The sequence below is a fragment of the Paraburkholderia madseniana genome (genome assembly GCF_009690905.1).
Lineage (GTDB): Bacteria > Pseudomonadota > Gammaproteobacteria > Burkholderiales > Burkholderiaceae > Paraburkholderia > Paraburkholderia madseniana.
The window spans coordinates 1-85,352 of sequence record NZ_VOSW01000040.1 but is presented as its reverse complement, the minus strand read 5'-3'; the positions used below and the strand labels follow the sequence as shown (position 1 = coordinate 85,352).

Annotated in this window: 78 protein-coding genes and 1 pseudogene; 34 read left to right on the top strand and 45 right to left on the bottom strand. The window is 63.1% G+C overall.

Features of this window, described 5'->3' with window-relative positions; translation table 11 throughout:
• Nucleotides 1-100: 100 nt before the first annotated feature.
• From FSO04_RS21595 to FSO04_RS21580, 4 genes and pseudogenes are all read right to left on the bottom strand, one after another.
• Nucleotides 101-841 (bottom strand): annotated as a pseudogene (locus FSO04_RS21595) (reverse transcriptase N-terminal domain-containing protein); the annotation flags it as partial.
• A gap of 1,171 nt (nucleotides 842-2,012) precedes the next feature.
• Complete coding sequence (gene ilvC, locus FSO04_RS21590; RefSeq protein WP_063495284.1) at nucleotides 2,013-3,029, bottom strand: ketol-acid reductoisomerase; 1,017 nt, start codon at nucleotides 3,027-3,029, stop codon at nucleotides 2,013-2,015.
• A 175-nt stretch (nucleotides 3,030-3,204) separates the two neighbouring features.
• Nucleotides 3,205-3,696 (bottom strand): acetolactate synthase small subunit, encoded by a 492-nt coding sequence (gene ilvN, locus FSO04_RS21585; protein ID WP_011487482.1) that lies wholly within the window; start codon nucleotides 3,694-3,696, stop codon nucleotides 3,205-3,207.
• A 112-nt stretch (nucleotides 3,697-3,808) separates the two neighbouring features.
• The gene (locus FSO04_RS21580; protein ID WP_154562275.1) at nucleotides 3,809-5,572 is read right to left on the bottom strand and encodes an acetolactate synthase 3 catalytic subunit; all 1,764 of its coding nucleotides are present in this window, start codon (nucleotides 5,570-5,572) and stop codon (nucleotides 3,809-3,811) included.
• Between the two features lie 364 nt (nucleotides 5,573-5,936).
• On the opposite strand from FSO04_RS21580, the gene FSO04_RS21575 reads away from it, so the two are divergent.
• The 11 genes from FSO04_RS21575 (at nucleotide 5,937) to FSO04_RS21525 (ending at nucleotide 15,721) form a co-directional block, all read left to right on the top strand.
• Entirely contained in the window at nucleotides 5,937-6,500 is a 564-nt protein-coding gene (locus tag FSO04_RS21575; RefSeq protein ID WP_054034971.1) for an RNA polymerase sigma factor, read from the top strand.
• A complete protein-coding gene (locus FSO04_RS21570; RefSeq protein ID WP_154562273.1) occupies nucleotides 6,497-6,925 on the top strand; it encodes a DUF3619 family protein in 429 nt (142 codons plus the stop codon). Before FSO04_RS21575 ends, FSO04_RS21570 begins: the two co-directional genes overlap by 4 nt.
• A 16-nt stretch (nucleotides 6,926-6,941) precedes the next feature.
• Nucleotides 6,942-7,700 carry a DUF3106 domain-containing protein gene (locus FSO04_RS21565; RefSeq protein WP_168435777.1) on the top strand — a complete coding sequence of 253 codons (759 nt, stop codon included), beginning with the start codon at nucleotides 6,942-6,944 and terminating at the stop codon, nucleotides 7,698-7,700.
• 13 nt (nucleotides 7,701-7,713) lie between these two features.
• Nucleotides 7,714-8,235 (top strand): RDD family protein, encoded by a 522-nt coding sequence (locus FSO04_RS21560; RefSeq protein WP_168435776.1) that lies wholly within the window; start codon nucleotides 7,714-7,716, stop codon nucleotides 8,233-8,235.
• A gap of 190 nt (nucleotides 8,236-8,425) precedes the next feature.
• Nucleotides 8,426-9,367 (top strand): UDP-2,3-diacylglucosamine diphosphatase, encoded by a 942-nt coding sequence (locus FSO04_RS21555; RefSeq protein WP_154562269.1) that lies wholly within the window; start codon nucleotides 8,426-8,428, stop codon nucleotides 9,365-9,367.
• Between the two features lie 30 nt (nucleotides 9,368-9,397).
• The gene (locus FSO04_RS21550; RefSeq protein ID WP_154562267.1) at nucleotides 9,398-10,429 is read left to right on the top strand and encodes a glycosyltransferase family 4 protein; all 1,032 of its coding nucleotides are present in this window, start codon (nucleotides 9,398-9,400) and stop codon (nucleotides 10,427-10,429) included.
• 20 nt (nucleotides 10,430-10,449) lie between these two features.
• Nucleotides 10,450-11,085, top strand: coding sequence for a diacylglycerol kinase (locus tag FSO04_RS21545; protein WP_154562265.1), 636 nt, complete (start codon nucleotides 10,450-10,452; stop codon nucleotides 11,083-11,085).
• Nucleotides 11,086-11,316: 231 nt separating this feature from the next.
• Nucleotides 11,317-12,042, top strand: a complete 726-nt coding sequence (locus FSO04_RS21540; RefSeq protein WP_054034977.1) for a TetR/AcrR family transcriptional regulator — start codon at nucleotides 11,317-11,319, stop codon at nucleotides 12,040-12,042.
• Between the two features lie 2 nt (nucleotides 12,043-12,044).
• Nucleotides 12,045-12,629, top strand: a complete 585-nt coding sequence (locus FSO04_RS21535; protein WP_154562263.1) for an LOG family protein — start codon at nucleotides 12,045-12,047, stop codon at nucleotides 12,627-12,629.
• Nucleotides 12,630-12,724: 95 nt separating this feature from the next.
• Entirely contained in the window at nucleotides 12,725-13,471 is a 747-nt protein-coding gene (locus tag FSO04_RS21530) for an SDR family oxidoreductase (RefSeq protein WP_154562261.1), read from the top strand.
• A 252-nt stretch (nucleotides 13,472-13,723) separates the two neighbouring features.
• Nucleotides 13,724-15,721 carry an ArnT family glycosyltransferase gene (locus FSO04_RS21525; RefSeq protein ID WP_154562259.1) on the top strand — a complete coding sequence of 666 codons (1,998 nt, stop codon included), beginning with the start codon at nucleotides 13,724-13,726 and terminating at the stop codon, nucleotides 15,719-15,721.
• Between the two features lie 50 nt (nucleotides 15,722-15,771).
• Here the strand turns inward: FSO04_RS21525 and FSO04_RS21520 are convergent, their stop codons facing one another.
• From FSO04_RS21520 to FSO04_RS21450, 15 genes are all read right to left on the bottom strand, one after another.
• Nucleotides 15,772-16,377: a DUF924 family protein gene (locus FSO04_RS21520; protein ID WP_154562257.1), complete on the bottom strand. Its 606-nt coding sequence runs from the start codon at nucleotides 16,375-16,377 to the stop codon at nucleotides 15,772-15,774.
• On the bottom strand, nucleotides 16,370-16,783 hold the full coding sequence (locus FSO04_RS21515; RefSeq protein ID WP_154562255.1) for a group II truncated hemoglobin: 414 nt from the start codon (nucleotides 16,781-16,783) through the stop codon (nucleotides 16,370-16,372). Before FSO04_RS21515 ends, FSO04_RS21520 begins: the two co-directional genes overlap by 8 nt.
• A 28-nt stretch (nucleotides 16,784-16,811) precedes the next feature.
• A complete protein-coding gene (locus FSO04_RS21510) occupies nucleotides 16,812-19,328 on the bottom strand; it encodes an ABC transporter permease (RefSeq protein WP_372342726.1) in 2,517 nt (838 codons plus the stop codon).
• Nucleotides 19,329-19,384: 56 nt separating this feature from the next.
• The gene (locus FSO04_RS21505; protein ID WP_054034982.1) at nucleotides 19,385-19,996 is read right to left on the bottom strand and encodes a DUF4126 domain-containing protein; all 612 of its coding nucleotides are present in this window, start codon (nucleotides 19,994-19,996) and stop codon (nucleotides 19,385-19,387) included.
• 259 nt (nucleotides 19,997-20,255) lie between these two features.
• Entirely contained in the window at nucleotides 20,256-20,576 is a 321-nt protein-coding gene (gene sugE, locus FSO04_RS21500) for a quaternary ammonium compound efflux SMR transporter SugE (protein WP_154562253.1), read from the bottom strand.
• Nucleotides 20,577-20,729: 153 nt separating this feature from the next.
• A complete protein-coding gene (gene kdpE, locus FSO04_RS21495) occupies nucleotides 20,730-21,428 on the bottom strand; it encodes a two-component system response regulator KdpE (RefSeq protein ID WP_063495267.1) in 699 nt (232 codons plus the stop codon).
• Complete coding sequence (locus tag FSO04_RS21490; protein ID WP_154562251.1) at nucleotides 21,421-24,255, bottom strand: DUF4118 domain-containing protein; 2,835 nt, start codon at nucleotides 24,253-24,255, stop codon at nucleotides 21,421-21,423. Before FSO04_RS21490 ends, kdpE begins: the two co-directional genes overlap by 8 nt.
• Nucleotides 24,256-24,392: 137 nt before the next feature.
• Nucleotides 24,393-24,971, bottom strand: a complete 579-nt coding sequence (gene kdpC / locus FSO04_RS21485) for a potassium-transporting ATPase subunit KdpC (protein ID WP_154562249.1) — start codon at nucleotides 24,969-24,971, stop codon at nucleotides 24,393-24,395.
• A gap of 30 nt (nucleotides 24,972-25,001) precedes the next feature.
• Nucleotides 25,002-27,086: a potassium-transporting ATPase subunit KdpB gene (gene kdpB / locus FSO04_RS21480; RefSeq protein WP_154562247.1), complete on the bottom strand. Its 2,085-nt coding sequence runs from the start codon at nucleotides 27,084-27,086 to the stop codon at nucleotides 25,002-25,004.
• A 68-nt stretch (nucleotides 27,087-27,154) separates the two neighbouring features.
• The gene (gene kdpA, locus FSO04_RS21475) at nucleotides 27,155-28,960 is read right to left on the bottom strand and encodes a potassium-transporting ATPase subunit KdpA (RefSeq protein WP_154562245.1); all 1,806 of its coding nucleotides are present in this window, start codon (nucleotides 28,958-28,960) and stop codon (nucleotides 27,155-27,157) included.
• Nucleotides 28,957-29,049 (bottom strand): K(+)-transporting ATPase subunit F, encoded by a 93-nt coding sequence (gene kdpF, locus FSO04_RS21470; protein ID WP_154562243.1) that lies wholly within the window; start codon nucleotides 29,047-29,049, stop codon nucleotides 28,957-28,959. The genes kdpA and kdpF overlap by 4 nt, the downstream gene beginning before the upstream one ends.
• Nucleotides 29,046-29,159, bottom strand: a complete 114-nt coding sequence (locus FSO04_RS21465) for a hypothetical protein (protein ID WP_054035137.1) — start codon at nucleotides 29,157-29,159, stop codon at nucleotides 29,046-29,048. The genes kdpF and FSO04_RS21465 overlap by 4 nt, the downstream gene beginning before the upstream one ends.
• A 171-nt stretch (nucleotides 29,160-29,330) precedes the next feature.
• Nucleotides 29,331-30,305, bottom strand: a complete 975-nt coding sequence (locus FSO04_RS21460) for a quinone oxidoreductase family protein (protein ID WP_154562281.1) — start codon at nucleotides 30,303-30,305, stop codon at nucleotides 29,331-29,333.
• A 53-nt stretch (nucleotides 30,306-30,358) separates the two neighbouring features.
• A complete protein-coding gene (locus FSO04_RS21455; protein WP_154562241.1) occupies nucleotides 30,359-30,748 on the bottom strand; it encodes a methylglyoxal synthase in 390 nt (129 codons plus the stop codon).
• A 76-nt stretch (nucleotides 30,749-30,824) separates the two neighbouring features.
• On the bottom strand, nucleotides 30,825-31,607 hold the full coding sequence (locus tag FSO04_RS21450) for an SDR family oxidoreductase (RefSeq protein ID WP_154562239.1): 783 nt from the start codon (nucleotides 31,605-31,607) through the stop codon (nucleotides 30,825-30,827).
• Nucleotides 31,608-31,843: 236 nt separating this feature from the next.
• Between FSO04_RS21450 and upp the strand changes: the two genes are divergently transcribed.
• Nucleotides 31,844-32,494, top strand: coding sequence for a uracil phosphoribosyltransferase (upp, locus tag FSO04_RS21445; RefSeq protein ID WP_011487457.1), 651 nt, complete (start codon nucleotides 31,844-31,846; stop codon nucleotides 32,492-32,494).
• Nucleotides 32,495-32,557: 63 nt separating this feature from the next.
• Here the strand turns inward: upp and FSO04_RS21440 are convergent, their stop codons facing one another.
• Nucleotides 32,558-32,980 (bottom strand): type II toxin-antitoxin system HicB family antitoxin, encoded by a 423-nt coding sequence (locus FSO04_RS21440; protein ID WP_154562237.1) that lies wholly within the window; start codon nucleotides 32,978-32,980, stop codon nucleotides 32,558-32,560.
• A 69-nt stretch (nucleotides 32,981-33,049) separates the two neighbouring features.
• Nucleotides 33,050-33,226: a type II toxin-antitoxin system HicA family toxin gene (locus FSO04_RS21435; protein WP_168435775.1), complete on the bottom strand. Its 177-nt coding sequence runs from the start codon at nucleotides 33,224-33,226 to the stop codon at nucleotides 33,050-33,052.
• Nucleotides 33,227-33,728: 502 nt separating this feature from the next.
• On the opposite strand from FSO04_RS21435, the gene FSO04_RS21430 reads away from it, so the two are divergent.
• The 8 genes from FSO04_RS21430 to rng all read left to right on the top strand — a co-directional run bounded on the left by FSO04_RS21430 (nucleotide 33,729) and on the right by rng (nucleotide 41,268).
• Nucleotides 33,729-34,457: a YebC/PmpR family DNA-binding transcriptional regulator gene (locus FSO04_RS21430; protein ID WP_054035139.1), complete on the top strand. Its 729-nt coding sequence runs from the start codon at nucleotides 33,729-33,731 to the stop codon at nucleotides 34,455-34,457.
• Between the two features lie 239 nt (nucleotides 34,458-34,696).
• The gene (gene purD, locus FSO04_RS21425; protein ID WP_154562233.1) at nucleotides 34,697-35,995 is read left to right on the top strand and encodes a phosphoribosylamine--glycine ligase; all 1,299 of its coding nucleotides are present in this window, start codon (nucleotides 34,697-34,699) and stop codon (nucleotides 35,993-35,995) included.
• Between the two features lie 229 nt (nucleotides 35,996-36,224).
• Nucleotides 36,225-37,148 carry an oxygen-dependent coproporphyrinogen oxidase gene (gene hemF / locus FSO04_RS21420; RefSeq protein ID WP_154562231.1) on the top strand — a complete coding sequence of 308 codons (924 nt, stop codon included), beginning with the start codon at nucleotides 36,225-36,227 and terminating at the stop codon, nucleotides 37,146-37,148.
• Nucleotides 37,149-37,174: 26 nt separating this feature from the next.
• On the top strand, nucleotides 37,175-37,927 hold the full coding sequence (locus FSO04_RS21415) for a nicotinate-nucleotide adenylyltransferase (protein ID WP_168435774.1): 753 nt from the start codon (nucleotides 37,175-37,177) through the stop codon (nucleotides 37,925-37,927).
• A gap of 4 nt (nucleotides 37,928-37,931) precedes the next feature.
• Nucleotides 37,932-38,387: a ribosome silencing factor gene (rsfS, locus tag FSO04_RS21410; RefSeq protein ID WP_154562229.1), complete on the top strand. Its 456-nt coding sequence runs from the start codon at nucleotides 37,932-37,934 to the stop codon at nucleotides 38,385-38,387.
• 90 nt (nucleotides 38,388-38,477) lie between these two features.
• Nucleotides 38,478-38,948 (top strand): 23S rRNA (pseudouridine(1915)-N(3))-methyltransferase RlmH, encoded by a 471-nt coding sequence (gene rlmH, locus FSO04_RS21405; protein WP_093639533.1) that lies wholly within the window; start codon nucleotides 38,478-38,480, stop codon nucleotides 38,946-38,948.
• A 211-nt stretch (nucleotides 38,949-39,159) separates the two neighbouring features.
• Complete coding sequence (locus FSO04_RS21400) at nucleotides 39,160-39,789, top strand: Maf family protein (protein ID WP_154562227.1); 630 nt, start codon at nucleotides 39,160-39,162, stop codon at nucleotides 39,787-39,789.
• A gap of 9 nt (nucleotides 39,790-39,798) precedes the next feature.
• Nucleotides 39,799-41,268 (top strand): ribonuclease G, encoded by a 1,470-nt coding sequence (rng, locus tag FSO04_RS21395; protein WP_154562225.1) that lies wholly within the window; start codon nucleotides 39,799-39,801, stop codon nucleotides 41,266-41,268.
• Nucleotides 41,269-41,881: 613 nt separating this feature from the next.
• Here rng and FSO04_RS21390 read toward each other — a convergent pair.
• On the bottom strand, nucleotides 41,882-42,028 hold the full coding sequence (locus FSO04_RS21390) for a hypothetical protein (RefSeq protein WP_154562223.1): 147 nt from the start codon (nucleotides 42,026-42,028) through the stop codon (nucleotides 41,882-41,884).
• Nucleotides 42,029-42,417: 389 nt separating this feature from the next.
• On the opposite strand from FSO04_RS21390, the gene FSO04_RS21385 reads away from it, so the two are divergent.
• The 3 genes from FSO04_RS21385 (at nucleotide 42,418) to FSO04_RS21375 (ending at nucleotide 44,748) form a co-directional block, all read left to right on the top strand.
• Nucleotides 42,418-42,843 carry a CopG family transcriptional regulator gene (locus tag FSO04_RS21385; protein WP_154562221.1) on the top strand — a complete coding sequence of 142 codons (426 nt, stop codon included), beginning with the start codon at nucleotides 42,418-42,420 and terminating at the stop codon, nucleotides 42,841-42,843.
• A 106-nt stretch (nucleotides 42,844-42,949) separates the two neighbouring features.
• Nucleotides 42,950-44,074, top strand: coding sequence for an extracellular catalytic domain type 1 short-chain-length polyhydroxyalkanoate depolymerase (locus FSO04_RS21380; protein WP_154562219.1), 1,125 nt, complete (start codon nucleotides 42,950-42,952; stop codon nucleotides 44,072-44,074).
• Nucleotides 44,075-44,238: 164 nt separating this feature from the next.
• Nucleotides 44,239-44,748, top strand: coding sequence for a phasin family protein (locus FSO04_RS21375; protein ID WP_154562217.1), 510 nt, complete (start codon nucleotides 44,239-44,241; stop codon nucleotides 44,746-44,748).
• 151 nt (nucleotides 44,749-44,899) lie between these two features.
• Here FSO04_RS21375 and FSO04_RS21370 read toward each other — a convergent pair whose 3' ends face one another.
• Nucleotides 44,900-46,609: a putative bifunctional diguanylate cyclase/phosphodiesterase gene (locus tag FSO04_RS21370; protein WP_154562215.1), complete on the bottom strand. Its 1,710-nt coding sequence runs from the start codon at nucleotides 46,607-46,609 to the stop codon at nucleotides 44,900-44,902.
• 432 nt (nucleotides 46,610-47,041) lie between these two features.
• On the opposite strand from FSO04_RS21370, the gene FSO04_RS21365 reads away from it, so the two are divergent.
• Nucleotides 47,042-47,962, top strand: coding sequence for a LysR family transcriptional regulator (locus tag FSO04_RS21365; protein ID WP_154562213.1), 921 nt, complete (start codon nucleotides 47,042-47,044; stop codon nucleotides 47,960-47,962).
• Between the two features lie 160 nt (nucleotides 47,963-48,122).
• Here FSO04_RS21365 and FSO04_RS21360 read toward each other — a convergent pair whose 3' ends face one another.
• The 5 genes from FSO04_RS21360 to FSO04_RS21340 all read right to left on the bottom strand — a co-directional run bounded on the left by FSO04_RS21360 (nucleotide 48,123) and on the right by FSO04_RS21340 (nucleotide 51,876).
• A complete protein-coding gene (locus FSO04_RS21360; RefSeq protein ID WP_154562211.1) occupies nucleotides 48,123-49,313 on the bottom strand; it encodes an NAD(P)/FAD-dependent oxidoreductase in 1,191 nt (396 codons plus the stop codon).
• On the bottom strand, nucleotides 49,310-49,477 hold the full coding sequence (locus tag FSO04_RS21355; RefSeq protein ID WP_093639504.1) for a rubredoxin: 168 nt from the start codon (nucleotides 49,475-49,477) through the stop codon (nucleotides 49,310-49,312). Before FSO04_RS21355 ends, FSO04_RS21360 begins: the two co-directional genes overlap by 4 nt.
• Nucleotides 49,478-49,526: 49 nt before the next feature.
• Complete coding sequence (locus FSO04_RS21350; RefSeq protein WP_154562209.1) at nucleotides 49,527-50,603, bottom strand: aromatic ring-hydroxylating oxygenase subunit alpha; 1,077 nt, start codon at nucleotides 50,601-50,603, stop codon at nucleotides 49,527-49,529.
• Nucleotides 50,604-50,775: 172 nt separating this feature from the next.
• Entirely contained in the window at nucleotides 50,776-51,276 is a 501-nt protein-coding gene (locus tag FSO04_RS21345) for a GAF domain-containing protein (protein ID WP_154562207.1), read from the bottom strand.
• A 177-nt stretch (nucleotides 51,277-51,453) separates the two neighbouring features.
• On the bottom strand, nucleotides 51,454-51,876 hold the full coding sequence (locus FSO04_RS21340; RefSeq protein ID WP_154562205.1) for a TOBE domain-containing protein: 423 nt from the start codon (nucleotides 51,874-51,876) through the stop codon (nucleotides 51,454-51,456).
• A 249-nt stretch (nucleotides 51,877-52,125) separates the two neighbouring features.
• On the opposite strand from FSO04_RS21340, the gene FSO04_RS21335 reads away from it, so the two are divergent.
• The 3 genes from FSO04_RS21335 to FSO04_RS21325 all read left to right on the top strand — a co-directional run bounded on the left by FSO04_RS21335 (nucleotide 52,126) and on the right by FSO04_RS21325 (nucleotide 55,674).
• Nucleotides 52,126-53,778: an SH3 domain-containing C40 family peptidase gene (locus tag FSO04_RS21335; protein ID WP_154562203.1), complete on the top strand. Its 1,653-nt coding sequence runs from the start codon at nucleotides 52,126-52,128 to the stop codon at nucleotides 53,776-53,778.
• Between the two features lie 149 nt (nucleotides 53,779-53,927).
• Nucleotides 53,928-54,404 (top strand): VOC family protein, encoded by a 477-nt coding sequence (locus FSO04_RS21330; protein ID WP_154562201.1) that lies wholly within the window; start codon nucleotides 53,928-53,930, stop codon nucleotides 54,402-54,404.
• 61 nt (nucleotides 54,405-54,465) lie between these two features.
• On the top strand, nucleotides 54,466-55,674 hold the full coding sequence (locus FSO04_RS21325; RefSeq protein ID WP_168435773.1) for an MFS transporter: 1,209 nt from the start codon (nucleotides 54,466-54,468) through the stop codon (nucleotides 55,672-55,674).
• A gap of 86 nt (nucleotides 55,675-55,760) precedes the next feature.
• Here the strand turns inward: FSO04_RS21325 and FSO04_RS21320 are convergent, their stop codons facing one another.
• From FSO04_RS21320 to FSO04_RS21295, 5 genes are all read right to left on the bottom strand, one after another.
• Nucleotides 55,761-56,564 (bottom strand): transglutaminase-like domain-containing protein, encoded by an 804-nt coding sequence (locus FSO04_RS21320; RefSeq protein WP_154562199.1) that lies wholly within the window; start codon nucleotides 56,562-56,564, stop codon nucleotides 55,761-55,763.
• 114 nt (nucleotides 56,565-56,678) lie between these two features.
• A complete protein-coding gene (locus FSO04_RS21315; RefSeq protein ID WP_154562197.1) occupies nucleotides 56,679-57,596 on the bottom strand; it encodes a transglutaminase family protein in 918 nt (305 codons plus the stop codon).
• 369 nt (nucleotides 57,597-57,965) lie between these two features.
• Complete coding sequence (locus FSO04_RS21305) at nucleotides 57,966-59,387, bottom strand: HdeD family acid-resistance protein (RefSeq protein ID WP_166618225.1); 1,422 nt, start codon at nucleotides 59,385-59,387, stop codon at nucleotides 57,966-57,968.
• A gap of 169 nt (nucleotides 59,388-59,556) precedes the next feature.
• Nucleotides 59,557-59,910 (bottom strand): superantigen-like protein SSL4, encoded by a 354-nt coding sequence (locus FSO04_RS21300; RefSeq protein WP_154562193.1) that lies wholly within the window; start codon nucleotides 59,908-59,910, stop codon nucleotides 59,557-59,559.
• Nucleotides 59,911-60,148: 238 nt separating this feature from the next.
• On the bottom strand, nucleotides 60,149-61,072 hold the full coding sequence (locus FSO04_RS21295) for a recombination-associated protein RdgC (RefSeq protein ID WP_154562191.1): 924 nt from the start codon (nucleotides 61,070-61,072) through the stop codon (nucleotides 60,149-60,151).
• A 216-nt stretch (nucleotides 61,073-61,288) separates the two neighbouring features.
• Between FSO04_RS21295 and FSO04_RS21290 the strand changes: the two genes are divergently transcribed.
• Complete coding sequence (locus tag FSO04_RS21290; RefSeq protein ID WP_154562189.1) at nucleotides 61,289-61,837, top strand: ester cyclase; 549 nt, start codon at nucleotides 61,289-61,291, stop codon at nucleotides 61,835-61,837.
• A gap of 87 nt (nucleotides 61,838-61,924) precedes the next feature.
• Nucleotides 61,925-62,245 carry a hypothetical protein gene (locus tag FSO04_RS21285; RefSeq protein ID WP_154562187.1) on the top strand — a complete coding sequence of 107 codons (321 nt, stop codon included), beginning with the start codon at nucleotides 61,925-61,927 and terminating at the stop codon, nucleotides 62,243-62,245.
• A 14-nt stretch (nucleotides 62,246-62,259) separates the two neighbouring features.
• Here the strand turns inward: FSO04_RS21285 and FSO04_RS21280 are convergent, their stop codons facing one another.
• The 5 genes from FSO04_RS21280 to msbA form a co-directional block, all read right to left on the bottom strand.
• A complete protein-coding gene (locus FSO04_RS21280) occupies nucleotides 62,260-63,510 on the bottom strand; it encodes a glycosyltransferase (protein ID WP_154562185.1) in 1,251 nt (416 codons plus the stop codon).
• Nucleotides 63,511-63,515: 5 nt separating this feature from the next.
• The gene (locus FSO04_RS21275) at nucleotides 63,516-64,862 is read right to left on the bottom strand and encodes an O-antigen ligase family protein (protein WP_154562183.1); all 1,347 of its coding nucleotides are present in this window, start codon (nucleotides 64,860-64,862) and stop codon (nucleotides 63,516-63,518) included.
• The gene (locus tag FSO04_RS21270; protein ID WP_154562181.1) at nucleotides 64,862-65,989 is read right to left on the bottom strand and encodes a glycosyltransferase family 9 protein; all 1,128 of its coding nucleotides are present in this window, start codon (nucleotides 65,987-65,989) and stop codon (nucleotides 64,862-64,864) included. The genes FSO04_RS21275 and FSO04_RS21270 overlap by 1 nt, the downstream gene beginning before the upstream one ends.
• Nucleotides 65,990-66,338: 349 nt before the next feature.
• Nucleotides 66,339-67,415, bottom strand: coding sequence for a glycosyltransferase family 4 protein (locus tag FSO04_RS21265; RefSeq protein ID WP_154562179.1), 1,077 nt, complete (start codon nucleotides 67,413-67,415; stop codon nucleotides 66,339-66,341).
• Nucleotides 67,416-67,533: 118 nt separating this feature from the next.
• The gene (gene msbA, locus FSO04_RS21260; RefSeq protein ID WP_154562177.1) at nucleotides 67,534-69,327 is read right to left on the bottom strand and encodes a lipid A export permease/ATP-binding protein MsbA; all 1,794 of its coding nucleotides are present in this window, start codon (nucleotides 69,325-69,327) and stop codon (nucleotides 67,534-67,536) included.
• 240 nt (nucleotides 69,328-69,567) lie between these two features.
• On the opposite strand from msbA, the gene FSO04_RS21255 reads away from it, so the two are divergent.
• Entirely contained in the window at nucleotides 69,568-70,329 is a 762-nt protein-coding gene (locus FSO04_RS21255; protein WP_154562175.1) for a glycosyltransferase family 2 protein, read from the top strand.
• 59 nt (nucleotides 70,330-70,388) lie between these two features.
• Here the strand turns inward: FSO04_RS21255 and dnaE are convergent, their stop codons facing one another.
• Nucleotides 70,389-73,970 (bottom strand): DNA polymerase III subunit alpha, encoded by a 3,582-nt coding sequence (gene dnaE, locus FSO04_RS21250; RefSeq protein ID WP_154562173.1) that lies wholly within the window; start codon nucleotides 73,968-73,970, stop codon nucleotides 70,389-70,391.
• 272 nt (nucleotides 73,971-74,242) lie between these two features.
• Between dnaE and FSO04_RS21245 the strand changes: the two genes are divergently transcribed.
• The gene (locus FSO04_RS21245; RefSeq protein ID WP_154562171.1) at nucleotides 74,243-75,106 is read left to right on the top strand and encodes a sulfurtransferase; all 864 of its coding nucleotides are present in this window, start codon (nucleotides 74,243-74,245) and stop codon (nucleotides 75,104-75,106) included.
• Between the two features lie 127 nt (nucleotides 75,107-75,233).
• Nucleotides 75,234-76,118 carry a tRNA glutamyl-Q(34) synthetase GluQRS gene (gluQRS, locus tag FSO04_RS21240; RefSeq protein WP_154562169.1) on the top strand — a complete coding sequence of 295 codons (885 nt, stop codon included), beginning with the start codon at nucleotides 75,234-75,236 and terminating at the stop codon, nucleotides 76,116-76,118.
• 116 nt (nucleotides 76,119-76,234) lie between these two features.
• Here the strand turns inward: gluQRS and FSO04_RS21235 are convergent, their stop codons facing one another.
• From FSO04_RS21235 to purT, 6 genes are all read right to left on the bottom strand, one after another.
• Nucleotides 76,235-77,722: a DEAD/DEAH box helicase gene (locus FSO04_RS21235; protein WP_097393560.1), complete on the bottom strand. Its 1,488-nt coding sequence runs from the start codon at nucleotides 77,720-77,722 to the stop codon at nucleotides 76,235-76,237.
• Nucleotides 77,723-78,212: 490 nt separating this feature from the next.
• Nucleotides 78,213-79,649 (bottom strand): aldehyde dehydrogenase family protein, encoded by a 1,437-nt coding sequence (locus FSO04_RS21230; protein WP_154562167.1) that lies wholly within the window; start codon nucleotides 79,647-79,649, stop codon nucleotides 78,213-78,215.
• An 84-nt stretch (nucleotides 79,650-79,733) separates the two neighbouring features.
• Nucleotides 79,734-81,386, bottom strand: coding sequence for an acetolactate synthase large subunit (locus tag FSO04_RS21225; RefSeq protein WP_154562165.1), 1,653 nt, complete (start codon nucleotides 81,384-81,386; stop codon nucleotides 79,734-79,736).
• 283 nt (nucleotides 81,387-81,669) lie between these two features.
• Entirely contained in the window at nucleotides 81,670-82,038 is a 369-nt protein-coding gene (locus tag FSO04_RS21220) for an MliC family protein (RefSeq protein WP_154562163.1), read from the bottom strand.
• Between the two features lie 111 nt (nucleotides 82,039-82,149).
• The gene (locus FSO04_RS21215; protein WP_154562161.1) at nucleotides 82,150-82,362 is read right to left on the bottom strand and encodes a DUF6726 family protein; all 213 of its coding nucleotides are present in this window, start codon (nucleotides 82,360-82,362) and stop codon (nucleotides 82,150-82,152) included.
• A 131-nt stretch (nucleotides 82,363-82,493) separates the two neighbouring features.
• Nucleotides 82,494-83,708 carry a formate-dependent phosphoribosylglycinamide formyltransferase gene (purT, locus tag FSO04_RS21210; protein ID WP_154562159.1) on the bottom strand — a complete coding sequence of 405 codons (1,215 nt, stop codon included), beginning with the start codon at nucleotides 83,706-83,708 and terminating at the stop codon, nucleotides 82,494-82,496.
• A 171-nt stretch (nucleotides 83,709-83,879) separates the two neighbouring features.
• On the opposite strand from purT, the gene FSO04_RS21205 reads away from it, so the two are divergent.
• Nucleotides 83,880-84,419: an META domain-containing protein gene (locus FSO04_RS21205; RefSeq protein ID WP_154562157.1), complete on the top strand. Its 540-nt coding sequence runs from the start codon at nucleotides 83,880-83,882 to the stop codon at nucleotides 84,417-84,419.
• Between the two features lie 122 nt (nucleotides 84,420-84,541).
• A partial coding sequence (locus FSO04_RS21200) for a DNA translocase FtsK 4TM domain-containing protein (protein WP_479687408.1) occupies nucleotides 84,542-85,352 on the top strand: 811 nt, incomplete at its 3' end.

Below are 85,352 nucleotides of genomic sequence, written 5' to 3'. Positions count from 1 at the left end.
GCGACCGTCTCAAGGACGAGGTCCACATCAACCTTGGAACAGCTTCTGGACCACGGCGCCAGGCACTCCCTTGAAATGCGCAGACCCAATTTTATCCGGCAGTTTGCTCTGTTGTTGGTGGCGCTATGATCCCTCCTTGCGGCGTACCGGCCTCTGTCGCCTGAAGCTGCCCCTTATAAATCAGGCCAGCTTTCAGCCATTTCCGGAGGATTTCCTTGTCCATCAGGACATGGGTCTCCAACCAGTTATGGCTAATATGGTCGAAGCATCCCTTGATATCCGCCTCCAGCACCCAACGGGCTGAGCCCTTCTGGGACATGGCGACGAATATCTGTGACATGGCGTCAGCCGTCGAGCGGTTTAACCTGAACCCATAAGAGTTCGGGTCGCTCGTCGATTCCGACACCGGCTCCAAGGCCAGCAGATACAAGGCTTGCATCGCCCTGTCCCGCATGGTCGGAATGCCCAGAGGGCGCTCCTTTCCATTGGCCTTGGGGATAAAGACTCTCCGTAAAGGCAGAGGCTTATATCCACGCCGCTTCAACCTGCCGACAGCAAGCCATCGGCTCTCAGGCGAGTCCCAAAGTTCGCGATCGACTCCAGCCGTTCGCGCACCCTGATTCTGCGTAACACGTCGTACCGCATACAGCTTTGCGGACAACGTGCGGGTCAACATCCGTTGCAGGGCTCTCCCCCTGCGCCAGTTGCCTTCCCGCGTCGCCTTCGCAATTCGAATCTGCATCCCTCTCACGTTCCGTTCAACCCGCCGCCAATCTACGGCGTACCAGTTGTCCGGCGCGTGGGAAAGCGCAGATCCGTCCTTTCGGACAGATACTCTCATGCTGCTCTCCTACTCGAAGAAGTGAATCCCGAGCGAAGAACAGATCGCCCCTTGCGGGAGCGATCTGCTCCCGCAAGGGGGTTAAAAACATATGCTGACGGTCCAGAAGCCCGACAGCAATCATCTTCCAGCTAAGGGTTAGTCAGCCATCTTGCGACGGTAGACCAGACGGAAGTCTGCCCGCTTTCGCGTGGGGTAATGTTCCAACCCCTATCCGACCCATTACAGACCGGCTTTCGCTTTCTCCGTCATCCCATACCTGCACAATCAACAGCGTCCCTCACGGTTCGCCTGCCAGTCAAACTACGACCGGCAACCATACAGGCTTACCACGTTCCCGGCGTGTCACACGACTGACTTAGGTTCTGCCTATTCCCCGGCGGTCCGATGACGACGTAACCCGAATTTACAGCGGGTTATCCGACCGCACACCTGTTTGGTTGATGCCTGTCAGCAGCTTTGGCACCGTCCTACTTACGAGGTTTATCAGCAGTTCACTTGCATTAACCATATCAGCCAGCCTAGCCCCTCAACCCCGTTGCTGCTGGGAGTCTCCGGATGGTCATCTCGCAACCACCATCCGCCCGAACTTCCGGGGGGTACATTGTTAGAAGAGCTTCACACCCCACCATTGCCAGTGACGCATGTCTTCCTAGGCTACTGCTGGTCGTACAGCAGGTTCACTACCCTCGCCAATGCAGCCAGCGAGGCCGAACAATGACACACCGAGCTTTTCGCTCGTATCGTTTAGCGACTCCGTTGCCCTGAGGCGCAGGAATTGCAAACATCACCCCGCCCTGTCGGCGGAGATGAAGCCGCTGACTGGGCGGGACCTGACGGTAATCAGGTCAATGCAATACGGTTGACGGCGGAATGCACCGTGTCCCGTGTTCACTACTAAGGTGTGCCCCTAAGGACACATCTACTGCTTAAAGTGCGGCTCACAAGGGAGCCGCCTGCGGAGGGCATGGTGAGTCCAGTCGAGACCTTCCTCAATAACCCTCTAGTCGATGCCCCGTAACGTGGGGCTGACGGACACGAGCGTGCGTGTCGCACGTAAAACCGTAGGATAGCAAAAGCCGCCCAGGGTTCAGCACCCTTGGACGGCTTTTTGCATTACCGGCTGCTGCGACGAGGCGCCGCGCCGGTCAGATGCGATAAAACTGACTTCTTAGTTCTTCGACTGGTCGACCAGCTTGTTCGCGGCGATCCACGGCATCATCGAACGCAGCTTGGCACCAACCGTTTCGATCTGGTGCTCGGCCGTCAGACGGCGGCGCGATTGCAGCGTCGGTGCGCCGGCCTTGTTTTCGATGATGAAGCTCTTTGCGTACTCGCCGGTCTGAATGTCCGTCAGCACTGCCTTCATCGCCTTCTTCGTTTCAGCGGTCACGATACGCGGACCTGTCACGTACTCGCCGTATTCGGCGTTGTTCGAGATCGAGTAGTTCATGTTCGCGATGCCGCCTTCGTAGATCAGGTCGACGATCAGCTTCAGTTCGTGCAGGCACTCGAAGTACGCCATTTCCGGCGCGTAGCCCGCTTCCACCAGCGTTTCGAAGCCGGCCTTGATCAGGTCGACCGTACCGCCGCACAGCACGGCTTGTTCGCCGAACAGGTCGGTTTCCGTTTCTTCACGGAAGTTCGTTTCGATGATACCGGCACGGCCGCCGCCGTTCGCTGCTGCGTACGACAGGGCGATGTCACGCGCTGCGCCCGACTTGTCTTGCGCAACGGCGATCAGGTGGGGCACGCCGCCACCTTGCGAGTACGTACCGCGAACCGTGTGGCCCGGCGCCTTCGGCGCGATCATGATCACGTCGAGGTCCGCGCGCGGGATCACTTGACCGTAGTGCACGTTGAAACCGTGTGCGAAGGCGAGCGCTGCGCCTTGCTTGATATTGGCGTGCACTTCCTTTGCGTAGACTTCGGCGATCTGCTCGTCCGGCAGCAGCATCATGACGACGTCCGCGCCCTTGACGGCTTCCGCCACTTCCTTGACTTGCAGGCCGGCGTTCTCAGCCTTGCTCCACGATGCGCCGCCCTTGCGCAGACCGACCGTGACCTTCACGCCGCTTTCGCTCAGGTTCAGTGCGTGAGCATGGCCTTGCGAGCCATAGCCGATGATGGTGACTTGCTTGCCCTTGATGAGGGAGAGGTCGGCGTCCTTGTCGTAGAAAACTTTCATGTCGGTTCCTTGGCTAAATTCGGTGAAATCAGTGAAATACAAATACTGCGAATGGTGTGTTTTGTGTTGCTGGCCGGACAGGTGCAGATTCAGACACTAGCACTGCCCGGCTTCGATCGAGACGGTTGATAACGCAACTTCGAACGCAACTTCGAACCGTAACTCAGCGCGCGCGTCAAACCTTCAGAATGCGCTCGCCGCGGCCGATACCCGAACTGCCCGTACGGACGGTTTCGAGAATCGCAGTCGCGTCGATCCCTTCGATGAAGGCATCGAGCTTGTCGCTCGCGCCCGTCAGTTCGATCGTGTAGGTCTTTTCTGTGACGTCGATGATCCGGCCGCGGAAAATATCCGACATCCGTTTCATCTCCTCACGTTCCTTGCCGACCGCCCTCACCTTGATCAACATCAGCTCACGCTCGATGTGGGCGCCCTCGGTAAGGTCGACCACTTTCACCACCTCGATCAGGCGGTTCAGATGCTTCGTGATCTGTTCGATCACGTCGTCCGAGCCAATGGAGACGATGGTCATGCGCGACAGCGAACGGTCTTCGGTCGGAGCCACCGTCAAGGTTTCAATGTTGTAGCCGCGTGCCGAGAACAGCCCCACCACGCGTGATAACGCGCCCGGTTCGTTTTCCAGCAGGACAGAAATAATGTGTCTCATGTTTCGCTTCTTCCAGATGTTTTGTCGATGTATGCGAGCGGTTTCGCGCCGCTTCGTCCGCCTTCGCCCTTTGTGGAGGCGCGCATGACGAAGCCGACGCTAAAAACCGTCGTTATAGATCTTCCGAACCCATGAGCATCTCAGTGATGCCCTTGCCGGCCTGGACCATCGGCCAGACGTTTTCGGTCGGATCGGTCTGGAAATCGAGAAACACCGTGCGATCTTTCAGACGCAGCGCTTCCTTCAGCGCCGGTTCGACATCGGCCGTGCGTTCGATACGCATGCCGACGTGGCCGTACGCTTCGGCGAGCTTCACGAAATCCGGCAGCGCATCCATGTACGAATGCGAATAGCGCTTGCTGTATTCGATCTGCTGCCACTGGCGCACCATGCCCAGATAGCGGTTGTTCAGCGAAATGATCTTGATGGGCGTCTCGTACTGCTTGCAGGTCGAGAGTTCCTGGATACACATCTGGATCGAGCCTTCGCCCGTGATACAGAGCACGTCGTCGTCCGGGTGCGCCATCTTCACGCCCATCGCCGCCGGCAGGCCGAAGCCCATCGTGCCGAGGCCACCGGAATTGATCCAGCGGCGCGGCTTGTTGAAGCGATAGAACTGCGCGGCCCACATCTGGTGCTGGCCGACGTCGGAACACACGAAGGCATTGCCGTCGGTCAGTTCCCACGCCTTTTCCACCACGTACTGCGGCTTGATGATGTCGCTCTTGCGGTCGAACTTCAGGCAGTCTTTGGCGCGCCAGGCTTCGATGTCCTTCCACCAGTCGGCGAGCGCCGCGGTGTCCGGGCCATGCTCGGCCGTTTGCAACTGCTCGATCAGCTCCTTCAGCACTTCCTTCACGTCGCCGACGATCGGAATGTCGACCTTGACGCGCTTGGAGATGGAAGAAGGATCGATGTCGATATGGATGATCTTGCGCGGGCGCGATGCGAAGTGCGCCGGATCGCCGATCACACGGTCGTCGAAGCGTGCGCCGATCGCGATCAGCACGTCGCAGTGCTGCATCGCCATGTTGGCTTCGTACGTGCCGTGCATGCCGAGCATGCCGAGGAATTTCTTGTCGCTCGCGCGGTAGCCGCCCAGACCCATCAACGTATTGGTTACGGGATAGCCGAGCAGATCGGCGAACTGGTTCAGCTCACGCGATGCATCCGCGAGGATGATGCCGCCGCCGGTGTAGATATACGGACGCCTGGCCGACAGCAACAAGGCCACAGCCTTGCGAATCTGGCCGGAGTGACCTTTCGTGACCGGGTTGTACGAGCGCAGCGAAACGGTCTTGAGCGGTTCGTACTGGCACGGCATCTTCGACACGTCTTTCGGAATGTCGATCAGCACCGGGCCGGGACGGCCGGTACGGGCGATATAGAAAGCTTTCTTGACGGTAGCGGCGAGGTCGCGCACGTCCTTCACGAGGAAGTTGTGCTTCACGCAGGGACGCGTGATGCCGACCGTATCGCACTCCTGGAACGCATCCTGACCGATCGCAGCAGTCGGCACCTGGCCGCTGATGATCACCATCGGGATCGAATCCATGTAGGCCGTGGCGATGCCGGTCACCGCATTGGTGACGCCGGGGCCGGAGGTCACGAGGCACACACCCACTTTGCCGGTGGAACGCGCATAGGCGTCGGCGGCGTGGACTGCGGCTTGTTCGTGGCGCACGAGGATGTGCTGGAATTTGTCCTGCTTGTACAGCTCGTCGTAAATGTAGAGTACCGAGCCGCCGGGATAGCCCCACACAAACTCGACGTCTTCGTCGGCCAAAGCGCGCATGAGCACGGTGGCGCCGATAGAGTCAGCTTCAGGATGGGGGGTCGTATCCGACGTGGAGAATTCCGCGCTGGGCATATTCATTTATTCACCTTTCGAATTTTCGGCAAAAAATTGATCGGGTGCTCTCTGCCGGGCTTGTGGCTCGGGTTCAAGCGGCGCGTCCAGTTGACAGGTGAGCTTCTTGGGCCACACCTCAATTGAGACAAGTCACTTATGTTGCGAACCAGCGAAGATATCTGCAGATGTTCGCGCGGTCAAGCAAATATTGCCCTGGCGGCCTGCCCCTGAATCTTAATAATGGTCAAAAACGACCGAAAAGCCCGCTATTGAGGTACAAGGTAGGACGGGTTTCGCCCCAGCGGGGCGAAAGTTTGTTAGCATCCGCGAGTTTTACGACATTTTTCGACCGATTACGCGCACGCACGCTGCGCCGACCCCCAAACGGATGGCATCAGACAAGGAACTCGCCGATTTTCTGGCGGGCGTCGAAAGGCGCGCATTCAAGCAGACGGTCTACGCCGTGCGGGACGACGACGCCTCGCTCGATATCGTGCAGGACGCGATGATCAAGCTCGCCGAAAAATACGGCGACCGTCCGGCCGCCGAACTTCCGCTCCTGTTTCAGCGTATTCTCCAGAATGCGATGCACGACTATTTCCGTCGTGCCAAAGTGCGCAATACTTGGGTTAGTCTGTTCTCCTCGCTCGGCAACGCCGACGACGACGAATTCGACCCACTCGAAACATTCGAGGCGCAGCAAGGTTCAGCGGGCTCAGAAAGCAACGAACAGAAACTCGAACGCGAACAGGTCTTACAGTTAATCGACGACGAGATCCAAAAGTTACCGGCACGTCAACGGGAGGCGTTTCTCATGCGTTATTGGGAAGATATGGATGTCGCCGAGACTGCCGCCGCGATGGGCTGCTCCGAAGGCAGTGTGAAAACACACTGCTCGCGGGCCACCCACACGCTGGCGCAAGCGCTCAAGGCTAAAGGAATCACGCTATGAGCTCCCAAGAAACCAAAGAACTCGAGTTCGCCCGCCAGGTGCGCCGCGCGCTCGACGAAACCGCCGCCAGTATCCCGTCCGCCACCGTCGACCGGCTCGCCGTGGCGCGCCGTGCCGCGCTCGCTCGCAAGAAGCCCGAGACCGTGAGCGCGCCGGTGTTCGTACCCGCCTTCGCCGGCGCCGGCATGCCCTCAGGTATGCCGCAGGTCGAGATGCCACAGCGCCGCCGCTCGCCGCTGCGCCGCTTTGCGCTCGCCTGGCCGCTCGTCGCGCTGGTCGTCAGCCTCGTGGGCATCGCCTACTGGGAAGACCAGCAACGCACCGCCGAACTCGCCGATATCGATGCAGCCATGCTTAGCGACGACTTGCCGCTCAATGCCTATCTCGATCACGGTTTCAACGCGTACCTATCACGCGCCCACTGAGCGGGAGATTCTTCGGGTGAGTTACAAGCGCGGCTTGGCCGTTGTTTTCGGATGCGCGATCGCGGCCCTGGTGTCGTTTGCCGCGACGTATCCGCGCTTTTATCCGAGCCCGTCGACCGCCAATGCGCCTGCCGCAGGCGGCAACGCAACCGCCAAGACACCCGCGCCTACGCTCGCCGTCGAACTGCCCGGCCTGTCCGGCAACAATAGCCCGATGGCGTGGTCGCGCCTGAACTCGGCCGAACACCTTGCGCTCGCGCCGTTCGCCGGCGTCTGGGATTCCTTCAGTGACGAACGCAAGCGAAAATGGATCAAGATCGCGGCGCGTTATCCGAAGTTATCGCCTGATGCACAAAAACGCCTGCATGACCGAATGACTGAATGGGTGCGCATGACACCCGATCAGCGGCGCGTTGCACGCGAGAACTACCAGGTGTCGAAGGAGTTGCCGCGCGAAACCCGCCAGAACGCATGGAAGACTTATCAGCAATTGCCGGAAGAGCAGAAGGAGCGACTCGCCGCGAGCGAGCGTAAGCGGCGACCGAGCGTCGTAAGCGCGCCGCCGTCCGGCAAGTCCGAGATCAAGGGCCTGGACCGTCTGGTCAATGCCCGCGAGCATGGCGCGAGCGGCGCCGCAGCGGCGAGTGCCGCGGCTGCCGCTGCATTGCCGAGCCCGGCCGTTACGCCGGCGATTCCGGCTGCGGGCAGCTTCGTGCCCGCCACGCCGGTGCCGGTTTCGCCGGCCGAGGCGCCGTCGATCTTCAACGGCTCCTGATCCGCGCCCCACTGTGTCCCAACCGCTCGCCACCTCGACACTGCCCGCCAAATCATCCGGCACCGCGCCTACCGTTCGCCGGCGCCTCGCCGCGCTGCTCTACGAAGCCGTGATCCTGTTCGGCGTCGTGTTCATCGCCGGCTATCTGTTCAGCACGTTGACTCAGCAGCGCAACGGTCTCACCCATCACAACCTGCTCGCAGTGTGGATCGGCCTCGTGGTTGGTCTGTATTTCGTCTGGTTCTGGACCCATAGCGGCCAGACGCTGCCGATGAAGACCTGGCGCCTGCGCGTCGTCGCCGCTAACGGCGCGCCGCTGTCCACGGGCCGGGCGATCGTTCGTTACGTACTGGCGTGGCTGTGGTTTTTGCCGCCGCTCGCGCTGCATCCGTTGCTGGGCCTCGCCGTGCCGCAGACGCTGGTGATCGCCGCGATCTGGTTCGTACTGTGGGCCGCCATCGGCCGCTTCGATTCGCAGCGTCAATTCCTGCACGACCGCCTCGCCGGTACCCGCGTCATTAGCGTCGCACACTGAGCAAACTGGCCGCCTCGCAATTCACCCCGCCGCGTCCGCGGTTCGCGTTCGCTTGACTGCGGTTGCCGCTCGCCGCAGCCCTGGTCTGCACCCCCTTCTCCCGACACAGTAATAAGAACTTCTCGTGACTGTCACGGCACGGTCACGCGCGACTGGCGCAATACGGGCACCGCAACTCGACGCGTGAGCCATGGACCCCAAAACGTCCGCGACTTCCCTGTTCCGCCAGACCGGCCCGAGCGTCGACCCTGTCGCGTTCCGCCCGGAACCCAACCCTAGCCACGGCTTGCCGTTGCCTGTGCCGTCGCTGCCGCTCGACGCACAAGCCGGCCATCACGACGACGACCACGCTGAACCACACCGCTATCGCACCATCTGGCTGTCCGACATCCACCTCGGCTCAAGCGGTTGTCAGGCGCCGTATCTCCTCGACTTCCTGCGTCACAACGAGTCGGAATACCTGTACCTCGTGGGCGACATCATCGACGGCTGGCAGTTGAAAAAAGGCTGGTACTGGCCGCAGGCGCACAACGACGTCGTGCAGAAGGTGCTGCGCAAAGCACGCAAAGGCACCCAGGTCATCTACGTGCCGGGCAATCATGACGAAGCCGCGCGACAGTTCTGCGACCTCGCTTTCGGCGACATCCACGTGCGCGGCGAAGCCTTCCACACGACGCTCGCCGGCAAGCGCCTGTGGATCGTGCACGGCGATCTGTTCGACGGCGTGATCCAGCACGCGAAGTGGCTCGCCTATCTCGGCGACACGCTCTACACGATGATCCTGATCCTGAACCGCTGGTTCAACCGGATCCGCAGCCGACTCGGCTTTCCGTACTGGTCGCTGTCGCAATACCTGAAGCATCAGGTGAAGAACGCAGTGAATTTCATTTCGTCCTTCGAGCGCGTGATGACCGACGAAGCACGCCGCCGCGGTTGCGACGGCGTGGTCTGCGGGCACATCCACAAAGCCGAAATCCGCGACATCGACGGCGTGCTGTATTGCAACGACGGCGATTGGGTCGAAAGCCTGTCGGCACTCGTCGAGACGTATGAAGGCGAACTCAAGGTGATCTACTGGACCGTGATGCGCGCACCGGAAGTCGGCGTGCAAAAGGCCCGGGCGACCGCGTAGTCCCTCTCCACTTCTATTGGGCCGAAACCGATGAAGATCATGATCGTCACCGATGCATGGGAACCGCAGGTCAATGGCGTCGTGCGCACGCTGAAGAACACCACGCGCGAACTCACCACGCTCGGCCACCAGGTCGATCTGCTGACGCCGCTCGAATTCAAGACGATTCCGTGCCCGACCTATCCGGAGATTCGCCTGTCGCTGCTGCCGCGTCGCAAGCTCCATCAACGCATTGACGAATTCGCGCCCGACGCGCTGCACATCGCCACCGAAGGCCCACTCGGCATGGCCGCACGCTCCTATGCGATCAAGCACAAGCTGCCGTTCACGACCGCTTATCACACGCGCTTTCCCGAATACGTGCAGGCGCGTTTCGGCATTCCGATCGCGGCCACCTACAAGTTTCTGCACTGGTTCCACAAGCCGTCTCTGGCGGTGATGGCGCCCACGCCCGTGGTCAAGGCTGACCTCGAAAAATTCGGCTTCACCAACGTGGTGTTGTGGACTCGCGGCGTCGACCTCGACATCTTTCACCAGATGGACTCGAAGGTTCTCAACACCGCGCGGCCGATCTTTCTGTACGTGGGACGTGTAGCCGTCGAGAAGAACGTCGAGGCGTTTCTCAAGCTCGATCTGCCCGGCTCGAAGTGGGTGGCCGGCGAAGGCCCGGCGCTCGCCGAACTGAAATCGCGCTATCCGCAAGCGAATTACCTGGGCGTGCTGACGCAAGCCGAACTGGCCAAGGTCTACGCGGCCGCCGACGTATTCGTGTTCCCGAGCCGCACCGATACCTTCGGACTCGTGCTGCTCGAAGCGCTGGCCTGCGGCACGCCGGTCGCGGCGTATCCGGTGACCGGCCCGATCGACGTGCTCGGCGACGGCGGCGCGGGCGCCATGCATGAGGACTTGCGCGAGGCTTGCCTCGAAGCGCTGAAGATCGAGCGCAGCCATGCGCGCGCGTGGGCCGAACGCTTCTCGTGGGCAGCCGCGTCCGAGCAGTTCGCGGCGCACCTGAAGCCGCTGCCGCGCACGTCGTATAGCGAGGAAAGCGCCGCCGCGTGAAGCGACGCGCCGAGCCGTTTATGCGAACCCGAAACTCCACCGCCGCACGCGCGTCGAAAGGCGCGCTGCGCGCTGTCGACACCGAAGCCGCCGGCATCGAACCGTTCGACGATGTGAGCGAGCACGGCATGCCGAATCATGTCGATCACGCGAATGGTTTTCACGGCATGAACGGTGCAAGCCTTGGGGGTCTCTCGAACCCCGAGAGCGAGCCGCACAACGAACCGCTCAGCCCCGACGATCCATTCGCGCCGCTCCCCTTCAATCCGTACAAGGGCAATCGCGGCGTGACCCGCGCGTGGCACGCGATGAAAAATTCGCTGGCCGGGTTTCGCGTGGCGATCCGCGAGGAAAGCGCGTTTCGCCAGGAGCTCACGCTCGCCGCAATTCTGATTCCGTGCGGCGTGCTGGTGCCCGTCGATCCCGTGTCGCGCGTGTTGCTGCTCGGCTCGGTACTGCTGGTGCTGATCGTCGAATTGCTGAATTCGAGCGTCGAGGCGGCCATCGACCGGATTTCGCTTGAGCGCCACGAGTTGTCGCGCCGTGCCAAGGACCTCGGCAGCGCTGCGGTCATGGTCGCGCTCGGCATGTGCGTGATGACGTGGGGACTGATCGTCGGGCCGCTCCTCGTGCATTGGGTCAAAGCGTGGTTCTGAGCGCGGCTATGGAATTCACCCCGAAGCACCGCCTGACGCCCTTTCCCGGCGTCCCAAAGAATGAAAACCCTGAGTATCCGTTTGGTATAAGAACGGTCGGTTTATAATCGTCCGACAGTCTTACGGGAAACCGCTGAGGCGCTCAATCAAAATACCAACCACGTCCGGGTGGATCACGCTAGAGCGGCAAGCCGCCACGCGCCCAGCCCGGCGTAACCAGGGCCGGACGACATGGAAGCCAAACCTCCCCGCCGCACCCGCGAACGGATACTCGAACTATCGTTGAAGCTGTTCAACGAGATCGGCGAGCCGAACGTCACGACGACGACGATCGCCGAGGAAATGGAAATCAGTCCAGGCAACCTGTACTACCACTTCCGCAACAAAGACGACATCATCAACAGCATTTTCAGCCAGTTCGAGCAGGAGATCGAAAAGCGTCTGCGCTTTCCCGACGACCACCGCGCGACGATCGACGAGATGTGGTCGTACCTGCAGTACATGGTCGATTTCACCTGGCGCTATCGTTTCCTGTATCGCGACCTGAACGATCTGCTGGCGCGCAACCGCACGCTCGAGACGCACTTCAAGCAGATCATCAGCCACAAGGTGCGCTTTGCAAGCCAGTTCTGCGAGCAACTCGTGGCCGACGGCGAAATGGTCGCCACGCCCGAAGAACTGCACGTGATCGCCACCAACGTCGGCGTAATCGGCACGTACTGGCTGTCGTATCAGTTCGTGATGAATCCGCGCAAGTACAACGAGCAGGAAACGATTCGCGCGGAACTGCATCAGGTGAGCGTGCAGATCGTCTCGCTCATGGCGCCTTATCTGCGCGGCCGCTCGCGGCAGATTTTCGACGACCTCGTCTCGGGCAAGCTGCCCAAGCGCGAGTTCTATGACTACCTGCCGCCGAAAGAAGGCGCCGCGCCCCGCAACGAACCGAAGGACGTTTGAGTATGAAGTCGGTGTGTGTGTATTGCGGCTCCTCCGACGGAGCCAGACCGTTGTACGCCAAAGCCGCGCGTGCTTTCGGCCGCGCACTGGTGCAGGCCGATCTCGCGCTGGTCTATGGCGGCGGCAAGGTCGGCCTGATGGGCGTGATCGCCGATACCGTGATGGCCGAAGGCGGCCGCGCAATCGGCGTGATTCCGGAGTTGCTGGTCAACAAGGAAGTCGGCCATAACGGGCTGACCGAGCTGCATGTGGTGCCTGACATGCATCATCGCAAGAAGATGATGGCCGACCTGTCCGACGCATTCGTCGCGATGCCTGGCGGCGCGGGCACGCTCGAAGAGCTGTTCGAGGTCTATACGTGGGCGCAGCTCGGCTATCACCAGAAGCCGGTGGCACTGCTGAATATCGACGGTTTCTACGATCCGCTGATCGCACTCCTCAAGCACACGGTAGACGAAGGTTTCATGCGGCAGACCTATTTCGACATCCTGCAAAGGGATGCCGATCCGGTCGCGCTGATCGACAAGCTGCAACGCTATAAACCGCCTGCCAGCGACAAATGGGCCGTCAAACGCGACGCCGTTTGATCACCGATTGATCGCCGCCAGGCGCGCTTCTTCAACTGCCTGAACGAACACCCGCCGCACGCTCCCGCGGCCCCCGCCCGAACGATGAGGTTGCAATGACGAAAGCCGTTCTGATCACCGGTGGCAGCCGCGGCATTGGCCGTGCGACCGCGCGTTTGCTGGGCGCGCGCGGCTGGTCGGTCGGCGTGAATTACGCGCGGAATCTCGCGGCCGCGCAGGACACCGCTGCTGAAGTGGAACGCGCCGGCGGCCAGGCGTTGCCGATTGCCGGCGACGTCGCCAGTGAAGCCGACGTGATCGCGATGTTCGACGCGCTCCTGCAAAAGTTCGGCCGGCTCGATGCGCTCGTCAACAATGCCGGGATCGTTGCGCCTTCGAGCCAGCTCGCGGATATGGACCTCGCGCGCCTGAAACGCATGTTCGACGTCAATGTGCTCGGCGCGTATCTGTGCGCACGCGAAGCCGCGCGCCGGATGTCGACAACTCGTGGCGGCGCGGGTGGTGTGATCGTGAACATCTCGTCGGCGGCCTCGCGTTTGGGTTCGCCGAACGAATACGTCGACTATGCCGGCTCGAAGGGCGCCGTCGACACCATGACGATCGGCCTCGCCAAGGAACTCGGCCCGCAGGGCGTGCGCGTGAACGCGGTGCGCCCCGGCCTGATCGATACCGAAATCCACGCCAGCGGCGGCAAGCCCGAGCGCGCCGCCCAGCTCGGCGCGACCACGCCGTTGGGCCGCCCCGGCAGCGCCGACGAAGTCGCCGAGTCGATCGTCTGGTTGCTGAGCGATGCCGCCTCGTACGTGACGGGCGCACTGCTCGACGTCGCCGGCGGACGCTGAATACCGCTCTTCTGTTCCCGCGGCCGGCAGCTTCGCACGGCCGCCTTCTCCTTTCCCGACCCCGATTCCCGTCAATTTGACGAGGAATCGGCGCAATCTGTTCGGCTGACCGCGATATTCCGTGCTTTTTCTGTAATCGGCCGTAATAAACTCGGACTACAATCGCAGCGTTCGCATGCAACCGCATGCGAACGCATAGCCAAAGCATAAGTCCGCGGCCCACGTCGCCGCGTACGGCGATCAGAGATTCCAATGTACGAAAAGCCATCCGCGCCCTGGCGCGCGGGGAAGGTCGCGATTGCGACGCCAGCGCCGGCCGGCCCCGCCGACGGCGCACCGGACACGCATCCCGGCTCGGCACACGTTGCCGAATCCGGCGCCGCCTGGCCATCCGACCATACTGCGGCGGCCGAAGCCGCAGCGCCCGCAAGGCCCGCCGGCCCTGCCGGCCCCACGGAACCCATCGCTCCGGGTCCCGCTTCGCGCGGCGCCCGGCGCTTGCGCGCGCTCACGGCGGCCCGTCCGTTGATGTGGCTGGCCGCGCTGGCGATCCTGTGCGCGTGGCTCCTGCCTGGCACCTTGGGCCATGAGCCATGGAAGCAGGACGAGACCTACACGTTCGGGATCATCCAGCACATGCTCGACACCGGCGATCTGGTCGTGCCGACCAACGCCGGCCAGCCCTTCGTCGAAAAGCCGCCGATCTACGACTGGGTCGCCGCCGGCCTCGCGTGGATGTTCGGCCGCTACCTGCCTTTGCATGACGCCGCACGCCTCGCGAGCGCGCTCTTCGCCGGACTGACCGTCTACTACACCGCACGCGTCGCCCGCCGCGCGGTGGCCGCCTCGAGCTGGCTCGATATCCGTGTGATCGGCACGCTGGCCTTGTTCGCGAGCACGCTCGTCATCATCAAGCACGTGCACGACATGATGACCGACGTCGCGCTGATGGCCGGCGCCGCGATCGGCTTTTGCGGACTATTCGAACTCGTCCTCGTGCATCTGCGCGACGACGCGCGCCTGCTAAGGGGCGATGCACGCCGCCGGCGTCACGCGATTCTGAGCGGCGCGGCGATGTTCGGTGCGGGCGTGGGCCTGTCGTTGCTGGCCAAGGGCCTGTTCGTGCCGCTCGTGTTTGGCGCCACCACCGTCGCAGTGCTGGTGCTGTATCCCGCCTGCCGCACCCGCAGCTTTGCAGGAGCGCTCGGTATCGCCGCGCTGATCTGCGCGCCCTTCGCGCTGATCTGGCCGATCTGTTTCTATCTGCGCTCCGAAGCGCTCTTCAAGGTCTGGCTGTGGGACAACAACATCGGCCGCTTCTTCGGCTTTTCGGTGGCGGAGCTCGGCTCTGAAAACGAAAGCCGTCTGTTCGTGCTGCGCACCGTGCTGAGCGTCGGCTTTCCGGTCGTACCGCTTGCATTGGCCGCGCTCGCCGGCGGCGGATGGCGCCGCTGGCGCGATCCGCGTGTCGCTCTCCCGGTGATTTTCGCGGGCACCGGTTTCGCCGTACTGCAAAGCTCGGCAACGGTGCGCGAACTGTACATCCTGCCGTTCATCGCGCCGCTCGCCCTGGTGGCGATGCAAGGTATCGAAAAGCTGCCGCGGCGTCTTCACGCAGGCTGGGACATGGCAAGCCGCGTGCTGTTCGGCAGCACGGCCGCGCTCGCGTGGATCATCTGGTCGATCATGAGCGATCCGGCCAACACGCATGCGTCGCTGCACCGGCTCGGCCGCTGGTTGCCGCTCGACTGGGTGCTGCCGGTCAAGCCAGGGCTGATCGCGGCCGCGCTGCTGATGACACTCGGCTGGCTGTGGCTCCTGCCACTCTTCAAATACACCGGCAAATGGCGCGGTGTGCTGAGCTGGTGTGCGGGCGCGATTCTCGCGTGGGGATTGGTGAGCACGCTGCTGCTGCCGTGGCTCGACTACGCGAAGAGCTACCGCTCCGTGTTCGAAAACCTCGGCGCCAGGATGAATATCGAATGGAACGATGGGGATTGCATGGCCAGCAAGGGGCTCGGCGAATCCGAAGCGCCGATGTTGTACTACTACACCGGCATCGAGCATCAGCCGACCGCGAACACCGCGGCGACCGAGTGCACGTGGCTAATCGAACAGAGCCGCCGTGACAATGCGCGCGCTCCGGCAGGCGATTGGCGGCTGTTCTGGTCGGGTGCGCGCCCAGGCGACACCGACGAGCTGTTGCGGGTATTCGTGCGGACGCCGGCAACGCCCGCGCGCGGCGAGTAGCACGTGGCGTGCAGATTGCACCTGCCTGCGCCTGCACGTTGCCGTTACGCCTAGAACGACGAGCCGGGTTCTTTCAGGAAAGCCGTTTCTTCATCCGTCGACTGGCGCCCAAGCAGCGCATTGCGATGGGGAAAGCGTCCGAAACGCTCGATGATTCTGGCGTGCCTGACCGCGGAGGAATAGTAGGACGCACCGCCCGGTTCCGCCTTCAACTGTTTGAACAGGCGCAACGATTCGTGCTGGCTGGCAAGCGTTTCGTCGTGCTCGAACGGTAGATACGCGAACGCGCGGTGATGCGCGGTCGGCAACAAGAGATCGGCGCCGCTGGCAATTATCTGTTGCGCGATGCGCAACGCCTGATGATCGCCAGCGAAAGCGCGCGGCGTATTGCGGTGGCAATTGCGGGAAAACTGATCCAGCACGATGACGAGCGCCAACGCGCCGAGCGGAGTCTCTGTCCAGCTATCGAGTGACCCTGTGCGCGCAGCATCGATAAGTGCCCCGAAACGTTCCAGCAGCAGCGCATCGAAGGCGGCGTCGCGGGAGAACCAGAGCTTGCGCGCCTCACCGAAGGTGGGCGAATGCGGGGCGCCGAACCAGCAATCCAGGACCGCGCGCGCCTCTGCTGCTTCCGGCTCCGCTAGCCGCTCAACCATTGCGATTGCGCATCCAGTCCGCAGTCTCGAAGAACGACGCCAGCAAGCGCTCCCTCAACGCCTCGGAAAGCCCAACGTCTTCCATCGCCCACGCCATGCAGCGAAGCCACTGATCCCGCTCGCTGGACGCGATCGGAAACGGCATATGTCGGGCCCGCAACCGCGGATGACCGAAGCGGCTGATGTAATGATCGGGACCGCCCATCCATCCGCACAGGAACCAGAAGAACTTGTCGCGCGAGCCATCAAGTGACTCGGGATGCAAAGCGCGAATCCCGGCGAATTCCGCTTCGAGATCCATCAAGTCATAAAACCGGTCGACCAGTTCGCGCACGCGCGCTTCACCGCCCACCAGTTCGAAGGCCGTCGGCTGTGCCGCGGACACTTCGTCGTTAAGATCGCTCATACCCAATCACAAAAACAGGAAAGAAAAATTACGCATCTCGCAGCGATTGCAAGGCCGGCCGCGCCAGCACGTGCCGCAAGCTGAGCCAGCCACCCACGCCCGCGCAGGCGATGCCGGCTGCGATACCCGCCGGCAACAACCACGGATCGAACGCCAGATAAAACTCGAACACACGCGTCGCCAGTTGCCAGCCGATCACCTGCGCACCGAGCGCCGCCATCAACCCCGCCAGCGCGCCAACCGCCACGAACTCGGCGACCTGCACCGCACGCACCTGGCGATGCGAGGCCCCCAGCGCGCGCAGCAGCGCGGATTCTCGCATACGCTCATCGCGGGTGCCGGCAAGCGCTGCGTAGAGCACCAGCACGCCGGCTGCGAGCGTGAACGTGAACAGGAACTGCACCGCGCCGATCACCTGCTGCAGGACGCGCTGCACCTGCGCCAGAATCGGACCGGTGTCGATTGCCGTGAGGTTCGGGTAGGCGGCGATCAGCCCGTCGATGGTCGATTGCTTGTCGGGCGGTAAATGGAAGCTCGTGATGAACGTCGCCGGAAAATCCTGCAAGGCCGCCGGTGGCATCAGCACGAAAAAGTTGACCTTGAACGAGCCCCAGTCGAGCTTGCGCACGCTCGTCACCGGCGCATCGATCTGCAGACCCGTCACGTCGAAGCGCAGGGTATCGCCGGGCTTCACGTTGATCAGCTTCGCGAGCCCCTGCTCGATCGAAATCTGCGGTGTCTTCGTGTCGCCATACCACGTGCCGGCTGAGAGGCGGTTGTCGTCGGGCAGCTCGGTCGTGTACGACAGATTGAATTCGCGGTCGACGAGACGCTTTGCGTCGTCGCCCTTGAATGAATCCGGATTGACAGGCTTGCCGTTGATCGCAAGCAGCCGGCCGCGCACCATCGGCGCGAGCACTGTGCCGGGCACGCCGTGCGTGCCCAGATATTGCGTGACGGCTTCGCGCTGGTCGGGCTGGATGTCGATGACGAATTCGTTCGGCGCATCAGGCGGCGTCGATTTGCGCCAGCCGGCCACAAGGTCGTTGTGCGTCATCGCGATCAGCAACAGGCACATCAGACCGATGCCGAGCGCGGTGATCTGCAACGCGCTGGCGCCGCTGCGCCGCTCCAGCGACGCCAGCGCGTAACGCCAGCCGATTCCGGCATTCACGCGCTCGCTGCGCACGACACGCGACGCACCCCACAACGCCAGCCGAGCGATGCACGCGAACACCAGCAGTCCGCCGGCGAAGCCGCCCGCTACAATGCCGCCGAGCTTCAACTCGCCCGCCGCGACGATCAGGAGCGCGGCGAACAGCACAATGCCAAGCGCGTAAGCGGCCCAGGCAGTGCGCCCCGCTTCGCCCCATTCGCGGCGCAGCACGCGCACCGGCGGCACGCGCGTCAACGGCAACAGCGGCGGCAACGCGAACCCGAGCAACAACACGAGACCGGCTGCGATACCTTCGAGCGCTGGCCATGCGGTTGGATACGGCAGCACGACGTCGATCAGACTGCCGAGCCACGTCAGCAACGCCATATGCCCCAGGTAACCGAGCGCCACGCCGAGCGCGCCACCGATCAAACCCAGCCCCACGAATTCAAGCGTGAACAGCGTGCGCAGTGTGGCTTGACTGACGCCAAGACAACGCATCGCCGCGCAGCCGTCCAGATGCCGGCGCATATACCGGTGCGCGGCCATGGCGATCGCCACCGCCGCGAGCAACGCGGTGAGCAGCGAGACCAGCGTGAGGAAGTGGCTCGCGCGGTCGAGCGTCTGACGCACCTGCGGCTGACCGTCCTGCAACGACTCAAGCGCAACGCCGCGCATCTTGCCGCCGTCCACCTTGTCGTGTGCGAATTGCGCGAAGCGCGCCACCGACGCATCCGAACCCGCCACCAGCAAGCGGTAAGTCACGCGACTGCCGAAGGTGATGAGGCCGGTCGACTGGACATCGTCGGCACGCAGCATCAAACGCGGCGAAAAATTGACGAACGAGAAGCCACGATCGAGTTCGCGGGTAATCATCGCGCCGATCGTGAAGCTGCGGGACCCGACCTTCACCGCATCGCCGACATGCAGCTTCAGCGCGTCGAGCAATGCCTGATCGACCCATACCGTGCCAGGTGCCGGAATCGATTGGGTGGGATGGTCCGCTGCGCCCGGCGCTGGAGCAATCCGCAACGCGCCGCGCAGCGGATAACCCGGCGACACCGCCTTGATAGCGGCCAGCCGCGAGACCGGCTGCGCGCCGGTCGAGTTGATCATGCTGGGAAAGATCGCCGTGCTCGCGGTGTTCAGACCGAGCGCGCCGGCTTGCTGCGCGAACTGCGGATCGACCGGATGATCGGCGCGGACGATGAAATCAGCGGCGATCATGCGCCGTGCATCGCGCTCGAGTCCCTGATGCAAACGGTCAGCCAGAAAGCCGACACTCGACAGCGCCGCGACGGCCAGCACCAGCGCCAGCAGCAGCATCGTCAGTTCGCCGGCGCGCCAGTCGCGCGCCGTCATGCGGATAGCCTGGCGCAACAGATCCATACTGCCCAACCGGCGCGCTGCCTTGGCGCGCGCCGTTACCCCGAGTCCCGTATCGCTCAATCGTGCCTGCTCCTGGCAAAGCGCGACACCATGTGCGTCGCCATCCCGCGAAAACCGCCCTGCACCCCGCGCCACAGCCGCGGCAACGCCCAGGCGGCCAGCATCAGGAAGCCCACCATCAAGACCAGGAACAGAAGGGGTACGAACAGTGCGAGCAGCATGCCGCCGAACACGAGACCGTCTTCAGCGGTCGAGGTCACGACATTCGACACCGGTTCCGGCGACAGATTGATCAGCGCGCGCGTGCCCGCTTTGGCCAGATGCGCGGTGCCCGCCAGCGTGCCGCCTGCGAGCGCGGCGACCGTCAGCAGCGCAGGATCGGCATGGCCGAGCGCACCAGCCGCCAGCACGGCGCCGGCGGGAATGCGGATAAAGGTATGGATCGCGTCCCATAAGGAATCGAACGCGGGGATTTTGTCGGCGAGAAATTCGGTGACCGTCAGTACACCGGCGACACCGATTACCCACGGCGAAGACAGCGCGGACAGCGTATCGGGAAGATGGATGAAGCCGAGACGTGCGAACACGCCGGCCAGCAGGACTGTCAGATAGAGGCGCAGACCGCTGCCCCATGAGAGGCCCGCAGCGAGCGAAAGTGATTCAAGCATGGCCGCCTCCAGGCGCGCTGTGCGTGCCGGGCGCTTCGACGGGCATTGGAAAGGGAGCCGCCGCACCGAAGTCGTCAGACCCGCGCCAAGCCGGCCGCGCCAAATAGGCCGCGGGCAAATTCAGGTTGGATTCGATCTCATTATAGCCACGTTAATTCGCAGAACGCAGAGCGACTAACAAATGGCGGACTCTAATGGCAGGTGGTTGGCGCACTGTTTGAGCGCATGCGGACACGATATTCGGGTCCGCCAACAGGGCTCAATGCCCGGACGACAGCTTCAATCCGATCAATCCGATCACGATCAGCGCCGCGCTCGCCACCCGCGCGACCGTCACGGCCTCGCCCATCATGACAATGCCGAAGATGAATGCGCCGACCGCGCCGATCCCCGTCCACACGGCGTAGGCCGTGCCGAGCGGCAACTGGCGCATCGCCATGGCGAGCAGAACGAAGCTGCCGAGGGCGGTCACGATCGTGAACACGGACGGCCAGAGCCGGGTGAAACCTTCGGAGGTTTTGAGACCGGCCGCCCATGCGACTTCAAGCAAACCGGCAATCAACAGAAGAATCCAGGACATGAGACAGCTCCATGGTCAGATGGGGCCGTCCCCGTTTGTAGCAGTGCGCAAGGTCGTCCTTACGAACTGTAATTATATCAAAATAGCGTGCCACCTTGCTGCGGCGACGAGCCGCAAAGGCGCGCAACGGCGCGGCGGACCCCTCGGGCAGGCTCAAACCGCGCCCACCAGCCGGTATCCCACGCCGGTTTCCGTGACGATATGCTCCGGCTGCGCCGGGTCGCGTTCGAGTTTCCCGCGCAAGTGCGCCATATAGATACGCAGATAGTGATGGCTCTCCACATGCGACGGCCCCCACACGTCGCGCAGCAATTGCCGGTGCGTCAGCACGCGGCCGGCGTGGCGCACCAGTGTCGCGAGCAGGCGGTATTCGATCGGCGTGAGATGGACGGCCACGCCGTCGCGGCTCACCTGACGCAAGGCCAGATCGACCGTCACCGCGCCGAAGCGCACCAGCGGCGATTCATTGGCGCCGCCCTGATTGCGGCGCCGCATATGCGCGCGGATCCGCGCCAGCAGTTCGGAGACGCCGAACGGCTTGGTGAGGTAATCGTCCGCACCGGCATCGAGCGCGGCAACTTTCTCGGTTTCCTGGGTGCGGGCCGACAGCACGATGACCGGCAGCTCGCTCCAGCCACGCAGTTCGCGAATCACGTCGAGACCGTCGGTGTCGGGCAGGCCGAGATCGACGATGACGAGATCAGGCTTGCGCGTTGCGGCTTCGACGAGACCTTGTTTGCCGGTCTCGGCGTCGTGCACAACGATGCCCTCGCCTTCCAGCGCGGTTCGCACGAAGCGGCGAATCTGCTTTTCGTCTTCAATCAGGACGACTGTGATGCTCGGGTCACTCATGGCTAGGCTTGGAACGCGGGTTAAGAGTTGAGTCGAGGTCCGGCAAGGCATCGGCGCCTTCGTCTTCCAGCGCATCCGGTGCTTCGGGCGGCGTTTCCACCGGCAGCGTGAACCAGAAGCGCGCGCCTTCGACGCGGCCGTCCGCGGACATCCGATTGAGCGCGCCGATTGTACCGCCGTGCGCTTCCACGATTGCGCGGCAGATCGCGAGGCCGAGGCCGATGCCCGGCTTGGCCGACTCTTTCTCGCCGCGCGTAAATTTCTCGAACACACGCGCTTCCATGCCGGCCGGCAGACCCGGTCCGTTATCGTCGACGGCGACGCGTACGAACGACTTGCCGTCCGCGTCGAGACGTTGCGCGCCGATCGTCAGGGGCGTGTCCGGTGGTGTGTACTTGGCAGCGTTCTCGAACAGGTTCGAGAAGAGCCGCTCCATCAGCACCGCATCAAGGTGCAGCAGCGGCAAATCCGCGGGCAGCTTCACCTGTACGGGATGATTGGCCAGCACGCGCTTGCAGGCCCGCAACGCGGCGCCCACCGTTTCTTCGAGGAGCGTCCACTGCTGATTCAATTGCAGGCTGCCGGCCTGCAAGCGCGCCATGTCGAGCAGATTGGTGACGATGCCGGTCATGCGTAGCGCTTCTTCGTGAATGGCTTCGACGAGATCGTCGCCCGGCTGCGTACCGGGATGCGCCTCGCGCGATTGCGCCAGCATCGACGAGAAGCCGACGATCGTCGTCAACGGCGTACGCAGGTCGTGCGAAATCGCCGAGAGGAGCGAATTGCGCAAGCGCTCCGATTCCATATTGACGAGTGCATCGCGTGCGATGTCGACGTAGTGCACACGCTCGAGAGCCAGCGCGATTTGCGCGGCGAACGCGTCGAGCATGCGTTGCTGCTCGGGCACGTCCAGCTCGCGCTCGTCGCGCATCACGACCGCAAGCACGCCCCGTGTGCGCATCGGCGCCTTCAGCGGCAGATACAGCGCGGCGGCGGCCGGCAGCGTATCGGTGCCTTGCCCGGCAGGCTTCTGCTGGTCGTAGACCCATTGGCCGACGTCGATATCGAGCATCTCGCCTTCGAGCGTGATCGTCGCGTCGGGGTCCTCGATCTTCTGTTTCACCTGATCGGCGCTGTCCGGCAACAGAATCGCGACGCGCGCGCCGAACACTTCGCTCACATGCCGGCTGCCGATGCCCACGATCTGCTCCATGGTGAGCGCCGCCGCCAGCTCACGCGCCATCGCATACATTGCGCCGGTGCGTTGCTCCCGACGCCGCGCAACACTCGCCTCGCGGCGCAAGCTCGACGTGAGATGGCTGATGACGAGCGACGTCAGCAGCATGCCGAAGAAGGTCAGCAGGTACTGCGTATCGGACACCGACAGCGACATGCGCGGCGGCACGAAGAAGAAATCGAATGCCGCCACGCTCATGAACGACAGCACGACGCCCGGCCCGCGTCCCAGCTTCACGGCGGTGAAGATCACGCCGAGCAGGTACAGCATGACGAGGTTGGTCAGATCGATATGATCGATCAACTGGCTCGACAGCAGCGTAATGGCCGCGCAAATCGCCAGCGCGAAACCATAAGCGCGCGGCGGCGAACGGCGTTCGCGCGCCGTGCTCAGCGCCTCGCGCCACGCGTTGGCGGTGGTGTTCAGTAAGTGGCGATGTTCAGCGGCATCACGTTCCGACGACGCGCGAATCAGCGTGAGATCGAGATCGCCCGCGCGTTCGGCGATGCGCTCACCGAGCGGCCGGCGCAGCCAGCGCTTGAGACCGGTGCGCGCCGACGCGCCGGCCACCAGCTTCGAGACGTTGCGAGCCTGCGCGTAACCGATCAGCGCGGCGACCGCATCGGTGCCGGCGAGCGTCGCGGTTTCGGCGCCGAGTTCGGCGGCGAGCTTCAAGGCGTTCAGCGTGCGTTCGCGGCGCGCGTCGGGCAAGCGCTGCAGCGCGGGCGTTTCCACATAGACGGCGATCCAGTCGGCCTTCAGGCTGGCGGCGAGACGCGCCGCCGCGCGCACCAGCATCGGTGCTTCCGGGCCGGGGCCGACGCACACCAGCAAGCGCTCGCGCGCCTGCCAGATCCGCTGGATCGAACGATCGGCGCGATATTCCCGCATCTGCGCATCGACGCGATCGGCGGTACGGCGCAATGCCAGCTCGCGCAACGCGATCAGGTTGCCCTTGCGAAAGAAGTTGCGCACCGCGCGCTCGGCCTGCTGCGGCAAATACACCTTGCCGTCGCGCATCCGGTCGAGCAGTTCCTCGGCGGGCAGGTCGACCAGCGTGACTTCGTCCGCGCGATCGAACACGCGGTCGGGCACCGTCTCCCAGACGCGGATGCCGGTGATCTGGCCGACCACGTCGTTCAGGCTTTCGAGGTGCTGGACGTTGACCGTGGTGTAGACGTCGATGCCTGCGTCGAGCAGTTCGTAGACGTCCTGCCAGCGCTTCAGATGCCGCGCGCCCTGCACATTCGAATGCGCGAGTTCATCGACGAGAATCAGTTGCGGCTTGCGGGCGAGCGCGGCGTCGAGATCGAACTCGCCGAGCTTGCGGCCGCGATACTCGATATGCGCGAGCGGCAGCACGTCGAGGCCTTCGAGCAGCGCAGCGGTTTCGCTACGACCATGCGTTTCGGCGATGCCGACCACCACGTCCGCGCCTTCATCGGCACGGCGCCGCGCGGCCTGCAACATCGCATAGGTTTTGCCGACGCCTGCCGACGCGCCGAAGAAAATCTTCAGTCTGCCCCGCTGACGCTTTTCTTCGTCGCGTTGCAGTTTGTCGAGTAGTTCGTCAGGATCGGGGCGGTTCATGCTCAATGGTTTTCATAGTAAGGCGAGCGATAGTGCATGCATGGTGGCACGGCAGCGGCCGCGCCGCAAATGGCGAAGGCGGCCCCGCATGGACGCCGCCTCCTCGAATCATAGCCATCAACAGCGCTTGCTAGCGCTCAACCTTGTTTCATCTCATCGAGCGCCAGATTCAGTTGCAGCACGTTCACGCGCGGTTCACCGAAAATGCCGAACTGGCGGCCGCTCGTATAACGATCGACCAGTGCCTGCACATCGTTGGCGGCGAGCTTACGCGCTTTGGCGACGCGTTCGATCTGATACGCGGCGGCCGCCGGGCTGATCTCAGGATCGAGACCACTGCCCGAGGACGTCACCAGGTCGACCGGCACCGGCTGCGACATATCCGTGCCGGCAGCCTTCAACGCGTCGATGCGGCCTTTGACTTCATCGAGCAACGCCGGGTTGGTCGGGCCGAGGTTCGAACCGCCCGAGCCTTGCGGGTTGTACGGCATCGGGCTGGTGGCCGACAGACGGCCCCAGAAGTATTGCGGCGCATCGAATTGCTGGCCGATCAACTTCGAGCCGACCACCTTGCCGTTCTGCTCGAGCATGCTGCCGTTGGCCTGATTGTTGAAGGCCGCCTGACCGACCGCGGTCATCACGGCGGGATAAGCGAGGCCGGTGACGGCGGTCAGCACCGCGAAGATCACGATTAACGGACGGAACAGATTTTTCATGATGAGTAATTCCTCTTAAACAGCCGCTGCTCAGACCCAGCCGAACGCGGCCAGCACCATATCGATCAGCTTGATGCCGATGAACGGCACGATGATCCCGCCCAAACCATAGATCAGCAGATTGCGGCGCAACAGGATCGCCGCGCCCAGCGCGCGATAACGCACGCCCTTGAGCGCCAGCGGAATCAGCAGCACGATGATCAGCGCGTTGAAAATCACCGCGGACATGATCGCCGAAGCCGGCGTGGCCAGATGCATCACGTTCAGCGCGTTCAGTGCCGGATAAGTGGTCGCGAACGCAGCCGGGATGATCGCGAAGTACTTCGCCACGTCGTTCGCAATCGAGAACGTGGTGAGCGAGCCGCGCGTCATCAGCATCTGCTTGCCGATCTCGACGATCTCGATCAGCTTGGTCGGATTCGAATCGAGGTCGACCATGTTGCCGGCTTCTTTCGCTGCCTGCGTGCCGGTGTTCATCGCCACCGCGACGTCAGCCTGCGCGAGCGCCGGAGCGTCGTTGGTACCGTCGCCGGTCATCGCCACCAGACGGCCTTCGGCCTGATGCGAACGGATCGTGGCAAGCTTGGCTTCCGGCGTGGCTTCGGCGAGGAAATCGTCGACGCCTGCTTCTGCTGCGATCGCTGCTGCGGTCAGGCGGTTGTCGCCGGTCACCATGATGGTCTTGATACCCATCTTGCGCAGTTCGGCGAAGCGCTCCTTGATACCACCCTTCACCACGTCCTTCAGCTCGATCACGCCGAGCACGCGGGCGCCCTGCTCGCCTTTCTCGGCGACCACCAGCGGCGTGCTGCCGCGACGTGCGACTTCGGCCACTGCCGTGCTGACTTCGTTCGGGAAACGGCCGCCATTTGCTTCGACGTAGTTCTTCACTGCGTCGGCCGCGCCCTTACGGATTTCACGACCCGGCAGATCGACACCGCTCATCCGCGTTTGCGCGGTGAAGGCGAGGAATTCAGCGTGAAGCGAGGCCATATCGCGCTGACGGATATTGAAGCGTTGTTTGGCCAGCACGACGATGCTGCGGCCTTCCGGCGTTTCGTCAGCGAGCGACGAAAGCTGGGCAGCATCTGCCAGCGCTTCTTCGGTCAAGCCCGGCGCCGGCACGAACTGCGATGCCTGGCGGTTACCGAGCGTGATCGTGCCGGTCTTGTCGAGCAGCAACACGTCGACGTCACCTGCGGCTTCAACAGCACGGCCCGAGGTGGCGATCACGTTGGCCTGCATCATGCGGCTCATACCGGCCACACCGATCGCCGACAACAGTCCGCCGATGGTGGTCGGAATCAGACACACCAGCAGCGCGACCAGCGCGGTAATCGTGACCACGTGACCGGCTTTTGCAGCTTCGACGGAGAACATCGAGAACGGCAGCAGCGTGGCGGTCGCCAGCAACATCACGATGGTCAGCGCGACCAACAGAATCGTCAGCGCGATTTCGTTCGGCGTTTTCTGACGCTTGGCGCCTTCGACCATCGCGATCATGCGGTCAAGGAAGGCTTCGCCCGGATTCGCCGTGACACGCACGACGATCCAGTCCGACAGCACGCGCGTGCCGCCCGTCACCGACGAAAAGTCGCCGCCCGACTCGCGGATCACCGGTGCGGATTCACCCGTGATCGCCGATTCGTCAACCGACGCAACACCGTCGATCACTTCGCCGTCAGCCGGAATCACGTCGCCGGTTTCGACCAGCACAACGTCGCCTTTACGCAGATCGGACGCCGTCAGAATGCGGATCGGCGACTTCGGATGCGGCTCGTTGAGCTTCTTGGCCATCACGTCTTTCTTCGCGCTGCGCAGCGACGCTGCCTGGGCCTTGGAACGGCCTTCGGCAAGCGCTTCCGCGAAGTTCGCGAACAGCACCGTGAACCACAGCCACAAGGTGACCGCGAGAATGAAGCCCGCGGGCGCCTCCGCCTGACCGCCGAGCGCGGCGATCCACAAAATGGTCGTCAGAATACTGCCGACGTACACGCAGAACATCACCGGGTTACGGAACTGCGTGCGCGGCGTGAGCTTCTTGAAGGAGTCCACGATCGCCGGGCGCAGCAGCGCCGGGTCGAACATGGACCTGGTTGCATTATGTTCAGTCATTGAATCCTCGAATTTCCCGTTTGCGCCTGTTCACTCGTTGGTCGCTGGTGTCATGTCAACGGGCCGCCTCAATGGGCGCCCATCATCATCAGATGTTCGACACCAGGTCCGAGCGCAAGCGCAGGCACATAAGTCAGCGCACCGACCAGCAGCACCGTGCCCAGCAGCAGCACGACGAACAGCGGGCCATGAGTCGGCAGCGTGCCGCCGGTCACACCGATGCGCTTCTTCGAAGCCAGCGAACCGGCAATCGCCAGCACCGGAATGATCGTGCCGAAGCGGCCGAACCACATCGCGATGGCCGTGAGCCAGTTGTAGAACGGCGTGCTCACCGTCAGGCCTGCGAAGGCGCTACCGTTGTTATTCGCGGCCGAGCTGAACGCGTAGAGGATTTCGGAAAAGCCGTGCGCACCGGGGTTAGCGATGCCCGCTTTACCCGCATCAGTCAGTACCGCGATCGACGTGCCCACCAGCACCAGCAGCGGCGTGAGCAGCACCACGATCGACACCATCTTCATCTCGTACGCTTCGATCTTCTTGCCGACGTATTCAGGCGTACGACCGATCATCAGGCCTGCCACGAACACGGCCAGCAGTGCGAACACGAGCATGCCGTACATACCGGAACCCACGCCGCCGAAGATCACTTCGCCGAGTTGCATCAGCAGCATCGGGTAGAGGCCGCCGATCGGCGTCAGCGAGTCGTGCGTGTTGGCTACAGCGCCGCACGAAGCCGCCGTTGTGGCGACCGTGAAGATGCCCGACTGCGCGATACCGAAGCGCGTTTCCTTGCCTTCCGCATTACCGCCCGACTGCATCGCATTCGCCGATTGATCGACGTGCAACGCGGTCAACGCCGGATTACCCGATTGTTCCGCGCCGATTTCGCCGAACACGCATACGCCGAAAGCGATCGTCATCGCCGCGAGCACGGCCACGCCCTGCTTGCGGTCCATGATCATCCGGCCGAATACGAGCGCCAATGCCGCAGGAATGATCAGGATCGAGAAGATCTGCACGAAGTTCGAGAACGGCGTCGGGTTTTCGTACGGATGCGCCGAGTTGCCGTTAAAGAAACCACCACCATTGGTGCCGAGCATCTTGATCGCTTCCTGCGACGCAACCGGGCCCATCGCGATGGTCTGCGTCTTCACCGGCGTATCGACCGTCACCGGATTGCCCTTGGCGTCCTTCAGCGGATTGCCTTGTGCATCGAGCTTCGGGGCGGCGTACGTGGTGGTTTGCAACGTCGGCACGTCCTGATACGACTTGAAGTTCTGGATCACACCCTGGCTCATCAGCAACGCAGCGATGATCGCCGACATCGGCAGCAACACATAGAGCGTCACACGCGTCAGGTCGACCCAGAAGTTGCCGATGGTTTTCGCGGTGTGACGCGCGAAGCCGCGAATCAGCGCGATCACCACCACAATGCCGGTGGCGGCCGAGAAGAAGTTCTGGACGGTGAAGCCGAGCATCTGCGCGAGATAGCCAACGGTCTGCTCAGGCGTGTAATCCTGCCAGTTCGTGTTGGTCACGAAGCTGACCGCTGTATTGAACGCGCCGTCGACCGTCATCGGGCCGAACTGCTGCGGGTTGCCCGGCAACCAGCCTTGTACGCGCAGCAACACGTAAAGAAACAGCGTGCCGAGCGCGTTGAACGCGATCGTGGCGATGGCGTAGTGCTTCCAGCTCATCTCCGTCGACGGATCGACACCCGCGATGCGATACAGCAGACGTTCGATAGGACCGCCGAAACGGACCACGCGCGAGCTGCCATCCATCACATTGCTCAGATAGCGGGCCATCGGCACCGCGGCTGCCAGCAGCACGACGATGAAAAAGCCCGCTTGCAGGACATTGTTCGAGTTCATTCAATGTCCTCCGCGCGCAACAGCGCATAGACCAGGTACATAAACAGCAGCGCGGTAGCCGCACCGGACAACCAGAGAATCCAGGTCATGAGCGAGCTCCCTGGCCACGCCGGAACTGCATCAACTTCTCGCAGCCGGCAATCAACGCAAAGGTCAGCGCGAAAAACAGCACCATCCCCCCGACATACAGCACATCCATTTTTATTCCCCATTCACGGACTTTGGATAGGTGCAACGTTATGCCGATCCGCGTAAAGGGCTGGTCAAAGATCTGAGATGGGATGTAAAAATCGCGTAAACGGAAAAGGCCGTTCCATCGTGGGATGGAACGGCCTTGTGGCGCTGGGTGTGGGTTTGCGGTCTTTCGCGTTTACGGCAACAGAATCGTCGAACCCGTGGTGCGGCGCCCTTCAAGATCCGCGTGCGCCTTCCCGACCTCAGCCAGCGCGTAGCGCTGATTGATGCTCGCCTTCACCTTGCCCGACACCAGCACGTCGAACAGCTCCGAGGACATCGCCTCGTAGTCGCTGCGTTTGGCGATATAGGTGAAGAGTGTGGGGCGCGTAAAGAACAGCGAACCGCGTCCTGCAAATTCCGACGAATCGATCGGCGGCAACGGTCCCGAGGCATTGCCGAAGCTCACGAACAATCCAAGAGGCGCAAGGCAATCGAGCGAGCCCGTAAACGTGTCTTTACCGATCGAGTCGTACACCACCGGCACACCCGCGCCGTTGGTGATCTCGCGCACACGCTTGGTGAAGTTTTCGCGCGTGTAGACGATGGGGTGGTCGCAGCCGTGTGCTTTGGCGATCTCGGCTTTCTCGTCGGAGCCGACCGTGCCGATCACCGTTGCGCCGAGCGCCTTCGCCCACTGGCAAACCAGCAGACCGACGCCGCCGGCCGCGGCCTGAATCAGGATTGTGTCACCGGCCTTCACCGGATACGTGCGGCGCAGCAGATATTGCGCGGTCAGCCCTTGCAGCATGACGGAGGCCGCCTGCTCGTCGCTCAATGCGTCCGGCACCTTGACGACTTGCGCCGCCGGCAGCACGCGCGCCTGGGCATAGGCGCCAGGCGGACGCGCCACGTACGCCACGCGATCGCCCGCTTTGAGACCGGTCACGCCTGCGCCGACCGCCGTCACTTCACCGGCCGCTTCCATGCCGAGGCCACCGGGCAACGGCAACGGATACAAACCCGTGCGGAAATACACATCGATATAGTTCAGGCCGACCGCAGTCTGCTTGATGCGAATCTCGCCCGCACCCGGCTCGCCCACTTCGACGTCGACCCATTTCATTACCTCGGGGCCGCCGGTTTTGTCGAAACGGATTGCTTTGACCATCATGTCTCCCTGGTTTGTGGTTTCGATTGATCTTGAAACACCACCGCGTTCGCCTAGACCCGCTGCGTGAAGCGCAAGGTCAGTACGTCGAGAATCATTCGCGCGGTCGAAATATTGGTGGCGCATGGAATGTTGTGAACGTCGCAGGCACGCACCAGCGCGTTGATATCCGGTTCGTGCGGCTGCGGCGTCATCGGGTCGCGCAGGAAGATCACCATGTCCACCCGCCCTTCCGCAAGCTGCGCGCCGATCTGCAGGTCGCCGCCGTGCGGGCCGGACAACATGCGCTCGACCGTGAGGCCATGCGCGTCGCCAATGCGCGTGCCGGTCGTGCCGGTCGCGACGATCTCGCAGCGCCTGAGCGTATCGACGTATTCGCCGGCCAATTTGACGATGTCGTCTTTCTTGTGATCGTGCGCGATCAGCGCAATGCGGGTGCTCATGACGTAAGACTCCTGAAACCGTTGTGATTGTCGTTGTTGTAGTGAAGGTGCTGCTGGTGCGTCAGAACGTACGCGCTCAGAACGTACCGGGGTAGGCGCCGCCGTCCATCAGCCAGTTCTGCCCAGTGATGTAGCCGGCATGCACGCTGCACAGGAACGCACAGGCGCGGCCAAATTCCTCACGCGTGCCGAAACGGCCGGCGGGGATCGTCTTCATGCGCTGCTTGCGCGCGTCGTCGACGGAAATGTGTTGCGCGTTGGCTTGCGCGGTGAAGGTGGTGGCGATGCGGTCGGTGTCGAACAGGCCCGGCAGCAGGCTGTTGATCGTCACGCCCGAGGCGGCTACCTTGCTGCGCGCCAGTCCCGCAATGAAACCGGTCAGCCCCGAGCGCGCACCGTTGGACAAGCCGAGCACGTCGATCGGCGCCTTGACCGCCGAGCTCGTGATGTTGACGATGCGCCCAAAGCCACGCTCGCTCATCCCGTCGATGGTCGCGCGGATCAGCTCGATCGGCGTCAGCATGTTGCTCTCCAGCGCGCGAATCCAGTCTTCGTGCGTGAAGTTGCGGAAGTCGCCCGGCGGCGGGCCGCCCGCGTTGTTAACCAGAATGTCCGGCTGCGGACAGGCGGCAAGCGCCGCGGCGCGTCCTTCGGGCGTGGTGATGTCGCACGCCACCGTTTTCACTTCGACGCCGCTTTGCTTGCGAATCTCGGCGGCGGTCGCCTCCAGCGTCTCAGCCGTGCGCGCGACGATCGTCAGGTTGACGCCTTCGGCTGCCAGCGCTTCCGCGCAGCCGCGCCCCAGACCCTTGCTGGCCGCGCAAACCAGCGCGGTGCGTCCTGCGATTCCCATGTCCATGTGCCTATCCTCATGACGTACTCGTGGCGCGGGGATGGTCCCGCGGTTGCCCAATCGTGGCAAAGAATCCCCCGATTCTAGAAGAATCGGTGCCGGACTGCGCCGGGCCACTGCAATCTCCGGTATCTTCCGGCGCCACTCTTTCGGTAAACTTGCGCCGTGGCGCTCCCGCCTGCCGTTTTCAGGCCGTGCGGAGCGCCAAACCGATCCCTCTAGCCGCCGCTTGCGCCCCCGCCATGACCCAGGACAGCCGTTTCCCCAATCTTTTCATCCTCGATCACCCGCTGATCCAGCACAAGCTGTCGCATATGCGCGACCGGGACACCTCGACTCGCACGTTCCGCGAACTGCTGCGCGAGATCACGCTGCTGATGGGCTACGAGATCACCCGCAATCTGCCGATGACGACGCGCCGCCTCACCACGCCGCTGGTCGAGATCGACGCACCGGTGATCGCCGGCAAAAAACTGGCGATCGTGCCGGTGCTGCGTGCCGGCATCGGCATGTCGGACGGCCTGCTGGAACTGGTGCCGTCGGCGCGCGTGGGCCACATCGGGGTGTATCGCGCCGAAGACCATCGCCCGGTCGAGTATCTGGTGCGCCTGCCGGATCTGGAAGACCGCGTGTTCATTCTGTGCGATCCGATGGTCGCGACCGGTTACTCGGCCGTGCACGCGGTGGACGTGCTCAAGCGCCGCAACGTGGCCGGCGAGAACATCCTGTTCCTCGCGCTGGTGGCCGCGCCGGAAGGCGTGCAGGTGTTCCAGGACGCGCATCCGGACGTCAAGCTGTACGTGGCGTCGCTCGATTCGCACCTGAACGAACACGCGTACATCGTGCCGGGTCTCGGCGACGCAGGCGACCGCCTGTTCGGCACGAAAAACTGACAGCGGGCTGAAGAAAGCAGCGGGGCGGCGCGCGCAACGCGCCGCCACCACTCGATTTGCACGCTACGCCGGCACAATCGACAGTTCGAGACGCTTGCCAAGCGCGGCCAGCGCCGACGCGATGGTGTCGATCTTCGTGACGTGCCCAAGGTCAATGACGCGCTGGATATCCTGTGCACGCGTATGAAGACGCCTCGCCAATTCGGAAGGCGACACCTTTTGCGCGAGCATTTCGTTGAGCAGCAGCACTTTCGCGGCCAGGCTCGCTGGCAGCTCGACCAGTTCTTCGCCCCGTCGCGCTTTTGACGGCAACGGAACTTGCCGCTTGTCTTCGAAGTAAAAGTCCATCGCCGTCGCCAGCGCGTCGGCCGCCATTTCGCGTGCCTCTTCGAGCGTTGCGCCCGAGGTCAACGCCTCCGGAATATCGCGGAAGGAAACGGTAAAGCCAGCTTCGTCTGCTTCGATGCGGGCGGGATAGCGAAACATAGGTAACTCTCCGTGGTCCCTTGACGGGAAAAGTCTGGGCGGTGATGAAGCCCCTTGCGGGGCTTGCCTCTATTTGCATTTCAGTTGCTTAAGAATTGCTTTGCGAAGCGGCTCCGAAATCTCGTGAGCGGGATGCCTCGGCAGTGTGGTCTGCCGACCGTTCAGATACACCTTCAAATGTTTGCTGCCCTGTTCGAAAGTCGCCCCTTGGTCAGCGAGCCAACGTCTGAACTCGCTTTGCTTCACCGGCCCTCCTGTGTTCGTGAACACAGGGCAAAATATAAACAAAAATGTTTATATTCGCAACCACAACGACGACTGCAAAAGATGCGCGACCTACCTGGCGCGACTGAAAGAGGCGCCTGACGCCTACTTTCGCCTCGCCCCCTCTCTGCCGCACCCCTGCGCCGTGATAAAATTCGAATCCGCTCAAAGAGCGGCTCGACTTGCACTGCCACGCGGTGCATCACGCCTTAACGCCGGGTCTGCCGGGACCGGCGCACCTGTGGCGCCGCTGAGCCGCCCGCTGACCGTCCTGCCCCGCCCCAACCGCGCTGCCGACCTTCGGTCCCGCTCGCCGGGTCCGGCCGGGCGCGATCAAGCTGAGGAAAGCCTGACACCGGGCGGTCCGGCGCCGAGCGGTTTGACATCGAGGCGCATGGCCGCAATCAGCAGCGCCGCGCGCCCGACATCGCAACGACAATTGCACTATGCGTGCGCCCCACTGGCGCGCGCGACGGAGAAAAGTATGGCGGGTCATTCGAAATGGGCCAACATCAAGCATAAAAAAGCAGCGGCAGACGCCAAGCGCGGCAAGGTCTGGACGCGGCTCATCAAGGAAATTCAGGTGGCGGCCCGCATGGGTGGCGGCGACATCGACTCGAATCCGCGTCTGCGACTCGCCGTCGAAAAGGCGTACGACGCCAACATGCCGAAAGATAACGTCAACCGTGCGATCCAACGCGGTGTGGGCGGTGTCGATGGCGCAAACTACGAAGAAATCCGCTACGAAGGCTACGGCATCGGCGGCGCGGCGGTGATCGTGGACACCATGACCGACAACCGCACCCGTACGGTAGCGGACGTGCGTCACGCGTTCTCGAAGAACGGCGGCAACATGGGCACGGACGGCTCGGTGTCGTTCATGTTCGATCACGTCGGCCAGTTCCTGTTCGCACCCGGCACGCCGGAAGACAAGCTGATGGAAGCCGCGCTCGAAGCCGGCGCTGAAGACGTCGTCACGAACGAAGACGGCAGTATCGAAGTGCTGTGCCCGCCGAACGATTTCCCGAAGGTGAAGACCGCGCTTGAAGCCGCGGGCTTCAAGGCCGAATTGGCCGAGGTGACAATGAAACCTCAGACGGAAGTCGAATTCACGGGCGACGACGCGGTGAAAATGCAGAAGCTGCTCGACGCGCTGGAGAGTCTGGACGACGTGCAGGAAGTCTATACAAACGCCGCGATCGCCGACGAATGAGCGTGCCCCGGCGGCACACCGCGCGTGGATCTGCACCGAACCACACGCCCGCGCCGCCGGCTAGCACTCGCGTTGCTGCAGAGCGGGCGTTGGTTGGGGCCTTCCGCACCGCCACCACCCGGGTTCGCTATGTGCCCTGCGCCGCTACCTGGCTGCGGGCCCATTGCAAACCTCGCTGTTATTCCACGGCTGAGCGTGATGCTTCAGCCGTTTATGGTTTTTAAGTCTCGGGGATTCACATGAAGTTACTCGTCGTCGGTTCCGGCGGTCGCGAACATGCGCTGGCATGGAAGCTCGCGCAATCGCCGCGGGTTCAGCTCGTCTACGTTGCGCCCGGCAATGGCGGCACCGCCCAGGACGAGCGTCTGCGCAACGTCGACATTACAGATCCGGCCGAACTCGCCGATTTCGTCGAGAAAGAACAGATCGCGTTCACGCTGGTCGGACCGGAAGGGCCGCTCGCCGCGGGCATCGTCAATCTGTTCCGCTCGCGCGGGTTGAAGATTTTCGGGCCGAGCAAGGAAGCCGCGCAGCTCGAAAGCTCGAAAGATTTTGCCAAGGCGTTCATGAAGCGTCACGCGATCCCAACCGCCGAGTACGAAACCTTCGCCGACGTCGCGGCCGCCCACGCGTATCTGGACGCCAAGGGCGCGCCGATCGTGATCAAGGCCGACGGCCTCGCCGCCGGCAAGGGCGTCGTGGTTGCGCAAACGCTGGAAGAAGCACACGCCGCCGTCGACATGATGCTGTCGGACAACAAGCTGGGCGATGCCGGCGCACGCGTCGTGATCGAGGAATTCCTCGCCGGCGAAGAAGCCAGCTTCATCGTGATGGTGGACGGCAAGCATGTGCTGGCGCTCGCTTCGAGCCAGGATCACAAGCGTCTGCTCGACGCCGACCAGGGTCCGAACACCGGCGGCATGGGCGCCTATTCGCCCGCCCCGATCGTCACGCCGCAACTGCATGCACGCGTGATGCGCGAAATCATCCAGCCGACCGTGCGCGGCATGGAGAAAGAAGGCATCCGTTTCACGGGCTTCCTGTACGCCGGCCTGATGATCGACGCGCAAGGCAACCCGAAGACGCTCGAATTCAACTGCCGGATGGGCGACCCGGAAACGCAGCCGATCATGGCGCGTTTGAAAGGCGACTTTTCGAAGGTGGTCGAGCAGGCCATCGCCGGCACGCTCGATACGATCGAACTCGAATGGGACCGCCGTACCGCGCTCGGCGTGGTGCTCGCCGCGTACAACTATCCGGACACGCCGCGCAAGGGTGACCGGATCAGCGATATCCCGGCGGAAACCGGCGATTCGGTCACTTTCCACGCCGGCACCACGCTGGCGGACGGCAAGCTGACCACCTCGGGCGGCCGTGTGCTGTGTGTGGTCGGTCTGGCGGATTCGGTGCGCAGCGCGCAGTCGGTCGCGTACGAGACGATCAACCAGATTTCGTTCGACGGCATGCAATATCGCCGCGACATCGGCTATCGCGCATTGAACCGCAAGCACGACGCCAAGACCGAAGGCAAGCACTAAGCCCGCCCCACTCGCCCGCGTGCGGCGCCAACGGCGCTACACTGCGGGTTTTCGCGGCCATCGCGGCGCCCACCGCTCCATGTGGGCTCACCCCGGTTGATCGGCATTTCACCCGGCGCGAACGACCGTAGCACCGCGCCTTCGCGGGAATGTCCTGACGAAGGCCGGCGCCCGCCCTTCACGAAGAACCCGCGGCACGACGAGCGTGCCGCCCTCAGCATCTGCATTCATGACCGATTCGAGCTATGACGCACAGGCCGTGCGCAGCTGGCTGCAAGGCCTGCAAACGCACATCGCGGACACGCTCGGCGCGTTCGACGGTAAGCCGTTCGCGACCGACGCATGGCAGCGCGCCCCCGGCGAAAAGCTGCGCGGCGGCGGCTACACACGGATTCTGGAAGGCGGCAACTTCTTCGAGCGGGCCGGCATCGGCTTTTCGGACGTAGCAGGCGACGCGTTGCCGGGTTCGGCGAGCGCCGCGCGTCCGCAACTGGCCGGCCGTGGTTTCGAAGCCATGGGCGTTTCGCTCGTGCTGCACCCGCACAATCCGCACTGCCCGACCGTGCATATGAACGTGCGTCTGCTGATCGCGACCAAGGCCGGCGAAGAGCCGGTGTTCTGGTTCGGCGGCGGCATGGATCTGACGCCGTACTACGGCTACGAGGAAGACGCGCAGCATTTCCACCGGGTGTGCCGCGACGCGCTGCAGCCTTATGGCGCGGACCTCTACCCGAGTTTCAAGCGTTGGTGCGACGAGTACTTCTTCCTCAAGCACCGCAATGAACCGCGTGGCATCGGCGGGATTTTCTTCGACGATTTCTCGGCGCCGGGCTTCGATCAATCGTTCGCGATGCTGAAAAGCGTCGGCGAAGGATTCCTCAAAGCGTACATGCCGATCATCGAAAAGCGCCGCAACATTCCGTACGGCGAAGCCGAGCGGGACTTCCAGGCATACCGGCGCGGCCGCTACGTCGAGTTCAATCTGGTCTTCGACCGTGGCACACTGTTTGGGCTGCAGAGCGGCGGACGCACCGAATCGATACTGATGTCGATGCCGCCTGTGGCGAACTGGCGCTACAACTGGCAGCCCGAACCGGGCACGCCGGAAGCGCGCCTTTACAGCGATTTTCTCGTGCCGCGCGAGTGGGTGTGAGGCTTTAAGCCCGCACCGCACACCACGTGACCACGACAAAGGATCTTCACCTGAAGCCGAACGCTCATCCTGTCGCCCTGCCTCGCCGGATTGGACTGCTCGGCGGCACTTTCGATCCGATCCACGACGGCCACCTCGCGCTCGCGCGGCGTTTCGCCGACGTGCTGAAGCTGACCGAGCTGGTGTTGCTGCCGGCCGGCCAGCCGTGGCAGAAAACGGACGTGTCAGCGGCTGTTCACAGACTGGCCATGACCCGTGCCGCCGCCACTGCGTTGGTGCTGCCGGGCGTGACCGTGCGGGTGGCGACCGACGAGATCGAACACGACGGTCCAACCTACACGATCAACACGCTGCAGTTATGGCGTGAACGCGAAGGTCCGAATGCGTCGATTGCGCTTCTGATCGGCGCGGATCAACTGGTGCATCTCGACACATGGCGCGACTGGCGGCGCCTGTTCGAGTTTGCTCACATCTGCGCGGCCACGCGCCCCGGTTTCGACCTCGCATCGATTCCGCCCGTGGTCGCTAAAGAAATCGACGCGCGCCGTGCCCGCGCCGACGTTCTGCAAGCCACCCCCTGCGGCCACTTGCTGATCGATACGACGCTTGCGTTCAACGTCTCGGCCACCGACATTCGCGCGCATCTGCGCGAGCAGGTGACCCAGCGGCTTGCCCTCGCGGGCGGCGAACCGCAAGACAGGAGCCAGGCCCGGGCCGCAAGCCATGTCCCCACTGCGGTGTGGGACTATATTCTTCAACATCATCTGTACCACCGGTAACCCCATGGATATTCGCAAACTGCAACGCGTGATCGTCGACGCTCTCGAAGACGTCAAAGCGCAAGACATCAAGGTGTTCAACACCAGCCACCTGACCGCGCTGTTCGATCGCGTGATCGTCGCCTCCGGCACCTCGAACCGCCAGACCAAGGCGCTCGCTTCGAGCGTGCGCGAGAGCGTCAAGGAAAACGGCGGCGACGTCATCAGCACCGAAGGTGACGACGTCGGCGAATGGGTGCTGGTCGATTGCGGCGACGCGATCGTGCACATCCTGCAACCGGCGCTGCGCCAGTACTACAACCTCGAAGAAATTTGGGGCGACAAGCCGGTGCGCATCAAGCTGTCCACGCCGGATCCGTTCGGCGGCGCGCGCTCGAGCGAACCCGACGACGAGGACGAAGAAGACGAAGCGCCGGCTGTCAAAAAGCCTGCACGCAAGGCGGCGGTACGCCGCAAGTAAGTACGTGGCTGGCAAACCGCTGAAGTCCGCGACGCAAAGTCAGAGCATGCGTGCGCGATTGCAGCGATTGCGTCGTCGATTCCACCCGTCATGAAACTGCACATTCTCGCCGTCGGCCACAAGATGCCCGACTGGATCGCCACCGGCTTCGACGAATACGCGAAGCGCATGCCGCCCGAGCTGCGCATCGAGCTGCGCGAAATCAAGCCCGAGCAGCGTTCGTCAGGGCGTCCGGCCGAAAGCGTGATGGCGGCCGAGCGGCAGAAAATCGAAGCCGCGTTGCCGAAGAACGCGCGCATCGTCGCGCTCGATGAACGCGGCAAGGATTGGACCACGATGCAACTCGCCGGCGCCCTGCCCGGCTGGCAGCAGGACGGCCGCGACGTGGCGTTTCTGATCGGCGGCGCCGATGGGCTCGATCCCGATCTGAAAGCACGCGCCGATATGCTGCTGCGTGTCTCCAGCCTGACGCTGCCGCACGCCATGGTCCGCGTGCTGCTCGCCGAACAGCTTTACCGCGCGTGGACCATCACGCAAAATCACCCCTATCACCGCGTGTGAGCGAACGAGGCGGCTGACGGATCGCGCGTTTGCTGGTCCTGTTGGCTGCGCTGATTGACGCGCCTTGTGGACGCATTTTCAGGCGCGTTTATCGATACGTTGATCGACGTGCTTTTCATCGTGTCCTTAGGCTCGTTCTTCGTCGATTGACTGACACGCTCATCGCGCGCGCCTTGCGCATTGACGCAACCCGCCTCATCGAGACCTGTTCATGCCAACGTCCGCCGATTCGCTGCATCCGTTCGTTTACCTCGCTTCTCAGAGTCCGCGCCGTCAGGAGTTGTTGCAACAACTCGGCGTGCGTTTCGAATTGCTCCTGCCGCGTCCCGATGAAGATGCCGAAGCGCTCGAAGTCGAGCTACCCGGCGAGCGGGCGCGCGACTACGTGCAGCGCGTGTGCATCGCGAAAGCGCACGCAGCGCGCGCGCGTCTCGTGGCAGGCGGCCATGCGGCACGGCCGATCCTGGTTGCCGACACAACCGTCACGATCGACGACGCGATCCTCGGCAAGCCCGTCGACACCGACGATGCCGTCGCAATGCTCACGCGCCTCGCGGGCCGCGATCACGAAGTGCTGACGGCCATCGCGGTGGTCGACGCGGAAGGCACGTTGCTGCCGGCCGCACTATCGGTATCGAAGGTGCGTTTTGCTGCACTGCAAGCGGACGCCGTGCGCCGCTACGCTGCAAGCGGCGAGCCGCTCGGCAAGGCAGGCGCGTATGGCGTACAGGGACGCGCCGCGGAGTTTATCGAGCATATCGACGGGTCCTATTCAGGTATCATGGGTTTGCCGCTTTTTGAAACCGCTGCCCTCCTGCGTGCAGCGCGCATCGACTTCTAAAATAACACCATGAATGAAGAAATCCTGATCAATGTCACGCCGCAGGAAACGCGCGTCGCGCTCGTCCAGCAAGGCGCCGTCCAGGAACTTCACGTCGAACGAACGCTGTCGCGAGGACGCGTCGGCAATGTCTATCTCGGCAAAGTCGTCCGCGTGTTGCCGGGTATGCAATCCGCCTTCATCGACATCGGCCTGGAACGCGCCGCGTTTCTCCACGTAGCGGATATCTGGCATCCGCGCATTGCGGGCGAACCGCAGCATCAAACGCCGCATCAGCCCATCGAGAAAATCGTCTTCGAAGGTCAGACACTGATGGTGCAGGTCGTGAAAGATCCGATCGGCACCAAGGGCGCGAGGCTGTCCACGCAAGTGAGTATCGCCGGGCGCACGCTCGTGTATCTGCCGCAGGAGCCGCACATCGGCATCTCGCAGAAGATCGAGAGCGAAGCCGAACGCGAGGCCGTGCGCGCGCGTCTGACCGCCGTGCTGCCTGCCGATGAAAAAGGCGGCTACATCGTCCGCACCATCGCTGAAGACGCAACCAGCGAAGAATTGGCCGGCGACGTCGCATATCTGCGCAAGACGTGGGCGACCATCATCTCGCAAGGTCAGCGCATGCCGCCGACCAGCCTGCTGTATCAGGATCTGAATCTCGCACAACGTGTGCTGCGCGATTTCGTCAACGACGAGACCTCGCGCATTCAGGTCGACTCACGCGAGACCTATCAGATGCTCGCCGACTTCGCGGCGGAGTTCACGCCGGCGGTGTCGTCGAAGCTGCATCACTACACCGGCGAGCGGCCGCTCTTCGATCTGTACAACATCGAGGCGGAAATCCAGCGCGCATTGTCACGCCGGGTCGATCTGAAATCGGGCGGCTATCTGGTGATCGACCAGACCGAAGCGATGACCACCATCGACGTGAACACCGGCGGCTACGTCGGCGCGCGCAACTTCGACGATACGATCTTCAAGACCAACCTCGAAGCCGCACACACCATCGCGCGGCAATTGCGGCTGCGTAATCTGGGCGGCGTGATCATCATCGACTTCATCGATATGGAGAACGTCGAGCATCGCGATCAGGTGCTTGGTGAGTTGAAGAAGGCGTTGTCGCGCGATCGCACGCGCGTGACCGTGAATGGTTTCTCGCAGCTTGGACTCGTGGAGATGACGCGCAAACGTACGCGTGAATCGTTGGCGCATGTGCTGTGCGAGCCCTGCCCGGTTTGTCAGGGCAAGGGACAGGTCAAGACGTCACGCACGGTGTGCTACGACGTGCTGCGCGAGATTCTGCGCGAGTCGCGGCAGTTCAATCCGCGCGAGTTTCGCGTGGTGGCGTCGCAGCAGGTGATCGATCTTTTCCTTGAGGAAGAATCGCAGCATCTGGCGATGCTGATCGATTTCATCGGCAAGCCGGTGTCGTTGCAGGTGGAGTCGAATTTGAGCCAGGAGCAGTACGATATAGTCTTGATGTAAATCATCAAATTCTCTGCATCAATGACCGGTTGACCGAGTTCGAAACCCTGAAATTTGCGATATAGCGGCGCAAGCGCGTGGCCGGCGCAAGAGGCGCGGCGCGCCAAGGCGCACGCTTGACGGCGCCGTGCGCCAAATCGATCGCTTTGAGATTTGAGCCCCGCTCCGGCGGGGTTTTGCCGTTCTGCCGTCGCTGCATCAATGCTTATGGTGAATCAAGTCACTAAGATGATGCTCTTTGAACCAATGGGTTAGCCGCTCCTGGTTGCTGGATGCGGCCCATATCCCGGCGCCACATATAGCAGCGATAATCCCAATCAAAATAGCCAACGTTAAATCAGACATGGCGGCCTCCCTATCAGGTTGCGACCATGCTTATATGTTAGGCGATGATCCCTCAATTCTCCTACATTGCAGGAACAGCCAACAGCGGTGACGGTCCGATTGTCACGAACAGCCGCGGCGGCCAGACATGACTCCGAGACTTCTGCCGTGACTTCTACCAACTATTGAATTCCCCGGTATCAATGCCGGTCACTCGCGTAAATGGCGAGTGCAACGTCAAGGCAAACGTTGCTGCAATGGCAGTGTCGAGCCATTCGACGAATCCGGTTCACCCCTGTCCGTCACCGTCCTTGAACGCGAATGACGCAGCAATCAGAATGAGCCCACTCCAAAGAAACACCTGGCCGAATATTCCGCTTGTTCCAAAACCGCCGCCGACCATCGCGGCGCTCACGTAGTAAAAGAGCGTGCTCATCTTGATTCCCTGGGGGAACCCCCGACACGTTTCGTTTCACCCACTATACCGCGCGGCGGCCAGATCAATGCCTCCAATCCGCCTCCAGGCGCTAGGCTCGTCGTCGTATAGCCCATCATGTGCGTCCATGACCGGCCTCGCGCCTCAGTGTCGAACCGGCTCAAGGCGCAGCTTCTTAGGCCAACGCAATCGATAGAACGCAGTTGCGCAAACGGTAATCGTCGCCGGGAGAGCCATAGGCATTGTCGTCAGCAATGTCATCGCTCCGCGAGCGTCTCCCGGCCCTCAATTTCCTCATTGACGCCGTTCGGACCAGGCGCGTATAACCATCCCATTGGATGTTATTTGGATGGCATATGGATGCCGAGCGAACGCCGAACGGAATAGAAATGGCCAACCTCAAACTCGTCGACACCTCCCGCCCCAAAGGCGGCGAGACCGAAAAGATCACCATCAATCTCGGCCCAATCGACCTGGGCCAGATCGACCTGCTCGTCGAAGAAGGCTTTTACTCGAACCGCACCGACCTGATCCGTACGGCGATTCGCAACCAGCTAGCCGTACACGCGCAGGTCGTCACGGAAACGGTGACCCGGCGCGCGCTGGTGCTCGGCCTGCAACACTTCTCGAAGCAGGACCTCGAAGCCGCTCAAGCCGCAAATGAACGACTGGACATTCACGTGCTCGGCCTCGCCAGCATCGCAGCCGATGTGCCGCCGGAACTCGCGGCGGCCACGATCGCATCGGTGGCGGTGCTCGGCGCATTTCACGCGTCGCCAGCGGTCAAGGCGGCGCTCGCCGGACGCATCAGGTAGGCGCGCCCGGCATGGCTGATTTTTGTTTGAAGCCATGCTGAAGGCCGTGAAACTCATCGCCTGACCCCGTCACGCGCAATGCAAGTCAACGCAGTAACTCACACTCATGAAAATGAATGAAGATTTCCTGAAGTCGATGAAAGAAGCCTTCGACCTGCTACGCACCAAGGGGCCGAAGGAAGCGACCGCTGCAGTCCAGCGCGCACTCGCAGGCAGCAAGGCCAAAGCAGGCAATGCGCAAACGCCGCCCATGCCGCAGAGTGCCAACGAATGGGCACAAGCGTGGACACAGGCGCAATCTCACGCCAACACCACGCCGCACGCCCCTGCCGAGCGCACTTTCGACGCTGACACCCCCGGCACCTTCAGCACCCACACCTTCAGCAATAGCGCGGGCCAACGCCAATACAAGCTCTACGTACCAGCCGTCTACAAGAGCAAACCGTTGCCGCTAATCGTGATGCTGCACGGCTGCACGCAAAACGCCGACGACTTCGCGGCCGGCACGCGCATGAACGAAATGGCCGAGCGTAATGGCTTCATCGTCGTGTATCCGAATCAATCGCAAGCAGCCAATCCTTCGACTTGCTGGAACTGGTTCAAGCCTGCCGACCAGCAGCGCGATCAGGGCGAACCATCGTTGATCGCCGGCATCACGCGTGAGGTGATGGCGCGTTATCGCGTCGATCCGGCGCGGGTGTATGTGGCGGGTCTGTCGGCAGGTGGCGCCATGGCGGACGTCATGCTGAAAACCTCGCCCGACCTGTACGCCGCGGCCTGCGTGCATTCCGGCCTCGCCTACGGAAGCGCGAAAGGTCTGCCTTCGGCGCTCGCCGCGATGAAAGGCGGCAAAGCGCATCGCAGCCACTCGCACGTCGAACCGCAACGCCCGCTCATCGTGTTTCATGGCGATGCGGACACGACGGTGCATCCTTCGAACGCTACTGCGCTCGTAGCGGGCTTCGACGCCGGCGTCACGACACTCAGCCCGCTGTCGCACACCGCAGGCACAGCGAGCGGTCAGCGAGGCTGCACGGTGCAACGACTCGTCGCGGCAAATGGTGTCGAAGCGGAGTACTGGTCGATCCGAGGCGCGGGCCACGCATGGGCAGGCGGCAGTCAGCGCGGCACGTACACGGACCCATCCGGCCCCGATGCGACGGCCGAAATGCTGCGCTTCTTCCTCGCCCATCCGCGCGCGTCAGGCGCACATAAAGCTCCATTCAACTGACGAATCATTTTGACGAAAACGCTGTACATCCTGCCGCAAAGGTATAAAGTGGCTCATGTTGCAGCGCAGCAAAACCACTGTGCCGCGTCGACCTGCCGTCTCGCGTGAGACCTGGCCTCCGAAATCCTTTGGGCGCCTGCCCCGGGTCACTTTGGAGATCACTTATGCACAGCCCCGCGATCGAACATAGCGCCGCCTTCGGCCAACGCACTTTCAACATCTTCACCGACCTGCAGCTCGATGGGCTGGCGTGTCTGCAAAAGCTCGGCGAGCTCAATCTCGCGGCACTGAAGGCAACCGTCACCGAAAGCAAGAGCGCATTGTCGGCCGGCCAGTTCAACACCGCGCCGTTCGCCGGCGTGTCCGATTTGCAGCAGCAACTGGTTCAACGCACCTTGTCGTACGCGCAGCACGTCAAGGAAATTGACGCGCAATTCACCGCAGCGTTGACCAAGGCAGGTGAATCACTGCGCGAAGAGTTCGGCGCTAATGTGGCGCAACTCGGTTCGGGCTTCGGCCAAACCACGCCGTTCAGCTCGGATAGCGCATTCGGGGCAATGCAATCCGTGATGGCTTCGATGATTCATTCGAGCAATGTGGTGCAGGACAGCATCAAGCGTGCGTCCGGTATGGCCGGCACAGCGATCACCACCGCAGACGACGCAGCAAAATAAGTCTCACGTCGTAACGCGAGCAGACGAAAAGGGGCCAATCGGCCCCTTTCTCTTGTCCGGGTAGCTTTGGCGACACGCGTCTTGCGCGAAGTACGACGCGCTGCGGCGCCTGCGGGATGGCGACTTCAAGTTGGCAGCGGAATTGCCGACGTCAACCGGTGCCCAACGGCTTCAGCAAATTGCCCAACGCCGCGACGGTGATGGGTCGCGAGAACCAGAATCCTTGTGCCTCGTCACAGCCGAGCGCTTCCAGTTGCGCGGCCTGTTCGGCCGTCTCCACACCTTCGGCCGTCACCCGCAGCTTCAACGCATGGGCCATGGCGATAATGGCGCCGACGAGCGCCGCGCACTGCGGATCGGTACTCATGCGCATCACAAACGAGCGATCGATTTTCAGGCGATTCAGCGGAAAGCGCGTGAGATAAGCGAGACTCGAATAGCCGGTGCCAAAGTCATCCACCGCGACTTCAACGCCCAATTCGCGCAACGCATGCAGCGTCTGCAATGCCTGTTCGGTGTCGCCCAGCAGCACGCCCTCGGTGATTTCCAATTCAAGGTACGAAGGGTCGAGCGCGGCATCTTCGAGCGCCTCGCGGATCGTCTCGAACAGATTGTGCCGCTGGAACTGCTGCGGGGACACGTTCACCGCAACCCGTGGCAAGGTGCCGGTGAGCCGCAGCAATTTGCCGGCGTCGCGGCACGCGGTACGGATCACCCACTCGCCGATCTGCTCGATCAGGCCCGACTCTTCAGCGATCGGCACGAACTCGACCGGACTGATCAACCCACGCTGCGGATGATTCCAGCGCAGCAGCGTCTCCACTTGCGCGATGCGGCCATTGGAAAGCGTCACCTGCGGCTGATACACGAGATGCAGTTGCTGACGCTCGAGCGCTTCGCGCAGCATCGTCTCCAGTTCGAAGCGGCGCGCCGCCTGACCTTCGAGCGCGGTGGAAAAACGCCGCACCGCATTGCCGTTGACAGCCGATGCCGCCGACAACGCCACGCCCGCGCGACGCATCAGTGTCGGTGCATCGGCGCCGTCCGCAGGATAGGCGACGACGCCGATACTCGCCGTGATGTTCAGCGCGGTGCCCGCGTAGTCGATCGATTCGGCGATGCGGCCCAGTGCCTCAGCCGCAAAAGCATCGGCCGCCGCGCCGGTTTCATTGATCAGCAGCGCGAATTGCGTGCCACCGATCGAGGCGATCGTACCGTCGTGGGGGAACAGACCGCGCAGCCGTTCGCCGACGATCTGCAACACCAGTTCGGCCGCATGCAAACCGAGCGCATCGCGCAGCTTGCGCAAATGATCGAGTTCGGCGATCAACACGGTAAAACCACTGCCGCTGCGCTGACAGCGCGCAATCGTCAACTCGAGGCGTTCGGTGAAAAGTGTCTGATTGGGCAGACGGGTCACGCCGTCGTGATGCGAGACGTACCACAGGCGTGCCTCGGACTGCGCGTAGCGCGTCATGTCGATGGCAATGCCGACATAGCGGGCGGGCCCCGTGGTTACACCGCCAGGATGTGCCGGCTCGGCGGCGAGCGGCGCCAGCGCGAACACCACGCGAATTGGGGTGCCGTTGCGCCGCATGTAGGTCCATTCACCTTCATAGCGCGAGCCTAGCGCCGACAGCGGCGGCAATTCGGCGCGCCGCCTCGCGAGTTCGGCCGGGTCGTGCAAGGACTCAAAGGTGCGCCGGCCGATCAATTCTTCGGCGGTAAAGCCGGTCAGCTTCTCGAGAGCTGCGTTGACGGAGTCGAACGTGCCGTCGGCCGTGCAGATGAACATGCCGTAGGGCGCCGCCGCAAGCGCGGCGTCGCGTGTGCGCGCTTCGGCGTAGGGGTGAGCTTGCATCGCGCCGGCCTTTGATTTTCCTGGGTGTTAAAAGCGAATGAGGAAAGCGGGTGAGCTTTCTTCCTGACGCGCACGGCGCAACCGGCAAACCCGGCGGTTTCGGTCCGATCCGCCGGGTAACGTTCGTATGATAGCGGCTTTCCTGGCCGGGTCCACCGCACCGGCCGCACGTTCCTCGCCGCAATCGTTTCCCTCGGTGTATTCCCCGATTCCGGCAGCCGCATGCCCGTCATCGAGCACATCATAAAGCGCTCGCTATTACCGGGATACCCCGCGTCCCATGACTCAACGTACACCGGCCTTCGACGCCTTCGCACAGGGCTTCGCCGGATTGACGACCGCTATATCCATCGATATATTTCGCTCGCGATCCTTAGATAAAAAACCGCTGCCCCACTGCATGGATCCGCACGAAACAGGGTCCCGCTTTTCATGTCCAAGGAAGTCATCGATTCGCACCTTCTCAAGGTGCTGCACACGCTTCTGACCGAATCGAGCGTGTCGCGCACCGCAACGTTGCTCGGACAATCGCAGCCGACCGTCAGCGTGGCGCTGCGCAAACTGCGCGACATGACCGGCGATCCGCTGCTGGTGCGCAGCGGCAGCCGGATGGTTCTCACCGCGCACGCGCTCACGCTGATCGAACCCACGGCGCAGGCGCTGAACAATATCGCGGCCATTCTGCATCCCACCACGTCGTTCAATCCGGCCACCACCAGCCAGACCTTTCGGATCGGCTCGCCGGATTATCTCGATGCGTTCTTCGTCCCCGCCGTGGTCGATGCGTTTCATCGCGAAGCGCCCGGTGCGAAGCTCGAGTTCAGGCATCTGATGATGGTGGACGGCGGCTACGAACACGGCCTGGAAAGCGGCTTTCTCGATCTGGTGATCGGCAACTGGAGCACGCCACCGGAGCATCTACATTTGCAGCCGCTGTGCAAGGACGAACTGGTGTGTCTGATGCGCAACGGTCACCCCGTCAAGCCGGGGCGGCTTAGCAAGCCCGTCTACGAAGAGGCGGAACATCTGGCGGTGATGACGTACAACACGACGTCGTGGGGCACGGTCGATGTCGAACTCGCGCGCAATGGCCTGTCGCGCACCGTCACTACGACTCTGCCCTACTTCGGCATGGCGCCCTACGTTTTAGCGCGTTCCAATCTGCTGTTCACCACCACGCGTGCGCTCGCCACGCACTACACCAAGATGCTGCCGCTGCGTATCGAGCCGATTCCCGGCGAGCCGCAGGCGCTCACCTACTATCAACTCTGGCACGACCGCACGCATCGCAGCGTCGCCGCGATCTGGCTGCGCAGGCTGATCGCCAACGTCGCGAAAGATCTGGTTTCCTAAGCGTTCGCCGTCGGCACGCACTTCTTTCAAGCAGATAAAAAAAACGCCGCAGGCAGAGCTTGCGGCGCGAATGCGATCATCGGATGTGTTGCAGGTGACAGGCCCTTAAAACACCGAGCGATCACAAAGTGAGGTCGGTCAGACGGAAGATTGTTATGGGTTAGCTAGTCGCTAATGGCCCCTCTGTCATGGCCTTGATCAAGGCGGCCTTGCCCTCGATCGCCGCGCCGAGCAAGGCGAAGCCCAACGGACGCTCGCTGGTGGCATGCCGGCACACGGCGCGCGCCGCGTGTTTCGCAGCGTCGCCGGCGGTTTCGATCGACCATGCGCCCTCGCCCTCGGGCGCCACGACGACGGCGGGACTCGCGGGCGTCTTCACGGTAATCGGCATCACCGGGAAGGCGACGCGGGTCGGCTGCCCGGCCAGGGTGCGAGCGAGCGCTCGTGCGGCGTGCATGATCGGCAGGACATACGGCTGCACTTTGCCGTCGATCGCGGCACAGTCGCCGAGTGCGTAGATATCCGGTGCACTGGTGCGGCACCACGCATCGGTTCGAATGCCCTGATCGATCTCAAGACCCGCAGCAGCGGCCAACGCCGTACGCGGCACGAGGCCGACCGCCGACACGACCAGATCCGCGACGATCGGCTCGCCTTCGGCGAACGTCAGCCGGTAACCGTCCGACAGGCGGTCGATCCGATCCACACTGCGGCCAGGATGAAAACGGATGCCGCCATCGTCAAGCGCGCGGGCGAAAATCTCGCCCACGTCTTGCGGGAGCAAGCGCGCCAGCGGCGTCGAAGCCGGATCGATCAGACTGACCGCATAACCGGCGGCTGCCAGATCGTTGGCAAACTCGCAGCCGATCAGACCCGCGCCCAGAATCGCCACCGAGCGGCAACGCGTGAGCGCCAACCTGAAGCGCGCGTAATCGCCGAGGTCGTTGATCGACATCACATCGGCCGCGCCATCACCCGCCACCTTCAGGCGCCGTGGGTCCGCGCCCGTGGCCAGCACCAGCTTGCTGTAGCCGAGCAACGCATTGTCGACCACCAGCGTGTGCTCGGCCGGCAAAATGCGCTCCACACGCTGATTGACACGAATCCACGCGCCCAGTTGCGCCGCCATCGCCATGGCGTCGAAACTCGCCAACGCCTGCGGCTCTTTCTTCATCGCCAGTGCATTCGACAACATCGGCTTCGAATAGAAGCTGCCGTCGTCGCGGCTGATCATCACGATCGGCACCGTGCTATCGAGCTTGCGCAATTCACGCGCAACCGTATAGCCCGCCATGCCCGTGCCGACGATCACCACCGGCTGTCCTTTGTCCTCATGCTGAGCGGCCGTCATGCGATCACCTGCATTTCAAAGTCGTGCTTGCCGGTCGCGCAGTCCGGGCACAACCAGTCGTCCGGTACATCTTCCCAACGCGTGCCCGGCGCAATGCCCGCTTCCGGCAGACCTAGTGCTTCGTCATAGCGAAAGCCGCAGATCACGCATTCCCATACTTTCATGACTTCTCTCCCGAATCACCAATCACCCATCACGAACGCGCACCGCGAACTAGCGCACATAGGCCTGGCCAAGGCCGATCTCGGCCAACGCCCGACGGTAGGCACCCGACGAACGGTCGGCGAGAATCGGTGCTTCCGCCGCGCGGTCGATCGGCAGATCTTCCGGGCGCTGCTGTTCGACGATCGCACGATCTTCTTCGAACACCTGACGGTTGAACGCGTAGACGTCCTCGAGCGGCAAATCCTTGTCAAAGTTGCGCACGATCGGAACGAACAGACGCGTCTTGCGCGCGGACACCGGGCTCGCGGCATTCAGGATCGACAGGCGGCCATTTTCGGGAAAGTGCACGGTCAGGCGCGCAAAGAACGGCACATCCACGTCGAAGAAGCGGTGCCACAGATAACCCTCAGGCGCGCGATGCTGCATCGATTTCGGGAAGTTGCTGACCGTGCTTACGTACTCCGCGTGCATGCCGCGCTCACGCCGTTCGACCGAATACTGCGGCACCACCGGGTTATGCCGGTCGGCAAAACTGTCGTGGTGAATCCACGCGAAATGCGCGACGTCGATGAAGCCTTCGGTCTGACGTCCCGCCGAAGCGTTGATGTCGATCGAGGGCGGCAGGATCTGCTGGAAGTCGGGATCGTCCCAGTTGGGAAATGTAGGCAATGCTTCGGTGCCGCCACCCAGCGAGACCCACACGAGGCCGTAAGCTTCCTGCGTCGCATACGTGACGAGATGCAAGCGCTCGGGAATCGGGCCGTCCGTTTGCGACGGAATGTGCTTGCACTTGCCGTCGTTGCCGTACGCGAGGCCGTGATACGGGCACACGATATTGCCGTTATCGACCCATCCCTGGCTGAGCGGCGCGCCGCGATGTGGACAGATATCGCGCGCGCTCACCAGTTGGCCGTTCGAGCGGAATACGACCAGAGGCTCGTCGAGCAGCGTCACGCTGATGGGTTTGTCGGTCACGTCGGCGGCGAACGCCACCGGATGCCAGTAGCGGCTGAGAATCTCCCAGTCGTGGCTATCGAAGGTGCAATTGCGGGGTAAAGCGGGGGAACGTTGGAATGTCAGCGGCCTGGTGGTGGCGGCGGTGGCAGTAGCGGTGGCGGAACTCATGCATGTCTCCAAAACCTGGTGGGGGTTCGTCGCGCTCATGTGTTTTCTTGAGCGCGTGGAGAGAACGATAGCGGGACGAGGTCCGCCGACCCATCCCCTGAAATGCATCTAGTCTATGTATGAAAAGGCATAGGGTGCCACCGCACCACTGGATCAGCTCTGCCTGAAACGCCTAGGATGCGCGCGGCAGCGCGGCTTCGATAAACACCGCGCACAGCGCTTCCATGCCCTTCGCGTCTTCTTCATCGAAGCGCGCGACGACCGGGCTGTCGACATCCCACACGCCGATCAGCGTGCCGTCCGGTGCCACCAGCGGCACGACGATTTCCGATTGCGACGCCGAATCGCAGGCGATATGACCGGGGAATTCATGCACGTCGCGCACCACTTGCGTCTGACGGGTTTGGGCTGCCGTACCGCACACGCCCTTGCCGAGCGCAATGCGCACGCAGGCGGGCTTGCCCTGGAAGGGCCCGACCACCAGTTCGCGGCCGTCGTGAAAGTAGAAACCGGCCCAGTTCAGATCGCTCAGGGAATGGAACACGAACGCGGAGAAATTCGCCGCGTTGGCGATCCAGTCGGTTTCGTCGGCGAGCAGCGCGCGCGCCTGGGCGACCAGTTCTTCGTATTGCGCGGCCTTGGGGAGATGCGAGGCGGAGGAGACTTCGAACATGACGGCGTCCGTAATGAAAGCGGAAAGAGGAACAGCGAGGCGTGCAGTTTAAATCAAGCCGCCGTTTCCTTCACGGCACGCCGCGCTGCGCATGCTGCCCTCTTTCCGTTCGATCTACGTGCGACCTGACAGCGTTGTCCAGACGCCAAGCCTGCGAACAACGCCATGCATCGATCGTTATTCGACGCCGATGATCACGCTCGATGCCTTGAAGATCGCCGTCGCCGCTTTGCCGCTCGCGAGGCCGAGGCGGTCGACGCTTTCATTGGTGATGATCGCAGCGATCTGCGCGCCGCCCGCGCTGATGGTCACTTCCGAATTCACCGCGCCCTTGGTCACCGCCGACACGGTACCGGCGATGCAATTGCGTGCCGACACCTGGCTCTTCGCCACGTCGACCATCACGATCACCGACGACGCCTTGACCAGCGCAAAGGCCTTCTTGCCGGCAGCGAGGCCGAGCGACGTCGCGCTGCCGTGCGTGATGATCGCGACGATCTCAAGACCGTCCTGGGTGCGCAACGTGACTTCGTCGTTCACGGCACCGTGTTTGACTTCGGCGACTTCGCCGGCGAATTGATTGCGTGCGCTGGTTTGCATGTTGTTCTCCTGGTTGTGGAGCCTCGTGAAAGACGCTTCGAGGCGATGTGTCGAGTATAAAGAAACGCCCGGCCTGGACGGCCGCTTGCGCGTGAAGTGCGGTATGGCACAGGCGCTATTGACGATTCGAACCTCAATGAAACCACATAAACGTTGGGTAAATACACTCATGGCGCCGCAAACGCACAATGCCCCGCCCGTCGCGCGACACCGTATCATCGTGCCCTTGGACCATCACCGTCGAACTCCATGCCTGTCGCCGTCCTGCCCCGCTTTGCCGCACGCTTGGTCACTCGCGTGGCCGCCCGATTGCCGCACGCCCGCCGTGCCGCCACGCTATGCGCCGCCCTCGCAGCCGCCGCTACCTTCGCCGCCTGCAGCAATCCGTCGCCGACCCGCGACGCTCACGCGAGCGTCGACACGGTCGCACTGTTCCCGATCGCCAATTACGACCAGAACGTCGATCACTGGCTAGAACCGGACAGCCCCGGCTACGACCGGCCGTTCCTGAACCCGGCGGATCAGCAGGCGCACTTCAGCGCTCTCTACGCGCGCTATTTCGGCACCGGCACGACCGCGCCGTCTCCATGGAATTCCGCTTACGTGGCGATGCGCGTCTATCGCCAGCAAGGCGCGGACATTGTCGCGCTGCAGCAGCGCCGCATCGACAAGTTCGACAACACCGGCAAGAGCGGCGCGGCGCTCGGCTATGGCGAGAATTTCCGGCCGCACGACAAGGCGTGGATCGAAGCGATCGCGCAAAACATGAACGTCGGCCAGTTCACGCAGGCGGCCGCCTACCAGCCCGAGCGCCGCGCGATCGCCACCAGCAACCTGATGGTGCGCGAACTGCCGACCATGGACCCGTCGTTCTACGATCACCGCCTTGCCGGCGAAGGCTATCCTTTCGACAACCTGCAGATCTCCGCAGTACGTCCAGGCACGCCGCTGTATGTGCTGGGCAGCAGCATCGACGGCGCGTGGCGCTATGTGCAGACGCCCGACGTGCAAGGCTGGGTGCGCAGCGAAGGCGTCGGCCTGACTGACGACACCTTCGTCGACACGTGGCGCGCCGCCACCGCGAAGTCGCTGGGCGCCGTAATAGTCGCTTCGGCGCCGGTGCGCGACAGCCGCGGCGTGTTCCGCTTCGACGCGCCCGCCGGCACGCTGCTGCCGCTCGCCCCGGACCACGCGACGCGGCCCGCACCACATGCAAATCAACCCGCGAGCGAAGCCACCGACGCCCCCGCCTCCCGCAAACTCTTCGTCCCGGCCCGCGATGTGGACGGCCACGCGGTCATCCGCACCGCCCAACTGAGCGATGCCCAGATTGCCCCGATGCCGCTCGCCGCCACCCCGCGGCATCTGGCGATGTTGATGAAAACGCTGATCGGTCGGCCGTACGGCTGGGGCAATAGCGGCCTCTACAACGACTGTTCGTCGGAGCTGCAAAGCATCTTCGCGGCGTTCGGCGTGTGGCTGCCGCGCCATTCGTCGACGCAGATGCGCGCCGGACGCATGATCGATCTGTCCGCGTCGACGCCGGCACAACGGCTCGACTACCTCGCTCAGCACGGTGAACCGTTGCGCACGCTGATCTACATTGGCGGCCATGTGATGCTGTACATCGGCAACACGACCCGCAACGGCAGCGCGGTGCCGGTGGTCTACCAGGATGTGTGGGGCTTGCGTCCGGCCGACAATAGCCGGCGCGCGGTGATCGGCGGCTCGGTGATCCTGCCGCTGTTCGAGCACATCCCGGAAGATGCGACCTTGCAATCGCTTGCGGCGACCCCGACGTTCCAGATCAGCATCCTCGGCGCGCCGGGCGGTGGCGCGGCGACGCCGGCGACCCCTTCCACACCCGCCGCGCCACCGGACGACGACAATCCAGCCGGCTGAGGCACCGTATCGCACCGCACGGGCGTGCTTAAAAAATATTTTTCCCGGAGTGTCGATTCAACGGTGCTGCGCTCGTCGTAACGTTGAAGGCCTGGCTCACGCAGCCGGTCTTTCAACTCACGAACCTGTTACTTCAAGGAGTCGCCGTCATGTCCAGCGCCGCTGTCAAACCGATCCCGGACGGGATGCACTCGCTTACCCCGTATCTGATTTGCGCCAACGCCGCGGAAGCCATCGCGTTCTACACCAAGGCTTTCAACGCCGTCGAGGAATACCGCCTGCCCGGGCCGGGCGGCAAAGTGATGCACGCCAGCCTGAAGATCGGCGACTCCACGCTGATGCTGACCGACGAATGGCCCGACCACAACGCACTGGGCCCGAACGCGCTGAAAGGCACGCCGGTCACGATTCATTACTACGTGGAAGACGTCGACGCCAGTTTCAAGCAGGCCGTCGAGGCCGGCGCGACCGTCGCCATGCCGCTTGCCGACATGTTCTGGGGCGACCGCTACGGCCAGTTGAAGGACCCGTTCGGCCACAGTTGGTCGCTCGCCACGCACAAGCGCGACCTGACCCCGGAACAGATTCAGGAAGGCATGCAAGGCGCGGGGTGCGGCGCGCAATAAGCCGCGGCCCTTCGATCTTTGATAGGATCGGTCTCGACCCATAAACGGCGGGACATGAACGGTGCGCGTCAACCATCAGGCTTTCTTCTGCTCGCTGTTTGTCGCGCGTCTCGCCGATCAGGTCCTGCTGTTCCTCGTTCCACTCGTCGTGTTTCAGACGACGCACCAGGTCTCGTGGTCAGGTCTCGCGTTTTTTATCGAAACCCTGCCGCGTTACCTGGTCTTTCCCTTCTTCGGCGCCTTGTGCGACCGGATCTCGCCGCTCAAGCTGATGCGCGTGAGCCAGACCGTGCGAGCACTGGTGTGTTTCGGCGGCGTGCTGGCGTATGTGCTGTTTGGCGGCATCGGCTGGTTGATCGCGCTGTCGGCATTGTGCGGTGTACTCACAAGCCAGGGGCTGGTCGCTCGCGAAGTGATGCTGCCGCAAATCTTCAGCACTCAGCAATTCCAGCGTGTCCTCGCCTACTCGCAGTTGGCCGACCAGTTGGGTTTCGTACTCGGCCCGATGCTGGCCGCACTGCTGCTCGGCTTGTGGCGCTGGGAGTGGGTGGTCGGCGCAACGGGCGTGCTGTTTCTGCTTGCCGATGCGGCGCTGATGCTGTGGCAACACACCAGCGGTTTCCGCGCCGGTGATCCACCTCCCACTGCGCCGGGTCACTGGACGATGCCCCTGCGCATCGCGCTGCGCCATGTGCTGGTACTGCCCGGCCTGAAAAAAGTCGTGCTGCTCGCCGCAGCCGAAAATCTGGTGATCGGCGTGACGCTCGCGACATCCGCTGCGATGGTGACCGGCTTTCACGCGCAATCGAACCGCTACTATGCCGGCCTGCAAACCGCAGGCGCCGTGGCGACGGTGCTGATTCTCCTGACGATCGCGCGTAACACCTGGCCTGCGCAGACACTCGGCCGGGTCGCGTTCATTTCAATCTGTGCCGGCGGCGTGATCGCCGGCGCGAGTGCGGCGCCCTGGGGCTATGCACTCGGCTTCCTGCTGATTGTCGGCTTCGACAAGATGTTCAATGTCTACATCCGCAGCGCAAGGCAGAAAATCATTCCGCCCGAGGACTACGGCAAGACAACCGGCGCGGTGATCCTGTTGAACAACATGACGCAACCACTCGCCGGTTTGCTGGTCGGGGTGTTTTCGGCGCGCGCACAGACCGGCTTGCTGATCGTGGCGCTTTCAGTGGCGATGGGCTGCATCGGCGTGGCGGTGTCGCTCGGCTCGGCGCTGTTGCGACGCAAGCGCGCGCTCGCGCTTGGTGAATGAAGCCGCGCACGCCTGGTCGGCCGAAATTGCCCGTGCTTTGCGCACGGCGCCATCGGCACAAAACCGCCACGGGAGGCGAATGAATCCTATATTGCCTCACAGACAACATCGAACTTCATTAACTGCGTCGCCCCAAACGCATTGCTGATCGCGACGTCGGCGGCATCTCTCCCGCGCGCCATCAAAACCCGCCCCGTACGCGGCACATTGTTCCGCGGATCGAAGGTCTGCCAGCAGCCTCCCACATACGCTTCGAACCACGCGGCGAAATCCATCGTCGCATACGGCGGCGGCGTGCCGACATCGCTGATATAGCCCGTGCAATACCGTGCGGGGATATTCATCGCCCGACATAGCGTCACGGCCAGATGCGCGAAATCCCGGCACACGCCCTTCCTCTCCTGCCACGCCTGCCACGCGGTCTTGGTCGGCCGCGCGAAATCGTAGCCAAACACAATGTGCTCGTGCACGTAGTTGCAGATCGCATCCACGCGCCCGCGCCCGAGCGGCATCTTGCCGAACGTCTGCCACGCAAATTCGGATAGCAAATCAGTTTCGCAATACCGGCTGCCCAGCAGAAACACCAGCGTATCGTCAGGCAACGCCTCTACCGGATGCTGCTCGGTCAGCGGCGGCCGCCGCTCAGGCTCGGACGACACCTCGAGCACCGCGCTTGTCGAAAACGCAATCAGTCCCTGTGGCGCCACGATCCGGCTGCACAGATTGCCGAAGCCGTCGCGATACTGGCTGATCGGCACCGGCGGATTGACCGCCAGCAAATCCGGACTCAGCACGTCCTTCGCGTGCGAATAGTGCGTGTTCAACATCAGCATCATCGGCGTCGGTTGCACGCACTCATAGACCAGCTCGTAGCCAACGCGCAATTTCATCGCGACGCCCTCTTCCAGTTGAAACATTCAGTTGACGCGCCCGGTGAGCAACCTGAGTTGACACTCCCAGCTAACACGTTCGATTTGTGCAAGCCCAGTCATCCGGCTCGCCCCTCACTTTCCTTCGGTCACGCTCACATCGACCTGCAAACCGCGAAACGAATGCGGCGCGCCATGCCATGTGCCCCACAACGGCAACGCCTGGTAGTAGTTCCACGCCACCGCCACCCGAATCAGATGGCGATTGCCGACGATGCTATTGGTCGGATCGAAATCGACCCAGCCGGCGCCCGGCAGATAGATTTGCAGCCACGCATGCGTCGCACCGCCGCCTTGCACCGCGTCGTGCTCGGGCACGTCGGGCACGAACAGATAGCCACTCACAAAGCGCGCCGCGAGGCCGAGCGAGCGCACCGCATCCATCATCAGCACGGCGAAATCGCGGCAACTGCCGCTGCGGTTGCGCAAGGTGTCGCCAGGACGGTGCACGCCCTTCTCCGTGCGGCGCACATAGAAAAACGTGCTTTTTATGTCGAGTGTCATCGCGCGCAGCAACGCCATCGTGCCGCCGGTGCCGCTCTTGCCGCTCGCGCCGCTCACCCCGCCGCTGCCCGGCACGGGAACGAAGCGCCGTGCCCATTCGTCGACGTCGCGGTCGGGATACTGGCGGCTGCGTGCGTTCACGAGATCGGACGCTTCCTCGTTGGTGTACGCGAACGGCCAGTTCACCGCGTACGGCTCGAGCGCGTAGTCAGGCATGGGCGTTTCGAAGTGTTCGAGCGTCGCTTCGCTGTCGAAGCGCAATTCGCTCGCCTTGCCCGTGAAACTCGCGACCGCCACGGAATTGTCGAACACGTCGTGCAGCCAGTGCAGCCGCGACGGCGTCGGCGTAATCACCAAGCGGCTCGTGACGAGGCGCAAATCGTGGCTGGCGCGCGGGCGGAACATCATCCGGTGTTCGCCGAACCGCACGGGTTCCGAGTAACGGTAGACGCTGACATGACGCACCGTGAAACGCTGTGGCTCAGTCATCTGACAGGCCGATGGATGCAACTGGATTCGTCCTGAGCATCACGTTCACGCTGGTAAAAACTGCTGCCGCAGCAGGCGCTGGGCGCCCGGCACGGTTTGATCCTGAAAGAGCCACGAACAAGGTTCGGCGTGGTGAGGTGCTGTCATCGACAAGCTTTCGCTTTGAGCATACACCCGCCATATTGGTTGAAATCACTCATTTGGCCGGAGGTGGCGCGCTCGCGGAAGTTATCAACAGAATCTGTTCGCAAATCTGTGCATAACTACCCGGCAAAATCGGCAAGCGCTTGATACGCCTACTGTTTCTACAGTGACGTCGAAGTCGGGCAGGCCCCGTGCGGCGCGCCAGCATCGAGCGCATCAAGCGCCTCAATCGCGCACAGTACTGGCGGCGCGGCTGGGCCCGGCTTCCTGCGCAGCCGGCGCGCCACGCTCTTCCTCGCGCCACTCCTGCCGCGAACGCACCATTCTGCGCACGGCGAGGCGCGCCATCTTCACCCAACCCGACGGACGCGGGTCGGCGAGCATGCTGAGCGCGCGGGCATAGTCGAGCGTGAGGCCCGGTGTCCACGCCATCGTCGCGGCGCGTTTGCGCAGTTGCGCAGCCACCCACAACTCCGGCGTCGTCATCACCCGCAGAAACGGCCGCCATCCGCCGAGGTTGCCCCATACCCGCGCCGACGCGCCTTCGATCGCCGCTTCCAGCGCGCGCGATACGCTGCTCGAGCAATTGCGGTGTGTCAGGTTGTAGGTCGTGTCCTGACGATAGGTGTCCCAGAAACGGCGCAGACGCGCGGGATCGTAATTGCGTATGCGCACCTGAACCGTGGACGGACACCACGCTTTCGATTCGGTCGGGTAGTCGGGCTGAAAAACACCGGGCACGTCGTTCTCGCGCGTCGCGCGCAGAAGCCGCGCGAAATCGTCGGGTGAACGATCGATCTCGACGCCCGGATATAAGCTGATGTAGATGCCTTCAGGCGATTCGAGCGCGGCATGCCCGGTCGATATCACGCCGTTACGATCCACCGCCGCAATATAACGATCGACGATCAACTGCCGCCGCGCCTCGCCCTTGGCCGAGCCGACCGGCGTCCACACGTGCACGGTCAACGCATCTTCATCGGCGCTGGGCGGGCCGTCCCATTCCACCGCGCTCAACCGACCGGGCGCGACCGCACTCGCCGCAGAGTTGGCCGCATCCGCGCTTGCATCATCCGACGCCACTGCGGGATTCGAGGCGAGACGCCGCACGCGTGTACTCAGCAGAATCAGGTTCCAGCCGCCGAATATCAGACCGAGGCCGAGACAGTACGGCACGGTGCCCACATAGTGCGTCGGATAAGGCTGATAGAAGAAAACCGCCAGCGCGATTTCAACACCCCCACCTATCATCGCGAGCCGCCAGGTGCGATAACGAACGACCTTCGCGGAAACGATCTGCAGCAGACCGTCGGCGAGAAAGAGCGTGCCGAAGATCATCGACAGAATGAAGTTGCCGTGATGATGGCCGGCGAGAATCAGCGCCGCCGCAAAGCAGAATGCGATGCCCTTCACATAGCGCAGCGTGCGTTGCCCGCCCATGCCAGTCCACGCGACGGTCAGCGTAGCGAGCCCTTCGAGCAACAGCAACAGCGCAAACGGCGTAATCGGGAAATAGAGCGCGCTATCGAGCGCGTCGATGAACACCACCACACCGAGCACGAGGCTCACCCAGCCGATCAACTGCAACGAGCGCCAGCGCGCGCGTAGGTAATCGACACCCAGCAGGATCATAACCAGTCGAACCATTGCAAGCCCTCCGTGATCGATGCGCCTTTCTGAACGCAATCTTAACCATATTCACGGCGCTGGCGCGAACGGGTTCGGTGTAGCGGTGGTCTGCGCGTGATGACGCTTTCACGCAGCGCCGCTTCGCGAATGCATCGTGCATCGACACCGTACGATCGCAGCAAGATCCTCAGACGTACTTGTGGCGCTCATGCCGATGCGCCTTCGACGGACGTGCGCCGCGCTTGCTCGCACTCGCGGCCGCATGCGGTTCATCATCGTGCGGCGAGATGCGCGGGGTGGCATAAGGACCGTTCGGCAACACGGCGGGGCTTTGCGGGGTTGCCGCGCTTTGTGGCGCAGTCGATGAAGTCTGTGCAGCGGGCAACGGCCCCGTTGCGGCGTCGATCACCTTCTGCAATTCGTCCTGCGCGTACGCTGGCAGCGGCGCGGGAGGATACGTCGCGTTGGCAGCCATGGCAGTGGAGGTGGCGGAGACGGCACAGGCAAGGCCGAGGGCGATCATCAAGTGGGCGATTTTCATGTCGAGTCCTGGTCAGGATGACGCGACTCGCATGATGGAAAGCGTGGCGCGCGTCAATGGATCGGAAGGTTCCTGACGGCTTGAACCGTCAGCACAAACAGTGTGACGGCCGGGACATGAAGGGTAAATTTTATTAAGCCGGATTCAGATAACCATAATCTGGCTTAATAAGCGCCGGCGCGAAGCATTCTCGACGCGCCGGCCTGCAACGGACAAACGCAGTTCCGGCGAATGTCACTCAGGCAGCCGCGGCTTGCGGCATTTCCATGCCCTGCTCTCCACCCAATGCGTCGAGCAGATCGCACAGCATGCGATCGAGTTCGGCGGTCATCAGCGTGACGTCGGAATCGAAGCGCTCGTCGTCGTTCTGCGCGGTGGGGTCGCTTGCTTCCTTGAGGACATCGAGCGGCGCGATGCGCTTGATTATCAACGAAGGCGTCAGCACGAACGACACGCGATCGTTCCACGTCATCGCGAGACGCATGCATTGCTTGCCGGCTTCGATATGACGGCGCATATCTTCGGCATCCAAAGTATGTCCGACGTAGCGCACCGTCGCGTTGCCTTCCGTCGGCGAGCGCAATTCGGTGTCCTGGTCGAGCGTGAAGCCCGCGGGACCCTCGCCGGAAAGCAGCCATCCGGTCATCGCCGCAACCGGCGATTGCGTGACGCGCACGGTGCCGAGCGGCAGTTGATCGATCGACTTCACCAGCAGGCCGCGCACTTCGTCGGCGACCGCTTGCGAGCCCGCGTCGATCACGAGCCAGCCGTTCCTGGTATCGATCCACACGCGCGTATCGCGACGAATGCTGAAGGCGCGCGGTAGCAGTTCGTCGGTCACCTGCTCCTTGAGTTCGCGCATCTGCTTGCGGCCAGGTTTGAAGCCCTGCTGCTCTTCGAGTTCGAGCGCACGCGCCTTGGTCACTTGCGTGACGACCGAAGCCGGCAGCAGTTTCTTTTCGGCGCGAAACACCAGCAGCATCTGGCCATTGAGCGAATACACCAGCGAGTCGTTGTCGCGCGGCGACGCCCAGCCGTGGCTTTGCATCTCGACGCTGTTGCCGGGCGCGAACGCGTGCGGCGCGAGCCATTTCTCCATTTGTTCAGGGGTGACGGACCACGGAGCGGGAAGACGGTGCAACTGAAGGTTTTTGAACCACATTGGCGGGGTCTTGTATGGGCAAAGCGCGTCATTCTATATGACTCGGAGAAGATGACGTGGTCGGGCGCGTGCCCGCACGCTCGGTGCCGACGCGACGCCACCGCAACGATGATTTTCAAATAAAACTCGAAAATCCTTTAAGCAACAGACCGATTATCAAACACAGCCGTTAGCCAGAGAATGCGTTTCATCAAATCAACTTCTCCGGAGCGTGTCATGTCCCCAACCTTCATTTACAGATTTGCCAGTCACGCGCTGCTCGCAGCGGGCCTCGCCGGCGCCGTGAGCGCACACGCAGCGAGCGCTGACACCTTGCCAGTGCCCCATCACATTGCCGTCGACTCCGCTTCGGCGAAGAGCGCCGCGATCGTGCGGACCGCGCGTCGCTACGCCGCGTTCTGGAATACTGGCGACGAGGCCTACGCGAAACTCGCACTGTCACCGGCGTTCGTCGACCGCACCTTGCCGGACGGCAGGCAGCAAGGTCCGAGCGGCCCGTTGCAGGCATCGAAGGGATTTCGCGCGGCGGTGCCTGACCTGCACGCCGAAATCGACGACCTCGTGGTGGCGGGCGACCGCGCCTCGGTTCATCTGCATTTCTATGGGCACTTCACCGGGCAGTTCCAGAACCTCAAAGGCAACGGCCAGACCGTCGACTTCCAGGCTTTCGATCTTTATCGCGTGGAGGGCGGCCGCATCGTCGAAAACTGGCACCTCGAAGACAATCTGACCCTGCTCAAACAGCTCGGGGCGATCAAACCATAGTGGTTTAGCCGCATCAGTCTTGAGGCGCGCTTTACGTTCAAATCAGCTAGACTTTTTGAGAAGCGCACGACAAAGACGGAGGCGGCCATGGCCGATGAAACCGCACCTTGGCAGATGGTGGAGTACGAGGGTTTCGAAATTCACGTGGCGCCCTTCCCGAAAAATCCGCCCGACGAAACGAAGCCGTCGGCCGCGCCTGATAACCGCTACACGTATGTCGGTTACGTGTGCCATCCGGGCGCCGATCCGGCCATCCCAGGGCATGCAGTGCCGTTCCATCCGGATGGCGAAGAGAGCTTCGCCGGCATGGAAGACGCGCTCTACGAGGGTGTGCATGTGGGTCGCAGTATCGTCGACGGCACGCACCCCGATTTGACGGTGCTGCCGCTGGTGACGGGCGGGGTGTGAACCTCGCTTGCGGTTCAGCGAGGCGTTTGCACGCTCAGCGCGTCCTGCTTCGTCAAAAGACGTAGCGCGAGGTCCAGCATCCGCTGGTTGGCGCTTGCGGGCGTGAACGTCTCGACTTTTCGCAGTGCCGCCTGCACGAGACTCTGGCGTAGCTCGGTGTCCTTGAGTAGCCGCTCGATTGCGTGCGCCATCGCGTCCACGTCGCCCGGCGGCACTAGCAGGCCGGCCTTGCCGCCCTCCAGCAAATCCCGCGGACCGGTTGGGCAATCCGCCGAAAGCACCGGTGTGCCGAGCGCCATGGCCTCGCCGAGCACCATGCCGAAACCCTCGTAGCGGCTACTCAATACGAGCAATTTCGCCTGACGGATATAGGGCGGCGGATTGGCACAGAAACCCAGAAAATGCACCGAAGCGCCGATGCCCAATTCGTCGGCGAGTTGCTCGAGCTCGCGCCGGTCCCGCCCCTCACCGATCAGGACGAGCACCGCTTCGCAGCGGCCGCCCTTGCGTACCTGAGCGTAGGCTCGCAACAGCGTCTTGTGGTCCTTCTGACCTTCGTCCAGACGCGCCACCGAAACGATGAACGACTCCGCCGGACGTTCGATCTCCGCGCGCGCCGCGCGCCGCAGTGCGTCGACGTCGATCACATTCGGCAATTCGACAATGTAGAGGCCGGTTGCCGAAAAGAGTTCTTGCGCCTCGTTCAGCATGGCGGGGGTCAGCACGGCGATCGCCGAGTAACGCGAATAATGCCTCACGCGACGGGCGACGTAGCGCTCGCTCTTGCTGCCGAGCCGCGCCGCGAGGCTGAAATGGCTCACGCCGAACCAGGGCACGTCGCAACTGCCCGCCAGATGGCGCAGCGAAAAATCGAAATCGCAGATCAGATCGTGCTGCTTTGCGAGACGCCGCATACGAAACGCCGCCAGCGGCCGGATGGCGCCGTAGGTCAACAGCTTGTGCAATAACTTCACGCCGACACCGAGTCTGCGCCGACGAGCCGCCTGATGAAGCGCGTACATCCATTTCGACGAGGCAAGGACGTGCACAGGCACATCGGCGGGTATCGACTGCGCGCGCCAGAACGACAGGTCGTCGGTCGGATAGGCCACCGACAGGCTCGGCGCGAACAGCCGCCGGTCGAGCGTCTTCAGCCAGGACAGCAGCGCGGTCTCGGTGCCGCCTTTTCCGAAATCGTTGATATGAAACAGGATGCGCAGCGGCGGGCGGTCAGCTTCAGTAGCGTGAGGGTTCGCGTTCGTCATCCTGGTTATTCGCCCAACTCTGCCGTCGGCGCTTCGCGCCGCTGTTCGCTGCCTATCACCGTGGATTTCCTCCGTGCGGTTTCGGGCGCCATCCCACCCGAAGCGTCGACTTGCTCCGCGCAACCCAGCAGCAGCCCCGCAAAAGCCCAGAACGCGAGCATAGTGGTCTGCCACATGAAATCATCGGTGGTATTTTTCGCGATCATGCCGGCCACGAGCGCCACGCCCGCAGCACACAACCAGGGTTCAACCCGCCGCAGCCGCCAGAAACGCGCGATGAGGCACAGCAACAGCGTGCTCTGGAGCACGACTCCAATGACTCCCGTCTGCAACCACGTGTTGATGAACAGGTTGTGCGCGTGCGTCAGCGCTTGCGGTTCGACCGTCAGCAAACTGGCTGGCACCTCGCTGCGATAGACGATACCTGGCAGCGGCTTGCCGAAGCCAACCCCGACCCACGCATGACGCTCGGCTTCACCGATATAAAACGCCCACAGCTTCGGGCGCGTGTCGGCCGATACCGTGTCGCCGATTGCGGACAGCGAGCCCGGCACGTAGACCTGATGACCGTCGATCACGACATCGCGCGCCTGCGTGACAGCGGGCACGGCGCCGGCCGTCCGCAGACGGGCGCTGAACTCGAGCGTGCCGACGCTGACCGCGCCCACCACGGCAATGACCAGCACCGACAGCAGCAGACGGCGCCGGTATAGCGGGAACAGCGCGATCAGAAGCGTGACGGCGGCGGCCGGCCAGAAGAACCGGTTGAGCGTTGCCAGTCCGATGAAAAGGCACAGCACAATACCGCTTGCGCCGATCACACGCCAACGCAGCCGCATCATGAAGCCCGCGAAGAGCGGCATGGCAAATACCGCGAGTGTGCTCGTGTGACCGACACGATTGTAGAAATGCAGCGGGAAGGTGTTGGCGGTGGGCGGTTGCAGATGCCCCCAGTTGAACGCGCTGATGGCGCCGAGCGCCACGCAGGCGACCCAGTTGACGAGCACCACGGGCGCCGGCCGCCTCAGTTGCGTGCCGAACAGCCAGAAGCCCCAGAACGACACCAGCGGATAAAGCACCTCGTCGCACCACGCGTGCAGACTGACCATTGGATACATGGACCACGCGACCGACGCCAGACTCCAGCCGGCCCAACCCGCAATGGGCAGCACCAGCGGCCAGTGCAACACCGACGGCCGGTTCGGCGAGCAGGCCGCCGCCAGGACGCCGAGCGCCATCAGAGCGAGCGCATTGAAGACGATCGCCGTCATGTGGCCGAACATCACCACAAACAGAATGACTGGACACGCAACCCAGAACACGCGCTCCACTCGCGCAGCAGCGTGAGTCATTACACTTTCACCAGAACAGTTTGCAAAGCGTTGTATACCGACTCGACCGACAGCCGGCCCATACAGTCGGCATGGTCGCCGCGCCACGCGACGCAGGTCGTCTCGTTGCGATCACAGCGCCGCACCCATGCTACCTCGCGGCGAAAAATAAAAGGCTGATCGCGGCACGGCATATCGGCGATCGTAATCGGCACGAACGGCACCTCGCACCAAAAGCGGCCCGCACCGTGAATCAACGCGTTGCCCGGCCCAAACAGCGCGAGCGTCGGCACCCCAATCAGACGCCCCAGATGCGCCACGCCGGTATCGGGACAAACCACGGCTTGCGCACCGGCAAACAGATGCCACAACTCGCCGAGACCGAGCCGCGCCGCCAGGTTCGGATGGCTTGGGTCCGGGTCGATCGCGCGAATCAGTTCCGCTTCGCCGGGCCCGCCGGTCCATACCGGCAGATAGCCGAGAGCTTCCACGCGTTGCGCAAGCTCACGCCAGCGCGCGTTGGGCCAGCGTTTGACGCTGCTGCTCGCGCCCGGATGGAGCACGACGTAAGGCTTCGCCAGTTGCGCCGGCTCGGGTAGCGCTACGTGTTGCGGCGCGCTCCAGTCGGTAGGCCGGTAGGCGCGCGGTGGCGGCCCGTCGATCAGTTCTGTGGCGAGGTCGGCCCAGGCCGCCGGCGCGGCGGGATACGGCACGCTCCGGTTGAGCGGCCAGTTCTTCCAGGCTGGATCATCGCCCGCGTGTCCGATGATCCAGCGGCAACCCGCGCCCAACGCGAGCCAGCTATGACGATTGTCGCCGAGCACTATGCCGAGGTCGTAAGGTCCGGAAAGCAAAACGTCCCGCACCGACTTCGAATCACGCGGATCGAACGGCAAGGCTGTGACGCCGAAAGGCCGCCCCGCATACAGCGGCAAGATCGCCTTCGGACAGTTGAGAACGATCTGCGCTTGCGGATATTGCGCCCGCAGCTTGGCGAGCAGCGGAGTGAGCAGCAGCGTGTCGCCTAGCAATAGATGGTGCGCAATCAGGATACGGCGCACGTGCCGCGGCTCGCGGCGCAAAGGCTTGATCAGGAGTCGCGGGATGGCCCGCGCAAAGATACGAAGACGCCCGGCAAGCCGACTCATGGGCTCATCGGCGCGTTGGTTCCCGCCGCGATCTTGCTGTACGCCGATACCCGGCGCGAGGTCGCGTTCGCCATACACAATCTCCAACGGTATTCTTCAAGAAGGCCTCCAGTGCGGCGGCTACGGCCCCGTCACAGCGGGCTGGCGCGGTTCGGGACGGCGCCTCTAGCCCGCCGCCTGTCCAGGCCGGCATGGAAAGCTCGATGAAATATAGGGGTGTTCGGCTCGAATTGAGTTTGAGTTCGAGCCTCGATATCTGAAAATTATAACATGTGCCCCTGCCGCGGAACGATGCGAAGCCGCGCCAGGAGGCCCGCCCGCCTCTTCTGCGGCAACGCCGCGGCGGCCCTTAACACGCGGCGTCGATCTGCCTCGCCAGCGTCAACAGCGCGCCAGCGTGAGCGGCAACGCCCGGGTCGTAAAGCACCGCGTCGCGGGCGAGTTCCGGCGGCGCGCGACGCGTGCCGTCGCGATACTCCCGCACCGCTCGCTCGAGTGTCACGCGCAGGTCGGCGAGGTCGGCCGGTGCGAAAACGAATTTCGCATGCGGGGCGATCGCATCGCAGCAACCGATACTCGACGGGAAAATAACCGGCGTGCCGCACATCACCGATTCGATGCCCACTAAGCCGAACGGCTCATAGGTCGATGCGAGGATCGTGAAGTCCGCGGCTTGATAACACTCCGCGAGCTCTTTCACGTAGCCGATATAGCGTAGCCGTTCGGACGCGCGCGCGGGAGGCCGCCCGGCCACGGCCACCACCACGGGCAGCGCCGTGTCGCGCAGCGCGGCTTCGATGAGCGGCAAACCCTTGCGCTCGTGGCTGCTCGACGGAAACAGCAGGACGATCTCGTCATCGGCGAAACCGTATTTCTGACGCAAGGCGGCGCGCGTCGCGGCATCGGTCGGCGCGAAGCGCGTGCCGTCCACGGGTGGAAACAACACGCGGATCTTCGCCTCGTCGACACCGTACAGTTCGCGCAACTCGTCGTGCATCAGTTTCGAATGCGCCACCACGACCTTCGAGCGCTCGTATTGGCGGCGCTCGAGCGCAATTTGCCAGCGGTCCGAACGCTTCTGCGCGCGTCCCGTCGCCCGCAAGAAACCGAGATGCGTACCGCCGCAGATCGCTACGTCAGACGAGTCGACACGGTTACAGCCGATCAGCACGTCGACGTGCGCCGCGCGGCGCGCGGCGCGCAGCCGCCACGAAAACCAGTGGTCGCGCAGCTTACCCGGCAGGAACGAGACGTTGATGCGGTGGGGCTCGACCAACTTGCATTCCGGCAGCGACGTGTCGAAACGACGCGCGAAAAAGGCCGGTTCGACGCCGAGCGCGGCAAGGCCGCGCACGAGATCCATTGCGTAGCGCTCGAAACCGCCGCTGTGCTGTAAGGCGTTACTGGAGAGTCCAAGTTTCTTCATTCAGACAGCGCGCGCCAGCGCCTCGTCAATTGTTACGGGGGTAAGTCATGCGCGGTCCGGGCTAGCGGACCGCATGAATGGAGATCCGCATGGCCGATGACGTGTCGTGTCGTGCGCTTTACGCTGCGTCCTGCTGGAACTGGATGCGATGCAAATGCGCGTACAGACCATTTTGCGCGAGCAGTTCGCGATGACTGCCGCTCTCGACGATCCGCCCCGTTTCCATCACCAGAATCCGGTTGGCGCGCTCAATGGTCGACAGGCGGTGCGCGATGACCAGCGTGGTTCGGCCCTTCATCAAGGTTTCCAGCGCCGCCTGCACGTGGCGCTCGGATTCCGAATCCAGCGCCGAGGTGGCTTCGTCGAGAATCAGGATCGGCGCGTCCTTGTAGATCGCGCGCGCAATCGCCAGACGCTGGCGTTGACCGCCCGAGAGCATCATGCCGTTGTCGCCGACCAGCGTATCGATGCCATTGGGCATCGCCTCGACGGTGTCCCACAGGTTCGCCGCACGCAGCGCCGCCCTGACCTTGTCCGGATCGGCCGGCTGGCCATAAGCGACATTGTTCGCCACCGTATCGTTGAACAGCACCACGTCCTGGCTCACCATCGCGATCTGGCTGCGCAGCGCGTGCAGCCCGTATTCTGGCAACGCGACGCCGTCGACCAGAATCTCGCCACCGGTCGGATCGAAAAAGCGCGGCAGCAGATTCACCAGCGTGGTCTTGCCGCTGCCCGACGGCCCCGCGAGCGCCACCATTTCGCCCGGCGCCACCTTGAACGACACCTGATCGAGCGTGTGGCGGCCATGCGTGGCGTTGCTGCCGTAGGTGAACGACACGTCGCGGAATTCCACTTCGCCACGGGCCCGCTCGAGCGGCTTGCCGCCGCCTTCCGGTTCGGAGGGTTCGTCGATCAGACCGAAAATCAGCTCGCACGCCGTCATGCCGCGCTGCAGCGGCTGGTTCACGTCCATCAGGTGCTTCAGCGGCGAGATGATCAGCAGCATCGAAGTGACGAACGCCACAAAGCCGCCGACTGTGGTTTGATCCGACGACGACTGCACCACAGCAATCGTAATCACCACGGCGAGCGCAATCGACGCGAGGAACTGCGTCAACGGTTGCGCGAGGCCGCCGGACACGGTCATGCGCATGGCGTAGCCGCGCAGACGCTTGCTCATCGCCGTGAAGCGGTCCGTCTCGTACTGCTCGCCGTTGTGCACCTTGACGACCTTGTAGCCGCCCACCGTCTCTTCGACGATGTACGACAGTTCGTTGGTCAGCAGTTGATGCTCGCGGTTCAGGCGCCGCAAGCGGCGGTTGATCTTGCCCACCAGCCAGCCGATCCCGGGCAGCAGCACCGCGACGATCAGCGTCAGGCGCCAGTTCAGATAAAACAGGTAGCCGAGCAGGAAGAGGACTGTCAGCGAATCGCGCACCAGTGTGACCAACACGCTCAACAGCACGTTGAGAATCTGGTTCACCTCGAAGACGATCGCGTTGATCACGGTGCTCGCGGTTTCGCGCTGGAAGAACGCCACGCTCGTGTGGATCATGCGGTCGAACATCTTCAGGCGCAGATCGAGCAGGATCTTGTTCGATACGTAGGCGAGCAGATAACCCGAAGCGTATTGCGACACGCCGCGAATCAGCGCGAGGCCGATCACGGCGGCCGGTACGAACCACTTGGCGTTGTCGTTGGCATGCGCGCCGAAACCTTTGTCCAGCAGCGGTTTGAGCAAGGCGGGAATCGCCGCGTCGGTGCCGGCGCTCGCCGCCATTGCGACAATCGCGCCGATCACCACCCACAACAGCGGCTTGATATATGGCCACAAGCGCCGGAAGACGACGGCAGGCGACGATGCCTCACCTGAACCGATGGGTTTGCTTAACGTAGGCTTCGCGCTCAAGGAATCCTCTGGGAATGCGGGACAGCATCCGTGCTGCGGGCGGAATGCCCGCAGCACGTAAAATTAAATACGGCATTGTAAACGGTTGCGGATTGCCCGGCCGGTAGTGATGAATTGGCCAGATTCGGCCGGATTCACAGGCCGATAGCGGCCGGCGGACGTGTCCGGCCACGGCCACCGCGCGCTGTGTATACTTGCGCGACTCATTCCGTCACCCTGCGCCCTCCACGCAATTCAGGTATGCAAGAAACCACCCTCGGCGTCGCCATCATCACCAAAAACGCGGCGGCGCGACTGGCCGAATGCCTGCAGGCCGTGGCCTTCGCCGATCAGATCGTCGTGATCGACGGCGGCAGCACCGACGGTACCGCCGACATCGCCCGGGCACATGGAGCGCGCGTGCTCGAGCAAACCGACTGGCCGGGCTTCGGCCCGCAAAAAAACCGCGCCGTGGAGGCGCTGACCACCAGTTGGATTCTCTCGCTCGACGCCGACGAAATCGTCACGCCGGAACTGGCTGCGGCGATCCGTGCGGCGCTGGCCGCACCTACCGCCGATGTCTACGCGGTGGACAGGTTGTCGAGCTTTTGCGGCCACTGGATTCATCACAGTGGCTGGTATCCGGACTGGATTCCGCGCCTGTTCAAACGTGGCGCCGCGCGTTTCTCCGACGACCTCGTGCACGAGCGCCTGGTGTTCGACACGCCGTCGCAGCGACTGACCGGCAAGCTGATGCACTACTCCTATGAGGACTTCGAAGGCGTATTGCGCAAACTCGACGCGTATTCGACGGCGGGTGCGCAGCAACGTCACGCAGCGGGCAAGCGCGGCAGTTTTGGCAAGGCGCTCGGGCGCGGCGCGTGGGCGTTCGTGCGGACCTATGTGCTTCGACGTGGATTTCTCGACGGCCGCGCGGGTTTTATGATCGCGGTGTTCAATGCCGAAACGGTGTACTACCGGTTTCTGAAGCTGGCGCGGATGGGGGAGCAGACGCGGCGCTAGGGGCCACGGCTCGCCAACGGTTGGCCCACACCCACGCAACCGCGCGGGCCAACCAGACATCAATAAACGATTTCGATCGAGCTTCCGGCAAACTCACCGCGCAATGCCGCGAGCAGTTCGTCAGTCGGCTTCACGCGCCACGCATCGCCCAGACGCATTTCGCCTTGCGCGTTTTCGCTGCGATAGACCACCTGCACCGCGAGGCCGTTCGGAATCTGCACAGCCTGGCGCTGGCCACCGCCGCCATAACCGCCGCCGTTGCGGCCACCACCACCCCCGCCTCCATTGCCACCACGCGATGACGCCGCCGGCGCCGGCGTAGCTTGCGGCTCGTCCTTACCCGCGCTATGCGCTTCGAGCACACGCCGCAACGCCAACGCGTCCGCATTGCCGTTCATCTGCACCTTCACGGCTTCCGCATAACGGCAACGCGCGCGGCCGAGATCCATCACCGTGTCGACCGTGAAACGGATGCCGCCGGTGAACGCGTCGTTACGCGCCTGGCCCTGCACCACCAGTAATTCGTCTTCCTTGAATAGCTGTTTGTGCGCTTCAAAGGTCTCGTTGAAGACGGTCACTTCGCATTGACCGGTGCCGTCGTCGAGCAGCGCGATCAGCATCTTGCCGCGCTGGGTCATCTGCGTACGCAGCGACGCGATCACACCCGCGACCAGCTTGTCGCGCCCTTCCTTCAATTCGCCGATCTTCTGGCGCACGAAACGGCGCACTTCATTCTTGTAGGCATCGAACAGATGGCCCGACAGGTAGAAGCCGAGCGCGGCCTTCTCTTCCTGCAGCTTCTTCTTTTCCGGCCATTCCGGCTCGTCGACCAGTTCGTGACCTTGCGAGGGCGCGTCGCCCATATCGAACAGGCCCGCCTGCATCGCATTGGCGCTTGCCTGCTCGGCGGCTTCCATGGCCAGCGAGACGGAGGCGATCAACTGTGCGCGATTCGCATGCAGCGTGTCGAACGCACCGGCGCGGATCAATGCTTCCACCGTCCGGCGATTGACGATCCGGCGGTCGACCCGGTTGCAGAAGTCGAAGATGTCGATGAACGGACCTTCTTCGCGTGCACGCAGGATTTCTTCGATCGCGTTCTGGCCGCTGCCCTTGATCGCGCCGAGACCGTAGCGGATCGTTTTCGAGCGCTTGCCGTCCGCTTCCGCGACCGGCTCGAACCGGTACGCCGACAGATTGACGTCCGGCGGCAGCACGGCCATCTTGTTCGTGAGGCAGTCCTCGAACAGGATCTTGACCTTGTCCGTGTCGTCCATGGCGAGCGACATATTCGCCGCCATGAATTCGGCCGGATGGTGTGCCTTCAGCCATGCGGTGTAGTACGCAAGCAGCGCATACGCCGCCGCGTGCGACTTGTTGAAGCCGTAGCCCGCGAACTTCTCCATCAAGTCGAAAATTTCGTCGGCCTTCTCGCCGGCCAGCCCGTTCTTCGCGGCGCCCTGGCGGAACAGCTCGCGATGCTCGGCCATTTCCTCGGCCTTCTTCTTACCCATCGCGCGACGCAGCAAGTCGGCGCCGCCCAGCGAGTAGCCGCCGATGATCTGCGCCATCTGCATCACCTGCTCCTGGTAGACCATGATGCCGTAGGTCTCTTTCAGAACAGATTCAACACGCGGATCCGGATACTCCACCACTTCGCGGCCGTGCTTACGCGCACAGAAGCTCGGAATCAGGTCCATTGGGCCCGGACGGTACAACGCCACCAGCGCGATGATGTCCTCGAAGCGGTCAGGCTGCGCGTCTTTCAGCATGCCTTGCATGCCGCGGCTTTCCAGCTGGAACACGGCAACCGTGTTCGCTTTCTTTAGGATCGAGAACGACGCCGCATCGTCGAGCGGCACCTGCGCGAGCGACCAGTCTTTCTTCGACGGATCGAGACGGCGGATATAGCGCTCGGCCCAATCCAGAATGGTCAGCGTGGTGAGGCCCAAAAAGTCGAACTTCACGAGGCCGACGGCTTCGACGTCGTCCTTGTCGTACTGGCTCACGACGCCGCTTTCGTCGCCCTGCGTATAGAGCGGGCAGAAATCGGTCAGCTTGCCGGGCGCGATCAGCACGCCGCCGGCGTGCATACCGACGTTACGCGTGAGGCCTTCCACGCGCTGCGCGAGTTCAAGCAGCTGATGCACTTCGTCTTCGTTATCGAAGCGCTCCTGCAGGAGCGGCTCTTCCTTCATCGCGTCGGCGATGGTGACGTGCTTGCCCGGCTTGAACGGAATCAGCTTGGCGATGCCGTCCGTAAACATATAGCCGAGATCGAGCACGCGGCCGATGTCGCGCACCGCCGCTTTCGCCGCCATCGTGCCGAAGGTGGCGATCTGCGACACGGCGTCCGCGCCGTACTTGTCCTTCACGTACTGAATCACACGGTCGCGGCCGTGCTGGCAGAAGTCGATGTCGAAGTCGGGCATCGAGACCCGTTCCGGATTCAGGAAACGCTCGAACAGCAGGTTGTAGCGCAGCGGATCGAGGTCGGTCACGCCGAGCGCATACGCGACCAGCGAACCTGCGCCCGAACCCCGGCCCGGACCGACCGGCACGCCGTTGTTCTTGGCCCAGTTGATAAAGTCCGCAACGATCAGGAAGTAGCCCGGAAAGCCCATCTTGATGATCGTGCCGCACTCGAATTCGAGGCGCTGGTAATACGTCCCGCGCTGCGCCTCGCGCTCGGCCGCATCCGGGTACAACTGTTCGAGACGCTTTTCGAGGCCCTCTTTTGACAATTGCACGAGGTAGTCGTCGAGCGACATGCCGTCGGGTGTCGGAAAGAGCGGCAGCTTGGGCTTGCCGAGTTCGAGCGTCAGGTTGCAGCGCTTGGCGATTTCGACACTATTGGCAAGCGCCGACGGAAGGTCCGCGAACAGCCCCGCCATTTCTTCCTGCGTACGGAAATACTGCTCGGACGTAAAGCGTTTCGAGCGGCGCGGATTCGCCAGGATGTCGCCTTCGGAAATACACACGCGCGCTTCGTGCGCGGTGAAATCGTCCGGCGTCATGAACTGCATGGGGTGAGTGGCCACCACCGGCAATTTCAGCGACGCCGCGAGCGCGACCGCCTGCTGCACGTACTGCTCGCCGCCCGGCTGACCACACCGTTGCAGTTCGATATAGAAGCCGCCAGGAAACACCTTCGCCCAATGCAATGCATTGCGTTTGGCCGCTTCTTCGTTACCGGCGGCGAGCGCGAGGGCAATGTCGCCCTGTTGCGCGCCCGACAACGCGAGCAGGCCTTCACCCAGACCGGATTCGAGCCAGCCGGCTTCGATTTCCGCACGGCCGCGATACTGGTTGGTGAGCGATGCCTTGCTGAGCAACTCGCACAGATTCAAATAGCCGCGCCGGTTCTTGACCAGCAGCAGCAAGCGGGAAGGCTTCTCGCGGTCGTCGGGATTGGTAATCCAGACGTCGCAGCCGGCAATGGGTTTGACCCCTTTGCCGCGGGCTTCCTTGTAGAAGCGGACGAGGCCGAACGCGTTGCCGAGGTCGGTGAGGGCGAGCGCACCCTGACCGTCTTTGGCAGCGGCCTTGACGATGTCGTCAAGACGCACGATGCCATCGGCAATCGAGAATTCGGAGTGGACGCGAAGATGAACGAAGCGGGGATCTGACATGGGCGACATTGTAACTCCACCCTTCCGGAGTTTTCAGGGCAAAACCGCGCGTTAGCCGTTCGGCTTAGGACAGAAACGCGAGCGCGCCGCACACCGGTGTTGTGCAGGCGATTTGCGCTGCCGCAAAGGGTTGGCCATTCGGCCGAGTCGGCCAAAGCGCCGGCTTGAGGGATAATACGGGTTTCGCCCTTTTCGACGTGGCCGCGCCGCATGGAGTTTGAATGCGGGCGTTTTCAATGCGCCCCGTTTTCCGCGCGGCCACTTCTTACCGCTGGACACACATGAGTATCGTCAATCTCGCCGCGTATCATTTCGCGACCATCGAAGACACCGCCGCATGGCGCCCGTTCGTTACGGAGCGCTGTAATGCGCTCGGCTTGCGCGGCACCATCCTGCTGGCGCCGGAAGGCATCAACCTGTTCGTCGCCGGCACGCGCGAAGCCACAAACGCGTTCATCGACTACATCCGTCACGACGCGCTGTTCGAAGGCAAGTTCGTCAATCTGCAGTTCAAGGAAAGCCTGTCGGACAAACAGCCGTTCACCCGCATGCTGGTCAAGCTCAAGCGCGAGATCATCACGATGAAAAAGCCGGCGATCCGGCCGGAGCTTGGCCGCGCGCCGTTCGTCGACGCCCCCACGCTGAAAACCTGGCTCGACCGCGGCCATGACGACGAAGGTCGCCCCGTCGTCATGCTGGACACACGCAATGCGTTCGAAGTGGACGTCGGCACGTTCGATGACGCGCTCGACTACCGCATTACGAAATTCAGCGAATTTCCCGAAGTCATCGAACAAAACCGCGCCGATCTCGAAGGCAAGACGGTGGTGTCGTTCTGCACAGGCGGGATTCGTTGCGAGAAGGCGGCGATCCACATGAAGGAAGTCGGCATCGAGAACGTGTACCAGCTCGAAGGCGGCATCCTGAAGTATTTCGAGGAAGTCGGCGGCGCGCACTATCACGGCGACTGCTTCGTATTCGACTACCGCACCGCGCTGAATCCGCAACTGGAGCCGACCGCGACCGTGCAATGCTTCGGCTGCCGCGCGGTGGTGCCGCCGGAAGCGCAGCAATCGCCAATGTACGTGGCGGGCAAGACGTGTCCGGAATGCCATCCGGACAGCAAGGCGGCGCACGCCGCCTGATGCGGGCGGTTGCAGCGGGCGGGCACCTTCACGTTGCGGCCCGCCGCCCCCATACGGATTCTTGGCTGAGCGGCATGGGTCCCTCAGTTGTTCATCGTATTTGCGCATCAACACACCGATCGAACCCATGACCTATCGTGGACGCTTCGCGCCGTCGCCTACCGGGCCCTTGCATTTCGGCTCACTGGTGAGCGCGCTCGCAAGCTGGCTGGACGCGCGCGCGCATCGCGGCGCGTGGCTGGTGCGCGTCGAAGACATCGACGGGCCTCGCACCGTCCCAGGCGCGGCCGAGGAGATTCTGTCCACTCTCGAACGCTTCGGCATGCACGCTGACGAGCCGCCCGTCTGGCAAAGCCATCGTATTGCGCGCTATCAGGAAGCATTCGAGCAATTGAAAGTTGGCGGCCTGGTCTATCCATGCGGCTGCACGCGCAAGGAGATTGCCGACTCGCTGCTGCATGCGCACGCGCGCAACACCACGCTCGCCTACCCTGGCACCTGCCGCAGCGGCCTGCATGGCAAACCGGCGCGCGCATGGCGCCTGCGCGTACCCGACGGCGATGCCGCGGTGATCACATTCGAGGACCGCTGGCAGGGCAAACAGACGCAGAACCTGGCCACCGAGGTCGGCGACTTCGTCCTGAGACGCGCTGACGATCAGTGGGCATACCAACTGGCGGTGGTGGTCGACGATGCGGACGCGGGGATTACGCATATCGTGCGCGGCGCGGACTTGATGGATTCAACAGCGCGGCAGATCTACCTGCAGCGTTGCCTGGGCGTGCCGACGCCGGAGTATTTGCACGTACCGGTGGTCACGAACGATGAGGGCGAAAAGCTCAGCAAGCAAAACGGCGCAACTGCGCTGGACAATGACAAACCGTTTGAAGCGCTGAGCGCAGCCGCTCGTCATCTGGGGCTTGGATTAGACGGGACTGCGCATACTACGCTAGAGGGTTTTTATGCAGCCGCGACGGCAGCATGGGCGCAGCGCACGGGCGTGCGAGTGTGATGGCAGCGAGGCGTAGCGGCCGCCCCGAACAGAGGCAGCGCCAGTGAACCGCGCAGAAAGGAAGCGCTCAGAAAAGAAACACTAAAAACAACAAGACCAAGGCAAAAAGCCGGGCATCAGGTAGACGACGGCGACTTCCTCGGCATCCCAAACCCACCGAGCAACGCAGCCAACGGCTGCTTGGAAGTCGACTTCTGCGGAGCAGCAGCAGACGAGGCAGCCGCCTCTTCAACCTTCCTCACAGACGCTGCCGAAGGCTCATAAGGCTTGAGGAAGAAATCATCCACAGGCTGCGCACGATGATGATGCGGCCGATCGAACGAACCCGAGGACGAAGCCCCCGAACGCCGGCGACCGCCCCGCTCGTCGCGGCCCTCTGCACGGCCATCCACGCGCTCGCGCCGCGGCGGACGCTCTTCATGGTGATGCCGCACCGGCGTATCGACAGTCAGGTGTTGCACTTCCAAAGGCCGCTTGATCAGCTTCTCGATGTCGGCAAGCTGCTTGCGCTCATTCGGGCTGCACAGCGACAACGCATCGCCGGAAGCCCCAGCACGCCCGGTACGGCCAATCCGGTGCACATAATCTTCCGCATTGAACGGCAGATCGAAATTGATCACGGCGGGCAGCTCGGCAATGTCCAAACCGCGCGCAGCGACGTCGGTCGCCACCAAAGCCTCGATCTCGCCACGCTTGAACGCATCCAGAGCCTGCATCCGTTCATTCTGGGTCCGGTCACCGTGAATCGCCGTAGCGATCACACCGTCGCGCTCCAGGCTGCGCGCCAGCCGGCTCGCGCCGATCTTGCTGTTACAGAATACGATTACCTGCTTGAGGCCGCGGTCGCGAATCAGCTTAACGACAGCGCCGGTCTTGTCGCCCTCGGCCACTTCATAAACGATCTGCGTCACATTGGTCGCAGTCGAATTGCTGCGCGCGACTTCGATGGTCTGCGGGTCGCGCAGATACGTGGCGGCCAGTTTCTTGATTTCGCCCGAGAACGTAGCCGAAAACAGCAGCGTCTGACGTTCCTTCGGCAGCAGGTTCAGGATGCGCTGCAAATCCGGCAGGAAGCCCATGTCGAGCATCCGGTCGGCTTCGTCGAGCACGAGGATCTGCACCTGGCCGAGATTGGCGGTTTTCTGTTGCACGTGATCGAGCAGACGGCCTGGCGTCGCGATCAGAATTTCGACGCCGCGGCGCAGTTGCTCGGACTGCGGATTCATATCGACACCGCCGAACACCACGGCGCTGCGCAGCGCCGTGTGCTTCGCGTACGACTGCACGTTCGCCGCCACCTGGTCGGCCAGTTCGCGGGTCGGCGTGAGGATCAGCGCGCGCACCGGATGGCGGGCGGGCGATGCGCTCGTGCTGGCCTGCGGCAGCAAGCGCTGGATGATCGGCAGCGAGAAGCTCGCGGTCTTGCCGGTGCCGGTTTGCGCGGCACCCATCATGTCCCGGCCGGCCAGCACGACGGGAATCGCCTGCTCCTGGATCGGCGTAGGGATGGTGTAGCCCGATTCTTTGACGGCTTTCAGGATGTCGGGCGCGAGACCGAATTGATCAAAAGTCGCAGTACTGGGCGTGACGGCTGTGTCGGACATGGTGGCTTTCGCTAAAAATGCGCTTGGCGCGGTGCGCGCGGCAGCGGTCGGAACCGCAGAGGGCATCAGGATGAAGGCGGAGCCACGGCGTTCCGCACGGGACCCGTCAGTATTACGGGAAAAATGCGGCCGGCTCCGGCCGGCGGAAACACCCGCCGGAAAGGCCGGTATTGTAGCACTTCAGCAAAAACACTCATGGCGCATCTGCCGGCTTTCTGCTTACGTCGACGAAAGCCGGACGGCGAGCCGCTCACCAGACCGTCGGTGCCGGCTCCGAAAGGCGGCCTGCGAGGGTCGGACCGCCTCGCTGGCAGCGTAGTGCGCGCGTGCGACAGATGCATGACAGTCCGGCTCAACCCGACCCTGCCACAGGATGCCCGAACGAGGGGGCACGGACCACCGCACACCACGACGGGGCCCGAATCCCTGTAGATGAAGCACAGCCCCGGCAGGCGCCCGCATCATCGTCGTGCGCCGCCGCACCGCCCCGTCACCACGTCTCGCGCATCACCATCAAACGCATCTCGGTCATATCCTCGATCGCGTAGCGCACGCCTTCGCGCCCGAGCCCGGAATCTTTCACGCCGCCATACGGCATGTTGTCGACCCGGAACGACGGCACGTCGTTGATCACCACGCCGCCCACGTCGAGCAGATCCCACGCGCGGTGCGCATGGGCGAGCGAATCGGTGAACACGCCGGCTTGCAGGCCGAAGTCGCTGTCGTTGACAGTAGCGAGCGCCGCGTCGAAATCATCGAAACGCTCCAGAATCGCGACCGGGCCGAAGGCTTCCTTGCGGTAGAGGTCAGTGTCGCGCTTCACGCCTTCGAGCAGCGTGGCCTCGAACATCGCGCCCTCCACCCTGCCACCGGCGACGATCTTCGCGCCCGCCTGCACCGCGCTTTCCATCCAGCCGGCGAGACGATTGGACTCCGATTCGGAGATCATCGGCCCGACAAAGGTCTTCTCGTCCTTCGGATCGCCCATGATCAGCGACTTCGTCTTCGCGATCAGCTTCTCGCGCAGGGCATCGTAAATCTTCGCGTGCACCAGAATCCGCTGCACGCCGATGCAACTCTGCCCCGACTGATAGAACGCGCCGAACGCCAGCCGATCGACCACATAGTCGAGCTTGCCGCCCTGATCGCCGTCGACGATCGCCGCCGCGTTGCCGCCCAGTTCCAGAATCACTTTCTTCTTGCCGGCCTTTTTCTTCAGTTCCCAGCCCACCGCGGGCGAGCCGGTAAAGGACAGCAGCTTGAAACGTTCATCGGTGGTGAACAGATCGGCACCGTCGCGATGCGCGGGAAGAATCGAGAATGCGCCTTTCGGCAGGTCGGTTTCCGCCAGAATCTCGCCCATGATGAGCGCGCCGACCGGGGTGCGGCTCGCCGGTTTCAACACGAACGGCACGCCTGCCGCGATCGCCGGCGCGACCTTGTGCGCGGTCAGATTCAGCGGAAAATTGAACGGCGAGATAAACGAACACGGACCGATCGGCACACGCTTCACGTAGCCGTGGTAGCCCTTCGCCCGCGGCGAAATCTCCAGATTGATGATCTCGCCGTCGATGCGCACCGACTCTTCAGCCGCCACCTTGAACGTGTCGATCAGACGCGTGACCTCGCCCTTCGAGTCGTTGATCGGCTTGCCCGCTTCGATACATAGCGCGAGCGCCAATTCGTCGTAACGCTCGCGAAACCGCTTCACGCAATGTTCGAGCACGGCCTGACGCTTGAACGGTGGAAACGCGCGCATTGCCGGCATCGCTTCGACGGCATAGCCGATCGCTTTGTCGATCGCCGCCGCGTCCGCCATCGCCACGCGGGTCGCCACTTCGCCGCTGAATTTATCCGTGACTTCGAGATCCGTGTTGGCCGCCACCGCAATGTTGGCGAGGTAGTACGGGTAAGTCTTGTTCAACATGACGCGTTCTCCTTGATCCAATGCCTGACATCAGCCATGCAGCCGGCAAGTGCTATGTCTCGTTGCCGCACATGGCCGCACCATTCATAGTTGGGCGCTCAGCCGCTTGATCTCGCGATTCAGCACACGCTCGTTGTCCGAGTAGTCGATCGGCAGATCGATCACATGCACACCGGGCGTCGCGAAACATTCGCGCAGCAGCGGCGCGAATTCCGCGGCCGATTCAATGCGATGCCCCTTCGCGCCGTAACTCTGCGCATACGCGACGAAATCCGGGTTGCGCAGCGTCATGCCGTAGTCCGGAAAGTTCATGTTTTCCTGCTTCCAGCGGATCATGCCGAACGCGTCGTCGCGCAAAATCAGGACCACCAGATCGAGCTTCAGACGCACTGCCGTTTCCAGCTCCTGCGAATTCATCATGAAGCCGCCGTCACCGCACACCGCCATGACCTTGCGGTCGGGGTGCACGATCTTGGTCGCGATCGCCGACGGCAAGCCGGCGCCCATCGACGCCAACGCGTTATCGAGCAGCAGCGAATTCGGTTCATGCGCGCGGTAGTAGCGCGCGAACCAGATCTTGTACATGCCATTGTCCAGACACACGATGCCGTCCACCGGCGTGGTCTCGTAGACGTCGTTGACGATCCGCACCGGGTACATCGGGAAACGGTCGTCGTGCTGGCCTTTGACCAGATGCTCCTCGAAGTGCTGCTTGATCTCCTTGAAACGCGTGAAATCCCAGTGTTCCTGACGCTCCTTGAGGCTTTCCTTGAGCTGCCACACCGCGTTGGCGATATCGCCGACCACCTCGATCTGCGGGAAATACACCGTATCGACTTCCGCGCCGAGAAAGTTGACGTGAATCACCGTCTTCTCGCCGGCGTCGCCACTGCGCATGAAAAACGGCGGCTTCTCGATCACGTCGTGGCCGACATTGATGATGCAATCCGCGTGGTCGATTGCGCGGTGCACGAAGTCACCGTCGGACAAGGTGGCGTTGCCGAGCCACATGGGATGCGATTCGTCGATCACGCCCTTGCCCATCTGCGTCGTAAAAAACGGAATGCCGATCTGGTCGACGAATTCGCGCAACATCTTGGTGGTGGTCTTGCGGTTGCCGCCCGCGCCGATCATCAGCAAGGGATGCTTCGCTTTCGTGATCGCCTCGACCGCGCGCGCCACGGCCTTTTCCTCGGCAACGGGGCGGCGGCTGAAGCTCTTCGGAATCGGATGGCCGTCGCCCTCTTCGTGCGCAACGTCTTCAGGCAATTCGAGGTGCGTGGCGCCCGGCCGTTCTTCCTCCGCCTGACGGACCGCTTCGCGCACCGCGGCCGGAATGTTGGCGATCGACACGATCTGCCGCGTGTACTTGGTGAGCGGCTCCATCATCCGCACCACGTCGACGATCTGAAAATGCCCCTGCTTGCTCGATTTGATCGGTTTTTGCCCGGTCACCATCAGCATCGGCATGCCGCCCAACTGCGCGTACGCGGCAGCGGTCACGAAGTTGGTCGCGCCCGGTCCGAGGGTGGCCAGACACACGCCGGTGCGACCGGTGAGGCGTCCATACGTGGCGGCCATGAACCCGGCCGCCTGCTCGTGACGCGTGAGAATCAGACGAATTTTCGAGCGGCGCAGCGATTCGAGGAGATCGAGATTTTCTTCACCCGGGATGCCGAACACGTACTCGACACCTTCGGCTTCCAGCGATTTGACGAACAGGTCCGATGCTTTCATGGAGGGTCTCGCTTGATGAAACGGACGCGGGCCATGAGCCCGCCCGTTGAAGTCCAATATCGGACGATCGAAGACGACGACAACCGCGCGAGCCTTGCGCGGCCTGACATAACGGCGACAGCGACGACACTGGCGACAGCAATGGCAGCGGACACAGCGGATGCCATGCCGGACAGCTTACTACTCGAACGGAAAGGATGCGCGCAGGCGGGCAGCGCCACAAGGCAGAGACAAACGTAAGGCGAGGCAGGCGGCGTGTCTGAAGAAAGCCGCCGCATCATGCTCAGCGATTGATGGTGACGCAGTCGGACAGCATCGGCGGGGCGTTTTCGCCGTCCGTCGCGTCGTAGAGATCGGCGCGCGGACCCTTGGTCCACCAGGTGTAGCTGCCGGCCTGATACTTCGCGCCGGAAGCCGAGATCGTGTTGACGAACAGCAGTTGCTGGCCCTTGACAGGCACGAGCGCGAAGCTCTGGCCGTTCGCCGTGTTCCAGTAGGTCACTTGCAGAATCTTGCCGGTCGCGCAGGTGTATTTATGCGTCTGGCGATTCTTCGCCTGAATATCGGCGAGGTTCGATGGCGCGGCCCATGCATTGCCGTACAGCGCCGCAAGACCCGCTGCCGCGGTGACTGCAACAAGCCATTTCTTCATTCGATGCCTCGATTGTTGTTGCACATCAAGCGTGGGCGGCGCGCCTTGCGTTGCGGCTGTGTTGCACGCCCGGACCGCTCATGACCCCATCGCGAACCGGTCGTGGATTGCTTATGGATCGATCACCTCGGCGCAAGCGTCGGTCGGCGCGGCAGCGACGTGCCCGACCAGCGGCACGATCTTCAGTCCAGCCGACGCCACCCGGCACGGCGCAGCGGCGAGGCCGCACCCTGTCATCCCCGCACACAGCGCAAGTATCACACCCAGTGCGCCGAGACGGCCGAAGCTTCCAGACCGCATGTTCTTGCGGGATTCCAGGGGCATACGTACCTCTACTTCAACAAACTTCAATGAGTCGGGTTTCGCGCGCGGCGGGTTTGCGCGGCGCGCGGGTACTTCACACTTCACGGCACATCGACACGCTGCAGCGCCGCAAGGCAGCGCTTTGACGCGCCTTACTTCGTGGAAACCGGCCGCACCGCCGCCGCGGCCTGCTTCGCGCGCGAGCGTGCTTCTTCGGTCGTCTCGCCAGTGGCCAGCGCCACGCCCATGCGGCGCTTGACGAAGCTCTCCGGCTTGCCGAAAAGCCGCAGATCCGCATTCGGCACGGCCAACGCCGCCGCGACACCTTCGAAAGCGATCGCCGTTTCGTCCAGTCCGCCGTAAATCACCGCCGACGCGCCCGGCGCCCGCAGCGACGTATCCACCGGCAAACCGAGAATCGCGCGCGCATGCAGTTCGAACTCCGAGAAGCGTTGCGAGCACAGCGTGACCAGACCGGTATCGTGCGGACGCGGACTCACTTCCGAGAACCATACGTCATCGCCACGCACGAAAAGTTCCACACCGAACAGGCCCCTGCCGCCCAATGCCGCTGTGACCTTGTGCGCCACTTCGCGCGAACGTTCCAGCGCGAGCGGGCTCATCGGCTGCGGCTGCCACGATTCGACGTAGTCGCCCGCCACCTGCACGTGCCCGATCGGGTCGCAGAAATACGTGCTGACTTCGCCGCTCGCCGGATCGATCGCGCGCACGGTGAGTTGCGTGATTTCGTATTCGAAGTCGATAAAACCTTCGACGATCACCCGGCCGTGATTCACGCGGCCACCCGCCATCGCATATTGCCAGGCGGGTTCGACGTCCGCGTCGCTCTTCAGCACCGACTGCCCCTTGCCCGACGATGACATCACCGGCTTCACGACGCACGGATAGCCGACTTTGGCGATGCCCGCGCGCAGTTCCTCGAGCGAATCGGCGAACGCGTACGGCGAGGTCGGCAGGCCGAGTTCTTCAGCGGCCAGACGGCGGATGCCTTCGCGGTTCATCGTGAGTTGCGTGGCGCGCGCGGTGGGGATCACTTCGGCGAGGCCGTCGGTTTCGATGGCGGCGAGTGCATCGGTCGCGATGGCTTCGATCTCGGGGACGATCAGGTGCGGACGTTCCTGTTCGACGAGCGCGCGCAAGGCGGCGCGGTCGGTCATGTCGATCACGTGCGAGCGATGTGCGACCTGATGACCCGGCGCGTTCGGATAACGGTCGACGGCGATCACTTCGACGCCCAGCCGTTGCAGCGCGATGATCACTTCCTTGCCGAGCTCGCCGGCGCCGAGCAGCATGACGCGCGTGGCGGATTCAGAAAGGGGCGTGCCGATCCGTTGGCCGATCTGCATGGGGTCTCCAGATAAAAGTCGGATGAGGGTGGGATTAGGTGGAACACGATGTTAACATGCGCACCCCGATGCGCACCCCGCACCGCACCCGATACGTCGACGTCGCGCTCGCGTGCGGCGTGCCGAGTGCGTTACCCTTACGCCTTCGCCAGTTTGAAGAGGACCGACGCCATGCTCCAAAGCTCCTCCGCGCGAGGTGTTGCGCGCTTCATCCCGTATGCGCGCACGGCCATCGCCGCGTTGAGCGTCGCCGCGCTATGCAGCGCGTGCGCCATCCCGAAGCACCCCGACTCGGAAGCCGCACCGCCCGATCCGTTCAACCCGGCCGCCACCCAGTTGCTCGACGACACCAGTTGGGTACTCACCGGCTGGAAACAGGCCGACGGCACGGCCCGCGCGATTCCGTCCGCGGATCAGGGCGCGCCGATCACGCTCGTGCTCTCCACCGACAAAGGCCAGCGCCACGCCAGCGGCTTTTCCGGCTGCAATCGCTACATGGGCTCGTATGCGCTGAAAGACGGCAAGCTAAGCTTCGGCACCCTGGGCGGCACGCGCATGGCGTGCGCGACGCCGGGCGGCCAGATCGAAGGCTCGTATCTCGACGCGCTGAACCACATCGACCGCACTGGCGTGCAGATGCGCGCGCCGCAGCAGATGCAACTGGTGCTCGACAACGGCGACACGCTCACATTCGACCGCAGCGCCAAGTGATCGGTACGCGGTTCGTTCCATTTGGCGCAGGCATACTTGCGTCTGCCTTCGAAGCATCGGGCTTCGCCGGTTAAACTCGACGGATTGCGTTCTTGCGCGTCCGTCATACGTTGATGTCTAGTATGCACACGGTAGTTTTCGGCTGGTTCGGCGGGTCGGCCGTCTGGTTCATTCCTCTTTTCTGGCGCCTCGTGAAGTCGGTGCTGCCGGGCGGCGCAGGTTTGCGCGGCCCCGGCACGATCCGCCTTTGGCTCGGCTTCGTCTGCGTCCTGGTGGCAAGCTGCGCGCTGGAGGCGTCGTTGATCGGCGTGGCCGGCGTGAATGGCTTCGGCCATGCGCTGGCGGCGGGCTTCGGTCATCTGCTCGGACACATCGGCACGCCGCTCGCGGCGCTTGCCCTGCTCCTGATCAGCCTGCCCTGGCTGATCGACTTCCGCTGGCGCGACGTCGCCGTGTGGGCCGACGGTGCATTCGGCCTCGGCTTGTCCCGCGGCCTCGCGAAACGCGACGAGGAAGCGCGCCGCCATCGCAGTGTCGATGACGGTTTGCCGTCGCATATGTCGCCGTCCAGCAACACCATGGCGCCCAAAAGCAATGGACGTTATGCGCGCCCGACCGTCTGGCGGCCGCCGGCGAACGGCCGCAACGCGGCTGCGGCTGCCGGTGCGGCAGGTGCCGCCGCGGCCAGGGACGCAGCGGCGCGTGGCGCTGGAGCGAACTGGCGTGCCGGCGCAGTGAAGCCGCGCAGCCAGCACGCGCAAGCGGAGCCTGTGCTGCGTACGTCCGCCGCGACACCACCGCGCCAGGCGCCACGGCAAGTGCCGACGCAGACGACGACGCCGACACACTTGCAGAACGCGGACAGGACCGTATGGATGCCGGCCGAACCAGTCGCGCCGGCCGGATGGTTGCGTCTGTCTCTTATACACATCT

Excerpts from the sequence above, each read along its gene's own strand:
- ilvC (WP_063495284.1), bottom strand. The coding sequence starts at position 3,029 with ATGAAAGTTTTCTACGACAAGGACGCCGACCTCTCCCTCATCAAGGGC.
- ilvN (WP_011487482.1), bottom strand. The coding sequence starts at position 3,696 with ATGAGACACATTATTTCTGTCCTGCTGGAAAACGAACCGGGCGCGTTA.
- FSO04_RS21580 (WP_154562275.1), bottom strand. The coding sequence starts at position 5,572 with ATGAATATGCCCAGCGCGGAATTCTCCACGTCGGATACGACCCCCCAT.
- FSO04_RS21575 (WP_054034971.1), top strand. The coding sequence starts at position 5,937 with ATGGCATCAGACAAGGAACTCGCCGATTTTCTGGCGGGCGTCGAAAGG.
- FSO04_RS21570 (WP_154562273.1), top strand. The coding sequence starts at position 6,497 with ATGAGCTCCCAAGAAACCAAAGAACTCGAGTTCGCCCGCCAGGTGCGC.
- FSO04_RS21555 (WP_154562269.1), top strand. The coding sequence starts at position 8,426 with ATGGACCCCAAAACGTCCGCGACTTCCCTGTTCCGCCAGACCGGCCCG.
- FSO04_RS21550 (WP_154562267.1), top strand. The coding sequence starts at position 9,398 with ATGAAGATCATGATCGTCACCGATGCATGGGAACCGCAGGTCAATGGC.
- FSO04_RS21545 (WP_154562265.1), top strand. The coding sequence starts at position 10,450 with ATGCGAACCCGAAACTCCACCGCCGCACGCGCGTCGAAAGGCGCGCTG.
- FSO04_RS21540 (WP_054034977.1), top strand. The coding sequence starts at position 11,317 with ATGGAAGCCAAACCTCCCCGCCGCACCCGCGAACGGATACTCGAACTA.
- FSO04_RS21535 (WP_154562263.1), top strand. The coding sequence starts at position 12,045 with ATGAAGTCGGTGTGTGTGTATTGCGGCTCCTCCGACGGAGCCAGACCG.
- FSO04_RS21530 (WP_154562261.1), top strand. The coding sequence starts at position 12,725 with ATGACGAAAGCCGTTCTGATCACCGGTGGCAGCCGCGGCATTGGCCGT.
- FSO04_RS21525 (WP_154562259.1), top strand. The coding sequence starts at position 13,724 with ATGTACGAAAAGCCATCCGCGCCCTGGCGCGCGGGGAAGGTCGCGATT.
- FSO04_RS21520 (WP_154562257.1), bottom strand. The coding sequence starts at position 16,377 with ATGGTTGAGCGGCTAGCGGAGCCGGAAGCAGCAGAGGCGCGCGCGGTC.
- FSO04_RS21515 (WP_154562255.1), bottom strand. The coding sequence starts at position 16,783 with ATGAGCGATCTTAACGACGAAGTGTCCGCGGCACAGCCGACGGCCTTC.
- FSO04_RS21510 (WP_372342726.1), bottom strand. The coding sequence starts at position 19,328 with ATGGATCTGTTGCGCCAGGCTATCCGCATGACGGCGCGCGACTGGCGC.
- FSO04_RS21505 (WP_054034982.1), bottom strand. The coding sequence starts at position 19,996 with ATGCTTGAATCACTTTCGCTCGCTGCGGGCCTCTCATGGGGCAGCGGT.
- sugE (WP_154562253.1), bottom strand. The coding sequence starts at position 20,576 with ATGTCCTGGATTCTTCTGTTGATTGCCGGTTTGCTTGAAGTCGCATGG.
- kdpE (WP_063495267.1), bottom strand. The coding sequence starts at position 21,428 with ATGAGTGACCCGAGCATCACAGTCGTCCTGATTGAAGACGAAAAGCAG.
- FSO04_RS21490 (WP_154562251.1), bottom strand. The coding sequence starts at position 24,255 with ATGAACCGCCCCGATCCTGACGAACTACTCGACAAACTGCAACGCGAC.
- kdpC (WP_154562249.1), bottom strand. The coding sequence starts at position 24,971 with ATGAAAAATCTGTTCCGTCCGTTAATCGTGATCTTCGCGGTGCTGACC.
- kdpB (WP_154562247.1), bottom strand. The coding sequence starts at position 27,086 with ATGACTGAACATAATGCAACCAGGTCCATGTTCGACCCGGCGCTGCTG.
- kdpA (WP_154562245.1), bottom strand. The coding sequence starts at position 28,960 with ATGAACTCGAACAATGTCCTGCAAGCGGGCTTTTTCATCGTCGTGCTG.
- kdpF (WP_154562243.1), bottom strand. The coding sequence starts at position 29,049 with ATGACCTGGATTCTCTGGTTGTCCGGTGCGGCTACCGCGCTGCTGTTT.
- FSO04_RS21465 (WP_054035137.1), bottom strand. The coding sequence starts at position 29,159 with ATGGATGTGCTGTATGTCGGGGGGATGGTGCTGTTTTTCGCGCTGACC.
- FSO04_RS21460 (WP_154562281.1), bottom strand. The coding sequence starts at position 30,305 with ATGGTCAAAGCAATCCGTTTCGACAAAACCGGCGGCCCCGAGGTAATG.
- FSO04_RS21455 (WP_154562241.1), bottom strand. The coding sequence starts at position 30,748 with ATGAGCACCCGCATTGCGCTGATCGCGCACGATCACAAGAAAGACGAC.
- FSO04_RS21450 (WP_154562239.1), bottom strand. The coding sequence starts at position 31,607 with ATGGACATGGGAATCGCAGGACGCACCGCGCTGGTTTGCGCGGCCAGC.
- upp (WP_011487457.1), top strand. The coding sequence starts at position 31,844 with ATGACCCAGGACAGCCGTTTCCCCAATCTTTTCATCCTCGATCACCCG.
- FSO04_RS21440 (WP_154562237.1), bottom strand. The coding sequence starts at position 32,980 with ATGTTTCGCTATCCCGCCCGCATCGAAGCAGACGAAGCTGGCTTTACC.
- FSO04_RS21430 (WP_054035139.1), top strand. The coding sequence starts at position 33,729 with ATGGCGGGTCATTCGAAATGGGCCAACATCAAGCATAAAAAAGCAGCG.
- purD (WP_154562233.1), top strand. The coding sequence starts at position 34,697 with ATGAAGTTACTCGTCGTCGGTTCCGGCGGTCGCGAACATGCGCTGGCA.
- hemF (WP_154562231.1), top strand. The coding sequence starts at position 36,225 with ATGACCGATTCGAGCTATGACGCACAGGCCGTGCGCAGCTGGCTGCAA.
- rsfS (WP_154562229.1), top strand. The coding sequence starts at position 37,932 with ATGGATATTCGCAAACTGCAACGCGTGATCGTCGACGCTCTCGAAGAC.
- rlmH (WP_093639533.1), top strand. The coding sequence starts at position 38,478 with ATGAAACTGCACATTCTCGCCGTCGGCCACAAGATGCCCGACTGGATC.
- FSO04_RS21400 (WP_154562227.1), top strand. The coding sequence starts at position 39,160 with ATGCCAACGTCCGCCGATTCGCTGCATCCGTTCGTTTACCTCGCTTCT.
- rng (WP_154562225.1), top strand. The coding sequence starts at position 39,799 with ATGAATGAAGAAATCCTGATCAATGTCACGCCGCAGGAAACGCGCGTC.
- FSO04_RS21390 (WP_154562223.1), bottom strand. The coding sequence starts at position 42,028 with ATGAGCACGCTCTTTTACTACGTGAGCGCCGCGATGGTCGGCGGCGGT.
- FSO04_RS21385 (WP_154562221.1), top strand. The coding sequence starts at position 42,418 with ATGGCCAACCTCAAACTCGTCGACACCTCCCGCCCCAAAGGCGGCGAG.
- FSO04_RS21380 (WP_154562219.1), top strand. The coding sequence starts at position 42,950 with ATGAAAATGAATGAAGATTTCCTGAAGTCGATGAAAGAAGCCTTCGAC.
- FSO04_RS21375 (WP_154562217.1), top strand. The coding sequence starts at position 44,239 with ATGCACAGCCCCGCGATCGAACATAGCGCCGCCTTCGGCCAACGCACT.
- FSO04_RS21370 (WP_154562215.1), bottom strand. The coding sequence starts at position 46,609 with ATGCAAGCTCACCCCTACGCCGAAGCGCGCACACGCGACGCCGCGCTT.
- FSO04_RS21365 (WP_154562213.1), top strand. The coding sequence starts at position 47,042 with ATGTCCAAGGAAGTCATCGATTCGCACCTTCTCAAGGTGCTGCACACG.
- FSO04_RS21360 (WP_154562211.1), bottom strand. The coding sequence starts at position 49,313 with ATGACGGCCGCTCAGCATGAGGACAAAGGACAGCCGGTGGTGATCGTC.
- FSO04_RS21355 (WP_093639504.1), bottom strand. The coding sequence starts at position 49,477 with ATGAAAGTATGGGAATGCGTGATCTGCGGCTTTCGCTATGACGAAGCA.
- FSO04_RS21350 (WP_154562209.1), bottom strand. The coding sequence starts at position 50,603 with ATGAGTTCCGCCACCGCTACTGCCACCGCCGCCACCACCAGGCCGCTG.
- FSO04_RS21345 (WP_154562207.1), bottom strand. The coding sequence starts at position 51,276 with ATGTTCGAAGTCTCCTCCGCCTCGCATCTCCCCAAGGCCGCGCAATAC.
- FSO04_RS21340 (WP_154562205.1), bottom strand. The coding sequence starts at position 51,876 with ATGCAAACCAGCGCACGCAATCAATTCGCCGGCGAAGTCGCCGAAGTC.
- FSO04_RS21335 (WP_154562203.1), top strand. The coding sequence starts at position 52,126 with ATGCCTGTCGCCGTCCTGCCCCGCTTTGCCGCACGCTTGGTCACTCGC.
- FSO04_RS21330 (WP_154562201.1), top strand. The coding sequence starts at position 53,928 with ATGTCCAGCGCCGCTGTCAAACCGATCCCGGACGGGATGCACTCGCTT.
- FSO04_RS21320 (WP_154562199.1), bottom strand. The coding sequence starts at position 56,564 with ATGAAATTGCGCGTTGGCTACGAGCTGGTCTATGAGTGCGTGCAACCG.
- FSO04_RS21315 (WP_154562197.1), bottom strand. The coding sequence starts at position 57,596 with ATGACTGAGCCACAGCGTTTCACGGTGCGTCATGTCAGCGTCTACCGT.
- FSO04_RS21305 (WP_166618225.1), bottom strand. The coding sequence starts at position 59,387 with ATGGTTCGACTGGTTATGATCCTGCTGGGTGTCGATTACCTACGCGCG.
- FSO04_RS21300 (WP_154562193.1), bottom strand. The coding sequence starts at position 59,910 with ATGAAAATCGCCCACTTGATGATCGCCCTCGGCCTTGCCTGTGCCGTC.
- FSO04_RS21295 (WP_154562191.1), bottom strand. The coding sequence starts at position 61,072 with ATGTGGTTCAAAAACCTTCAGTTGCACCGTCTTCCCGCTCCGTGGTCC.
- FSO04_RS21290 (WP_154562189.1), top strand. The coding sequence starts at position 61,289 with ATGTCCCCAACCTTCATTTACAGATTTGCCAGTCACGCGCTGCTCGCA.
- FSO04_RS21285 (WP_154562187.1), top strand. The coding sequence starts at position 61,925 with ATGGCCGATGAAACCGCACCTTGGCAGATGGTGGAGTACGAGGGTTTC.
- FSO04_RS21280 (WP_154562185.1), bottom strand. The coding sequence starts at position 63,510 with ATGACGAACGCGAACCCTCACGCTACTGAAGCTGACCGCCCGCCGCTG.
- FSO04_RS21275 (WP_154562183.1), bottom strand. The coding sequence starts at position 64,862 with ATGACTCACGCTGCTGCGCGAGTGGAGCGCGTGTTCTGGGTTGCGTGT.
- FSO04_RS21270 (WP_154562181.1), bottom strand. The coding sequence starts at position 65,989 with ATGAGTCGGCTTGCCGGGCGTCTTCGTATCTTTGCGCGGGCCATCCCG.
- FSO04_RS21265 (WP_154562179.1), bottom strand. The coding sequence starts at position 67,415 with ATGAAGAAACTTGGACTCTCCAGTAACGCCTTACAGCACAGCGGCGGT.
- FSO04_RS21255 (WP_154562175.1), top strand. The coding sequence starts at position 69,568 with ATGCAAGAAACCACCCTCGGCGTCGCCATCATCACCAAAAACGCGGCG.
- dnaE (WP_154562173.1), bottom strand. The coding sequence starts at position 73,970 with ATGTCGCCCATGTCAGATCCCCGCTTCGTTCATCTTCGCGTCCACTCC.
- FSO04_RS21245 (WP_154562171.1), top strand. The coding sequence starts at position 74,243 with ATGAGTATCGTCAATCTCGCCGCGTATCATTTCGCGACCATCGAAGAC.
- gluQRS (WP_154562169.1), top strand. The coding sequence starts at position 75,234 with ATGACCTATCGTGGACGCTTCGCGCCGTCGCCTACCGGGCCCTTGCAT.
- FSO04_RS21235 (WP_097393560.1), bottom strand. The coding sequence starts at position 77,722 with ATGTCCGACACAGCCGTCACGCCCAGTACTGCGACTTTTGATCAATTC.
- FSO04_RS21230 (WP_154562167.1), bottom strand. The coding sequence starts at position 79,649 with ATGTTGAACAAGACTTACCCGTACTACCTCGCCAACATTGCGGTGGCG.
- FSO04_RS21225 (WP_154562165.1), bottom strand. The coding sequence starts at position 81,386 with ATGAAAGCATCGGACCTGTTCGTCAAATCGCTGGAAGCCGAAGGTGTC.
- FSO04_RS21220 (WP_154562163.1), bottom strand. The coding sequence starts at position 82,038 with ATGAAGAAATGGCTTGTTGCAGTCACCGCGGCAGCGGGTCTTGCGGCG.
- FSO04_RS21215 (WP_154562161.1), bottom strand. The coding sequence starts at position 82,362 with ATGCCCCTGGAATCCCGCAAGAACATGCGGTCTGGAAGCTTCGGCCGT.
- purT (WP_154562159.1), bottom strand. The coding sequence starts at position 83,708 with ATGCAGATCGGCCAACGGATCGGCACGCCCCTTTCTGAATCCGCCACG.
- FSO04_RS21205 (WP_154562157.1), top strand. The coding sequence starts at position 83,880 with ATGCTCCAAAGCTCCTCCGCGCGAGGTGTTGCGCGCTTCATCCCGTAT.